This is a genomic window from Streptomyces sp. NPDC048636, assembly GCF_040650655.1.
In the GTDB taxonomy this organism is placed as follows: Bacteria; Actinomycetota; Actinomycetes; order Streptomycetales; family Streptomycetaceae; genus Streptomyces.
This window is the reverse complement of the sequence record NZ_JBEZHR010000010.1, coordinates 170299-274138: the sequence shown is the minus strand read 5'-3', so window position 1 is coordinate 274138 and position 103840 is coordinate 170299. Positions and strand designations below refer to the sequence as shown.

Below are 103840 nucleotides of genomic sequence, written 5' to 3'. Positions count from 1 at the left end.
CCGCGAGGACGACCCTCCGCCTTGCGATCGCACGCCCCAGACGCCGCGGGGCCCGCCCTCCGGGCGAACGGCGCTACTTTCGAAACACGCCCTAGGCCCTGCTCGTGCCAGCGGCCGGGGCGGGGCCCGGCCGCTGGCCTTCGGGTCAGTGGCCGACGCGCGGCAGGAAGGAGACCATCTTGCTGCCGTTCCGGGCGACCAGCACATCCTGATAGCGCAGGAGCTGGGGCGAATCCCCGAGCCCCGGCTTGCCGGTGGCGACGTGATCGCGCCAGACCTGCTTGCCGGTGCGCAAATCGAGGCCGGACACATCACCGGTCGGGCTGTAGAAGTACACGACCCCCTGCCTCGCCGACACCACGGGAGACGCGATGCCGCCCGTCAGCGTGGCCTGATCCTCCATCCTCACGCCCACTGGTCGGGTCCACAGCGTCTCTCCGGTGGTCAGGGAGTAGGCCGAGGCCATGCCCTTCCGGGATACCGAGATCAAACGATCGCCGATGACTTCCGAGACCGCCGGGTTCCCCTCGGTCCGATAGGTGTGTGTGGTCTGCTTTCCGGAGCCGCTGATGAGGGTCAGCCGTAGGTCCTTGCCGGTCGCCTCCTTGGCCTGGGCCAGGACCATCCGGTCCCCCGAGGTGCCGAGGAGCTGCTGCCTGCCGGGGCCGGTCATGATCTTCTCGGCAGTTCCGGTGGCGGGGTCGAGTCGGAGGACGTCGGTGTCGTGCGGCTCCTCGGTGTCCCGCGTACACAGGAGATAGGGCACGCCGCTCAGCACCGCCCGCTGACACTCGGTGCCCTTGTCCCAGGTGTGGCGCCACTTCTCCTTACCGGTCAGCGGGTCGAGGGCCGAGACCGTACGAAGCGACGGGGTGTTCGCCAGCACCGCGCCGTCGATGAGCATGGCGGCCTGGTCGGTGCGGTCGTCCTGCGGCATCTCGACCGTCCACCGCACATCGCCGGTGTCGGCGTCCACCGCCAGCAGATCGGTACCGCCCCGGTAGTCCCCGTTCGGCTGCTTCGCCGCGGTGTGATTGCGGTAGGTGTAGACGACGCCATCGCGCACGGCGAACGGGTGGTCGTTCCCTCCGCCTTCGCCCTTGACCTTGACGGTCCACAGCCGCTCGCCGGTGTTGGCGTCGAACTTCGCGGCGTCGTAGGCGGACCCGGCGCAGTACAGCGCGGAACCGTCCACCAGACAGCCCCGTTCGCTGGCGCCCGGGACGCCGCTGTGCCACGGCTGCCAGCCCTGCGGCGACGCCGCCGGGCGCACCGGCCGGTCCTGCTCGGCCGCACCGCCGACCCCCAGGCCGAACACCGCCCCCACGGTGATCGCGGCAACGGCCGCCGCCGCCCCCGCGGCCTGCGAGAATCGGCGTCGGCCGCGCCGCCGGACCACCTTCTCGGCAAGGTCACCGGGCGCCCGCACCCCGTCCAGGGCGACCGCGTGCAGCGTCTCCCGGACCTTCTCCTCCACCCGCTCCGTCGTCATCCCTGGATCCCCTTCGGTGTATAGCTGAGTGACCGCGCCTGCTCCGCGCGCTGTTCGGGCCCGAGCTCCGGTACGAGCGCGCGGAGCTTGGCGAGCGACCGGTGCGCGGTGCTGCGCACCGTGCCGACCGGACACCCCAGCAGCGCCGCGACCTCGCCCTCCGGCAGGTCCTCGAAGTAGCGCAGTACGACCACGGTCCGCTGCCGCTTCGACAGTTGACGGAGCGCCGCCCACAGCGCGATCCGCAGCTCCGGGTCGGACCCGGCGTCGGCGTCCGTCTCGGACTCCGGCAGTACGGGCACCGTCGTCTCGGCGCGGTGTCTGCGCAGCCGCCAGCGGCTGACCTGCTGGCGGTACATGATCTGGCGGATATACGCCTCGGGCTGCTCGATACGCGCCCAGCGCCCGTAGGCCTTCATCAGCGCGATTTGCAGCAGATCCTCCGCCGCGTGCCGGTCCCCGCCGGTGAGCAGCACCGCGAGCTTCAGCAGCGCGGTGGAGCGCATCGCTACGAACTCCCGGAACTCGTCGTGACTCGAGTCCTTCATCGACCCTCCTGTTCTCTGCAACCCTCACGACGCGATGGGCCGCCCGCGGCTATCCATCAGGGGGTGAAATCAGTGGTGTGCGCCCTGCGCGGACCTCTGAGTAAGAACTACTCTCTCGCCTGCATGTCCTCCAGTGCAGGGTGAATGTGTTGAACTCACCCATTCTGTAGGGAAGTTGAGGCATACCACCTCGCTTCCCTCGTACACATAGGCGGAGTCGGCTCATGGATAGAAGAGGCTTTCTGCGCACCACCGCTGGAGCGGCCGGTGCGATGGCCCTCGGCGGATCCGCCGTTATCGGCGGAGCTCAGCCGGCAGCGGCTGCCAGCGATGGCCGCCTTTCCCATTGGTATCGCTCTCGAGAGGACTACCTCGAGAGCGAGGACCGATTCGCCTGGACCGACGAGTGCCAGGGTCTTGCGCGAGCGAGATACGGCGCCGAGGACTGGTGGTGGGTCGTCTGTTGCTCGACGGAAGAACTGCCGGAGTGGAGAGGAATCCACAAGCTCAACTTCCGTTGGGAGCGCGTGGACTTCCTCGCCTACGACGAGAGATGGTGGCCGGAGGGGGACAACAAAGACCACGTCGGCGCCATCCATGCGAACAACCACATCGTGGCGGGAAACTACGCCGGGCGGCTGTACGTTCCGGTCGAGCACGGGACACCGCGTGTCTGGATAACGAAGCCGTTCGGTGCCACGGACAAGGTTCCGGGGGAGATGTACTACCTGGGCGTCGAGGGGAGCGGCCGATATCAGACCAGCGCCCCGTGGTGCTCCACCGACTTGGACGATGCCCGCCATGTTGTGCCCTCGGGCGCTCCGCTGACTCCCCATGGCGCATACCTCTACAGTTCCGATGACGACACCGACATCGTGTACGGCTACAAGTACAACCGCTCGTATCCCGGCGGTGCGCCCCCCAGGTTCGGTCAGCTCCAGGCGATGCGTGCGTCCCGACTGCCGCACGCGCTGGTCAACATCGCGGGTGGGTTCGTCAAGGGTGGACGACTCCATGTCTCCCGCGAGGGGGATCCTGGCCAGATCATTTGCTTCAAGCTCGGTCGCGAAAATCCCGGCCTGGACATGTACGACCTCGATCCCATGGTGATCGAAGGCACGTACACCCTCACTGAGACCGACGACGTGGTGGATGGCGCCACGGAAATCGAGGGTCTTTGCTACGCCCCTGTCGAATGGCACGACGCCGGAGGGCATCGCTCCAAGGTCAGCATGGTGGTGCTTGACCAGAACGGCTTCACGGGACGGCAGGACAACGCCTGGATCAAGCACTACGACATGCCGGACAGCCAGGCGCCCTGAGCGTCGGTGTCACTACCGGCGCGCCCGCTGCCCGCTGCCCCTCGTCGACCCGATGGGCAGCGGGCGGTCGCACGGCTCCGGCGAGCACCTCACCGGCCACCCTCCGAGTGGTTGTCGACGACCAGGACCTCGGTGGTGAGCATCAGGGACACGACGGACGCGGCATGGGTCAGAGCGGCACGAACCGCCTGAGCGGGATCGATGATGCCCGCTTCGAGCAGGTTGCCATAGCGTCCCGCCAGTACGTCGAAGCCCACACCGGTCTCGGACTCGGCCACTTTCGAGGCCACGACGGAGCCGTCGTGGCCCGCGTTCTCCGCTATCCGCCGCAGTGGCTCGACGAGGGCATGCCGGACGACCCCGATGCCGATGGACCGGTCGTCCACCCTTCCGGGAGCGCTGTTGAGCGCCTTGGCGCTCTGTGCGAGGCAGGCGCCACCGCCGGGCACGACTCCCTCCTCGAGTGCGGAACGGGTGGCCCACACCGCGTTCTCGACCCTCGCCAAGCGCTCTTTGCGTTCCGCGTGTGTGGCGGCACCCACCTTGATGACACAGGACCCACCGGCCAGGTTGGCGGCTCGTTCGAGCAAGGTGTCCCGGTCAACGCGGTCATGAGGCAACGTCTTGCGCGCTGCCTCCGCCTTGATCTGGCCGGCTCGGAGAGCGATATCGCGTGCCGGGCCGTGGCCTGCGACGATCGTCGTGTCACGGTTCGTGACCGTCACCCGGCGGGCGCCACCCAGCATGGCCAACTCGGCCTTTTCGAGTGTGGTCCCGGTTTCATCGGCCACCACGGTCGCGCCGGTCACGGTGGCGAGGTCCCCGAGAATCGCATCACGCTGTGTTCCCGTTCCCGGGGCCTTCACCGCCACTGTCGTGACGATGCCACGTGCCGAGTTCGCGAGCAGTGCCGACAGGGCGGTGCCCTGGACATCACCGGCAATGATCAACAGCGGCTGACCGGAGCCTGACTGGAGAATCCTCTCCAGCAACGGCCTGAGAGAATCGACGGAGGAGATCGTGCCCCGGTGGATCAGGACATGGGGATGGTGAAGAACGGATTGCGCGCTGACCCTGTCCGTGGCCATCTCCGGTGAAAGGTAGCCCCTGTCGATCTTCACCCCTTCGTTGAACTCCAAGTGGAGACCGAGGGTGTGTCCCTCCTCGACGGTGATGATGCCGCCTTTGGCCATTGTCTCGACCATCAAGCCGCCGACCTCTGGATCCTTCGCCGACAGTGAGGCGACGGCGGCGAGCTCCTCCGGACCCGCGACGCGGCGAGTGACGGATCCGACATACCGGCAAACGGTCCGTACCGCCGCGTCCATCCCCTTCTTCAGACCCACCGGGTCGGCGCCTGCGGCGACATTGCGCAGGCCCTCGCGGAGCATCGCCTGGGCCAGCACGATGGCCGTAGTCGCTCCGTTGCCGGTCGCTCTCTTGGTCCGTATCGCGGCTTCGGTGACGAGCTGTACGCCGAGATTCTCGAAGGGGTCGGCCATATCGATATGCCGGGCGATCAGAAGCCCGTCACCGGTGACGGTCATGCCGCCGCCCCGCACCTTCTTGAATGCGCCGTCCTTGGGTCCGACCTCGACGTTTCCGATGACGACATTGCGGCCCCCGGGCCCGATCGTCACCTTCGCGACGTCCGCGAGTGAGTTCACGCCTCGTTGCAGCGAACGGCGCGCGGCTTCATCAAACAGCAGAGTGCTGCTCACCAGTTGACTCAAGCTCTCTCGTGTGAGGCCCGCCCTTTCGTACGGCGGCGCGGGCCGCCGGGCGGTGGGGGTCCGGCGGCATGGGGCTCCGGGCATGGGCCTTGTGTCCGCCGCTCCGAGCCTGCCAGGTCGGCGCTCGCGGACTGTAGGTAGTCGATACTCACGTGTGTGTTCGGCGGGGAGGCGCAGGTCAAAAATGCGTCGAACGCCGGGCCGGTCTCTGAGAGGGTCATGCGCGACCTGTATGCGCCGCGAAAGGAACCGCCCGTGCCCCGCGCCGTCACGCTGATCCGCTCCGCGTCCCTCTCCGACGTCGCCGAGTACGCCTACGCGGCCACGGCCCCCGCCGAAGCGCGGCTGATCTTCCTCGCCGGAGCCTGCCCGCTGAACGACGACGGCTCGACGGCGGCGATCGGGGACGTCGCCGGGCAGGCGGCCAAGGCCGTGGAGAACATGCGGACGGCCTTGGCGGAGGCCGGGGCGTCGCTGGAGGACATCATCAGCACCCGCGTCCTTGTGGCCTCCACCCGCCAGGAGGACCTGGTGGCGGCATGGGAGGTCTACCGGGACGCGCTGGGTGAGCACGACGTACCCAGCACACTGATGGGGGTCACGGTGCTCGGCTACAACGACCAGCTCGTGGAGATCGAGGCCATCGCCGCCGTACTGGATTCCTGACCGGCGGGAGGGGCTTGATGACGGTCACCCTACGGGCGGAGGCGACACCGTCCGCCGCCGCGCTCCTGCTGCGCCCGTGGCGTGAGGACGACGTCGGACCGCTGGTCGAGGCTTATCGCGACCCGACGTTGCGTCGGTGGACCAGGCTGCACGTCGAGAGCAGCGAGGACGCGGTGGCGCGGCTGGAGCTCCGGCGGCGTGGCTGGGAGACGGGCGAACTGCTGAGTCTCGCCGTGCACGAGGAGGAATCCGGCGCCGGTGAGCGGCGGTTGGCGGGCGAGGTGGTCCTGAAGCGAACCGACACGGGCCGGGAATCCGCCGAGGTCGGTTACTGGACGGCGGCCCATGCCCGCGGCCGGGGAGTGGCCCCGCGTGCCCTCGAAGCGCTCACCCATTGGGCCTTCGCCACCTTCGCGGCCGAAGGGCTGGAACGTCTCGAGCTGATGCATCAGGTGGACAACGTCGCTTCGTGCCGGGTCGCGGAGAAGGCCGGATACCGGTTCCAGGACATCCTTCCCGCCCGGCCGCCGTTCCCCCGGGACGGTCATCTGCACCTCCGCAGAGACGGTGACGGAAGTTCAAAAAGCGCTGGACAAAAAAGAGTTGGGGAGTATGGGATGGGTGGCACGTGCTGAGCAGCATGTAACGGGGAGAAATTTGTGTCATCTCATGAGGCGGGCGGTGCCGATGGCGCCACCCGGGTACCACCTCTCGACGGGGCGTCGGCGCGTCGCCGGAGCGCACCGCCACCGAACTCATCGCCTTCCGCGGGCCACCGCTGGGCGACCCGTGGGATTCCCTCGCCATCGAGGCCCCGGCACGTCCGGGCCCGGGGGCGGTTCCCCACGTGTGGGTGCACAGTGAACCGGCGGTCGGCGATTCACTGATACCGACGGCCGGTTGAGCCCGGTGTGCCCTGCCCGCAGCGGTAGGGGCACCTTTCGCGCGGCGCTCGACGTCGACGACACGTCCTGGGCGCGGGGCCGCGGCTGAGCCTATGCGGGCCCTCCGTTGGGCCCTCGGCTCGTCCTTGCCCGTCCCCGAAACCGCCCCTGCCCCGGCCCGTAGTCAACGCGCGTCACCAGCGCGCCGCGACCGCTGGCCATGCATCCGTGGCGGGTCGGCGTGCCATGCCCGGACGGGGCCTCCCCCGCGAGAGCGAACATCCCGGCGCCTCCCCACGGCGGCGGGACGGAAGAAGAAAGGAAAGGCTCATCAAGAACAGCCAGGAAAACCCGGAGAACCCCGGCAACCGCCTCACCCGTGGGAAGGGCAAGGCCGCACGCGCGGTGTTCGTATCGGCCCTCTCCCTCGGCCTCGCCACGGCGGGCACGGTCGCCTACGCGGCCCAGAGCCGGGCGACGACCGGGGACTCCGGAAACCAGACGAGGATCATCGGCGGTCACGACTCCACCGAGAACTACTCGTTCATCGTCTCGCTCCAGAAGCAGCGCGGCGACGACCCCAACGGCCACTACTGCGGTGGCACCCTCGTCGCCTCCGACTGGGTCCTGACGGCGGCCCACTGCGTCACCGGGAACGGCGGCGTGAACGACCCCAAGCCGTACCACGTGCGGATCGGCTCCCTCGACCGCACCAAGGGCGGCGAGGTCGCCAAGGTGAAGAAGTTCGTGGTCCACCCGGACTACCAGATCTCGGACGACAAGGGCAGCGCCCACGACCTCGCGCTGATCCAGCTCGCCTCCAAGGTCTCGAAGAAGCCCGCGCCGCTGGCGGTCAAGACGCCCGCGGCCGGGGAGACCATCAAGGCGACGGGGTGGGGTTACACCAAGGCGACGGGCAACGACCCCTCGCAGCTCCCGGTCAAGCACCGCGAGGTCAACCTGCCGGTGCTGGCGTCGGACACCGACAAGTGCGCCTCCAACCCGACGGACGGGGACGCCTGGGGTATTCGTAAGGGCGACTTCTGCACCGACAACCCGGGCGGCAAGGCCGGGACCTGCGGCGGCGACTCCGGCGCGCCCGCGCTGGCCAAGGCGGACGGCCGCTGGCGGCTCACCGGCGTGACCAGCCGGTCCGTCGGTGACTGCGCCTCGACGCCGGACATCTACCCGAGCGTCGCGGAGCACCAGGAGTGGATACACAGCCACATCGGCTGATGTCCCACCTCGGATGAGCTCGGATGGGCTCGGATCACGGAGGGGGCTCCCACACCGGCCAGGTGTGGGAGCCCCTCTTTGAGCAACCGGGCCGTGGCGGGCGTACTGGGAGGGGGCACCGTCGCCCCCTGACGCCGGGGAGCAGCCCGGCACCACCCGTCCCGACCCGGAGGTATCCCACCCGTGGCCATCACCGAGGCGCCCCCGCCCCAGGGGGAACGGCGCGAGGCGGACGGGGCGCGGCGGCGGCAGTCGGCTTCCTCACTCGTCCTGACCATGCTGCTGCTTCTGGTGGTGGTGGCGCAGGGGCCGATCCGGCGGGTGCTGGCCGCGCCCGCGATGGAGAGCTGGATGACCGTGTTCGTCGCGGTCGTGGTCCAGGCGCTGCCGTTCCTGGTGCTCGGCGTGGTGTTGTCGGCTGCCATCGCGGTGTTCGTCCCGGCGTCGTTCTTCGCGCGGGCGCTGCCGAAGCGGCCCGCGCTCGCGGTGCCCGCGGCCGGGGTGGCCGGGGCGGTGCTGCCCGGATGCGAGTGCGCCTCGGTGCCGGTGGCCGGGGCGCTGGTGCGCCGTGGTGTCACCCCGGCCGCGGCGCTGGCGTTCCTGCTGTCCGCACCGGCGATCAACCCGATCGTGCTGACCGCCACCGCCGTGGCGTTTCCCCGTGAACCGCGGATGGTGGTCGCCCGGTTCGTGGCGAGTCTGGTCGTGGCGTGCGCGATGGGCTGGCTGTGGCACCGGCTGGGGCGCACCGACTGGCTGCGGCCACCGGCCCGCCCGTCGGCCGAAGGGCTCGGCAAGGGCGCGGCGTTCTGGGCGTCCGTACGGCATGACGTGATGCACGCCGGTGGCTTCCTCGTCGTCGGCGCGATGGTCGCGGCCACGCTCAAGGCCGTGGTCCCGGCGGGCTGGCTGCGGGCCGCGGCCGATCAACCCGTGGTGTCGGTGCTGGTGCTGGCGGTTCTCGCGGTGCTGTTGTCGATCTGCTCCGAGGCCGACGCGTTCGTGGCCGCGTCCCTGTCGCAGTTCTCGCTCACCGCGCGGCTGGCCTTCCTGGTCGTGGGGCCGATGATCGACCTGAAGCTGTTCGCGATGCAGACCGCCACCTTCGGGCGCGGGTTCGCGCTGCGGTTCGCGCCCGCCACCTTCGCGCTGGCCCTTGTGGTGGCGGCCCTGACCGGGGCGGTGCTGCTGTGAACCGGCAGGCCCAGGCGGCCGTGTTGTTCCTGACCGGTGTGGCGCTGCTGCGGGCCGGGTTCACCGATCTGTATCTGCGGTACGTCAAGGCCGGGTTGCGGCCGCTGCTGCTCGCGGCCGGGGTCGTGCTGATCGCCGCCGCCGTCGCCACCGTCTGGTACGAACTGCGCGACCGGCGCCGGCCACGCGGCCCGGGTGCCGCCCAGCCCTTGGCGGCCGAGAGCCGCCAAGAGGCCGGGCCGGCCCGCGACGCCGAGGCGCCCCGCGGGGCGGGGGAGTGCCACGGCGCCCAAGTGGCGCACCATGCCGAGGTGGCTCGCGGCGCGGGGGCGGTGCGCGGCGCGGGGGTGGCTTGTGGCGTTGAAGCGGCTCGCGACGCTGAGGTGTCCCGCGGGGCGGGGGAGTGCCACGGCGCCCAGGTGGCGCACCATGCCGAGGTGGCTCGCGACAGTGAGGTGGCTCGCGGCGCGGGGGTGGCTCGCGATGCCGAGGTGGCTCGCGGCGCGGGGGTGGCTCATGACGCCGAGCCATCGCGCGACACCGAGTCACCGCGCGGTGCCGGGCGGGGTCACGGCGCCGCCCCGCACGGGCATCGTGAACCCCGTGTCTCCTGGCTGCTCGTGCTGCCCCTGGCCGCGCTCATCCTGGTCGCCCCGCCCGCCCTCGGGTCGTACACCGCCATGCGCAGCGGTACCGCCCTGCAACCCTCCTGGGGCTATCCCGACCTCCCCGGCCGCGACAGCGGCGACTCCGTCCGGCTCGGGCTCGCCGACTACGGCGGGCGCGCGGCGTTCGACCACGGGCGCTCGCTCGGCGACCGGCGGATCACGATGACCGGTTTCGTCGCCCTCGACCGCGGCGGCGCACCGTACCTCGTCCGCATGGTCCTCAGCTGCTGCGCCGCCGACGCCCAGCCCGTCAAGATCGGGCTCGCCGGGCGGATTCCACCGGTGCTGCAACCCGACTCCTGGTTCGAGGTCACCGGCCGCTACACCGCCCGGCGGGCCAAGGACCCCGTCAACGGCGGTGCCATCCCGTATCTGAGGGTGGACCGGATGCGGCCGGTCCGCGCCCCGCACGATCCGTACGAGAGCTGGGGCGGCTGAGCCCAGCTCACGGGCACCACAACACCGCCCCCCGCGCGGTGTCCCGCGCTGTGCGACGCTGGAGCCCGGTCCGCGCGTACGGTGCGCGGCTGGTACACGAAGTGAGGCTTTCGGCGTGCACAAGCCCCGATGGAAGACCGCGGGGGCAGCCCTTCTGCGGGTGACGGCGGTGTGGGCGGTGTCCACGCTGACGATGCTGGCGCTGGCCGGGCTGCTGCCGGACTTCCGCCTCAAGTCCGACGACGGCGACAGCACCACCCGGATCGCCATCACCGCCGCGAGCGGGGCGGGGGCGTTCGGTGTGCTGAGCGCGCTGGTGTGGCCGCTGCTGGTACGGGCGTTGCTGCTGATGCCCGCGCTGGTGCTGGGCCTGCTGGTGTTCGTGCTGAACGGTTCGATGCTGCTGCTCGCGCTGAGCCTGCTGCCCGACGGACGCGGCGCCGTCGAACCGGAGACCGCGATCGTCGTGGCGGCCGTGATGTCGGCCGCGTCGTCGGCCACCAGCACCTTCCTGACGGTGCGGGACGACGGCGCGTACCGGCGGCGGCTGGCGCGGCTCGCGGACCGCAGACGGCGGCGGCTCGGTGAGGACGGCGGCCGGGCGCTGCCGCCGGGCACGATCTTCCTCCAGCTCGACGGGGTGGGCCACGCGGTGCTGCGGGAGGCGCTGCGCGCACGGGACGGCAGAGCGCCGCTGATGCCCACGGTCGCCCGATGGGTGGGCGGCGGCCACCGGATGATGCCCTGGCGCACCGACTGGTCCAGCCAGACCGGCGCCAGCCAGCTCGGCATCCTGCACGGGTGCAACGAGGACGTGCCCGCCTTCCGCTGGTACGAGAAGGAGACCGGGGAGGTGATGGTGAGCAACCGGCCGACCGGCGCGGCCGAGTTGCAGCGCAGAGCGGCGGCCGGGGCGGGGCACGAGGGACTGCTGACGGTGGACGGCGCCAGCCGGGGCAACCTGTTCACCGGGGGCGCGGACCAGCTCGCGCTGGTGCTGTCGGTGGCGGCCCGGCGCGGCAGGCACAACCGTTCCCGGTCCGGCTACTTCGCGTACTTCTCCGATCCGGCCAACGCCACCCGCACCGCCGTGTCGTTCCTCGCCGAGGTCGTCCGGGAGCTCGGCCAGTCCACCCGGGCGAAGCTGCGCCGGGAGCGGCCACGGGTGAAGCGCGGCGGGGCCTACCCCTTCATCCGGGCGTTCGCCACGGTCGTGGAGCGGGATGTGGTGGTGGCGGCGGTGATCGGGGACATCCTCTCCGGGCGCACCGCCGTCTACGCCGACCTCGTGGCGTACGACGAGGTGGCGCACCACTCCGGGCCGCGCAGCCGGGACGCCAGGCAGGTGCTGGCCCGGCTCGACCGGTCGATCGCGCTCATCGCCAAGGTGGCCGAGCGGGCGCCGCGCGGGTACCGGATCGTGTTGCTGTCGGACCACGGGCAGAGCCCGGGCGCCACGTTCGCGGGGGCGTACGGGCTCACCCTCGAGGACCTGGTGCGGGCCGGATGCGGGCTGCCGGTGTCCCGGCGGGCCGGGCGTACGGAGAGCGGTGCGGAGGCACGCGGCGCGGAGGCGCGCGAGGCGGCGCGGGCGGCGCTGCGGCGGCCGGAGAAGGACGGGGAGGGGCGGGGGACGCCGGGCCGGACGTCCGACCCGGTCGTGCTCGCCTCCGGCAATCTGGGGCTGGTGTCCTTCCCCGATGTGCCCGGCCGGATGACCCGCGAGGAGATCGACGCCCGCCACCCGGCGCTGCTGCGCACCCTCGCCGACCACCCCGGAGTCGGATTCCTGCTGGTGACGTCCGCGACGCACGGCGCGGTGGTGCTGGGGCGCGGCGGCGCGGAACACCATCTGGACACCGGGCGGACCGTCGGGACCAGTCCGCTGACGGCCTTCGGACCGGGCGCGGCGGCGGCCGTCCGCCGCACCGCGCACTTCTCCAACACCCCCGACATCATGGTCAACTCCGCGTACCACCCGGAGACCGGCACGGTGCACGCCTTCGAGGGGCAGATCGGCTCACACGGCGGACTCGGCGGGGAACAGGGCCATCCCTTCCTGCTGTGGCCCGCCGAGCTGAGCCCGCCCTTGGCGGAGGGGGAGGAACTGGTGGGCGCCGAGCGGGTGCACACCGTGCTGCGGAGGTGGCTTGCGGAGGCGAGCGGTCCACAGATCCCGCAGGTCCCGGACGTCCCGCAGATCTCCGAGCCGCCGGAGGAAACGCGGTTGAACGGTGCGGCCACCGCACCATTTCCCGTGGTCAGCCGGGTTGCGCCGAATAAAGGCCGGTGATTTGGGTGCGCCATACATCGTCCATGACGATGTGCGCATGCCCGACCAGCACCACCCGCGCCGCTTCGGCCTGCCCACGGCGACAGCACTCGTCATGGGGAACATCATCGGAGGCGGCATCTTTCTGCTGCCCGCGTCCGTCGCCCCGTTCGGCACCCTCAGCCTGCTCGCCTTCGTCGTCCTGACGGTCGGCGCCATCGCGCTCGCGCTGGTCTTCGGGCGGCTGACCGAACGCGATCCGCGCACCGGCGGTCCGTATGTGCACGCCCGCGCCGCCTTCGGCGACTTCGCGGGCTTCCTGTCGGCCTGGTCGTACTGGACGATGACCTGGGTCAGCAACGCGGCGCTCGCGGTGGCGGCGGTCGGCTACGTACACGTCCTGATGCCGGGCCACGACAGCGAGGGCGTGAACCTCGGAGTGGCGCTGCTGGCGCTGTGGCTCCCGGCGCTGGCCAACCTGGCGGGGACCCGCTGGGTCGGCGCGGTGCAGATCGTCTCCACGGTGCTCAAGTTCGTGCCGCTGTTCTTCGTCGCCGTCGTCGGGCTCTTCTTCTTCGACCCGGACAACCTCGGCGCGTTCGACGAGACCGGCAGCGGCGCGGTCGGCGGGCTGTCGGCCGCGGCCGCGATCCTGCTCTACAGCTATGTGGGCGTGGAGTCGGCGTCGATGAGCGCGGGCGAGGTGCGCGACCCGGAGCGCAACGTGGGCCGGGCGAGCGTGCTCGGCACGATCGGCGCGGCCGTGGTCTATCTGCTCGGCACGGTGGCGGTGTTCGGCACCGTCGCCCACGACGACCTGGTGAACTCCACCGCCCCGTTCTCCGACGCGGTGAACGCGATGTTCGGCGGCGCGTGGGGCGGCACGGTGATCGCGGCGGCCGCGGTGGTGTCGATCGTCGGCGCGCTCAACGGCTGGATCCTGATGAGCGCGCAGGCCCCCTACGCGGCGGCCCGGGACGGGCTCTTCCCGGCGGCCTTCGGCACCAGGCGGCGCGGTGTGCCGACCTTCGGGGTGTTCGTGGGGGTGGTGCTGGCCTCGCTGCTGATCGTGGTCAACTACACCTCCGGCTCGGGAGGGCTCTTCGAGATCCTCGTCCTGATCACCACCTTCTCGGCCACGGTCCCGTATCTGCTGGCGGCCGGCGCGCAGCTGTACTTCCTGCTGTCGGGGCGGCGCGAGGACGTGCGGACGGGACGCTTCGTCCGGGACGTGACCCTGGCGCTCGCGGGCTTCGGCTTCTCCTTCTGGCTGGTCGCGGGGGCGGGGTACGCGGCGGTGTACCAGGGTGTGCTGTTCCTGTTCGCGGGGGTTCCGGTCTATGTGTGGATGGCGGCGCGCCGCGCACGCGAGGCGGCCGCCGCGCCGGAGCCGTGCCCCTCGGCCGGGGTGGCCCCCGAGACCACCCCGATCCCGGCCGACTCGCTCACCTGACCCGAGACCGGGCCACGCCCGCGCGCCCGCCCGGTGCCCGCCGCTCGTGGCACGAGGGCCCGATTCCTGAGCCGCGCCCTGGGCGTCGTGCTGCCGCTCCGCCCGTCGCCGGCTGGCGGTCCGGTGGTCTCCGCTGTGCGTCGTGATGCGCCACCCGGCGTCCACCGAGCGGGCCGGGCACGCGGCGCCGCCGCCCGTGCGCCCATGGGGCAGGGCGCTCATGGGCGTCTGCCCAGGGCCGGGGAGTCGGGCGCCGCAGGTGTCCCAGGACCATCGGCGGCCCGGCTCGACGTCGCCCGGTGCGCCGTATCACCGGGCCGCTCCGTGGGCGTCGGCCGGGGCGGCGATCGACCCGGCCACCGCGGGCCGTGAGCCACGGCGCCCCGGTGGGCCGGGCCCCGCGCTCGCGCGAGTGACGGCGCGGCGCCCCCGCCCCCGGCCGGACGTCCGGGGCGCGACCGGGCGTGGCTCGCGAGGGACGCCGGGCCCGCTCGCCGTCCCGGCCCGAGGCCGGGCGCCCGGGGCGGAACGGGTGTAAGCAGGATGTATGCGCGCTCGGCTTGACTTCACCCGTCGTGACGGGTCACGACGGCGGCCGCCGCCCGCGCTGTACGCCATCCCCGTGGGCATCCTGCTCGTGATCACGGTGATCGACGTCAATGCCCCGCCCCATGTCCATCTCGGCCCCTTTCTGATCGCCGCACCGGCGATCACCGCGTCCTTCGCGAGTGCGCGCGGGACCGCCGCGATCGGGGTGCTCGCCGTGATCGCGCAGATCGTCATCGGGATCCTGCACGGCGGGCTGACCACCGCGAACCACCAGGCGCAGATCTCCGCGCTGATCGTGATCTCGGCGCTGGTGGCCAGTTTCCGGTATGCGACCGATCGCCACCGGCGGCGGTTGCGGCAGGTGAGATCGGTGGCCGTGGCAGCACAGGAGGTGCTGCTACGGCCGCTTCCGGGCCGGGTCGGACCGCTTCGGATCGCCTCCGTGTACATCTCGGCCGAGGAGGAAGCCCAGATCGGCGGCGATCTGTATGCCGCCGTACGGGGCGAGGAGGCGACCCGGCTGGTCATCGGGGACGTACGCGGCAAGGGGCTGCCCGCGGTGGGGGACGCCGCCGTGCTGATCGGCGCGTTCCGGGGGTCCGCGTACCGCAAGCTGTCGCTGCCCGGGCTGACCGCCCACCTCGGCCAGGCGGTGCGCTGGAACTGGCGGCATACGCCCGGGCGCGACCAGGACGCCCTGGAGTCGTTCGTGACCGCGGTGGTGCTGGACGTCTACGACGACCGGCCGGTCGTCGACATGATCAACTGTGGCCATCCGCCGCCCCTGTTGCTGCACGGTGGTGCGCTCCATCCGGTGGACGGCTCCGACCCCGCGCTGCCGCTGGGGATGGCGGACTCGTCGGACGGCGACTACACGATCGATGCGTTCACCTTCGAGGACAACGATCTCCTGGTGCTGTACACCGACGGCTTCGTCGAGGCCCGGGACGCCGGCGGCACGTTCTATCCGATGACCGAGCGGCTGGCGGGCCGGGACTGGGGCAGCCCGGAGGAGCTGGTGCGCTACCTCCACGACGATCTGCTGCGGTATGCCGGGGGCAGGGTGAACGACGACGCGGCCGTGGTCGCCATCGCCCGCTGCCCGGAGGAGTCCTCTACGGCCCCGGCCTGAGACGTCCCGCTGAGGCGTCCCGCTGAGGCGTCCACCGGCCGCTCACCGTCTTCCCGCGTCGGCCGACGGGGCGGGGACGGGTGCCCCCGGGCCGCCGGGGGAATCCGGCGGTATCCGGCGCGACCAGCGGCCCGCGATCACCGCGCACATGACCGGGGCCGCCCGCCTCATACCGACGCCGGGCGCCGGTCGGGCCCGTGGTGGCGGCTGATGTTCCGCTCCAGCAGCTCGGTGGCGCCCCTGATCCCGACGGCCCCCGTCTCCTGGGTGTCCGGCAGCCGTCCGTCGGCGTGCTTCAGATCGACCAGCGCGCCGTCGATCGCACCGTGGGCGGCGAACAGACACGGGGTGCTGTAGATGGCCACATTGACGTCCAGGTCGGAGAGTTCGGACAGCGACAGCCGCGGCGACTTGCCGCCCGCGATCTGGTTGAACAGCAGCGGCTTGTCCCCGACCACCTTGCGGATCCGCCGGATCCACTCCACGCTGCGCACCCCGTCCACGAGGACGACGTCCGCGTCCGTCTCCGCGAGGGCCGCGGCCCGCCGCAGGATCTCGGACTCCTCGGTGGCGTCCGTCCGCGCCACCACGACCAGTTCCCGTCTGCTGCTCAGCACCAGTTCCAGCTTGGCGAGGTAGTCCTCGAGCGGCAGGATCAGCTTGCCGTCCGCGTGACCGCACCGGCGCGGCCGCCTCTGGTCCTCCAGAATGACTCCGGAGGCCCCGGCCCGCTCCAGCCGCTGCACCACATGGCAGGCGACTTCGGGGTCCACATAGCCGTCGTCGATGTCGACCAGCAGATGGTGCTCGGGGAAGGCCAGCCGCAGCCGCTCCACAAATGCCAGCATGTCGGGCCAGGCGATGAAACCGATGTCCGGAAGCCCGTAATGGGACGCGGCGAAGCCGAATCCCGATACGAAGAATCCATTGTAGTGCTGGGCCGCGATGGAGGCCGAGTACATGTCGTAGATACCGATGAGCGGTGTGGTGCGAGGCGATCCGATCGCTTCTCGCAGCTCTTTGCCGTAGCACATGGTCCAGAAGATGCCGGGGGCTCCTTGCAATCCGGTCGAACGTGCCTTGAGGCGGCGCACGGCGGGCCGCGACGGCGGCTTGGCAGCGGCTTGGCGGCCACAACAAACCACCCCCGCATGCCGAGTCGGACGTGGGGTAGGCGCAACATGTCTGTCCAGTGAAAAGAGTTGCCTGTGCCGGTCACGACCGATTCCGAAGCCCCCGCCCCGGCCGCCGATGCCGCCGTCCGTCACCCTCGGTTGCTGCGGGCCGTCAAGCGCCGCAAGAACCCGCCGCTGCGCCGCAGCGATATCCTGGTCACGGAGGAGAGAGCGGTCCGGAAGGCCGTGAAGGCGGCGGCTCTGGGAAATGCCATGGAATGGTTCGACTTCGGGATCTACAGCTATCTCGCGGTCACCATCGGCAAGGTCTTCTTTCCGTCCGGAAATGGTACCGGCCAAGTCCTCTACTCGCTGGCGACGTTTGCCGTCGCGTTTCTCGTACGGCCGCTCGGCGGACTGTACTTCGGGCCACTCGGCGACCGCATCGGGCGCAAGAAGGTCCTCTCCCTCACCATGATCATGATGGCGTCCAGTACGCTCGCCATCGGACTGATCCCCGGATATGCCACCATCGGACTCTGGGCGCCCGTCCTGCTCATCCTCTTCCGGATGCTCCAGGGCTTCTCGACGGGCGGTGAATACGGCGGGGCATCCACGTTCATCGCCGAGTACTCGCCCGACAAACGCCGTGGATTCTTCGGCAGTTTCCTGGAATTCGGCACCCTCATCGGCTACACCGCCGCCGCCGGAACGGTCACGGTCCTCACCGTGACGCTCTCCGACTCCTCGATGCAGTCCTGGGGCTGGCGCGTTCCGTTCCTCGCCGCCGCCCCGGTCGGGCTGATCGGTCTCTATCTGCGGCTGAAGCTGGATGAGACGCCCGCCTTCCGGAAGCTGGAGGAGGACGGCGCCGGTACGGCCGAGGAGCGGGACACCCCGCCGTTCTGGCAGGTGTTCCGCGGCCAGTGGCGGGTGATGGTGCTGTGTGTCGCCCTGGTGGCCGCGTACAACATCACCGACTACATGCTGCTGTCCTATATGCCGACGTATCTCTCCGACACCCTCGGTTACAGCGCCACCAACGCCCTGGTGTCCATCATCGTGGTGATGCTGGTGCTGATGGCCGCCATCACCTTCGTCGGCCGCCTCTCCGACCGCATCGGCCGCAAACCGCTGCTGATGGCCGGTTCGGTCGGCTTCCTGGTCCTCGCGGTGCCCAGTTTCCTGCTCATCAAGGAGGGCAGCGCCGTCGCGGTGTTCACCGGGCTGCTTCTGCTGGGGCTGTGTCTGCTGCCGTACGTCAGTGTCATGTCGGCGTCGCTGCCCGCGCTCTTCCCGACCGATGTGCGCTACGGCTCGCTGTCCATCGCGTTCAACATCTCCGTCTCGCTGTTCGGCGGCACCACTCCGCTGGCGATCGAGAGCCTGGTCAGCGGCACCGGCGATGATCTGATGCCCGCCTACTACACGATGGCCGCGGCCCTCGTCGGCATCATCGCCACCGCCGTGATGAAGGAGACCGCCCGTAAGCCGCTGGAGGGTTCCCCGCCCGCCGTGGCCACCAAGGAGGAGGCCATCGAGCTGGTGGCGGCCCAGCGCTCCTGACCGCCCCGCTTCCGACCGCCACCATGACCTCAGAGGTCATCGACCCGCCCGGCGGCCCTGCGGCAGGGTGAGGGCAACGGATCCCGGGCCGGCGCACTCCGGCTCGGGATCCGGTCCCTGACCAGCAGCATTCCTGTTGAGGAGCGTGTTTTTCCGATGACCTACGACTACGACGCCGCCGTCGCCCGCTACTTCGAGGCGTGGAACGCCACCGACGCCGACACCCTCGCCAAGGCCGTGGCCGCCGCCATGACCGAGGACGCCGGTTACACCGACCCGCTGTCCGAGGTCCGCGGCCACGGGCAGCTCGCCGCCCTCATCGCCGGGGCCCATGAGCAGTTCCCCGGCTTCGAGTTCCGCCACACCGGCACCGCCGACGGCCACCACAACATGGTCCGATTCACCTGGGAGCTGGTCGCCACCGCCGACGGCTCCGCGCCGGTCGCCGGATTCGATGTGATCACCCTGGCCGAGGACGGCCGGATCCGCTCCGTCCTCGGTTTCCTGGACCGCGTCCCTACGGCGTGAGGAGCTCCCCCAGGGCGGCCGCGGTCTCCCGGTCCGCCGGGAGGAAGGTCTCGATGGCCAGCTCGGAAACGGTCACGTCCATGGGGGTGTTGAAGGTGGCGATGGTGGAGATGAAGGAGAGCACCCGGCCGCCGTGCTCGATCATCATCGGGAGGGCGAACGGCGCGTGGCACCGGGCCGTGGCGCTCTCCCGGCCGCCGCGCTCCGGCAGCGGATAGCCCATCACCTCGTCGTGGATCGCCCGCAGCGCGGGGGAGCGCAGCACCGAGAGCTGGCGGTCCATCTGGTCCAGCAGATGGCCGCGCCACTCGAGGAAGTTGTGGATACGGGGGGCCAGGCCCTCCGGGTGGAGGGTGATGCGCATCGCGTTCAGCGGGGGAGTCAGCAGATGCTCCGCGACCCCCTCCAGCAGCATGGCGATCCCGCGGTTGGCCGCCTGCACCTCGTAGGTGCCGTTCACCACCAGCGCGGGATACGGCTCATAGCCCGTCAGCAGCCGCTCCATCCCCTCGCGCAGCGTCTCCATCGACGGGTCGTCGACCGCCCGCTCCGGGAACTGCGGGGCGTAACCCGCGGCGAGCAGCAGCGCGTTGCGCTCGCGCACCGGCACCTCGAGATGGTCGGCGAGCCGCAGCACCATCTCCTGGCTGGGCCGGGAACGGCCGGTCTCGATGAAGCTGATGTGGCGCGAGGAGGAGTCGGCGCGCAGCGCGAGCTCCAGCTGGCTGATCCGCCGGCGGCTCCGCCACTCGCGCAGCAGCTCGCCCACCCCGGCCGACGTGGCAGTTGTCATGGGAGGAAGGTAACCGAACGCGGCGGGCGGAGGTGGCAGGGTGGGAGGCGCTGATCCACCGTCCAGGACGAAGGGAATGCCATGGCAGTCGAGCCACTCGGCCAGCAGGAGATCCAGGACCGTCTCGTCTCGCTTCCCGGCTGGTCGTGCGGAGACGACCTGCTCTCGCGCCACTACGCCTTCGGCGGCCATCCGCCGGCGGCCGCGCTGGTCGCGGAGATCGCCCGGATCCAGGAGGAGCTGGGCCACCACTCCGAGATCACCCTCGGCTACAACACGGTCGGGGTCACGGTGAACACCCACAGCGTGGGCGGCAAGGTGACCGAGCTGGACTTCGCCCTCGCGGCGCGTATCGAGGCGGCGGCCTCCGCGCATGGAGCGCGCACCGCGTGAGCTGACCAATCCGCCGTCCGTACGGCCCCGAATACCCGGTGGAAAGTACACCGGTGGCCGGTCGGCGGAGTGCGGACGCCGACGGCCCTGCTCCAGGAGGCAGACCGATGAGCGACGTGGCCGCCGCCCTCGCCCCCTACGCCGAGCGCCTGCTCGGCGCCCCGCTCCCGGTGCGGCTGTGCGCCTGGGACGGCAGTGAGGCGGGGCCGCCGGGAGCGCCCCGGGTGCGGCTGCGCTCCCGGCGGGCGCTGCGCGGGCTGGTGTGGCGGCCCACCGGACGGGGGCTGGCCGAGGCGTACGTCGGCGGTGATCTCGAGGTCGAGGGCGACCTCACGGAGGGGTTGCGCGCCCTGTGGCACGCGGTGCGCGGACGCGACGCGCCGCCGCCCGGAGCCGCGCTGGCCGTCCGCGCCACCGCGGCCGCCACCGTCGTCCGGCTCGGCGTCGGTGTCGGCGCCGTCCGGCCGTTCGCCCGCGCCGCCGCGGCCACCTCCGCGGGTCCGGACGTCACACCCGAGTTCCACGAACGGCTGCTGGACCCGTCCATGGCCCTGTCCTGCGCCTACTGGACCCGCCAGGACCCCGCGTACCGGCTCGCCGACGCCCAGCGCGACAAGCTGGACGTCATCTGCCGCAAACTCAACCTGATGCCCGGGGCCCGGCTGCTGGACATCGGCTGCGGCTGGGGAGCCCTCGCCCTGCACGCCGCCGACCGCTACGGCGCGCAGGTCACCGCCGTCACCACGGTCCGCGAGGAACGTGACCTGCTGGCCGGACGGATCCGCGAACTCGGCCTGGGCCACCGGATCGACGTCGAACTGGGCGACCACCGCGCCCTGCGGGGCGGTCAGTACGAGGCCGTCGCCTGTGTCGAGGCGGGTGAGTACATCGGCGACGAGCAGTACCCGGAGCTCGTCCGCACCCTGCACCGGATGCTCCGCCCCGGCGGCCGGGTCCTGGTCCAGCAGATCTCCCGGCCGTCCCCGGCGGCCGACCCGGGACCGCCGCTCGCCGCATACCTCGCCCCCCGTCTGCGGATGCGCCCGCTCGGGGAGACCATCGCCCTGCTGGAGCGGGCCGGTCTCGAGGTGCGCGCCTCGGAGTCGCTGCGCGAGCACTACGTCCGCACGGTCACCGCCTGGCGCGCCACGCTGGAGGCGGACTGGGAGGGCTTCCGCCGTCTCGTGGGCGAACCCGCCGCCCGCGCCTGGCGGTTGAGGCTGGCCGGGGTGGCCCTCGCCCTGGAGGAGGGCCGGATGGGCCTCGACCAGATCCTCGCGGTCCGCCCCACCGACCGCGGCTCCAGCTGTATGCCGGTCACCCCCGAGACCTGGTACCCGGCCCCCACACCCGCCTGAACGGGCCCGAAGGGGCGCGGGGAACGGCGCGCCCGGCCACGACGCGGCCGCGGACACCTGACGGCACCTCGCGCCACTTCCCGCGGAGCGCTCACGCGTGGGTGCGGGCCTGTCGGAAGCGGACCAGGCCCGCGGCCAGGTCGACGAGGGGGTCCGGGTAGTCCAGGCGGGACCGTTCGTCCTCCGGAAGGCGCCAGGGCGTATGGACACGCGGGCCCTCGACCCCCGCCAGCTCCGGGACCCAGCGGCGCACATACGCGCCGTCCGGGTCGAAGCGCTTGGCCTGGGCGAGCGGGTTGAGGACGCGGTTGGGGCGGGTGTCGGTGCCGGTGCCCGCCACCCACTGCCAGTTGAGCTGGTTGTTGGCCATATCGCCGTCCACCAGCAGGTCCAGGAAGTGCCGGGCGCCGATCCGCCAGTCCGTGTACAGCGTCTTCGTCAGGAAGCTGGCCACCAGCAGCCGCGCCCGGTTGTGCATCCAGCCCTCGTGGCGGAGCTGCCGCATTCCGGCGTCCACCAGGGGATAGCCGGTGCGGCCCGCCTTCCACGCGGCGATCTCCGCCTCATCGGCACGCCACCGGTCCTGGCGGGCGCGGTAGTCGGTGTGCGCGGCGTCCGGGCGGGCGGCCAGCACCTGATGGTGGAAGTCCCGCCAGGCGAGCTGCCGGACGAACGCGTCGGCGCCCTCGCCCCCCGACTCCCGCGCCCGGCGCACCAGTTCCACCGGTGACAGACAGCCGAAGTGGAGGTAAGGGGAGAGCCGGGAGGTGGCGTCGGCCGCCAGATCGTCGTGGTCGTCGGCGTAACCGCCGAGCCCCGACCGCCGCCAGGCGTGGAACCGGCGGCGCCCGGCGGTCTCGCCGCCCTCGGGCAGCCCGGGGGAGGGAGTGCCCGGAGCGAACGAGGACACCGCCGACAGCGGTTCCGAGCGCAGGCCCGGCAGCTCCGGCACCGGTACGGCGCGCGGGGCGGCCAGCACCCGCCGCGGTTCGACCCCCTGCCAGGCGCGGAAGTACGGGGTGAACACGGCGAAGTGGTCCTTGCCCGCCGGGACCACCTCGCCCGGTTCCACCGCCGTCACCACCGCGCCGTGCACCCGCAGCGCCCGTCCGTCCGCGGCCAGCGCCTCCCGCAGCCGCGCCTCGCGCCGCGTCGCGTAGCCGCTCACCCCGCCCGCGAGATGGACCTCCGCGGCGTCCGCCCGGTCCGCCACCCGGCGGATCTCCGCCACCGGATCACCCTTACGGAGGAGCAGACGGCCGCCGCGCGTCCGCAGCGCCGCGTCCAGGTCGGTCAGGGCGTCCGCCAGGAACGCCATCCGGTTGGGCACGGCGAACCCCGTACGGACCAGTCCGGGGTCCAGTACGAACAGCGGAACGACCTGGTCGGCGGAGCGGAGCGCGGCGTGCAGCACGGGGTTGTCGCGCAGTCGCAGATCGGAGGTGAAGACGGCGATCGAAGAAGTCACCCCGTCCGTTTACACCGGCTCAGCCCGAGGGGAACGTCATCAACGCGACCGGATCGGTCGTCGGCGCCTTCGATCCCCCGGCCGGCTCCACCGTGAGCCCCATGGCCGACGACCCCCCGACCGGCCCGCGCAGCAGGGTCGCCGCACCCCCGTCGGAGGTGTGCAGCAGCCCCGCCGAGCGCATCGTGCCCCCGTCGCTGAACCACAGCTGGTAGACCCGGCCCGAGGGCGGTTCGGGCAGTCCGGAGGCGAGGAACACCGCACGGTCCAGCCCGCGGGAGACCACGACCGAGCCGGTGGCCCCGTCCTTGAGCTTGCCGCCGCGGGTACGGGCGTCCGGCGCGGCCAGCACCCGGGACACCTCCTCCACCTCGGTGACCCGCCGCTCGGCGCGGCTCGCCGAGTCCCGTGCGTCGGACGCCTGCCGGTACTGCCACACCGCGGCCCCGCCGAGGGCGGCGGCCCCGGCCAGACAGGCCGCCAGGGCGAAGCCCAGGACCCGGACCCGGCGGTCACCGCGCCGCCGCGATGCGGCGTGGGACTCACGGGACCGGCCCTCGTGGGACCGGCCGTCGCGGGACCGGTCCTCCTGGGCCCGGCGGTCCTGGGCCCGGCGGTCGTCCCGGCCGTCATGGGACGGCACCCGCGGCGGCTCCTGACGGACCGTGGCGATCCGCCGCATCACCTCGTCCTTCATCAGCGGGGACGGCGTCAGCGAGGTGGCCACCGCCAGCCGCCCCGCGGTCTCCCGCAGCTCCCGCACCTCCTGCGCGCACGCCTCGCACACCGCGAGATGGCGCTCGAACTCCTCCAGCTCCCGGCCCGACAGCGCGTGGACGGCGTACGCCCCGGTCAAGGTGTGCAGTTCGGCTCCGGTCATGCCCCGACTCCCATACAGTCCCGGAGCCGGATCAGCCCGTCCCGGAGTCTGGTCTTCACGGTCCCCAGCGGCAGCGCCAGCAGCTCCGCCACCTCGCGGTAGGTACGGCCCCGGTAGTACGCGAGCGTCACCGACTGCCGTTGCAGCTCGGTCAGCGTCCGCATACAGCGGCGCACCTGCTCCCGCTCCAGCCTGGCCTCCACCTGCTCGGTCACCTCGTCGAACGCGGGGGTGCGGGCCAGCAGCGCGGCCCGCGCCTCACGGTCGGAGGCGGCCTGCGCGGAGCGCACCCGGTCCACCGCCCGCCGGTGGGCCAGCGTCATGATCCACCCCATGGCGCTGCCCCGCCCCGGCTCGAACCGCGCCGCCGACCGCCACACCTCGACCAGCACCTCCTGGGTGACCTCCTCGGCCTGGGCCGGGTCGCGCAGCAGACTGCGCGTCAGCCCGAGGACGGGGCCGCTGACCGCGTCGTACAGGGCCGCGAACGCGTTCTGGTCCCCCCGGGCCACCATGTGGAGCAACTCCTCGAGGGCCGGGCCACGGGCGGCCGGTCCGCCGATGTACACGGGTTCTCTCACAGGCCGTCCTTCCGGGATCAACGATGCGGCGCACACGCAGGTGTCGTACCTCATTCGTCGCCCGGACGGGCGTGGATTGGAGGAAGCTGCTCCGAAGATGCGCGCGCGAGATCGCCGTGCGGGAGAGCGGACGGGAAAGTTGCCGATCCGGCAACATGCGTTGGCGTTCCGGCATGACGCGCGGGAAGCTCGGCCCCATGACCGGACATCAGGGCGCGGACGGCGCCCACACCCAGGCACACCACCACCACGCCGATATCGACTGGAGCGTCCACGGTCCGCTGCTGGAGCGGGGCGCCGAGCTGAGCGCCCCCGTCCACCGCGAGGCGGGGAGGTGGCTGGCGGAGCGGACCGGCCGGGAGGTGCGCCGGATCCTCGATGTCGGCAGCGGCCCCGGGGTGGTCTCCTGCCTGTTCGCCGAGGTCTTCCCGGAGGCCGAAGTGGTCGCGGTGGACGGTACGCCGGAGCTGCTGGAGCGGACCCGGGAGCGCGCGGCGCGGCTGGGGCTCGCCGATCGTCTCACCACCCGCCACGCGGAACTGCCCGGTGACTTCGGGACGCTGGGCGAGGCCGATCTGATCTGGTCCAGCAAGACCGTGCACCACCTGGGCGACCAACGCGGCGCGGTGCGCGAGTTGGCCCGGCTGGTGCGCCCCGGGGGAGTGCTGGCGCTGGCCGAGGGCGGGCTGCCGCTGCGCTGTCTGCCGCGTGACGCGGGGCTCGGCCGACCCGGTCTGCTGGCCCGGCTCGAGGCCCTCGACGGGGAGCGGTTCAACGAGATGCGGGCCGCGCTGCCGGAGACCGTGGACACGGTCGAGGACTGGTCCGCGATGCTGACCGAGGCCGGTCTCGAGGCGGCCGCCAGCCGTACCTTCCTGCTCGATCTGCCCGCCCCGCTGGACACCCCGGCCCGCCGCTGGCTCCAGGCCGAACTGGGCCACCGGCGCGAGGCCGCCGCCGACCTGCTGGCCGACGGCGACCTCGTGGCGCTGGACCGGCTGCTCGACCCCGACGATCCTGCCGGGATCATGCGGCGGCCAGACGCCTTCGTGCTGAGCGCCCAGACCGTCCACAGCGCGCTGCGGACGGGATGAGCCGGGTCAGCTGGTGGTCAGGGTGAGGTTGTAGGCGGAGAGGATCGGGTTCAGCGGCTGGTAGTACGTCGTACCGCCGCTGGTGCAGTTGCCGGAGCCGCCGGAGAGGACGCCCTGGCCCTCGCTGCCGGAGATGTACGGACCGCCGGAGTCACCGGGCTCGGCGCACACACTGGTCCGCGACACGCCCCTGACGGTGCCCTGGCTGTACTGCACGCTGGTGTTGTGCTGGAGGATCGTGCCGCAGTGCCAGCCGGTGGTCGAGCCGGAGCGGCAGACGGACGAACCGGCCGGGGCCTGCTGGGAGCCGCCGACCACCACATTGGTGTTGTCGGCGCCGACCACCCACGGCTGGGGCGTCCAGTTGTCGTTGGTCTCCACCCAGGCGTAGTCGTTGCCCGGGAAGGTGGATCCCTGGAAGGAGCCCTGGGCCACCCGGTTGTATCCGGCGGTGGAGTCCCCGGGGTCGCCGCAGTGTCCGGCGGTGACGAAGCCGTTGCGGTCGCCCTGGGTGACCGAGAAGCCGATCGAGCAGCGCGCGGAGCTGTTGATGTAGTACGCCTCGCCGCCGCGCAGGTCGTACAGCGGCCGCGGCCGCTCGGGCGACTGCACCACCCGGACCACCTCACGGTCGGCGCCGCTCGCGGAGACGAAGTCCGTCGCCCCGGCGGTGTTGGTCGCCTGGACCACCACGCTGTTGCTCTTGAGGTCGACGTACCAGGCGGAGGCGGCGTCCACGGCCGGGGCGCGCGAGGCGGCGGCCCGGTCCAGGGCCTCCTTGGCGCCGGTGAGCTCCCGCAGGCTGTGGTCGACCACCGCGGCCTTGGCGCCGCTGGCGGTGATGGTGCCGCTCTGGCCCCGGTCGGTGGTGGCGACCGTCAGCTCGGCGGTGTTGCCGCTCACCCAGGCGCCGCCGTAGCTGCCGCCGAGGCTCTTGCGCAGACCGGGCTCGGCGGCACCGGCCCGGTACTCGTTGTTGATCCGGGTCTTCGCCTCGTCGGCGGTCAGACCGAGGTCACGCTGCATGGCGGCGAGCATTCCCGGCGGGATCTCCCGCTGCGGTCCATGGGTGGGATCTCCGGGGTCGGCGGCCGCGGGTATGCCGGTGCTCAGGAAGAGGGCGGCTATGGCGACGGTGCAACCGGCGGCCAGTTCAAGGCCGTGACGGCGTCTGCGGGGCATGGGCTGTCTCCTCAGGCGTAATAAGCAGTCACGCTGTGTGCCTTACTGAGCGCCAAGCGTAATTGTGGGTGCCGAGGACCGCTCGGCGGACGCCGGAGGCCCCCCCGAGGAGGCGGGCACGACAACGCCCCGCCGCGTGGTGCGCGGCGGGGCGGTTGAGCCGATCGGCCGTCAGGCCGGTGCCGGGTCAGGTGATGTTGAAGGTGTCGGGGTCGGGACCGAGACGCTCGCCCGCGTCCAGCGACCCGATGGCGGCCAGGTCCTCCGCGTCCAGCTCGAAGTCGAAGACGTCGATGTTCTCCGCGATCCGGGACGGGGTCACGGACTTGGGAATCACCACATTGCCGAGGTCGAGGTGCCAGCGCAGCACCACCTGGGCGGCGGACTTGCCGTGCTTGGCGCCGATCGCCGCCAGCTTCGGGTCGTCCAGCAGCCCCTTGCCCTGGCCGAGCGGGGACCACGCCTCGGTGGCGATGTCATGGCGTGCGTTGAACGCCCGCAGTTCCGACTGCTGGAGCCGCGGATGCAGCTCCACCTGGTCGATCACCGGGACGACCGAACCCTCGGAGAGCAGCCGCTGGAGATGGGCGGGGTGGAAGTTGGAGACCCCGATGGCCTTGGCCCGGCCGTCGGCGTAGATCTTCTCGAGTGCCTTCCAGGAGTCGACGAACGTGTCCACCTCGGGCAGCGGCCAGTGGATCAGATACAGATCGATGTGATCCAGGCCCAGCTTGGTCAGCGAGGTGTCGAAGGCGCGCAGGGTGGCGTCGTAGCCCTGGTCGGAGTTCCAGAGCTTGGTGGTGACGAACAGCTCGTCGCGGGCGATGCCCGACGCGGCGAGCGCCTTCCCCGTGCCCTCCTCGTTGCCGTAGATGGCGGCGGTGTCGATGCTGCGGTACCCGGCCTCGAGCGCCTGCCCCACCGCGACCTGCGCCTCGTCATCCGGAACCTGCCAGACGCCGAAACCGAGCTGCGGCATCCGGACGCCGTTGTTGAGGGTGATGAAGGGGATCTTGCTCACGAAAGGTCGATCCTTCTACGTCGGATACAGATACGTACTACCCCTGAGTCAACGATCACCGCCCCCGCCGCATTCCCTCCCCGGCCCGGCCAGGAACATCCGGACGACCGAACCGGCCTGGGACGGCTCGTTGTCCGCCGAGCGGTCCGGCGGGGGCTAGGCCGTGTCGTTCGGATCTTTCGCGGGTCCGCGACGCCGGCTACGGCACCTCGCGGCGTTGTCGCCAGACCCGAGTACGCCCAGTACGCGGGTCAGGCTCCGCCTTGCGATGCACCGCATCCGACGCCGCGGCCTGATCCGCGAAGATCCAAACGACACGACCTAGGCGGGGGCGGTGGTCAGGGCCAGCCGCGTCGCGCGGGTCCGCTCGGCGGCCCGGCGCGCGGCGTCGGGCAGTGCCGGGACCGTGCGCAGGAGGCCGTAGAGGTCGGCCGCGAAGGCCGCGGCGTGCGCGGCGGACAGCGGGCCGTGGTGGGCGACCACCACCTCGGCCGCCCCCGCGAAGAGCGGGGCCAGGGCCGCGCCGTCGGAGCAGCCCAGCACCACACCGCGCAGCCGCGCCCCGGTCAGCCTGCGGTACGCGGCCAGTAACTCCGCGACCCGGGTGACCGGGGTGCGGTACGGCGCCCCGTGGGTGTCCTCGAAGACGAGCGCGGAGTCCTCGCGGCGGCACACCAGATGGAGCACATCGGGGCGTACGGTCAGCACCCGGCGCAGATCGGTGGCGGCGGCCGCCGGGCACCAGTCCACGGTCAGCGCGCCCCGCGCCGCGCGCTGGATCTCGGATAACTCCCGGCCCTCCGGAACGGCCCCGGCCACCAGCACCCGCCGGACCCCGCCCGCACAGGGCTCGGGCACGGCCGCGCGGAACACCTCGTTGTGCGGATAGGTGCGCAGGGCGGCGGCCAGCAGCCGGAGTCTGCCGTCGGCCACCTCGCCCCCGGCCACCGTACGGGCCACCGCGGACCAGAACGCCCCGGCGGCGGGGCCCGGCGCGGGCGGGTCGGACGCGGCGGGCGCGGCGGGCGCGGCGGGGAAACCCGCTCTGCGAAGCAGACCCACCGCGCTCGGACCCGGCGGGAAGACCCGCGTCAGCTCCTGGACCTCCGTCGCCGTCAGCGCCCCGCCCGCGTCCTCCACGGTCCGCAGCTCTCCCGTCCTCGTCCGTGCCCGTCCCCGCCGTCCGCCATCATGCCGGGTACCGGCGGGCCGCCGCCCAGGTCACCGAGGTGCCGTCAGTGGCAGCGGGTCCGCGATCTCCTCCCGGAAGCGGTGCAGGGTGTGGCCGTCGCGCACGGTGGCGCCGACCGCGACCGCCGCCCGGGCCCTCGCCCCGCGCGGCGCCCGGACCACCATGGCCAGCCGGTACGTACCGCCGATCCGCACCGCGTGGGTGTGCCGGATCTCCCAGCCCGGATCGGAGCGCAGCTCCCGCCGCGCCTCGAGGGAGATCCGCTCGCCCGGGTCGGCCCGGCCGGGGTCGAGGAAGCCCAGCCGCGGCCCGAGCCGGGCGGCCGGGGAGAACGGCACGTCCGCGGCCGCCTCGATGCGCTGCCGCGGGGTCATGGACCAGGCCACCGGCTGGAAGGCCGTGGCGCCGTCGCGCACCGGCTCGGCCGACAGCGTCACATCGAGGTTGAGCGTATGCAGCTCGGGCTCCGGCGCGTCCCGGGCGCAGGTCACCGAGCAGTGCAGCAGATGGAAAACGGCGCTGTGCGCCTCGGCGTCGAGAAAGGCGGACAGCTCCGGATCCCCGCCGACGAGCTCCGCCGTCACGGGTACGGACACCGGCCCGCCCAGGACGACGCGCCCGGTCAGGGCGGGGACGACGGCGGGCCGGGGTGTTTCCTCGGACGGCAGGGACAGGGTGCGTTCGGGAAGGTCGGGGAGAATGACGTCGATCATTGCGTGCCCCCTCAAGCGGCTCAGTTCGGGTAAGCGGCTCAGGTTGTGCTCACTGGTACAGCGCTTCGACTTCGACGGCGTACGCCTGCTCGATCGCCGTCCGCTTCAGTTTCAGCGAAGGCGTCAGCAGACCATGCTCCTCCGAGAACTGCGCGGCAAGTATCCGGAACGTACGAATTGACTCCGCCTGCGAGACGGTGGTGTTCGCCGCGACCACCGCCCGCCGGATCTCGGTCTCCAGGTCCGGGTCCCGGACCAGCTCGCTGGGCGGCAGCTCCGGTTTGCCGCGCATCGTCAGCCAGTGCGAGACCGACTCCGGGTCCAGCGTGACCAGCGCCGCGACATACGGGCGGTCATTGCCGACCACGATGCACTGGGCGACCAGCGGATGCGCCCGCACCCGCTCCTCCAGGCCCACCGGCGACACCGACTTGCCGCCGGAGGTCACCAGGATCTCCTTCTTCCGTCCGGTGATGGTGAGGTAGCCGTCGTCGTCCAGGGCGCCCAGGTCACCGGTGGCGAGCCAGCCGTCGCGCAGCACCGTGTCGGTGGTCTTGGGGTCGTTGTGGTAGCCGCTGAAGATCTGCCCGCCGCGCAGCCACACCTCCCCGTCGTCGGCGATGTACACCGAGGTGCCGGGGATCGGCATGCCGACCGTGCCGTAGCGGGTGCGCTCGGGCGGATTGGCGGTGGCGGCCGCGGTGGACTCGGTGAGCCCGTAGCCCTCGTAGATGGTGACGCCCGCGCCCGCGAAGAACAGCCCGAGCCGCCGCTCCATGGCCGAGCCGCCGGACATGGCGTGCCGGATCCGGCCGCCCATCGCCCCGCGCACCTTGCTGTAGACGACCTTGTCGAAGAACTGGTGCTGCATCCGCAGCGAGGCACCCGGTCCGGGCCCGGTGCCGAACGCCTTGGCCTCCTGCGCCTCCGCGTACCGCACCGCGACGTCCACGGCCTTGTCGAACGGCCCGGACCGGCCCTCGGCCTCGGCCTTGCGCCGCGCCGCGGCGAAGACCTTCTCGAAGATGTACGGCACGGCGAGGATGAAGGTCGGCTGGAAGGTCTGGAGGTCGGGCAGGAGCGCGGCGGCCGACAGATTGGGCTGGTGGGCGAGTTTGACCCGGCCCCGGATGGCGGCGACCTCCACCATCCGGCCGAAGACATGTGCCAGCGGGAGGAACAGCAGGGTGGCCGCCTCATCGCCCGGCTTGGAGTGGAACGCCGTCTCGAACCGCTCGACGATGTTGTCGCACTCGGCCATCAGATTGGCGTGCGAGATCACACAGCCCTTGGGGCGGCCGGTGGTGCCCGAGGTGTAGATGATGGTCGCGGGCTGGTCCGGGGTCATGGCCCGGCGGTGCCGCTCCACCATCTCCTCGTCGACCGTCTCCCCGGCCGCGAGCAGTTCCTCCAGCGCTCCGGCGTCCAGCTGCCACAGCCGGGCCAGCTGGGGCAGCCGCCCCACCACCGAGCCCACCGTCATCGCATGGTCCTCGTGCTCGACCACACAGGCGGAGACCCCGGCGTCATGCAGACTCCAGAAGACCTGCTCGGCGGAGGAAGTGGGGTAGAGGGGGACGCTCTGGGCGCCCAGGGTCCAGAGCGCGAAGTCGAAGAGTGTCCACTCGTAGCGGGTGCGGGACATGATCGCGACGCGGTCGCCGAACCGGACCCCCTGCGCCAGCAGTCCCTTGGCGAGCGCCATCACCTCGTCCCGGAACTCGCCCGAGGTCACGTCCTGCCAGTGGCCGTCCGCCGTCTTCCGGGCGAGCGCCACCCGGTGGGGATCGGCGTCCGCATGCTCGAAGACGGCGTCCGCCAGTCCTCCGGCCTGGGGCGTCGTCGCCATCGGGGGGACGGTGAACTCGCGCAATACCTGCTCCTTGAAGCCGCTCCGCACAGCGCCGCGACGCTACCGGATCGGGCCGCCGATGCGGGAGAGGCCCTTTGTGCCCGGTACGCGCGAAATGCGTGGCGGCCCGTGAGGTGAAAGGCTGTCAACCGGGGCCTCTAGGGGGCTGATTGCTCAGAGTCGCGTCCTGTGCACCGCATGTGTGGCTCATATGTAACGGATTTCTGCACGGAATCTCTCCGATGGTGGCACAGGGCCCGCGCGAATGGCGCCGACAGGAGGCCGCACGGCCGCCCGTGCCATGGCGTCACACGGCCGATCGCCGTACGGCGGTGCGAAGTCGGGAGTCCCGGACGCGGGGTCTCGCGCCCGGCCCGGAGCGGCTGCCGGACCCCTCGTGATCAAGCCAGGTGTGTCCACCGTCACACCGCCCGCGGACCTCCCTGCCCGGTGTCCCCGACCGCTTTGCGGGCGATCAGAAACGCCTGCGGGGTGGACTCGCTGTGCGACTCCGTGTGCTCCGGACCCCGCACCGTCCGCGCGTGGACCGGCAGCCCCGCCCGGTCCAGCAGCTCGGCGATACGGTCCGGCCGCCACCGTCGGAAGGTCAGCTCCACCGGGTGGCCGAACGCCTCCGTGAAGCACAGCGGATCATCGCCCACCTGGAACGCGACCAGCAGCCGGCCGCCCGGCGCCAGCACCCGGTGGAACTCCGCGAACACCTCCGGCAGCCGCTCCGCCGGGACATGGATGGTCGAGTACCAGGCCACCACGGCCCCGAGCGAACCGTCCGGCTGGTCCAGGGCCAGCATCGATCCCTCCTCGAACCGCAGCCCCGGATGCTCCCGCCGGGCCAGCGCGACCATCCCGGGCGACAGATCGACGCCGAAGACGGACAGCCCCAGACCGTGCAGATAGGCGGTGATCCGGCCAGGACCGCAGCCGACGTCGGCCACCGGTCCGCCCCCGGCCTCCCGTACGGTCTCGGCGAAACCGGTGAGCAGCGCGCGGTCCAGCGGCCTGCCCGCCAGCACATCGCCGAAGCGCGCGTCGTAGTCGACGGCGACGGTGTCATAGGACGCCCGGGTGGCCCGGAGGAAGTCGGCTTCGGTCATGAGCAGGCACCCTAGCCAACCCTGACGACAACGCCCGTGCGTGGGACGGGACATGTGCGGGTCCCGGGCGCACCGCCCGGCCCGGGACCCGAGGGGTTCAGCGGTGGGCGGACCGTACGCGGTCCAGCGGCAGCCGGACCAGGGCGCCGGAGCCATGGCCGTCGAGCGGCGCGTTGAACTCCCGGACCTGGCGGAGTTCGGTATCGCTCAGCGCCCGGCCGTAGAGCCGGAACTCGTCGAGATCGCCCGTCATCCGGGACCGGCTGTCCACGGTCTGGCCGAGGTGGACGGCAAACGGCGAGGTGCGGCTGACGGTGCCGGGGGCGTCGGGCGCGGTGGCGGTGGCGCCGCCGTCCACGCTGAGGGAGAGCCGTCCGCCGGAGCGGGTCAGGGCGAGGTGGTGCCACTGGCCGTCGTTGTACGCGGCGCCGGTGCTCACCGAGGCGCTGGTGAAGGTGGCGAAGCCGTTGACCGTGGTGATCAGCGCCCGGATCCGGTTGCCCGTCGGTTCACCGCGCAGCCAGACCTGGGGCTGCTTGGTGCCGATCCCGCCCATCCAGAGGAAGGGGTGCTGTCCCGAGGCGGCGGAGTAGCGGAACCACATGCTCACGGTGAAGTCACGGGTCCCCAGCGGCAACGCGTCACGGTACGGCAGCCGTACCGCGTCATCGGTGCCGTCGAAGGACAGCCCGCGGCCGAACCGGCCCTCGGTGCCGGACGCGCCGCCGAGCACCGTCGCGGGCCGGGCGCCGGGGGCGCGGTCCTCGGTGGTGGGCGCGGGGGCGCGGCGCGGGCCGAGCCAGTCCTCGGTGAACCGGGCGAAGCGGATCTCGTCGCGCGCGTCCACCGCGCCTCCCTCGTAGAGCAGTCCGACCGTGTCCCGCGAGATCGCGGCCATGTCCGAGTAGCCGGACCAGTCGGTGGTCACCACCGCGCCGTTCTCCACCCCGTCCCAGCTTCGGGCCTCGTCCCAGGAGGAACGGATCATCATGGTGCGGCGCCGGTCCGGGTCGGCGGGGGCGGCGAACAGCAGTCTGCCGTGGCCGCCGCGGCCGGAGTCGGACAGCCGCAGGATCGAGCCCTGCACCTGGGGGGTGGGCAGATCGGGGACGGTGCGGAAGGGCGTGGTGAAGCTCTGACCGCCGTCCCGGCTGATGGCGTAGTCACGGTGGCCGAGGTCGGTGCCGTCCTGCTCGCGTCCGCTGACGTAGACCGAACCGTCGGAGCGCTCCACGAGCGTCATCTCGGACGGCTTCTGCCGGAAGGTGCCGTCCGCCGCGATCGGGAAGGTGTCCACCGCGCCGAGCTTCCAGCGCCGGCCGCCGTCGTCGCTGTAGGCCAGCGCGGCGTGGTTATGGGTGATGCGGGTGCCGTCGTGGCTCTCGGTGTTGACGGTGAAGAGAAGACGGCCCTTGTGCCGGCCGTGCCGGAGCTGGATGCCGTGCACCGGGCCGGTGGCGTACCAGGAGTTCCAGGACGGCGGCAGCAGGGCGGGGCTGAGATCCTCCGGCGCCGACCAGCTGGCGCCGTCGTCATCGCTGTACTGGAGGTGCGGGGTGCGGTCACAGGGCACCTCGCAGCTCTGGGAGTCGTCCCGGCCGGTGTTGTACGTGCTGGCGAGCACGATCCGGCCGGTGCGCCGGTCCACCACGGGCGCCGGATTGCCGTGGGTGTCCCCGCCGCCCTCGTTGATCACCTGGAGCGGGCCCCAGGTGCGGCCCCCGTCGGTCGAGCGCTTCAGCACCAGGTCGATATCCCCGGCGTCCCCGCAGTTGTCCACCCGGCCCTCGGCGAACGCCAGCAGGGTGCCGTCCTTGGACTTCACGACCGCCGGGATCCGGAAGCAGGAGTACCCCTGCTCCTCGGCGGCCTTGAACAGCACCTGCTGCTCGAATCCGGAACCGGTACGGGCCGCGGACGCGGGGGAATCCGCGTCCGCGGCCCGTACCTGAAGCGGGGTCAGGGCGAGCGCCGCGACGGCGAGCAGCACCGTCGCGCGGCGTCGCCATGGTCTGGTGCGGAGAAGGGGAACTGACGCCATGGTCACGACCTGCCCTTCGGACGGTCCGTCAGAGCCGCCTGGGCGGCACGGGATCTGGACATCGGGACGTCCGGCCATGACATCGGGCCATGACATCGGGCCATCAGGACATCAGGACATCCCATGTCACAGAGGTGACTGGGCTGAAAGTTTCTCGTCTCCCGGCCCGCCGCCACAAGGACCCTGCGTCAGATCTCTCCGGAACAGGGTGTGTTGGGGCCATTCGGCGGTTCCGCGGAAGATCGGGCTTCAGCCCCCGTCGACCGCGCTGCGCAGGGCGATGCGCTCCTCGCCCGCGTACACGTTCATCGAGCTGCCGCGCAGAAAGCCGACCAGGGTCAGCCCGGTCTCCGCGGCCAGGTCCACGGCCAGCGAGGACGGCGCCGAGACCGCCGCCAGCACCGGGATCCCCGCCATGACGGCCTTCTGCGCCAGCTCGAACGAGGCACGGCCGGAGACCAGCAGCACCGCCCCGGACAGCGGCAGCGCCCCTTGCTGGAGCGCCCGTCCGACCAGCTTGTCCACCGCGTTGTGGCGGCCCACGTCCTCCCGGACGTCCAGCAGTTCACCGTCCGGCGTGAACAGCGCCGCCGCGTGCAGCCCGCCGGTCCGGTCGAAGACCCGCTGCGCGGCGCGCAGCCGGTCGGGGAGGGCGGAGAGCGTTTCCGGCTCGATCCGCGTGTGCGCCGCGTCCGCGTCGGCCGGTGCGAGCGACCAGCGCGCGGTGGTCCGCACCGCGTCCAGACTGGCCTTTCCGCACAGCCCGCACGACGACGTCGTATAGACGTTCCGCTCCAGGGAGATGTCCGGGACGGCGACGCCGGGCGCCAGCCTCACATCCACCACGTTGTACGTGTTCGAGCCGTCCTCGGTCGCGCCCGCGCAGTAGACGATGTTCGCCAGCTCGTCCCGGCGCCCGAGCACCCCCTCGCTCACTAGGAACCCGGCAGCGAGGGCGAAGTCATCGCCGGGTGTCCGCATGGTGATGGCGAGCGGCTTGCCGTTCAGCCGGATCTCGAGCGGTTCCTCCGCGACGAGAGTGTCCGGCCGCGCGCTGACCGCGCCGTCCCGGACGCGGATGACCCGGCGCCGCTCGGTGACCCGTCCCATGTCGATCAGTCCCGCTTCCGTGGCTGGTTCCGTACCGTCCCCATTGTCCAGCACGGATTTCCCGGCGACGCCGTGGTCACGGGCGGACTGGGGTCACGCCCCGGGGCCGACCGGACCCGCCATCCGATCCACCGCCCGCTTGGCCTCCAGCAGATCCGCGTCGGTGAGCCTGCGGTAGACCTTGACGGCCTCGACCGTCTTGCCCCCCCGGGCCAGTCGCTCGACCTCGTCGAGGCCGGGCACGGTCATGGCGATACCCATCTGCTCCATGACCAGGTCGAGCTTCTCCTCGATCCGCGCGACCCGGCGGTCCAGGCGCCGTATCCGGCTGTCGACGGCCGGGTAGACCATGATGAGCACGAAGAGCGTGACGTAGGCGGCTATCTCCATGACGGGTGAGCGTAGCGGCGGGGTGCTCCTCGGCGAACGGTTCACCTTGTCCGCAGCTTGCCCCGCCACCGTCCGCCCGTGATCGCCTACCGAGCGTCGCATCGGGGGTGGCTCCCCGACCCCCGTCACCCCCTGTCCGCACCGCCCGGGGCGGTACGGATACGCAGGTGAAACGCACTCCAAAAGCTTGGTATCGTTGTGCGTGTCGCCGCGGGGACCGCGGTGCAGACACCTTGTCCGGGTGGCGGAATGGCAGACGCGCTAGCTTGAGGTGCTAGTGCCCTTTATCGGGCGTGGGGGTTCAAGTCCCCCCTCGGACACCATCGAGAAACCCCAGGTCACCTGGGGTTTTCTGCGTTTCTGGGCAGGGCACGTCAGCTCCTCTGACTTCATCGTTGAGGAAGCGGTCCTCCTGAGGCGTCTCGGGGGGATCGAGTGACCTGCGATCTGCTCGACCACATCCTTGAGGTGGGCGCGTGGCGGAATCTCCCGGAAGGGGCCGGGCGTGGGCCCGGCCCCTTCCGGTGGTGCGCGTCTCGGCTACCGGCAGCCCTGCGCCTCGACCGCCGTCGGCAGATACGCGCGCAGGAAGCGCTCGAGCGCCTTGCGGCGCTCGGAGACGTCTTCCGGGGCGGGGGAGGAGAGATGGACCTCCAGCGCCAGCGTGGTGTCCTTGCCCTTGGGCGGGCAGGACGTGGCGACAAGCGCCCCCCGGTCCGCGAGCCGGGCATCGTCGCCGATGTCCACCTTCTTCGGGTTGCCGTACCGGATCAGAGCGTCTTCCTTGACCTTCAGGGGGTCATGGCCCTTGGTGACGGAGTCCCGTTTGATGCTGAGCGCCGGCACATAGCCGCTCTTCCCATCGGGCACCACGCTGATGACGCATTCCTGGCCGATGTCCGACGTGATGGAACGCGTCTTCAACTTCTCGCCCGCCGGCAGCAGCGGGGCGAGCAGATCGGGGTCGACCTCGGTGCCGCAGACCTTCTTGGGCACCGTGTAGTCGCGGGATTCCCCGCCACAGCCGACGGCACCCACCAGAAGCACCCCGCTGAGCACAAGGAGGGAACTGCGTTTCAACGGGATGCTCCCCTGGGTCAGTGCGAGGGCTGTCGGCCGGGGAGGCCACGGGCGGTCGCGTTGCCGCTCAGCGCCGACCTGTCGATGTCCTCGCGGGCGGTGTATTCGTCGAACGGGTGGTCGGGGTACTGCTTGTTCCAGATCTCCGCGAACGCCTTCAGCTGCTGAGACCGTCCTTCGAACGTCTCGCCGTTCTGCTTGAGGTTCTCCGCACCGATGCGCGCCTCCTCGTCCAGGCGCCAGGCGTAGGACGCCATGAACAGTCCGCGGTCCACGGCACCGGCCACATTGCCCTCCGGGATGAAGGCCGCCACCGTTCCGGCGCCCTGGTAGGACCACAACGTCTTCCACGCGGCGTCCTGTTTGTCCGCCGCCACCTTGTCCGCCAGCGCCTGGTACCGCGCCTCTTCCAGGAATCCCACCGTGTGCCCGGCACGCTCGAGGGTCTGCTTGGGGTCCTCGGGTTTGTCGTGGTGGATGTCGTGGACGATCTCGCGGTTGATGCCGTCGTTGAGCAGGCCGTACGCGTCCTGGTCGCGCGACACCTGCTTGGTGACCTCCAGCAGCTGCTTGCGGTCCAGCTGCCGGGGGTCGCCGGGGTCGTCGTCCTTGGCGGAGGCGGTCTGGTGGAACTCGTCACCGTGGTTGACGAGGATCTTGGCCATGTCGTCCCGCATCTCGGGCGGGAAGTCGTCCTTCTTGGCGGAGAGGTAGTCCAGCGACTGGTCCAGGATCTCCCGGTGGGCCGGGGTGTGCGGGGGAGCCTTCGCCGAGGGGTCGCCCGGGTCGACTCCGGTGGCCGCGGCGGTGAGCGCGGCTCCGGTGGACTCCCAGTACGGCCGGGGGGTCTTCTGCTCGTGTACCTCGCCGTAGCCGCCGTCCGGAATCGAGTCGTCGAGCACCGGCCGGTCCTTGAGCACCCACTTCAGGTTGTCCTGCGGCTCGTGAGTGCTGAAGAACTCGGTGGAGGCGTCGGGGGTCCTGGACAGCGCCTTCATGAACCCGGTCATCGGGTCCCGGCCCGCGTCCTTGTCGTCGCCGAAATGCAGGGGATCGTTCTGGGCCAGGGCGTCCGGCGTGTCCCAGGGCAGTACGTTGTGGCGCTTCGGGTTGCCGACGCCCCCCAGCTCCACGTCACCGGTGTGCTTCTTCTCGTAGGCCGTGAGCTGGTTGCCGTAGTGGGTCAGGAAGTCCTTGTCGTAGGTGCCGTTCCGCATCAGATTGCTCATCAGCTGGAACCCGTAGCCGCGCTTCTCACCGTTGCTGTCGGCGAATTGATGGCCGCCGAGCGCGACCACCTGGTCCTTCCACTGGTGGATCCCCTCGCCGTCCTGGCGCGAGGCCAGGCCAAGGGTGGTGCCGAAGCGCTGCTCCATGGTGCGGAGCAGTTTCATCCGCTCGTCCCGGTCGGGGTTCCGGTAGGAGTTGTCGTTGCCGTCCCAGGAGTTCAGGTCGGTGGCGGCCGACCAGAACTTCAGTGTGCCCTTGGCGCCGAGCTCCCCCGCCACCCGTTCGGCGAAGACGGGATCCCCCTGGTGTGCCTTCAACAGGTCGTTGAGCTGGGTGAGTTGCTTGTTGCTGAGCTTGGTGGGGTCTTTCTCGGCCAGCTTGACGAACGCGTTGGAGGCGTCGATGGACTTCTTCGCGGCGCCGAAGCTCTTGAACCCGGTGGAACCGAAGTCGTACTTGTCCTTGGCGTGGAAGCGGAGCGCCGCGGCCGCCGTGCGGTCGGTCTCGGCGACCTCGCCCAGGAGGGTCTTGATCTGATCGGCGACGCCGTCGACCTGGCACTGTGTCGGCTTCATCTCGACGTCGTCACGGGCTTTGACGGTGCCCTGGGCGGTGATGTGGATGTCCTGCTTGGCCGCCCACTCCACGATCTCGCCGAGCTTCTTCTTATGGGCGATGAACTTGTTGTAGGCGCCGCTGAGCACCGTGTGCACACTGCGCGCCTCGGTGAGGATGTCCTGGAACTGCTCCGCCGTCTTCGTGGTGAACGCCTTCGTCACCGTGGCGTTGTCGCCCTTCCAGTCTGCCCCGTTGGCCTTCTTCGCGAGATCCGCCGCGCTGATGTCCCCGTCACCGCCGTTGGCGAGCTTCTCCAGCTTGTCCACCATCGTCTTCCAGTCGGTGACGGCCTTGTGCAGCGTCCCGAGCCGCAGATCATGGAGTTCTTGGTACGTCAGCCCCATGGTGTTGCTCCCCCGTTCTCGTACCGCACTTCGCGGTACGTCTTTCCGCGTTACCGAGTTCTCGTGGTCACTTGATGTATTCGTATATGCGCGAAGCGGTCATGTGTTTGCCCTCGAGGTTGGTCATCCCCGTGACGATCTTGTGCTCGTCCTCGCGGTGCGTGGCGCGCGTGTAGTCGAGGTGGTTCGAGATGAGTGCGCAGGCTTCCTTGAGCGTCTGCAACTTCGTATTCCACGCGTCGTGCAACTCGGTGAGTGCGGACCCCGTGTCCAGGCCGTCGTTGAACAGCTCGATCGACGCGTCGAAGGTGTTCTGCCGGGCGTGGTCCCCGTACGTGGACAGCCGTCCCCGCAGATCCCGCCCCATGTCACCGACCTTGCCCAACTGGTCGTCGCGGACGACGAGGTCGCCGTCCGGGGTCTTGCCCGAACCGTCGCCGCTGCCTTTCGCCTGATTCAGCTGCGTATGTACGGGCTGCTGGTCGGTCGCCTCACTCTTCCGGTGATTCCACTCCTCCTTGAAGGACATGCTGTGTCGCCCCCTGGTCCGTGAATGGCATGGAAAGCAAAACCCTATCAAGGGGTTAACGGAAGGGGGCGACAACAGTGGTGCCGCTAAAGGGAGTTGCGAAGGGATCAGACGATTCATTCCGAAAAGACGGACTCGGCGTACCCGGCCGCCCACGCGGAGTTTCCGGGGGTGTCAGCCCGCGGCGGCGAACACGGCGGTGCGGCCCAGCGCCACCGAGAACTGGTCGACCACCTGCCCCAGCGCCTCGGCCGCGCCCGGCGACACCGTCACCCCGCCGTCCGGCCGGACGGTGATGTCCTTGTCGAGGGTGAACCAGCCCTGGACGATATGGGCCGCGCCCATCGACGACAGCACCGGCCGCAGCGCGTAGTCGATGGCCAGGACGTGTGCCGTGGTGCCGCCGGTGGCCAGGGGCAGCACGGTCTTGCCCGCGAGAGCGTACTGCGGCAGCAGATCCAGCAGCGATTTGAGCAGCCCCGAGTAGGCGGCCTTGTAGACGGGGGTGCCGATGACGATTCCGTCCGCCTGCTCGACGAGTGCCGTGGCGCGGGTGATGGCCGGATGGCTGAAGTCGGCGCCGAGCAGGGCGGCGGCGGGCAGCGTACGGACGTCCAGCGGGACCACCTCATGGCCCTGGTCGGTCAGCCGCGCGTCCAGATGGCGCAGCAGCCGGGCGGTGCGGGAGGTGGCGGAGGGGGAGCCGGAGAGGGACAGCACGATGGCCATGGGGGACCTTTCGGGGGAACCGGGGGCACGGGGGATGGGGAGAAGAAGCCGCACGCGGGCAGGGCAGGGGGAACCGGCATACGGCGGCACGAAGGCGGGGGCCGGACCGGCCGGATGTCGGAACGGGAAGGCGCGCAGGGCGTGCCATGGCGGCGTTCCGTGTGAACTCAGTGGGGGAGAGCGGCGGAATACGCTCGGGCCCGGCGCGGGATCAGGCCGGACAGCAACAGAAGGAACTGGAGACACGCGCGAGGTCGACATGGCGTCGCCGCGTGAGGTCCTGTCGCTTCATGCCATCGATCCAAGCAGCGGAAAGTCCGGCCGGTCAAGGAGGACCGGTGGCCATTCCATATCCCGGACACACCGCCGGGACCCGTCTCAGGGGTGACGGCGCTTGATCATTTCGGCGCACTTCTCGCCGATCATCATCGTGGTGATGCACGGGTTGACGGCGACCAGATGCGGCATCACCGAGCCGTCGCACACCCGCAGCCCGCTCACCCCCTTCACCCGCAGCTGGGGGTCGAGCGGGGCGCCCGGGTCGTCCGGCGCTCCCATCTTCACCGTGCAGGAAGGGTGGTAGACGGTGTTGTGGGTCTGCCGGATGTAGTCGAAGAGCTCGTCATCGGTGTTCACTTCCGGGCCGGGGGCGAGTTCGGCCCCCGCCCACAGGGCCAGGGCGGGCCTGGCCGCGATATCGCGGGCCACCCGGAACCCCTCGGTCATCACGCGGATGTCGTGTTCGTGAGTGAAGTAGCGGGGGTCCACCCGGGGTTTGTCGCGGAAGTCGCGGGTGCGCAGCCGGACGGTGCCGGTGGAGCGGGCGCGGGTCACATTGGGGGTGAGGCAGAAGGCGTTCTCCGAGGTGGGATAGTTACGCCGGTAGGTGTTCATGTCGAACGGCACCGAGCCGTAGTGGAACATCAGGTCCGGCCGGTCCAGGTCGGGTTCGGTGGGGGAGAAGATGCCGATCTCCCACCACTGGGTGGAGCTGGTGACCATGGGCTGCTCGGCGTTCCACATGATCACGCCCTCCGGGTGGTCCTGGAGGTTCTCGCCGACACCCGGGGCGTCCACCACCACGTCGATGCCCACCTCGCGCAGCTGGCCGGCCGGGCCGATACCGGAGAGCATCAGCAGCTTCGGGGAGTCGATGGCGCCGCAGGAGACGATGACCTCGCGCCGGGCGTGCACGGTGTGGGTGTGGATGAGGTCGGGGGCCAGATACGCGACGCCCGTGCAGCGCCGGTCCTCGTTCAGCACCAGCCGTTTCGCCTGGAGCCCGGTGCGCACCTCGAGGTTGGACCGTTCGTCCATGACCGGATGCAGATAGGACACCGAGGCCGAACAACGGGTGCCGTCCTCGCGCGCGTTGATCTGGAACCAGTTGGCGCCGCGGACCACGGTGGTGCCGGTGTTGAACGCGACGGTGGGGATACCGGCCTCCTCGCAGGCCGCGAGCAGTGCCACACCGCACGGGTCCTTGGGCGGCACGCTGCGGAGGGTGACCGGGCCGTCGTGGCCGTGGTGGTCACCGGGCGCGTCATTGGACTCCAGCCGCTCGAAGAGCGGGAAGCAGTCCGCCGCCGACCAGCCGTCCAGCCCCTGAGCGGCCCATTCGTCGAGGTCCTCGGCCGGGGCCCAGAAGGCGATACAGGAGTTGTGGGACGAGCAGCCGCCGAGGACCTTGGCGCGGGCGTGCCGCATGAAGCTGTTGCCGGACTCCTGCGGTTCGATGGGGTAGTCCCAGTCGTAGCCGGACTCCAGCAGTCCCATCCAGCGGTCCAGCCGCAGTACGTTGTCGTCGCCGACGTCCGAGGGGCCCGCCTCCAGCAGACACACCGAGATCGAGGGGTCCTCGCTCAGCCGCGCCGCCACGACCGACCCGGCCGTACCGCCACCGACCACCACGTAGTCGAACTCGTCCACGGACCTCTCCTCACGGGGTGGTGGGGGCGGCGTGCTCGGCGAGCACGCCCGTGTGGTTGCGCTGGACGAACCAGTAGTAGGCGAAGCCACCGAGCGCGACGACGCCGATGAACAGGAACGCGCCCCAGCGCAGATACCAGTGCTGGGGACCGGTGGCGTTGTAGACCTCGGCACGCGGCCAGGCGAGGTTGATGGACATCGCCAGCCCCCACAGCACCGCGAGCACATTGACCGGCAGCCCGAACCGGCCCAGCGAGAAGCGCCCTTCGGCCGGTTTCCACTCGCCCCGGAGCCTGCGCAGCAGCATGGGCAGGGTGACCATCAGATAGGCGATGTAGATCATGATGATCGCGATACTGGTGACCACCGAGAAGATCTGCGGCTGGTTGATGTTGATGACCAGGATGGCGACCGCCACCAGACCGATGAGGATCGCCGGGAGCAGCGGCGTCTGGAACCGCGGATGCACCCGGGCCAGCTTGGAGCCGCCGGGGAGGTTGTTGTCCCGGGCCATGGCGAACATCAGCCGGATGCCCGCGGTGTGCACGGCCAGCGCGCATACGGTGATGGCGATGACCACGCACCACAGCACGATGTCGCCGATGGTGCCGCCGAGGGTCGACAGCACCACGTACTGCAACCCGTCCACCGAGAGCTGTTTGGCTCGCAGGTTCTCCACCGCGAGCAGGGCGAAGAGCAGGATGAGCCCGCCGATGATGAACGAGGCGACCAGCGCCCGCAGAATGGCACGTGGCGCGTTGCGGGCCGGGTTCAGGGACTCCTCGCCCAGCGAGGACGCGGTGTCGAAGCCGTACATCACATAGGCCGAGGCCAGCGAGGCGGTCAGGAACGCCCCCAGATAGCCCAGATGCTGTCCGCTGCCGAGGCCGTTGGTCTCCAGCACGGCGGACGGTCCGCGGGTGATGTGCGCGGCCAGCAGCAGGATCAGCACGATCGCGGCGATCAGCTCGATGGCCACGCCCGCCGAGTTGATCCGCGCCATCAGCTTCACACCGAAGCCGTTCACCAGCGTGGTGAACAGCACCAGGATGCTGCCGAGCACCACCGCGTTGGCCGCCCGTTCGGTACCGCTGCTGCCGTCGCCGATGAACTGGAACCACGCGGAGATCTGCGGCAGCGTGATCTGGTACGCCAGTGCCACCGCGGCCAACGACACCATGGTGGCCGTCATCATCATCCAGCCGCCCAGCCAGCCCACATGCGGACCGCCCAGCAGCTTGGACCAGTTGTAGACCGATCCGGCCACCGGATAGCGGCCCGCCAGTTCGCAGAAGCAGAGCGCCACCATCAGCTGGCCCGCGAACACCATCGGCCAGGACCACCAGTAGGCCGGGCCGCCGTGGTTCACCCCGAAGTAGAACAGCTGGAAGGTGCCGGTGAGGATGGAGATATAGCTGATCCCGGCGGCGAAGGTGTGGAAGTTGCCGAGGGTGCGCTTGAGTTCGGGACGGTAGCCCAGCTCGGTGATCGAGTCGTCGTCGTGGCCGCCCTCGGGACGGGCACCCGGCGACGGCTCGGCGGGCTCGGTCGCCGTCATACGGACCACCTCCGCGGTGTCATGAGCCACCTCCGCGGTGTCATGAGAACCACCTCTGCGGGCGGGGCGCGGTGTTGCGCCAGATGTGCTTGGCCTCCTGGTACTCGGCGAGCCCCGCCGGGCCCAGCTCGCGCCCGATCCCGGACTGCTTCATCCCGCCCCATTCCGCCTGCGGGACATAGGGATGGAAGTCGTTGATCCACACGGTGCCGGCGCGCAGCCGGGAGGCCACCCGCTGCGCCTTCTCCGCGTCCTGTGTCCACACCGCCCCGGCCAGCCCGTACACCGTGTCATTGGCCAGCGCGACGGCCTCGTCCTCGTCGCGGAACCGCTCCACGGTGAGCACCGGGCCGAACGACTCCTCCTGCACCACGGACATGTCCGGGGTGCAGTCGTCCAGGACCGTCGGCAGATAGAAGTAGCCCCGCTCGAGATCCGGATCGTCCGGCGGCGCCCCGCCGCAGCGCAGCACCGCGCCCGCGTCCAGCCCGGACGCCACATAGGCCGCCACCTTCTCGCGGTGCGCCGCGGAGATCAGCGGGCCGCTGCGGGCGTCCTCGTCGAACGGACCGCCGAGCCGGATCTGCCGGGCCCGGTGCACGATCTCGTCGATGAACGCGTCGTGCAGCTGCTCCTGGACCAGCAGCCGGGCCCCCGCCGAGCACACCTGCCCGGCGTGCAGGAACACGGCCATCAGGGCGTAGTCCACGGCGGTGTCGAAGTCCGAGTCGGTGAAGACGATGTTGGGGTTCTTGCCGCCCAGCTCCAGCGCGATCTTCTTCACGGTGGGCGCGGCGGCCGCCATGATCCAGCGCCCGGTGACCACACCACCGGTGAACGACACCAGGTCCACCCGCTCGTCCGTGGCCAGCGGCGCCCCCACGGTCGATCCGGCGCCCAGCACCAGATTGGCGGCGCCCGGCGGTACCCCGGCCTCGGCCAGCAGCCGGATCAGCCCGATGGCGCTGTGCGGGGTCAGCTCGCTGGGCTTGAGGACGAAGGTGTCCCCGGCGGCGAGCGCGGGTGCGACCTTCCAGGCCGTCTGGAGCAGCGGGTAGTTCCACGGTGTGATCAGACCGCAGACCCCCACCGGCTCATGCACCACTCTGCTGTCCACTTCCGCGCTGCCCACGTCGATGACCCGCCCCGGGCTCGCGGAAGAGATCAGATTGCCGAAGTAGCGGAAGCAGTTGGCGATGTCGTCGAGGTCGTATTCGCTCTCCACCAGCCGCTTTCCGGTGTCCAGGGACTCGGCGCGGGCGATGTCGGCCTTGTCGCGCTCCAGCAGGTCGGCGACGCGCAGCAGCAGCCTGCCGCGCTCGGCGGCCGGGGTGCCGGGCCAGGGGCCGCGGTCGAAGGCGTCTCGGGCGGCCGCGATGGCCGCGGCCGTGTCCTTCGGCCCGGCCTCGTCGATCGTGGCCACCGGACTGCCGTCCGCGGGGCAGCGGATCTCACGGGTGTGTCCGTCGAGGGCGGCCGTCCAGCTGCCGCCGATGAAAAGCTCCGGCATCTATCGCCTCCGGGCTCGGACGGAGTGGCCGACCCCCGTGGTGACCGTGGTGACACCACGCTCGGTGATCCTTCGCCGTCCCTCGGTCCCCCGGGTGCGCGAGGCCGGTCCACACACCGAGCGTAAGTGGCGCCGGTCTCCCTCGCACGGCGTAACCGGGACGCGGCCGCTGATCGGCGGGGGTGGGCGGTGACGGGCGGGTGTGACGGCGACGGGCGGGTGTGCGGGTGTGACGGCGACGGGCGGGTGTGCGGGTGTGACGGCGACGGGCGGCGCGGGACGGGAGCGGGCGGCGCCGGGCGGACCGCGGCTCTCCCGGCGCACTCCCTCGCTCCCGCCACCCCGCTCGCGGTCCGGGCGGCCGGGTCCGGCGGCCCCCGAGCCGGAAACCCTGGGGTTCCCCAGGCCACCCTGGGCCGATGCCCTTACGGCCGGTACATCTTCACCGTGCAGAATCCTCGTCATGGTCCACGAGTCCGAAGCCCCCCGCGCCCTCGCCGACGAACTGCTCACCGCCCTCGACCCGATGCCGTATCCGCGCCGGATGCACGAACTGGCCGTACGGACCAGGGCGGCCACCGCACGCGGTGAACTCGGCGCGCTGATCGTCGAGTTGGAACGGCGGGGGACGTATGAGCGGCGGCTCGCGGCAGCTGCCGCGTCGGTCGGCGGCCGGACCGGCCACCTCGAGGAGCGGCTGCTGGACCCGGACCCGGTGGTGCGCCACCACGCCCTCGCGGTGGCGCGTGACGGGGACGGTATCGACGACGAGGCGCTGGAGACGGCGTTCCAGGACGCGCCCGCCGCCGTACGCCGGGAGCTGGCACGTACCGTCGTCGCCGGGCGGCGCACCGCACTCGCCGACCGGCTGATCGACCCGGTGCGGGAGCGGTGGGGCGACGCCGAGGCGGCCCGGCTGCTGCCCGGCTGTGGAGCGGACACCCTCGCGCGGCTGCTGCCCGCCCTCTTCCACGCCGTCGGCGGCTGGCGCGCCCTGGTCGCCCGCCACCCCCGCACCTTCCTCGACGAGGCCGAGCGGCAGCTCACCGCGTTGCCCCAGGCGCTGCGCGACGCCTGGTGGACGCGGTACGCACACGGTGTGGCGCTGGCCGTGCCCGCCGAGCCGGACCGGGTGCTGGATCTGCTGGAGGATGTGTGCCACGGCGTGCTGCCGGTCCCGGTACGGCACCGGCTGTCCGCGCTGATGGCCGCCGACCCCACGCGTACGCTGCGGCTGCTGCTCACCCCCGACCAGGCGCCCCTGCTGCGCGGCCGCGGCCTCGAACGGGCCGTACTGCGCCGCCTCGTACGTGCCGACCCGCCCGAAATCCCCATGCTGGCACGGGCGCTGCGGCACGACCCGGACGCGCTGGCGCGGCTGCTGGCCGCGCTGCCGCCCGGCCGCCGCGCCGATGTCTTCGACCACGCCACCGCGGAACACGACCGCGACCACACCTCCATCGACCCGGCGGTCCTCGATGTGCTGCCGCGTGTCACGCGGCAGGAGGAGGCGCGCCGGATGGCGGCGCGGGCGCGGGACCGCGGGGCGCACTGGACCGCGGTGCTGGAGGCCGTGGCGTATCTGCCGGTCGACGAGGCGCGCGAGGAACTGCTCGGCGCGACACGCCGTTCCGCCGCGGAGGACCGCGCCCTCGCCTATCCACTGCTGATCCGCAATGCCGCCCACTCCGGCGACCCCGCCGCCGTCACCTCCCTGCTGGACCTGCTGGAGCGGTTGCGCAACGAACAGGACCCGGTGCGCGCGGCCGCGCTCGGCGCGCTCGCCACCGTCCCTCCCGCCCTGTTCACCGACGACGCCGCCGACCAGCTGGACCGGGTCGCGGGCGACGCGATCCAGGCCCGGGACTCCTCCCCGGCCACCCGGCGGGCGCTGCGCGGGCTCGCCATCGCGCTGCTGCGCGAACACGCCGTCACCGGACAGCGGGAGCTGCTGGGCTGGGCGTTGCGCACCGTCACCCGGCTGGCCGGGCGGGTCGGCGCCGCCGACCTCGGCAGACTCGACCACACCCTGCGGCGCGGCCAGGAACACGCCGTCTTCGAGGCGCTGCGTCCCTGGCTCGAGGCGGGCGCCGACCGGGTCGACCACGAGCTGACGTTCGCCCTCGTCCGCTCGCTCGGACGGCGCGCCCACGCCATGCCCGAACTCCAGGAACTGCTGCACCAGGCCATTCAGTTCGGCAGCGACACCACCGCCCGAACCGCGGTCGAGCTGTGGCTGGAGCCGCCCGGTGAGCGCGACGCGCGGGTCGCGGAGCTTGTCGCACAGGACCCCTCGGCGGCCGTACTGCCGCCCGTCCTCGCCGTGTTGACACGTCGGCGCACCGATCTGCTGGACCTCGTCCTGGCCGACACGCCGCCCTACGGCCGGTTCCTCACCCCCGGCACCGCGTGGACCCCGCCCGCCACCCATGACGCCGACCGCTGGCTGCCCCGCCAGCAGGCCGCCGCCGCACGCCTGCTGGAGCGGACCGTCGCCGACACCTCCCGTCCGGCCCATGAGCGCACCTCGGCCCTCGCCCGCGCCGCGCTGATCCCCGGCACCGGCGCCACCGCCGTACGGGGCTGGGCCGGTGTCGATGACACGGTGCTGGCCGAGGCCGCCCTCGCCGCGCTCGCGCACACCGACCGGCCCGGGGACGCCCTGCCCGCACTGCTTGCCCACGCGGGCGGCGACCGGGCCCGGGTGGCGATGTACGCGGCCACCCGGGCGGCCCGTTACACCGCGCCCTCCCTGCTGGCGGCCCCGATCCGCGGCGTGCTCGCCCCGGACGGGGTGGCGACGGCCGTACCGGCCGTGCCCCCGAAGGTCACCAGACGCAAGGAGGCCGCCCGGCTCGCCGCCACCCTGCTGCCGGTGCCCGATGCCGCCACCCTCCTCGCCGACGCCCGTGAGGTGCCCGGTCAGCACCACGACGTCCAGGCCGCCTGCGTGGCCTTCGCGGCCCGGCTGCTCGACGCCGAGCGGGCCTGGGAGATGCTGACCGCCGCGGCGGGCGGGCGGCGCGAGCTGCGCCACGCCGTGCTGCGCGTCCATCCGCTGGACCTGCCCGAAGCCCACCGGGCGCGCTACGCCCAGCTGATACGCGTCGTCTGCGACACCGACGACCCCGAGGTGGCCGCGGCGGGCCATGCCGCACTCGCCCTCTGGTCGCCCTGGGCGCCGGACGTGGCGGCCGTCCTCGTCACCGCCATCACCGATCTCGACAACCGGGCGGGCTGGGCCTCCGCCGCCGACGCGCTGCTGGCCCTGGTGGCCGCCGCCCCCGACGGCACGCCCGAGGACAATCCGCTGGCCTGGGCCCTCGCCGCCCTCGCCACCGCCGACGCCCGGCCGGACACGCCCGACGCCGCGCCGGGCCGGGACCGCCCCGCGCGCCGCCGGATCCGCCACCTCGCCACCCGGCTCGCCGGGCGCACCCCCGGCGGCGCCGCGACACGCCCGATGCGGCGCGCCGCCACCGCCGCGGCCGAACTCCTCGCCGGATACGAGACGTTCATCCCCGACGCCGCCCATGTCCTCGTCCACGTACTGGACCTGGACTCCCGCCCCGGCCCGCTGGCCGCCGCGCTCGCCCGGCTTAGCCGCCTCCACTCCGCCCGCCCGGCCCTCGCCGCCCGTACCGCCGACGTACTGCACCGGCGGCTGAACGCGGCGGCGCGGCCCGGTTCCGACGAGGCGCTGCGGCGTGCGGCGCGGCAGCTCGGCGAGGACGGCGGACACGCCGCCGGGCTGTTCGCCACCACCGTCACCGAGGCGGGCGGCCGTCGCACCGACTGGTCGGAGCCGTGGCGCGAGCAACTGCGTACGCTGCGCGGGCATCCGCACCCGGACGTACGGGACGCGGCGCTGCTGGTGGCCACGGCGGAGGAGTAGGTGCGGCGCCCCGGCCCGCGCGGCGCCCCGGCCCGCGCGGCGCGGGTCAGCTGTTCTTGCGCCAGGCGGCCTCGCCGTAGTCGTAGCCGTACTCGGGGCGGCCCTTGGCCCCGCTGGTGCGGAACGGCGCGCCGTGGTCGTCGATCCGCACCGTCCCCTCGCGCCCGCCGCTCGACCACTCCAACTCCAGATACCAGCGGCAGTCGCAGCCGGAGGTACGGGCGTTGATCCGCAGCACCTCCGGGTCCGTGTCCGACACGCGGTACGGGAAGCGGACGGCGGGGAGCGGCTTGCCCGCGTCATTGCCGTCGGTCGGGCGGGCGAGCGGACGGGAGGCGTCTAGATCGACCGAGAACGCGCGCGGGGTGAGGGAGCCGCCGCAGCCGTTCTCCATCGCGAACGACGACCACGGCAGCGGGCCGCTCCGCCCCACCACCCGTACGTGCAGTGCCTGGAGGACCACCGCGGACGATGCCCGGCCCTGCACCGTGACCTCCACGTTGGTGGTCCCGCCGTGCACGGCGCCGTAGGCCGAGGCCCATGTCGGCGCGTCCTGCTCGGTGGGCGGCGGGGCGACGTCGGCGGGCGGCCGGTCGATGAGGTAGCGGTGGTCGCAGCCGTTCTCCCACACATGGGAGCGGGTGCTGAGGGTGAGCGGGGTGCGGGAGCCGCCGTTGCCGGGCGTGTCGTCCGGACGGCCGGACGCGCCCGGTGAGGGCGCGGCGGAGCCGCCGGAGGGGCCACCGCCGTGGCGCCGGTCGTTCTTGCGACGCGGCGCGCCCGACGCGTGCTTGTCGCCGCCCGTCTCCGCCCGGTCCAGACGGCCGCGCGCGGTCGGGCCGACGGGCGCGGCGGACCGTGGGTCGGCGGAGGACCGGGGCGAGGCGGTGTCCTTCCGCCCGTCGTCGCCGGGCGGCCGCACCTCCACCGCCGTGATGGCGAGCACGACCATGGCGGCGGCCCCGGCCATGAACGCCCACGGCCGCCGTCGCCAACCGCGGCGCGGGGCCGCGCCCTCGTCCGTGGGTACGGCCCGCAACCGCCTCTGTTCTTGGGAGCCGCCCCCCACCGCCGCCCACCGCACCCGAGGCCGTACGCCGCCCGGCCCGGACTCGCCGGACGAGGAAGCCGGTTGAACCGCCCCGGCACCGCCCCGCCCGCCCCGACGCCTCCACCCCCGAGCCGCGCCGTGCGTCCCGGCGCCGTCGCCTGGCCCACCGCTCGGCTCCGCCGTGCCCCGGCGTGTCCCTTCGTCCGTCGCAGCACCCCCACCACGCCCGGCGCTCGGCCCCGCGCACGGCTCCGCCGCCGGTGGCTGAGCAGGGGTCTCTCGGCCGATCGCCGTGGCCCGCCGCGCACCGCCGTGGGTGCCGGCGAGTGGCGCGGCGGACGGCTCCGCCGTGGGTGCCTGGGCATCGGCCCCCGTGTCCGGCGCTCGCCCCGAATTGCCGTGAGGGCCCGGCCCGGAGCCGTGTTCGGCGGACGGCGCGGCGGACGGCTCCGCCGTCGGTGCCTGGGCGTCCGCGCCCGTGTCTCCGTTCGCCGTACCGCTCGTCGCCGAGCCCGCCCGCGCGTCGGCACCCGCTTCCGTCCCCGCCCCCGCGCCCGTCCCCGTCGTGGGGCGGGGTCTGCCCGGGGCGCCGCCCCGGGGGGTTCTGGCCCCGTCGGCCAGGACCCAGCGGCGATGGAGGGCGATCAGCTCCTCCGGGGTGGCTCCGCAGAGCCGGGCGAGCCGTTCCACCGGCGCGTACTCCGCCGGGACCGCGTCGCCGTTGCAATACCGGTGCAGCGTGGACGTGCTGACGTGCAGTCGCGTGGCCAGCGATCCGTAGCTGCGGCCCGACCGTTCCTTGAGGGCCCGCAGGCTCTCCGCGAACTCCGCGACCTCATGGGCGCTCCCCATGGAACCGCCCCCCTTCCCCGTGTCTCCCCGTATCCCCACCCGCTCGCGTCCCGCGGGTGTCCCGCGAACGCGTTCCAGGCTGTTGTCATACCCCCAAGTCAGCGTACGTGCAGGCATTCCAGCGTCCCGGATGCCTCGACTTTCCTGGCGTCCGCGCCCCGGCGGCCCGCACGCTTAGGACCTGCCGCCGCGGACCGCCCGGCGGCACCCGTGAACCGTGACATGACAGGTCCACCGGCATGAGTCGTACCGCTGTCGCCCTCACCGCAAGAGACGGGGAATCATCTGATGAGCATGGTCAAGCACGCACTCCGCACCGCCGCCGCGGGGGCGGTGGCCGCGGCCGCCGTCCTGGGGGTGGCCGGGACCGGCCCGGCCCTGGCCGCGGCCCCGGGCACACCCGGCCACCTCGTGCCGAGGGAACTTCCGCCGCACCCCCGCTCCGACTGGTACGCGGGTGACGTCACCGAGGGGCTGCCGGAGAACGTCCCGTTCTGCGTGGCCAGGACCTTCCCCTCGGCCGGGTCGACCCACCGCACCTTCTGGACCGAGTACGACACCGGCGCCAGCCAGATCGTGGTGCGGACCGGCACCGTGGACGCCGCCCGCACACTGGCCGCCGCCGCGGAGAAGAAGATCCGGAACTGCGCCGCCAACTGGCAGCGGGACTACCCCGAAGGCACCGCCTCGTGGCGGGACTACGGCGCGCTGCCGGCCGAGGACGGCGCCCATGTCTACGGCGTCCACACCTCGTACCCGGACTCCGAGCCCGGGATCCACCTCTACGGCGTGGGCCGGGACGGCCGGACGGTGACCGTCGTCCAGTGGGGTGAGATGGGCGGTTTCGACCAGGCTCCGGTCGCGGACTTCCAGCGGACCACCACGACCGCCGTCGTCAAGCTCTACCACCCGTAGGGCCGCGGGGCGGCCCGGGGGCAGGCGGTCACGCGCGCGCAAGGGGGGTGCGCGTGGCCGCCGCCCCGGCACGTCCTCCGGCGGATATGGTCGGGACACCTCGCACCGACCCGGACGACACCGACCGGACGACACCGACCGGAGGTCCCCGTGCCGAACGGCTCGCTCTCCCTGGCCGCCGCGCTCCATCTGCTCGCCTTCGACCCGGAGACCGGCAGACCCGCCGGGGCCCACACCGGGCTGCTCGTCCGCGCCGGAGCCCTCACCGAGCTCGCCCAGCGCGGGCTGCTCACCGACACCGACGGCAGGCCCCGTCCGGTGCCCGACGCCATGACCGGGGACCCCGCGCTCGACGGGCTGCTGGAGCTGATCGGGGAGTCCCGGCCGCGCACCTGGGCCTCCTGGGTGGGGCATCAGCCGCGGCTCACCGAGCACGCCGTGCGCGATCAGCTGGTGGCCGCGGGGTATCTGCGCGTGGAGACACGGCGCGTGCTGGGGGTGTTCCCGCGGAGGGAGTACCGGCTGGAGCGGACCGATCTGGTGGCGGGGATGCGCGAGGACGCGGTGCGGGTGCTGCACGGCGACCAGCCGGTGGCCGAGGTGTCCGAGCGGGACGCGGCGCTGGTCGCACTCGCGGCGGCGGGGGAGCTGCGGACCGTGGTGACGGTCAAGGACGCGAAGCTCCACAAGGAGCGCATCACGGAACTGGCGGAACGAAGCGGGGGAATGGGGCCGGTTCTGGAGAAAGTCATCGCACAGGTGCGTGCGGCCCTCGCCGCGGCGGTCACCACGGCGATCCTCGTGGCGACCACGTCCCCGGGCGGCACCTGAGGGGCCTTCGACGGCCCCGGGTGCGGCGGGCGGGGGGCGCTGAGCCGTCGGCTCAGGCGGGGGCGTCTCCCAGCAGCGAGGCCAGTCCGTCGTCCAGGTTCATCGCTCCGCTCTCGCTGCCCTCCGCGACCGCGGCGTACGAACGGCCGAGGAACCGCAGCAGATCGCCGGTGTCGAACTGGACCATGGCCATGCCCTCGGGGGCGTGGAACTCCAGCACCGTGCGCTGCGGACCGCACGGCCACATCTGCACATCGCCGTTGCCCGCGGGCCCGCGCAGCCCCGCCGCGAGCAACTCCCGCCCGAACGTCCACTCCACCGCGGTCCCGTCGAGGGAGGCGGACGGCGGGAAGGAGACGCGCACCGCGAACGGGTCGTCGGGCTCATAGCGCAGACAGGCCGGGATGGCGCGTGCCTCGGGCGTCGACGCGATGAGGTGCGCCTGGACGGCTTGGTCGATGACTGTGGACAACGCCGGCTCCCTTGTTCTCGGTGCGGGTCCCCGCCTCGCTTACGCCCGTTAAGACGTACGGGCGATCACACCAGTGCACCCACCGTTGCTGTGACGTATGTCACGACTGATTTTTCGAGGGGACATAGGGCATTTAGGCTTGCGAAAACCATGCCCGGTCTCGGGCGCCGTGCGGAGCTGTTACAAAACTCCGCCGCCGGCGAGGCACCACCCCAGGGGTTGTTCCACCATGCACCAACGTCCCGCGGCGCTCGACGCGGCCGCCTACCACCGCCTCTACGAAGCCGAATACCCGCGTCTCGTCGCGTATGCGCGCACCCTCACCGGTAACCCCTGGACCGCCGGCGACCTCGTCGCCGAGGCCCACTACCGGGTGTGGCGCCGGGTGCGGAGCGGGCAGCCGATCGCCGCCGTCGCCGTACCGGCCGAACTCACCAGCGCCGTGCGGGGGCTCTCCGCCGCCGCCGCGAGCTGGGGGCCGCCGCAGCGCGCTTCCCATCTCGAACCGCTGGTGGAGGTCCTGGGCGAACTGCCGCAGCGCTGGGTCACGGCACTGTGGCTCGCGGAGGTGGACGGGCTGTCGCCGGAGGGTGTGGCCCGCCGTCTCGGCACCCATGCCGACGGCGCCGCCGCGCTGGTGGAGCGGGCCCGGGAGAGCCTGCGCCAGGAGTATCTGCGCGCCCAGCCGGGTGCCGCGGCGAGCGCGGCCTGCGGTGCGCACTGGGAGCGGATGCCCGCGCATGTGCAGGGCGTCGACACTCCGCACCAGGCCGAGCAGATAGCCGTGCATATCGAGGGCTGCCAGGACTGCCGCGGCCGGATGGAGCAGATGGTGGCGGCCGACGGCCGGCTGTCCGCGCTCACCGGACCGGCGTTGCTCGCACTGCTGGACCGCGGTACGGCCGGCTGGCTGGCACCGCTCGCCGCCGCCTTCGGCGGAGCCACGGCGATGACCGCGGCCACCCGCACGGTGCCGCTCGGCGCCGCGCACGCCGCCACCACGGGCGGCACGCTGGTGTCCACCCGGCGTTCGATGCGCCACCTCATGCGCGGACAGGTGCGCCAGGCCGGACCGGTCGCGGCCACTGTCGCCGGTGTCGGTGTGCTGCTCGTCACGAGCGCGGCGGTCGCGGCCGGACTGGCCCTGACCGACGGCGGAGCGGCCGAGCCGGGGCAGCCCGCGGCGGCGTCGGCGCCGTCGGACCCGGGCGGGGCCGGGGTGCCGCCGCAGGGGCTCGAGTCGTCGGAGTCGGCGGGTTCGCCGGAGAGCTCCGCGTCCTCCCGCAACCCGGACGACCTGCGGTCGGAGGCCGCGCGTGAGGCTTCCCGGCACCGGCCGTCCAGCAGCGCGCCCGCGGGGCGGTCGCCGTCGGACGTGCCGTCGAGCGCGGTCTCCCCCTCGGGTTCGGCACCGTCCTCCGCCGCGCCGTCATCCCCTTTGTCCTCTTCGCCCTCGTCGCGGCCGACTTCACCCGGTTCGCCCTCCTCGTCGCCTTCGGGTAAGCCGTCCGATCCGTCCTCCCCGTCGCCGACGGACGACCCGAGCGATGACCCGACGGGCGACCCGACCGACGGCGGTACGAGCGAGCCGACCCGGCCCGGTGAGCCCGGCGAAACACCCGGCGACGAGCCCGGTGGCACCCCGAGCGGGAGCTCCACGCCGAGTGGCGAGCCGACCGCCGAGCCCACGGCCAAGCCGACCGCCAAGCCCACCGCCTCGTCCGCCGACGGCTCGGAGGAGTGTGTGTCGGTGCTGGTGCGGGTCTGCGTCGACAACAAGCGCTGAGCGCCGCCCGGCGTACCACCGAGGTCCGGGGCCACGGCCGCTGCTCCCCGCAGCGACCGTGGCCCCGGACCCGTTTCGCACGGCACCCCGACCCGTCGCGGTACGGGATTCTCCCGCTCACTACCTCACTCATCCGTGGACGGCGTCCCGCGGATGGGCTAGCTTCCAGCTCCATGAGGGGCATGGGGATCGTGAGCATGATGAGACGCACGATGGCGGCCGGGCTCTGCGCGATGGCGCTCGCCGCCGTGACGACGGCGCCCGCGCGGGCCCAACCGGCGGGCGACCAGGGCCGGTCGGGGGTCGGGTGGCGGCTCACGGAGAGCGGCACCGACGCCCGGTTCCGCGGGCTGGCCGCGGTCAGCCGGAACACGGCGTGGGTCGCGGGCACCAAGGGCACGGTGCTGCGGACGCGCGACGGGGGGCGCGATTGGCGCGATGTCTCCCCGCCCGGTGCGGAGGGGCTGGAGTTCCGCGACGTCGAGGCGTTCGACGCCCGGCGCGCGGTGGTGCTGGCGATCGGTGAGGGCGAGGCGTCCCGGATCTTCCGCACCGACGACGGGGGCGCGACCTGGAGCGAGAGCTTCCGGAACGACGATCCGCGCGCCTTCTACGACTGCGTGACCTTCTTCGACTCCCGGCACGGGATCGCGCTGAGCGATCCGGTGGACGGCCGCTACCGGATCCTGTCGACCGGGGACGGCGGCCGCAGCTGGCGCGTCCTGCCCTCGGACGGTATGCCCGCCGCACAGCAGGGCGAGGCCGCCTTCGCCGCGAGCGGGCAGTGCCTGGTCTCCTCCGGCGGGCGGAACGCGTGGTTCGCCACCGGTGGGGCGGCCACCTCCCGGGTCTTCCACACCACCGACCGCGGCCGCACCTGGACGGTGGCCGACACCCCGGTCCCCGCGGGCGATCCGGCGCGCGGGGTGTTCGCGCTCGCCTTCCGCGACGCCCGGCACGGACTCGCCGTCGGCGGCGACTACCGGCCCGACCAGCAGTCCCCGCGCGCGGCGGCCGTCACAGGCGACGGCGGATCCCGCTGGACCACGGCGGTCCGGCCGCCGTCCGCCTACCGCTCGGGCGTCAGCTGGCTGCCGTACAGCCGCCGGGCGGCCCTGGCCGTCGGCCCCACCGGTACCGACCTCACCACCGACGCGGGCCGCAGCTGGCGCACCGTCGGCACCGGTTCGTACGACACCGTCGACTGTGCCCCGGACCTCGGCTGCTGGGCGGCGGGGGAGAAGGGCCGGATCGCCCGGCTGGGGATCACGGCGGCGCGATGACCGGGCGTCCGCCGGACCCCGCCCCGTGACGGGGCCCGGCGGAAGTGCGGGAGGCGTGGTCGACGAGTCGCCCGGGGCGCCCCGGTGGTGTGCGGCGCCCGTGGCTCCGCACAGTGGGTCAGGGCGCCGGCTGCTGTCGGTAGGGCTCCAGCGCCGGAGCCGTCTTGGTGGCGATGAACTCGGTGATCGTGTACGTGGCCACGCCCTCGACCGTGAACGGGTTGGTGGTCACCAGCGTCTCGAGCGCCGCGCGGTCGCCGCCGACCGCCACGATCACCCCGCCCTCGCGCGGTTCCTTGCGCCCCGAGGCGAGGAAGACACCCGCCGCGTACTGCGCGTCCAGCCAGGCGATATGCGCGGGGAGCAGGGCCTCGACGCGGTCGAGGGGTGCCGTGTAGGTCACGTCCAGGATGAACATGATCGGGATAGTAGCGTGATGCCCACGATGACCAGCACAGATCCCCCGCGTTACGAACTGCCGTCCGGCTGGCCCGGCGACGAGGCCGAGGCGACCGCCGTCCAGGAGCGGCTGCGGAGCTCCGTCGTGACCGCCGGGGAGGTGGCCCCGCCGGGCACGGGCACCGGCCCGGTGGCCGGGGTGGACGTGGCGTACGACGACGAGCGCGGGGTGGTCGCGGCCGCCGCGGTGGCGCTGGACCCCCGCACCCTGGCGGTCGTCGGGGAGGCGACGGCGGTCGGCCCGGTCACCTTCCCCTATGTGCCCGGACTGCTGGCGTTCCGTGAGATACCGGCGGTGCTGGACGCGCTCGGCGCCCTCGACCGGGCCGGTCACCGCCCGGACCTGGTGGTGTGCGACGGCTACGGACTGGCCCACCCCCGTCGCTTCGGGCTGGCCAGCCATCTGGGGGTGCTGACGGGGCTGCCGGTCATCGGCGTCGCCAAGAACCCGTTCACCTTCCGCCACGCCGACCCCGGACCGCGCCGCGGCGACTGGTCACCGCTGCTGGACGGGGACGAGGAGGTCGGCCGGGCGCTGCGCACCCGGGACGGGGTGAAGCCGGTGTTCGTCTCGGTCGGCCACCGGGTCGACCTCGACAGCGCCTGTGCCCACACCCTCCATCTCGCCCGGGAGTTCCGGCAGCCCGAGACCACCCGGCGCGCGGACGCGCTGTGCCGCCGGGCGCTGGCGGACGCGCGGTCCCCCCGAAGCTGACCGGCCGACACGACCGCGTCGGCGGCCCCGGCGGTTCCGGCCGCCTCGGAGGGCCCGACCGTCAGACGCGGCGTGTCTCGGCCAGGAAGCAGCCGTACTCCACACCGCGCACATGCACCGCCGCCACCCGCGGATCGCGGTAGAGCTCCTCGAGCCCCTCCTCGATCGTCGGGGTGCCGACGTCCAGCAGCAGTCCGCCCAGGATGGAGCCGTCGGCGGAGTACGCCCGCAGCACCCGCCGGTCGCCGCGGAGGCCGTCCGGGACGCCGGGGCCGGTGAAGCCGTCGCACTCCTCGCGGTGGACGAAGACCGGGCCGGTCTCGTTGTACGGGCCCGGGTCGGCGCCGCTGTCCAGCGCCCAGCGCAGCAGCGGGGAGTAGGAGAGCAGCACGATGGTCTCGTGCGGCAGGCTGCGGCCCAGGCAGCAGCGCAGCGGTGAGTTGCCCTCCGCGTCCTCCACCACGACACGCGGCGCACGGTCCGCGTCATCGGCGATCCGCAGCCGCTTCAGCGCCTCGGGCGCGATGGCCCGGAGCTCGTACCGGGGGGTGGGGTGTTCTGTCGTGCCCGTCTGGGGGATGTCGTTGTCGTTCATATGGCTCATGCTGATCGGGGAAACCAGCCCATGCTGGCGGTATTCGGACACCGCGCTGGAGGGTGGGCGGGTCGGCCGACGGGCCACTTGACAGCGGTGTCGGGGCTGAGCGAGATTCAGCCGAGACATAGGACGTCCCACGTCTCTCTTGCCCGGGTATCTCCCGGTACACCGCCGGGATATGGCAGGGCGTCAGCTGTCGCACGGCCATCCGTCCGGGCTCCAGGCCACCCGTTCCAGAAAGCTGGGTTGTGATGAGTCTTCCGGCTCCGCTCACCGGTGTCGTACCGCCCCTGTGTACTCCGCTCACCCCCACCGGCGCGATCGACACCCGCTCGCTGGCCGCCCTCGCCGAGCGGCTGATCGGCGCCGGGGTGAGCGCGCTGTTCGCGCTCGGCTCCAGCGGCGAGGCCGCCTATCTGGACGACCGCGCGCGCCGCACCGTCCTGGAGACGGTGATCGCGGCGGCGGACGGCCGGGTGCCGGTGCTCGCCGGGGCGATCGACATGACCACGGCACGGATCCTGGACCACGCCCGGACCGCCGCCGGGCTGGGCGCGGACGCCGTCGTGGCCACCGCGCCCTTCTACACCCGCACCCATCCGGTGGAGATCGCCGACCACTTCCGGCGGCTGCGCGACGGTGCCGGACTGCCGCTCTTCGCCTACGACATCCCGGCCTCGGTCCACTCCAAGCTGACCTCCGCGACCGTCCTCCCGCTGGCCGCCGACTCCACCCTCGCCGGGCTGAAGGACAGCAGCGGTGACGACGGCGCGCTGCGCAGACTGCTGGTGGAGATCCGGCGGCGCACCCCGGATTCCCGGTTCTCCGTGCTCACCGGATCCGAACTGACCGTGGACGGGGCCCTGTTGGCGGGCGCCCATGGGGTGGTGCCGGGGTTGGCCAATGTCGACCCGGACGGCTATGTCCGGCTCTACGCGCACGCCCGTGCCGGACGCTGGGACCGGGCCGCGGCCGAACAGGACCGGCTGGCCGCGCTGTTCGCCCTCACCGACGCCGGTGACCCGGCGCTGATGGGCGGAAGTTCCTCGGCGCTGGGAGGTTTCAAGGCCGCGCTGCATCTGATGGGTGTCATCGGCTGCCCGGCGACCGCCGCGCCCCAAGTACCGCTGGACGACGCGGCCGTCAAGACCGTCCGTCATGTCCTCGAGGAAGGGGGGCTGTTGCCATGACCGCCGCCGCGCCCTGGTACCGGGAGGTCTCCCGCGGCCAGTGGAAGTCCATGGCCGCCGCCTGGATCGGCTATCTGCTCGACGGCTTCGACTTCGTGCTGATCACCCTTGTACTGACTGAGGTCGCCGAGGAGTTCGACCTCAGTACGGCGTCCGCGGCGAGCCTGGTCTCCGGCGCCTTCATCACCCGCTGGCTCGGTGGCGCCCTGCTGGGTGCGATGGGCGATCGCTACGGCCGTAAACCGGCCATGATCGCCAGCATTCTGCTCTACTCGCTGGGCACCTTCGCCTGCGGCTTCGCCTGGAACTATTTCAGCCTCTTCGGCGCCCGCCTGTTGATTGGCATGGGCATGGCTGGCGAATACAGCGCGAGCGCCACCTATGTGCTGGAGAGCTGGCCCGCCCGGCTCCGGAACCGCGCCTCCGGCTTCCTCATCTCGGGCTACGCGGGCGGCACCATCCTCGCCTCCGAGCTCTACCGGTGGGTGGTTCCGCACTGGGGCTGGCGCTGGATGTTCTGGATCGGCGTACTGCCGGTGTTCGTCGCGCTGTGGGTGCGGCGCGCGCTCCCCGAGGCCGCGGACTGGCGCCAGGAGGTGGCGGCGGACGACGAGCCGCGGCGCAACCCCTTCGCGCCGCTGTTCACCGGGCGGTGGCGCGGCGGGATCAACACCACACTGGCGGCGGCCGCGAGCGCCGCGCTGTTCTGTGTTTTCACCCCGGTGGGCGCGGGCTGGCGCTGGCCGCTTTCGCTGCTGGCGGCGGGGTGTCTGTTCGCCTTCGCCGCACAGCTCGGCGGACGGCGCGGCTGGCCGCTGTACACGGCGCTGATGGTCACGGTCTTCTGCGCCTTCCTCTACAGCTGGCCCATCCAGGCCCTGCTGCCGACCTATCTGAAGTCGGAGCTGGGCTACGCACCCGGCGAGGTCACCGACGTGATGTTCTACGCCGGGTTCGGGACCATGGCGGGCTGCTGGCTCGCGGGCTTCGTGGGCGACCGGCTGGGCACCCGGCGCGCCTACGCCTGCACCCTGCTCGCCTCGCTGGCCTTCGTCTTCCCGGTGTTCGCGGTGCGGAACAGCCTGGTGGGCCTCGGCGTGCTGCTGTTCGTCCTGCTCGCCCTGAGCCAGGGGATCTCGGGCATCCTGCCCCGGTACATCGCGGGCCACTTCCCGACCCGGACCCGCGCCGCCTCCCTCGGCTTCGTCTACAACACCGGGGCGCTGGGCGGCGCGGTGGCGCCGGTGCTCGGCGCCGATCTGGCCGAGGGGATGCCGCTCGGCCAGGCCCTGGCGGTGCTCACCTTCGGGCTGACCCTGGTGGTGATCGTCCTGGTGGGAGCCGATGTGCCGCGGCGGCTGGGGCGGCTGACCGATCCGTCCGGCGGCGCCGACCACCTGGTGCCCGAGCGGCCGTTGTCGGTGGCGGACGCTAGCGTGGGGAAGACCGGTGGGGATCGCGGGACACCGGCCGTCTGACACCCGTGGACCGCGCAGCGCAGGAGGAGCCGATGGCCGCGTCGAAGGACCCGCTGAAGGTGCGGGACGCGGTGCGCGCATTCGCGCTCGGCCTCCCCGGCGCCTGGGAGGACTCCCCCTGGGGGGACGCGGTGGTCAAGGTCGGCAAGAAGATCTTCGTCTTCCTGGGGCCGGACGACGGCGACCGCACCCCCGGCGTCACCGTCAAGCTGCGGGACGAGGCCGCCCACGCCCATGCGATGTCCCAGCCCGGCGCCGCCCCGACCGGCTATGGCCTCGGCCGCTCCGGATGGGTGTCCATACCGCTCGCCGAGGGCGCGTCCGGGGCCGACCTGCTGTGCGACTGGGTCGAGGAGAGCTACCGGACGATCGCCCCCAAGCGGCTGATCGCGGAGCTCGACGCGGACTGACGGCACCCCCGGGCGCACCGTTCCCCCGGGCCCATCCGTGGCCCGCCCATGGCCCATCCGTGGCCCCGTCGGCCAAAGTCCGGCCGGGCCATGGCCCTTCGCCGTCCACGGCCCGGCCCGGGGGCTTGTGGAATAGGGCATGCCTTCTTAGCATCGGCGGTGTTACAGCAAAACTGTCACAAGGTTTGGGGTCCGATGGTGGCGACAGAGGACGGGGCACAGGCGGGCGGCCCGCTGTCCGGGGTCCGCGTGGTGGAGCTGGCGGGGATCGGACCGGGCCCCTTCGCGGCCATGGTCCTCGCCGATCTCGGCGCCGATGTCGTCCGGGTGGACCGGCCGGGCGGCACCGGTGGCCTGCGGATCGATCCCGACTACGACATCGCCAACCGCAACAAGCGCTCCGTCCTGCTCGATCTGAAGTCCGACGGCGGCCGGGCCGCCGTGCTCGACCTCGCCGAGCGCGCCGACATCCTCATCGAGGGCTACCGCCCGCGCGTCGCCGAGCGGCTCGGCGTGGGGCCGGAAGCATGTCTGGCGCGCAACCCGAAGCTGGTCTACGGCCGGATGACCGGCTGGGGCCAGGACGGCCCGCTCGCCCCGACCGCCGGACACGACATCGGCTATATCGCCGTCGCCGGGGCGCTGGGCATGATCGGCGCCGCCGACGGACCGCCGGTGGCCCCGGCCAACCTCCTCGGGGACTACGCGGGCGGTTCGCTGTACCTCGTCATCGGTGTCCTCGCCGCCCTCCAGCACGCCCGCGCGGGCGGCCCCGGCCAGGTCGTGGACGCCGCGATCGTGGACGGCACCGCCCATCTGACCGCCGTGATCCACGGCATGATGGCCGCCGGTGGCTGGCAGGACCGCCGTGGTGCCAACCTCCTGGACGGCGGCTGCCCGTTCTACGGCACCTACGAGACCTCCGACGGCGGTCATATGGCCGTCGGCGCCCTGGAGCGCAAGTTCTACGCGGACTTCGCCGACCGGCTCGGCATCGCCGACCAGGCCCCGCCCCGCGAGGACTTCGAAGCCTGGGGCACCCTGCGCTCCGTCATCGCCGCCCGCTTCAAGGAGCGCACCCGCGAGGAGTGGACGGCGGTCTTCGACGGCTCCGACGCCTGTGTCGCGCCCGTGCTGTCGCTGCGCGAGGCCCCCGGACACCCCCATCTCGCCGCCCGTGGCACCTTCACCGAGCACGGCGGCATCACCCAGCCCGCGCCCGCCCCGCGCTTCTCCGCCACCCCCGGTACGGTGCGCCGCGCGCCCGCGCAGCCCGGCGCGGATGTGGCGGAGGTGGCCCGCGACTGGGGCGTCGCCCTCCCGCGGGAGTCCGCGGAGAGCGCCCCCGAGTCCACCCCCGAGACCACCGCCGAGACCGCCACCGAGGAGACCCCGTCGTGACCCGGACGCCCCTGACGCGCCAGATCTTCACCGCCGAGCACGACGCGTTCCGCGAGACGGTCCGCACCTTCATCGAGAAGGAGGTGACCCCGCACCACGAGCGCTGGGAAGCCGACGGCGTGGTCGACCGCGCGGTGTGGCGCGCGGCCGGACGGCAGGGGCTGCTCGGCCTCGCCATGCCCGAGGAGTTCGGCGGCGGAGGGAGCGACGACTACCGCTACTCCGCGGTGATCTCCGAGGAGCTGGCCCGCGCGGGCGCCTCCGGGTTCGCGGTCCCGCTGCACAACGACATGATCGGCCCGTACCTCCGGACGCTGGCCACCGAGGAGCAGAGGCGCCGCTGGCTGCCCGGCTTCTGCTCCGGCGAGCTCATCACCGCCATCGCCATGACCGAGCCCGGCGCGGGCTCCGACCTCCAGGGGATCCGCACCACCGCCACCGACGCGGGCGACCACTGGGTGCTGAACGGCTCCAAGACCTTCATCTCCAACGGCATCCTGGCCGACCTGGTGATCGTGGTCGCCCGGACCACCCCGGAGGGCGGCGCCAAGGGGCTGAGCCTGATCGTCGTCGAACGCGGTACGGAGGGCTTCGAGCGCGGCCGCAACCTCGACAAGATCGGCCAGAAGGCGCAGGACACCGCCGAGCTGTTCTTCCATGACGTCCGGGTCCCCAAGAACAACCTGCTGGGCGAGTTGAACGGCGGCTTCGTCCATCTGATGACCAATCTCGCCCAGGAGCGGCTGACCATCGCGGTCTCTGCCATCGCCGCCGCCGAACACGTCCTGGAGCTCACCACGGCGTATGTCAAGGAGCGCGAGGCGTTCGGCCGGCCGCTGGCCAGGCTCCAGCACATCCGCTTCGAGATAGCCGAGATGGCCACCGAATGCGCCGTCACCCGCGCCTTCCTGGACCGTTGCATCACCGACCACACGGCGGGCGGGCTGGACGCGGTGCAGGCGTCCATGGCCAAGTGGTGGGCGACAGAGCTCCAGAAGCGGATCGCCGACCGCTGTCTCCAGCTCCACGGCGGCTACGGCTATATGACGGAGTACCCGGTCTCCAAGGCGTTCACCGACGGCCGTATCCAGACGATCTACGGTGGCACCACCGAGATCATGAAGGAGATCATCGGCCGCTCCCTGCTCGCCGACTGAGCCTCCCGCCGTCCCCCCTCACTCCCTCGAAAGGCTGCTGACGTGAGCACCGAAGCGTATGTGTACGACGCCATCCGCACCCCGCGCGGGCGCGGCAAGGCCGACGGGGCCCTGCACGGCACCAAGCCCGTCGACCTCGTCGTGGGGCTGATCCACGAGATCCGGCGCCGGTTCCCCGACCTCGACCCGGCCGCCATCGACGATGTCGTGCTCGGCGTGGTCAGCCCGCTCGGCGACCAGGGATCCGATATCGCCAAGGTGGCGGCCATCGCGGCCGGGCTGCCGGACACGGTCGCGGGCGTCCAGGAGAACCGCTTCTGTGCCTCCGGGCTGGAGGCCGTCAACCTGGCGGCGGCCAAGGTCCGTTCGGGCTGGGAGGACCTGGTGCTCGCGGGCGGTGTGGAGTCGATGTCGCGGGTGAAGATGGGCTCCGACGGCGGTGCCTGGTTCGCGGACCCGATGACCAACTACGAGACCGGCTTCGTCCCGCAGGGCATCGGCGCCGACCTCATCGCCACCATCGGCGGCTGGAGCCGCCACGACGTGGACACCTTCGCCGCGCTCTCCCAGGAGCGGGCGGCGAAGGCGTGGAAGGACGGTCTGTTCGACCGCTCGGTGGTCCCGGTCCGCGACCGCAGCGGGCTCACCGTCCTCGACCGCGACGAGCACATCCGTCCGGGCACCACCCCCGAGACGCTGGCCGGGCTGAAGCCCTCGTTCGAGGCGATCGGCGAGGCGGGCGGCTTCGACGCGGTGGCGCTCCAGAAGTACCACTGGATCGAGGCCATCGACCATGTCCACCACGCGGGCAACTCCTCCGGCATCGTGGACGGCGCGGCCCTGGTCGCCATCGGCAACCGCGAGGTCGGCGAGCGCCATGGACTGACCCCGCGCGCCCGGATCGTCTCCGCCGCCGTCACCGGCTCCGACCCCACCATCATGCTCACCGGCCCGGCCCCGGCCACCCGTAAGGCGCTCGCCAAGGCCGGGCTGACCATGGAGGACATCGATCTGGTCGAGATCAACGAGGCGTTCGCCGCGGTGGTGCTGCGCTTCGTGGAGGACATGGGGCTCAGCCTGGACAAGGTCAACGTCAACGGTGGCGCGATCGCGATGGGCCACCCGCTGGGGGCGACCGGCGCGATGATCCTCGGCACCCTGATCGACGAGCTGGAGCGGCGCGAGCAGCGCTACGGCCTCGCCACGCTGTGCGTGGGAGGCGGCATGGGCATCGCCACCGTGGTCGAACGTCTCTGACCACCCCCGACGCCCCTCCGACCGACCTCCCTTCCCCTTGGAGACCGTGCCATGACCGAGACCACCACCGCGTCGACCATCCGCTGGGAGCGGGGCGACGACGGCGTCGTCACCCTCGTCCTCGACGACCCCGACCAGTCCGCCAACACCATGAACGCCGCGTTCATCTCCTCCCTCGAGGCCATCGCCGACCGCGCCGAGGCCGAGCGCGACTCCCTCCGCGGCATCGTCATCACCTCCGCCAAGAAGAGCTTCTTCGCGGGCGGTGACCTCAAGGACATGATGCGGGCCGGGCCCGAGCACGCCCAGGAGATGTTCGAGGCGAACCTGCGCATCAAGCGGGGGCTGCGCAGGCTGGAGACGCTCGGCAAGCCCGTCGTCGCCGCGATCAACGGCTCGGCGCTCGGCGGCGGACTCGAGATCGCCCTCGCCTGCCACCACCGCGTCGCCCTGGACGCCCCCGGCTCCCGTCTCGGCTTCCCCGAGGTCACCCTGGGCCTGCTGCCGGGCGGCGGCGGTGTCGCCCGTACCGTCCGGCTGCTCGGGGTCACCGACGCCCTGCTCAAGGTGTTGCTCCAGGGCCAGCGTTACGCCCCGGGGCGCGCCCTGGAAGCGGGTCTGGTGCATGAGGTGGTGGACACCCCGGAGGAGATGGTCAGCCGGGCGCGGGCGTTCATCGACGCCCACCCCGAGTCCGTCCAGCCCTGGGACGAGAAGGGCTACCGGATTCCGGGCGGCACCCCGGCGCATCCGAAGTTCGCGGTCAACCTGCCCGCGTTCCCGGCCAATCTGCGCAAGCAGCTGAACGGCGCCCCCTACCCGGCGCCGCGCAACATCCTCGCCGCCGCCGTCGAGGGCTCACAGGTGGACTTCGAGACCGCGCAGGTCATCGAGGGCCGCTACTTCACCGAGCTGGTGATCGGCCAGACCGCCAAGAACATGATCCAGGCGTTCTTCTTCGACCTCCAGGCGGTCAACTCCGGGGCCAACCGGCCGCAGGGCATCGAGCGTCAGCAGGTCCGCAAGGTCGCGGTGCTGGGCGCCGGGATGATGGGCGCGGGCATCGCCTACGCCTGTGCCAGGGCGGGTATCGAGGTCGTGCTCAAGGACGTGTCCACGGAGGCCGCCGCCAAGGGCAAGGCGTACTCCGAGGGGCTGCTGGCCAAGGCGCTCGCCAAGGGCCGCACCACCGAGGCCGAGCGGGACGCGCTGCTGGCCCGGATCACCCCCACCGGTGAGGTCGGCGACCTCGCCGGCTGTGACGCGGTGATCGAGGCGGTCTTCGAGGACCCGGCGCTCAAGCACAAGGTCTTCCGGGAGATCGAGGCCGTGGTGGAGCCGGACGCGCTGCTCTGCTCCAACACCTCCACCCTGCCCATCACCGTGCTCGCCGAGGGGGTGCAGCGCGCCGACGACTTCATCGGGCTGCACTTCTTCTCGCCGGTGGACAAGATGCCGCTCGTCGAGATCATCAAGGGCGAGCGGACCGGTGAGAAGGCGCTGGCCCGCGCCTTCGACCTGGTGCGGCAGATCAACAAGACCCCGATCGTGGTCAATGACTCGCGCGGCTTCTTCACCTCACGCGTCATCGGCCACTTCATCAACGAGGGCGTGGCGATGGTGGGGGAGGGCATCGACCCCGCCTCCGTCGAACAGGCCGCCGCACAGGCCGGTTACCCGGCCAAGGTGCTCTCCCTGATGGACGAGCTGACCCTGACCCTGCCGCGCAGGATCCGCGAGGAGACCCGGCGGGCCACCGAGGAGGCGGGCGGCACCTGGCAGCCGCATCCGGCCGACGCCGTCATCGACCGTATGGTCGAGGAGTTCGACCGCCCCGGCCGCAGCGGTGGGAAGGGCTTCTACGACTACGACGAGGCCACCGGCAGGCGCGGCAAGCTGTGGCCGGGGCTGCGCGAGCACTTCGGCGGCGGCGGCGAGGGCACCCGCCTGCCGTTGCGGGACATGTCGGAGCGGATGCTCTTCTGCGAGGCCATCGACACGGTGCGGCTGCTGGAGGAGGGGGTGCTGACCTCCGTCGCCGACGCCAACATCGGCTCGATCCTCGGTATCGGCTTCCCGGGCTGGACCGGCGGTGTGCTCCAGTACATCAACGGCTACGAGGGCGGTGTGGCCGGATTCGTGGCGCGCGCAAGGGAGTTGGCGGCGGCGTACGGTGAGCGGTTCACGCCGCCCGCGCTGCTGGTGGAGAAGGCCGAGCGGGGCGAGCGGTTCGCCGACTGACGAGCACCGCCGGGGCGATGGCCACGACCGCCGGTGGACCGGGACGAACCGGTCCACCGGCGGTCGCCGTCAGCCGTCTTCTGTGCGCTCCGCCCGCGCGTCCCGCGCGTCGAGGTCCTGTCCGTACCAGGCGCGCAGCTCCTGCTTCATCGACCGCTGGAAGGCGATCACCAGCGCCTGCACCACCAGCGGCTGCATATGGGCCGACAGCGACTTCTTGGCCCGCACCCGCTCCGGTCCGGCCTCCGACTCCTGGTCCCGCCGCGGCCCCCACACCTCGTCACGGAACAGCCGCCCCAGCTCCCGCGCCGCGGAGCGGGTGTGGTCCACCACCACGGCGTGCGCCGCCAGTATCGTCTCCAGCTCGATCGGCACGTCCAGCAGCCGCATCGCCAGGTTGAGCACCCGCGGATCGATCCGGAAGACCTCCGGATCCCCGGTGGGCTCCAGGGCGTCGAGCGCGGCCAGCCGGTCGATGTCCTCCCGCGTCAACTCCCGCCCCGCGCGCCGGGACAGCTCCGCACGGCTGATCTCCTCGGCGGTGTCCGGGGCCCAGGAGGCCACCATGGCGCGGTGGATGGCCAGGTCGTCGGGGCTCATATCCTCCGGGAGCCGGCCGAGGTAGCGCTCGATGGCGGCCAGCGTCATCCCGTGGTGCTGGAGCTCCTCGATCAGCGCGAGCCGCGAGAGGTGTTCGGCGCCGTAGTGGCCGACCCGGCGGGGGCCGATCACCGGTGGTGGCAGCAGTCCACGGGTGCCGTAGAAGCGGACCGTGCGGACGGTCACCCCGGCACGCGCCGCCAGTTCGTCGACGGTGAGAGTCGGTTCCTCGGTGTCGGGGGTGGTCATCGGGGCGTGCCTCGCTCTCCGGTGTGGCTGCTCCATCGGGTTCATCAGTATTGCTGTCTCATCACTACTGTGAAACCTCTCGTCCCAACCTCGCCATCGCACGGCACGGTGAGAACGGTTGACGCCCCTCCGCTCGCTCAATACTGTGCGACCCCGTTCATCTCTGTTTGGTTTCTTCGGATTCTGTGAGGTGGAGTGGGAATTGAATACAGGTAACGGCAGAACCAGCAGCGGCCCCCGCGGCCCGGTCCGACAGCTGATCGCGGTGGTGCTCGCGATGGCCACCGCCGTCGGGCTCGGTCTCACGGCCGCGGACACCGCCACCGGCCGGGCACCGGCCGCCGACGGGTTCCCCGCGGAGGTGCACCGCTATCTCGAGGACCCCGAACGCACCGGCGAGGGCCAGGAACCCCCGCACGCCCGGCTCCGCCCGGACGGCCCCGACCGGCGGAAGTGGGAGCGCAGCCTCGACGGCCGGTGGCGGTTCGCCCTCGCCGACCGCCCCGAGGACGCCCCGCGCGGCTTCTGGAAGGAGGACTACGACACCTCCGCCTGGAGACGTGTCCAGGTACCGCACACCTGGCAGACCGATGACCTCGACCATCCGCTGTTCCGCAACGTACAGAGCGAGATGGCGCCCGACGCCCCGCCGGAGGTGCCGCGCGACACCAACCCCACCGGGGCGTATGTCCGCACCGTCCAGGTGCCCCGGGACTGGGACGGCCGCCGTCAGGTGATCCGCTTCGACGGGGTCACCTCCGGCTGGTTCCTGTGGATCAACGGCCGGTACGTCGGCTACGACCAGGGCGGCTACGTCCCGGCCGAGTTCGACGTGACCGGCTATCTGCGTCCGGGCACCAACCGGATCGCCGTCCAGGTGCACCGCTGGAGCGCCGGGTCCTATCTGGAGGACTACGACCAGTGGCGCTACGCGGGCATCTTCCGCTCGGTGACCCTGTACGCCACGCCCACCACGCGGATGCAGGACGCCTACGTCACCACCGATCTCGACGACTCCTACCGGGACGCCACCCTGCGCACGGCGGTGGACATCGCGCGCACCCCGGGCGACACCAGCGGCCCGCACCGGGTCACCGGTGTGCTCTACGACCCCCGGGGGCGCGAAGTGCGGCGGCTGAGCGCCGAGGAGCACGCCGGGAAGGCCGAACTGACCGGGCAGATCACCGATCCCGCCAAGTGGTCCGACGAGGCGCCGAACCTCTACACGCTGGTGCTCACCCTGCGCGACCCCGGCGGCAGGGCGGTCCAGACCGTCCGCCAGAGCGTCGGTTTCCGTGAGATCGAGGTCAAGGACAGACTGCTGAAGCTCAACGGCAAACGGGTGCTGATCCGGGGCGTCAACCGCGCCGAGACCGACCCGGCCACCGGACGGCACGCCACCCGCGCCCGGATGGAACAGGACGTCCGGCTGATGAAGCGGCTGAACGTCAACGCCATCCGCACCTCCCACTACCCCTCGGACCCCTATCTCTACGAACTCGCCGACCGCGAGGGCATCCTGATCGACGACGAGATGGAGATCGAGACCCACAGCCACGAGAGCTGCCCGCAAGACTGCCTCGCCGAGCGCCCCGAGTGGCAGAAGGCGTTCCTCGACCGTCACCGCGGCATGGTGGAACGCGACAAGAACCACCCCAGCGTCATCCTGTGGGACACCGGCAACGAGGCCGGGCTCGGCAAGGCCCACTACGCCATGGCCGAGTGGACCAAGGAGCGCGAGCCCACCCGGCCGCTCTACCACCAGTCCAACTGGCCCGACGGCGACGCCCCGTTCGCCGATGTGGCCGGACCCCGCTATCCGACCCCGGCCTCCCTGGAATCCAAGGCCAAGAGCTTCGACAAACCCATCGTGATGGGCGAGTACGCCCACGCCATGGGCAACAGCCTCGGCAACTTCCGGGAGTTCTGGGAGGTGATGCGGTCCCAGCCGCGCGCCCAGGGCGGTTTCATCTGGGACTGGGCCGAGCAGAACATCCGCCGCCCGCTCATCACCACCCCCGACTCCTCCGGCAACAACATCGCCGCGAGCCTGTCCGGCAAACCGGAGGTCGTCGACGGGGGGACCGGATCGAGCGGTGACAAGGCCCTGTACCTGTCCGGCCTGGACGACTTCGTCGAGGTCTACCGCGATCCGCGGCTGGACCTCACCGGCAGCTCCGTCACGCTGGACGCCCGGGTCAAGCCCGCCGACCCCTGGACCGGTGACTTCACCATCGTCAGCAAGGGCGACCAGTACGTGCTGCGGATGAAGGACAAGGACACCCTCGAATTCACGATCACCAGCGGCGACAAGCCCCGTACCGTCACCGCGCCCGTCCCCGAAGGCTGGACCGGCGCCTGGCACCGGGTCACCGGCACCTACGACGGCACCGCGCTGCGCCTCTATGCCGACGGTAAGGAGCTCGCCGAGACCGCCTGGAGCGGCCGGATCGACTACACCGGCTTCGACCTCGGCGTCGGCCGCAACACCGACACCATGGAGGACGGCTGGACCGGCCGCACCGCCAAGGGCACCATCGACCGGGTCCGCGTCTACGACACGGCCCTCGGCACAGGCCGACTGGCGGCGGACGAGGACCCCGCGCGCGACGCCCTGATCGCCCTGGACTTCGACGACTTCAGCCGCAAGGGGAGCTATCTCTCCTACGGGCTCTACGAGTCCGGGGTGGACGGCCTGGTCACCGCCGACCGCAAGCCCGAACCCGAGACCGCCCAGCTCGCCTGGGTACAGTCACCGATCAGGATCACCGAACCGTCCGGTGGCGGGGCCCGTTCGGGCAGGATCACCGTCACCAACGAGCGCGCCTTCACCGGCACCTCGGATCTGAAGCTGCGCTGGAAGGTGACCGAGGGCGCGAAGACCGTCGCGAGCGGCAGCCACGCCCTGGACACCGGCCCCGGGAGCAGCGAGCGGATCCAGCTCCCCGCCCCGCCCGCCGATCCCGGCGGCTACGAACGCCACCTCACCGTCGAGGCCGTCACCGCCCGTGACACCGACTGGGCGAAGGCCGGACACGTGGTTTCCTTCGGCCAGTTCGCGGTCGGGGGCGACAAGGTGCCCGAACCCGCCGCCCGCCCCGACGGCGGCCCGGTCAAGGCCACCGGGAGCGGCGACACCGTGCGCGTCACCGGCGAGGGCTTCGGCTACACCTTCGACAAGGAGAAGGGCACCCTCACCTCGATGCGCGTGGACGGCCGCGAACTCCTGCGCTCCGGGCCCGAACTGGACGCCTGGCGCGCCCCGATCAGCAACGAACGCTCCGACTGGGGCACCGCCGAGGGCAAACGGTGGCGCACCCTGGGCCTGGACCGGCTGCGCACCACCGTGGACGGGGTGGAGGTGAGCCCCGGCGACGACGGCACGGTCACCGTCACCGTCCGCTCCACCGCCGCCGCCCCCGATGTCAGCGGCGCGTCCTTCGGGCAGACCGTGGCGTACCGCGTCGACGGCTCCGGCGGGATCCGCGTACGCCATCGGGCCGAGGCGCAGGGCGCCTTCCGTGAGCTGTCCTATCTGCCGCGGATCGGGCTGAAGCTGCGGGTGCCCCAGCGGTACGACACCTTCCGGTGGTACGGCCGCGGCCCGGTGGAGAACACCAACGACCGCAAGGACGGCACCCCCATGGGGGTGTGGTCCTCCTCGGTGGCGGACCAGTACGTGGAGTACCTGAAGCCGCAGGACCACGGGAACCACGACGAGGTGCGCTGGGCCTCGCTCACCGACGGGCGCGGCGGCGGACTGCTGGTCTCCGGTGACCTCGAGGTGGCCGCCACCGCGTACGACGAGCTCGACCGCGCCGCCTATCCGCACTTCCTCGAGCGCAACGACGGCTGGCACACCCTGCACGCCGACCACGCGGTCACCGGAGTGGGGGACACCCCCCATCCGGTCCGCGACTCCTACCGGGTGGAGGCCGACCGGGCCTATGACTACACCCTGACCCTGCGCCCGCTCGGCCCCGGCACCGACTCGCCCTAGCCCGGCGCGGATCCGTGCGCGCCGGACGGGCGTCAGCCGCCCGCCCGGCGCGCACTACCGCGGCGCCGGTGTCAGCGCCGGTGGGCGCTGTGCGTGGCCTGGATCCGGTCCCAGGACTTCGGCTTCGCCACGGCCTTGGCCGGACTCACCGCCGCGTCCCGCGCCGCCGCCGCGGCGGGCTTGGACGGGGTGTACAGCCAGGTGCCGAAGAGCTCGTTCAGCGGCTCGCCGGACACCTTCTCGGCGTACGTCACGAAGTCACGCACCGAGGCGTTGCCGTACTGGTTCTTCTTCGTCCAGCCCTTGATGATGGCGAAGAAGTCCTTGTCACCGACCTTGTTGCGGAGCGCCTGGAGGGCCAGCGCACCCCGGTCGTAGACCGCGTCGTGGAACTGGTTCTCCGCACCCGGGTCGGCGGGCTTCACCGTCCAGAACGGGTCGTCCGCCGGGTAGGAGGCGTAGGTGTAGTCCGCCAGCTCCTGCGCGGTGCCCTCGCCCTCCTTCTCCGACCACAGCCACTGGGCGTAGCTGGCGAACCCCTCGTTGATCCAGATATCCCGCCAGTCCTTCAGCGAGACGCTGTCGCCGAACCACTGGTGGGCCAGCTCATGGACGACCACCGAGGCGTTCGCGCCCCTGGAGAACTGGCGGGGGCTGTAGAACGGCCGGGTCTGGGTCTCCAGCGCGTACCCGGTGGGCACGTTCGGCACATAGCCGCCCAGCGCCTCGAAGGGGTACGGGCCGAAGACCGTGGACTCCCAGTCCACGATCTCCGCCGAGCGCTCCACGCTCGCCCGTGCCGCGCCCGCGTTGTCGCCGAGGTCCTTGCTGTACGCGCTGATGACCGGCAGACCGCCCGCGGTGGTGTCCTTGGTGATGTCGAACTTCCCGACCGCCAGCGTGGTCAGATAGGTGGCCTGCGGTTTGGCGGAGCGCCAGTTGTAGCGGGTCCAGCCCAGCCGGGAGCTGGTCGACTGGAGGGTGCCGTTGCTGATCGCCTGCGTCCCGTCCGGAACCGCGACCGACACGTCGTACGTGGCCTTGTCCAGCGGATGGTCATTGCTGGGGTACCACCACCACGCCGCCTCCGGCTCATTGGCCGCCACCCCGCCGTCCGGGGTGCGCAGCCAGGCGGTGAACCCGCCCGCCTGCACCTTCGACGGGGTGCCCTGGTAGCGCACCACCACGGTGAAGGGACGGCCCTTGTCCAGCGGCGTGGCAGGGGTGATCTCCAGCTCGTGGTCGCCGGTCGCGGTGAACGCCGCCTTCTTCCCGCCCACCAGCACCTCGCTCACATCCAGCGCGAAGTCCAGGTTGAAGCGCGACAGGTCCTGGGTGGCGGTGGCCAGGACGGTGGTCGTGCCCTCCAGCCGGTCCGTCGTCGGCTGGTACTTCAGCCGCAGGTCGTAGTGGGAGACGTCGTACCCGCCGTTGCCGTACGACGGGTAGTAGGAATCCCCGAGGCCGGGGGCGCCCGGGGTGGCATCGGCCGCCGACGCCGGGATCGCCAGCAGCAGGCAGGCCGCGGCCGCGCCCGGGACGAGGAGTCTGTGGTGACGCACGAGTCCTCCAACTCGTAGGGGAGAACGATCACTCGCGACTCTATGTACTCCCGGTGGCTTCCGCCCGTCCATCCCGCCGTCTGACATGTAATCGACATCCGGCCGATACGCCCCCGGCCGCGGAACCCCCGGTTCCCGGTGCGCGCCTCTTCTGCCCGGGAGTTGACTCGCGCTACCGTCCGGCCGTGCTGCTACCGAGGCGGAATACCCGCATCCACTGGACCACGCTGATCCTGTTGTCGGTCACCGCGTTACTGGCCGCCGCCGTCACCCTGCTGCCCCCGCTGGGCGCCCAGGCCGCCCACGCGGCCACCGCCGGACCCGGCGCCGGGGAGAGCAGACCCGTCTACTCCTACCGGCACGCCATACGCGAGTCCGTATGGGTGGACACCAGGGTCGACGGCGACGCGGACGACAGGACCGACCGTGTCGCCGTCGACATCGTGCGGCCGCGCGAACCGGCGCAGGCCGGCCGTCGCATCCCCGTCATCATGGACGCCAGCCCGTACTACGCGTGCTGCGGACGCGGTAACGAGAGCCAGACCAAGACCTACGACGCGGCCGGAAAACCCGTCCGGTTCCCGCTCTACTACGACAACTACTTCGTACCGCGCGGCTACGCCACCGTCCTGGTCGACCTCGCCGGAACCAGCCGCTCCGACGGCTGTGTGGACATCGGCGGCCGGTCCGACATCCAGTCCGCCAGGTCCGTCGTCGACTGGCTGAACGGCCGCGCCCGTGGCTATGACGCCCCCAGCGGCGGCAGAGCCGTCACCGCGAGCTGGTCCAACGGCGCCACCGGAATGATCGGCAAGAGCTACGACGGCACCGTGGCCAACGGAGTGGCCGCCACCGGCGTCAAGGGGCTCAAGACCATCGTGCCCATCGGCGCCATCTCCTCCTGGTACGACTACTACTTCGCCCAGGGAGCCCCGCTCTTCGACTCCGGCCCCGACGCCCTCGCCGACGGCATCGAGAGCGACGCCGCCCATGGACGCTGCGCCGAAGTGCAGCGGCGGCTGGTCGAGGGAGCGCCGCGGACCGGTGACTGGACCGGGCTGTGGAGCGCCCGCGACTATGTGCCCGACGCCCGGAAGGTGCGCGCCAGCGTCTTCGCCGTCCACGGTATGCAGGACCTCAACGTCCGGACCAAACACCTCGGACAGTGGTGGAACGCCCTCTCCCGCGCGGGGGTCGAGCGCAAGATCTGGCTCTCCCAGACCGGCCATGTCGACCCGTTCGACTTCCGGCGCGGCGACTGGGTGCGCACCCTGCACCGCTGGTTCGACCACTATCTGATGGGCGTCGACAACGGCATCGAACGCGAACCGATGGCCGATGTCGAGCGCGCCCCCGACCAGTGGTCCACCGACCGCGTCTGGCCCCCGTCCGGCACCCGGCAGACCACGCTGCGCCCGCGCGGCGGCGACACCCCCGGTGTCGGTGTTCTCGGCACCCGGCGGGCAGCGCCCGGCACGACCGAGACCGTCACCGACAACCCCGCGCTGAGCGAGGCCGACTGGTCCGCGCGGCTGGGGCAGTCCACCCCGGACAAGGCGGGCTTCACCACCGGGCCGCTGAGCCGACCGCTGCGGCTGTCCGGCTCGGGCACGGTGACCGTCACCGCCACCCCCTCCACCACCAGCGCCCACCTCTCCGCCGTCCTGGTCGACGTCGGCCCGGCCACCATCCGCGACTACACCGGTGACGGCGAAGGGATCGTCACCCATGACCGGCGCACCTGCTGGGGGAGCAGTACCGAGGGCGACAGCGCCTGCTTCAAGGAGACCGCGGCCGATCCCGCCGGGGTCGACCACACGGTCATCAGCCGCGGCTGGGCCGATCTGGGCAACTACGCCGGTGACGGCAAGGGCCGCCCGCTGACCCCGGGCAAGCGCTACACCCTCACCCTCGACCTCGCCGCCACCGACCACATCGTCCCGGCCGGACACCGGCTCGCCCTGATCATCGCCGGGACCGACGCGGGACTCATCGAACCGCCGGACACCACACCGCGGCTGACGCTCGATCTGCCCCGCACCTCCGCCCGGCTGCCGCTGGTCGGCGTAGTGCCGGACACCACCGGCGCTCCGTCCGCCGGACCGCTGAAGAAGGGCGTCGCCGCACCGGATCCGGGACGGGGCGACCGGATGCCCGGCGCCCGCACCACCGGCTGACCCACCGCCACGCGGTGTCCGGCACCCGCCGGGCACCGCGTGTCCGCCGTGGCGCCGGACGTCGGCCGGGACGGCCGCGCCGGTGGAGAAACCCGACGTCGAACGGGGTATCCGAGCCGAGCCCTCGGGTACAGTGCGTCGCGCATCAGCGCGACAGCCACCCCCCGGCTGCCGAGGAGGCACCCGTCATGCCCTCGTCCCCCTTGTGCTGCGCGCGGCGGTCTGCGGCGCCATGGGCGCGGTCCTGAGCGGATCCGTACTCATCGCCCCCGCACGAGCCCAACCCTCCCCGCCCCGCACCGGTTTCGAGACCAGCCACGGCGCCCGCTGGACCTCCCGAGCCGAGGAAACGGCGTTCCTGGCCACGGTGGACAAGGCGAGCCCCCGGGTCGCCGTCGACCGGATCGGCACCACCGCCCAGGGCCGCCCGCTGCGTCTGGTCCGGGTCGGTGCGGACAGCGCCCCGGCCGACCCCGCCCACGCCACCCGCAACACGATGCTGCTGGTGTGCAGCCAGCACGGCGACGAACCGTCCGGCCGCGAGGCGTGTCTGTCCACCGTCCGCCGCTTCGCCTACGCCAAGGACGACGCCACCCGTGACTTCCTGAAGCGCACCGACGTCCTGGTCGTGCCCACCGCCAACCCGGACGGCCGCGCCGCGGACACCCGTACCAACTCCCAGGGCCTGGACATCAACCGGGACCACATCGCGCTGGAGTCGGCCGAGGCCCGCGCCATGGCGGCCGTGATCCGCGACTGGGCCCCCGACACCGTCTACGACCTGCACGAGTACTCACCGACCGCCCCGTACTACATGAAGGACGTACTCACCCTGTGGCCACGCAACCTCAACACCGCGGACACCGTGCGCCACGAGGGGCGGACCCTGTCCAACGGCCATGTCCGGCCGAGCGCCGAGGCCGCGGGCTACTCCACCGGGGACTACGGCATCTGGACCGACCCGGAGACCGGTGAACCCGTCGAACAGGTCGCCGGAGACGGCCAGGAGCGGATCCTGCGCAACACCGTCGGGGTGAAGAACTCCGTGGGGCTGTTGGTGGAGACCCGCACCGATCCCCTCACCGACGAGGAGGAGGCCGACCCCGCGCTCAACAACCGGCGGCGGGTCGGCTCCCACCTCGCCTCGCTGAACGGTGCCCTCGGCTACGTCACCCGGCGGCGCGACCGGATCGAGGCCGTCACCACCACCGCCCGGCTGGCCGGATACGCCGACCGTGGTCCGGTGTACCTCGGCGGCGCCGACAACGACCCGGCCGAGGAGAACGAGATCCTCCGGGACCCGCCGTGCGGCTACCGGCTGGACGCCGCGCGCTACGGCGAGGTCGAGGACGAGCTGGCGCTGCACGGAGTGCGGGTCCGCCCCGATTCCGGCTCCGCCGGCGGGGTGCTCGTACCGCTGCGCCAGTCCGCGCGGGCGCTGGTGCCGCTGCTGCTGGACGAACGCGCCGCGTATCGCCTCACCACCGGACGGCCCGCCGATGACTGCTGACCGCCGGAAGATGCCTCCCATGGCGGCTGCCGGGCCGTGCCCGACCCGTCGAAAAGAACGAGGAAACCGGCGCTGACCTGGCAATCCGGGACATAGCGACGCCTTGGAAGGTGGCATACCGCACCGACTGCTGGGTAGCCGGGAAGTCGTCGATCAAACATCTTTCACCTCCAGTGAAATCCAGTGAGAGGTTCTTGCGTGACGGAGACAGGTAAGACCACGGGGGACGCCAAGGGCGGTCCTCCGGGCACAACAGCTGATATCGGAGCTTCGGAGGGTCCGGAGCACCGGACCCCCCGGACCGACCGTGTGGTGTTCGGCGTCTCCGCCGCGCTCACGCTCGCCTTCGTCATCTGGGGCGCGGTCGCCACCGACACCCTCGAGAACGCCTCGACGGACATGCTGTCCGGGCTGATGCACAACGGCGGCTGGGCCTTCGTCCTCGTCGCGTCGGGCTTCGTGGTCTTCGCGCTGTGGCTGGCCATGAGCCGCTACGGGAAGATCACGCTCGGGAAGGAGGGCGAGGAGCCCGAATTCCGCACCGTGTCATGGGTCGCGATGATGTTCAGCGCGGGTATGGGCATCGGGTTGATGTTCTACGGCGTGAGCGAGCCGCTGTCGCACTTCGTGAGCCCGCCGCCGGGCACCGACCCCAAGGGCGCGGCCGAGGCGATGGAAACCGCCATGGCCACCACGCTCTTCCACTGGACGCTGCACCCGTGGGCGATCTACGCGGTGGTCGGTCTGGCCATCGCGTACAGCACCTTCCGGCGCGGCCGTCGCCAGACCATAAGCGCCGTCTTCACCCCGCTCATCGGCCGTGGCCACGCCAACGGCTGGGCCGGCCGGGTCATCGACATACTCGCCATCTTCGCCACCCTCTTCGGCTCCGCCGCCTCGCTGGGTCTGGGCGCGCTCCAGATCGGCAGCGGTATCGAGGTGCTGGGCTGGAAGAGCGATGTGGGCACCGGGCTGCTGGTGACCGTCATCGCGATCCTGACGGTGGCGTTCATCGCCTCCGCCGTCTCCGGTGTGGCCAAGGGCATCCAGTGGCTGTCCAACATCAATATGGTGCTGGCGCTGTTCCTGGCCGTCTTCGTGTTCATCGCGGGCCCGACGATCATCATCCTCGATCTGCTGCCCACCTCGATCGGCGGCTACATCGGCGATCTGCCCCAGCTCATGGGCCGCACCGAGGCCACCGGCGGCAAGTCGGTCGCCGAGTGGCTGAGCAGCTGGACGGTCTTCTACTGGGCCTGGTGGATCTCCTGGACGCCGTTCGTCGGCATGTTCATCGCCCGCATCAGCCGCGGCCGCACCATCCGGCAGTTCGTGGGCGGTGTGATCCTCGTGCCGAGCACCGTCAGCCTGCTGTGGTTCGCGATCTTCGGCGGCTCGGCGATGAAGCTGAAGGCCGCGGGCAGCCTGAGCAAGGAGAGCACCCCCGAGGGGCAGCTGTTCGGCGTGCTCGACCAGTACCCCATCGCGGGTGCCATGAGCCTCCTGGTGATGATCCTCGTCGGCATCTTCTTCGTCTCCGGCGCCGACGCGGCGTCCATCGTGATGGGCACGCTCTCGCAGAAGGGCGCCTTCGAACCCACCCGGTTCGTCGTGGTGTTCTGGGGCGTGGTGACCGGTGCGGTCGCCGCCGTCATGCTGCTGGTCGGCGGCGGTAGCGGCGATGCGCTCACCGGCCTCCAGAATCTGACGATCCTGGTGGCCGCGCCGTTCGCCGTGGTGATGGTGGGGCTCTGCTGGGCCCTGATGCGGGACCTGCGCCGGGACCCGCTGATCGTCCGTGGCGAACGGGGCGAGGAGGCGGTCGAGATGGCCGTCATCGCCGGACACGAGAAGTACGACGGCGAGTTCGAGATCCGCATCGGCCCGGCCACCCCGCCGGACCCGCCGCGGGACGGCGACGGCGCGGACGGCCCGGTCGACCCCGCCCCCGCGGGCAAGGCGTAGCCCTTCCGGTCATCAGCGGCCCGGCCCGGTGTCATCCACCGGGCCGGGCCGTCCGCGTACCCCCGGTCCGCCGGGCGACGGGGGCGTGGCGCATGCGCGCGGTCAGCCTGTGCGCGGTCAGCCTGTGCGTGGTCAGGCAGACAGCCGGGCCGCTTGGTGGGCGCAGCCCCAGGAGACCGTGACGCCCGCGCCGCCGTGGCCGTAGTTGTGCACGAGGCGGGCGCCGTCCGGGAGTTGTCCGGTCTCCAGCCGCACCTGGGCGCGTGCCGGGCGCAGGCCCACCCGGTGGGCCAGCACCCGGGCGTTCGCCACCCCCGGGTGGACCCGGGCGCAGCGGGCGACGATCGCGTCGGCCGTCGCCGGGTCCGGCTCCAGCCCCCAGGCGTTCTCGCGCGCGGTGCCGCCGAGCACCAGGCCGTACGGCTGCGGCAGGACGTACAGCGTGTCCGACGCGGCCCCGTCGGCGGCCACCAGCCACTTCTCGACACCCGGGTTCTCCACGACCACCAGCTGCCCCTGCACCGGGTGCACCCCGGTGTCCGGCACCAGCTCCCGCGCGCCCAGGCCCGTGCTGTTCACCACGAGCGGGGCGGCCCGCCCGGCCTCGGCCGGGGAGGCGGCCGCGCGCTCCTCGACCGTTCCGCCCGCCGCCTCCAGGCGCCGCCGCAGATAGCCGAGATAAGTCGGCATGTCGACCAGCGGAACGCGCGCCCGCAACCCCGCCGAGAAGCCCTCCGGCAGCTCGTCGGGGCGCGCCGGGCGCAGCCCCGGCACCTCCGCCGCCCAGGGCCCCAGCTCCTCGACGCCGAGACCCGTATGCGTGCCCTCGACCAGCCGGACCCCGGTCTCCTCCGGCCGGGCCGCCAACTCCAGGAAGGCGCGCAGCGTCTCGACGGACCAGGCGGCCACCCGCTCCTCCGGTTCTATCCGGTACGGCCACCACAGCCCTCCGGCCACCGCCGAGGTGGTGCGCCCGGCCGGGTCGCGGCTCCACACCGCGACCCGGCGGCCACCCTCGGCCAGCACGATGGCGCTGGTCAGACCGATGACTCCACCGCCGATGACAATCGCGTCGCACGTCATGCCCGGAGGCTATCCCCGGGGCGGGGGCCGGACGCCAGACCGTCGTGCGCACTTCCGGTTCGCAGGTCGGATGTGTCGCCGATCGGCGGTTATACAGGCGCGTCGCGGTGTCCATGCGCCGATGAGTGAATACTTGGGGCATGACCTCCGAGTACGTGACCTTCGGGCTGACACCGGCCGTCCGCGCCGGCGATGTGCTGGCCGACGGCACGTATCAAACCCACCGTGACTTCCTGGACTTCCTCGTGGCGGGCAGTCCGCTGCTGCCGCGCCTCGCGGACCTCGACGTGGTCTCCCCGCTCGCCTGCGACCTCGACCCCGCCGTCTTCACCGACCAGGTCCGCGGACTGCTGCTGGAGACGGACGCACCGCTCGACGGCGGCCGGTTCGTCCTCTACGGCTGTCCGGAGTGCGAGGGCCCGGCGGGCGAGGGCCTGGCGTGCGGCGCGGTCACCGCCGTCGTCGAGCGGGACGGGCCGGACGTGGTGTGGCGGGACTTCGTCTGGCAGACCGACCCCGGCACCCCGGACCTGGCGCGGGACGGCTTCCCCGGCGTCGGCCCCTACCGCTTCCACGGCGACCAGTACCGCACCGAGCTGAAGTGGCTGCTCACCGACGACGGCGGCCCGGACGCCCGCCCCGCGCCCCGGGCGCTGCTCATCGGCCACCGCGTCGCGGTCCTCGCCAAGCTGGCCGCCGCGCTGCGGCGGATCGGCATCGGCGCGGAGATCACGCTCGACGCGGCGGGCGCGCACCCGGAGGAGCTCCGCAAGTACGGCGTGGTGGTCTTCGGCCGGACCGTGGGCCGGGACGAGCGCGACGCGGTGCGGGACGCCTGCGCGGCGGCGCGCGCCGATGTCGTCTTCGTGACCGGGCACGTCCCCGTCGTCCCGCTGCTGGTCGCCCAGGTCGAACAGGCCCTGGACCGCACGCCGTTCGACCGCCGCAGACTCCTCGGCCTGCGGGCGTCGGGCACGGCGGCGGTCGTCGACGTGGCCTCCCCGTGCCGGGTGCGGCTGGCGGTCCACCGCCTGGACCGGTTCTCCCGCCCCCGGAGCCATGAGGTGTTCGACGGACAACTGGAGCCGGGCACCCACCGCCTGGTCCTGGACGCCCGCGCCGTACGCGGCGAGGCGTATGTCGTGGCCCGCACCCGGGACGCGGTCCTGACGGCTCCGGCGGACGGCCCGGCCGACCTCGTCTAGAGTCCTCCGCCGAGAAGGGGGTCGATGTCGATGGACGGGTCACGGGACACGGGAGAGCGCGCGGAAGGATGGAATCCGCGAGCGGCGGGTGCCGAGCTGTTCGAGGCCGTCGACCGCGACGACGCGGCAGCGGTCCGATCACTGCTGGCCGGTGGCGCGGACATCGAGGCGGCCGACCCACGGTCCCCGTTCCACGACGGCGAGACCGTGCTGATCGGCGCGGCGGGCCGAGGAGCCGCGGACACGGTGCGCCTGCTGCTCGATGCCGGTGCCGAGGTCAACGCGCGCTCCGCGTCGGGATGGACCGCGCTCATGCGGGCGTGCGATGCCGGGCACCTGGACTGCGCGCGTGTGCTTCTCGACGCCGGGGCAGCGGTGGGGGCACGCAACGACGAGGGCTACACGGCCCATGGACGCACCGCGATCAGAAACACGGAGCTGATACGGCTGCTCGAGGAGCGGGGCGCGGACTGACCCCGCGGAAAACGGGGCGGCGACGACCCCGGCCCGGCGATTAGGATCGCCGCTGATGAATGCCACTCTCGTCGCCAAGGACCTCGCCGCGGGCCACGGCGACCGCACCCTCTTCTCCGGTCTCGACCTCGTCGTCGCCCCCGGCGAGGTCATCGGCCTCGTCGGGGTCAACGGCGCGGGGAAGTCCACTCTGCTGCGGCTGCTGGCGGGGCTGACCGACCCGGAACACGGCGCGGTGCGGCTCAGCCCGCCGCACGCCACCGTCGGCCACCTGCCGCAGGAGCCCGACCGGCGGGCCGGGGAGACCGTACGGGCCTTCCTGGCCCGCCGCACCGGTGTGGCCGCCGCGCAGGCCGAACTCGACGCCACCACACAGGCGCTGGCGGACGGCACCCCCGGCGCGGACGACGCCTACGCCGTCGCGCTGGAGCGCTGGCTCGCGCTCGGCGCCGCCGACCTCGACGAGCGCGCGGACGAGGTCGCCGCCTCGCTCGGGCTGGACATCTCCCTGGACCGGCCCATGACCGCCCTCTCGGGCGGGCAGGCCGCCCGTGCCGGACTCGCCTCGCTGCTGCTCAGCCGGTACGACGTCTTCCTCCTCGACGAGCCGACGAACGACCTCGACCTCGACGGGCTGGCCCGGCTGGAGAGCTTCGTCACCGGGCTGCGCGCCGGGACGGTGCTGGTCAGCCACGACCGCGAATTCCTCACCCGCACCGTCGACAAGGTGCTCGAACTCGACCTCGCCCAGCAGGAGGTGAACCTCTACGGCGGTGGCTACGCCGCCTATCTGGAGGAGCGCGAGACCGCCAGGCGGCATGCCCGCGAGCGCTACGAGGAGTACGCGGACACCCGCGCCTCCCTGGAGGCACGGGCCCGCACCCAGCGCGCCTGGATGGAGAAGGGCGTCAAGAACGCCCGCCGCAAGGCCCCCGACGGCGACAAGATCGGGCGGAACGCGCGGGTGGAGGCCACCGAGAAGCAGGCCGCCAAGGCGCGTCAGACCGACCGGCTCATCGAGCGACTCGACGCGGTCGAGGAGCCGCGCAAGGAGTGGGAGCTGCGGATGGAGATCGCCGCGGCACCGCGCGCGGGCGCGGTCGTGGCGACCCTGCGCGGGGCCGAGGTGCGGCGCGGCGACTTCCACTTCGGCCCGGTCGACCTCCAGATCGACTGGGCGGACCGGGTCGCGGTGACCGGGGCCAACGGCTCGGGCAAGTCCACCTTGCTGGCCGCCCTGCTCGGGCGTCTGCCGCTGGACGCGGGGGCGGCGGCGCTCGGCCCGGGTGTGGTGGTCGGCGAGGTCGACCAGGCCCGTGCGCTCTTCTTCGGCGGGGAGGCGCTGCTGGACGCGTTCGGCGCGGCGGTGCCGGAGCTGGAGCCCGCGGCCGTACGGACCCTGCTGGCGAAGTTCGGGCTGAGGGCCGCACATGTGCTGCGCCCCGCCTCCACGCTGTCGCCGGGGGAGCGGACGCGTGCGGCGCTGGCCCTGCTCCAGGCCCGTGGGGTCAATCTGCTGGTGCTGGACGAGCCCACCAACCATCTGGACCTGCCCGCGATCGAGCAGCTGGAGTCCGCGCTGGCCTCGTACTCCGGCACGCTGCTGCTGGTCACCCACGACCGTCGCATGCTCGACGCGGTCCACACCACCCGCCGCCTCCAGGTGACCGACGGCCACCTCACCGAGTCCTGACCCACGTCGCCCGACCTCCGCGGCCTCAACGGGCCGTGGCCGAAGGGCCGGTGGCGGGAACGGCCGTGGCCCGGCGGGCTGTGCTCGCCGGGCCACGCGTCATACGCCGTATCGTGCCGCGTTCGTCAGCGACGCTTGGGGTCCAGCAGCCCCGCTCGCCGCAGGGCGTCGGCCATCGCGCCGTTCGCCGGGGCCGCGTCGCGACCGCCGCCACGGCCGCCCTGGCGCTGCTGCGGGGCGCCCCGTCGGCCGCCGCCGCGCGGTGCGCGGCCGTTGTCGGGGCGCTCGCGGTCGCGGTCACGACCGCGGTCACGGCCACCGCCGCCACCGGAGCCGCCGCCCGCCTCGTCGTCCAGCCGCAGCGTCAGCGAGATCCGCTTGCGCGGGATGTCCACGTCGAGGACCTTCACCCGCACGATGTCACCCGGCTTCACCACGTCCCGCGGGTCCTTGACGAACGTCTTGGACATCGCGGAGACATGGACCAGACCGTCCTGGTGCACACCCACGTCCACGAACGCGCCGAACGCCGCCACGTTCGTCACCACACCCTCCAGGACCATGCCGGAGGCGAGGTCGCCGATCTTCTCGACGCCCTCCTTGAACGTGGCGGTCCTGAACGCGGGGCGCGGGTCGCGGCCCGGCTTCTCCAGCTCCTTGAGGATGTCCGTGACCGTCGGCAGACCGAAGGCGTCGTTCACGAACTCGTCCGGACGCAGGCTCCGCAGCACCGCCGTGTTGCCGATCAGCGAGGTCACCTCACCACCCGCCGAGGTGACCATCCGGCGCACCACCGGATACGCCTCGGGGTGCACGCTGGAGGCGTCCAGCGGGTCGTCCCCGCCGCGGATCCGCAGGAAGCCCGCGCACTGCTCGTAGGCCTTGGGGCCGAGCCGGGACACGTCCTTGAGGGCGGTACGGCTGCGGAAGGGCCCGTTGGTGTCGCGGTGGGCGACGATGTTCTCGGCGAGCCCGGCGCCGATTCCGGAGACCCGGCTGAGCAGCGGGGCGGAGGCCGTGTTGACGTCGACCCCGACACCGTTCACACAGTCCTCGACCACCGCGTCGAGCGAGCGCGAGAGCTTCACCTCGGACAGGTCGTGCTGGTACTGGCCGACACCGATCGACTTGGGGTCGATCTTCACCAGCTCGGCCAGCGGGTCCTGGAGGCGGCGGGCGATGGAGACCGCGCCGCGCAGCGAGACGTCCAGGTCGGGCAGTTCCTGGGAGGCGAAGGCCGAGGCCGAGTACACCGAGGCGCCCGCCTCCGAGACCATGACCTTGGTGAGCTTGAGCTCGGGGTGCTTGGCGCACAGCTCGCCCGCCAGCTTGTCGGTCTCGCGGGAGGCGGTGCCGTTGCCGATCGCGACCAGCTCGACGCCGTGCTCACGGGCCAGCCGGGCCAGCTTGTCCAGGGACTCGTCCCACTTGTTGCGGGGGACGTGCGGGTAGATGGTGTCGGTCGCGGCCACCTTGCCGGTGGCGTCCACGACGGCCACCTTCACACCGGTGCGGAAGCCGGGGTCCAGACCCATCGTGGCGCGGGTGCCCGCCGGGGCGGCGAGCAGCAGATCGCGCAGATTGGCGGCGAAGACGCGCACCGCCTCGTCCTCCGCGGCCTGCCGCAGCCGCAGCCGCAGATCGATGCCGAGGTGGACCAGGACCCGGGTGCGCCAGGCCCAGCGGACGGTGTCCAGCAGCCAGGGGTCGCCGGGGCGGCCGCGGTCCGCGATACCGAAGCGCTGGGCGATGGAGCGCTCGTACGAGGAGGGGCCGGGCTGCTCGGCGGCCGCGGGCTCCTCCGGCTCCAGGGCGAGGTCGAGGACCTCCTCCTTCTCGCCGCGGAACATCGCCAGCACCCGGTGCGAGGGCAGCTCGGTGAACGGCTCGGAGAAGTCGAAGTAGTCGGCGAACTTGGCGCCCGCCTCCTCCTTGCCCTCCCGCACCTTGGTGGCGACCCGGCCGCGCCCCCACATCCGCTCGCGCAGCTCGCCGATGAGGTCGGCGTCCTCCCCGAACCGCTCGGTGAGGATGGCGCGGGCGCCCTCGAGCGCCGCCGCCGGGTCCGCGACGCCCTTCTCGGCGTCCACGAAGGCGGCCGCGGCGGCGGTGGGCTCCACGGACGGATCCGCCAGCAGCCCGTCGGCCAGCGGCTCCAGACCCGCCTCGCGCGCGATCTGCGCCTTGGTACGGCGCTTGGGCTTGAAGGGGAGGTAGATGTCCTCCAGCCGCGCCTTGGAGTCGGCCCCGCGGATCTGCGCCTCCAGGGCCTCGTCCAGCTTGCCCTGGGACCGCACCGATTCGAGGATCGCGGTGCGCCGCTCCTCCAACTCCCGCAGATAGCGCAGCCGCTCCTCGAGCGAGCGCAGCTGCGCATCGTCGAGCATCTCGGTCGCTTCCTTGCGGTAGCGCGCGATGAACGGCACGGTAGAGCCGCCGTCGAGCAGCTCGACGGCGGCTTTGACCTGCCGTTCCCGTACGCCGAGTTCCTCGGCGATCCTGCCTTCGATGGACGTCGTCACGATCACGCTCCGCTTTCGGTATGCACTGCCTCTGCATTGTGGCAGGTGGCACCGGTGAAGCGGTCGCGGCCGAGGGATTACGGCGGGGCGGGAGTCGCGGCGGACCGGGGGCGGGTGGACGTGTGGACGGTCAGACGTGCCGGCGGCGTCCGCCGCGCGCCGTGTCCGAGGCACCGCCGAAGAGGCGGGCCACGGCCCGGAAGGGGAGCGTCACCACGGCGGCGAGGGTGGAACCGATGGCGCGGAGCACGTCGGCGATGGCGCGGAACACGGAATTCTCCAATCAGTCGCGGGCGTCGGATCGGCAGCCACCGCCGGGCGCCGTACGCACGCGGAGCACGGGCGTTCGCCGGCGTGCGCGGCGCGCGGTTGAGCACCCGGTACGGGCGGCCGATCGCGCACATTCACCGGGTATCCCGGCCCGGGCAGGACAAACCCCGGCCGCCCACGACCGGGGGTCATGGGCGGCCGGGGTGTGCGCCGCGGCGGGGCGGGTCAGTGCTTGCCGATGAGGTCGGCGGGGAAGGCGCCGCGCTCCAGCGCGGTCGTGGTGAAGGCCCCGGCCAGCTCGGTCAGCCGGGCCACTCCCGCCGCGCCCAGGTGCTCGTACGGCGCCGCGTCCAGGCGGTCCGTCTCCTCCTCCAGCGCGGCGCGCAGCTGTACGCCCGCCTCCGTCAGCTCGTTGTCCGCGGTCAGCAGTCCGCGGCCGCGCAGCCGGTCCTGGGCGGCCGTCCACTCCTCCTCGGTCCAGCCGCGGGTGCGCAGGATCCACTTCGGGGACATCCCCTTGCCGGAGGCGGCGTGGCTGGCCAGCGACTCCACCCCGTCGAGCCCGGCGCCGACCAGCGTCATCAGATGGCCGTCGCCGCGGTGCTCGCGCAGCAGCGTGGCGGCGTGCCAGAACGCCAGATGCGGGGCGTCCGGGGTGGGCAGATCGGCGTGCGCGGAGTACAGCGGGCGGGCGGCCCGGGAACACGCCTCCGTGGCGCGTACGGCCAGCTCGGCCGCCTCGGCCATATCCTTGGACGCGACGGTCTCGTCGCCCAGCACCCGCCGCAGCACCGAGTCGGCCGCGCGCAGCCGGGCCTCGAGGGCGGCCTCGGGGGAGATCACGTCCCACACCTTGGGGAGGTGGCGGGCGATCAGCTCATGCTTGAAGTTGTAGAAGGTGGCGGTGACGGTCCCCGCCCCGACCCGGCCGAACGCCGCCGCGCGGCTCACGAAGTAGACGGCCCCGCGCTCCTCCATGCCCAGCCGGGCCAGTTCATGGCCGTAGTCCGGGGCGAAGTAGACGGCCGAGTGGAGCGGGTTGACGACGGTGTAGCAGCGGCGTGCGACACGCTCGGGGAGTGAGGTCATGCGCCGCACGTTACCGGCAGGTAGGGGGAGTCGGAAGCCCGGGTTTCCCGGTGGCCGCGGCCGCCCTCATACGGCCGGGGGCGTCCAGCGGAAACGGGGTGTCCGGCGGCCGAGGAACGCGGCCACGCCCTCCTCGGCCTCCCCGCTCGTACGCGTCTGCTCCCGCCAGTACGCGATCCGCTCCGGGTCCGCCGGACCGGCCGCGAACTCCTTCGCCGCCGCCTGGGTGAGCTGTGAGCGCGAGATCAGGACCTGGGCGAATGCGGCCACCCGCTTGTCCAGACCGCCCACCGGAAGCACCTCGTCCACCAGCCCGGTGCGCAGCGCCCGCCCGGTGTCGATCAGCTCGCCGGAGAACAGCAGATACTTCGCGGTCGCGGGGCCGACCAGCTCCACCAGCCGCCGGGTGGAGCCGGGGGCGTAGACGATGCCCAGCTTGGCCGGGGTGATCCCGAACCGCGCGCCCTCCTCCGCGAACCGCAGGTCACAGGCGGCCGCCAGCTGGCAGCCGCCGCCCACGCAGGAGCCGCGCACGGCGGCGAGGGTCGGCTTGGGGAACGCGGCGAGGGCCTCCTCGGCGGGCAGCGCCGCCCCGGTGGTCTCCTCGAAGGTCGTGCTGAGCGCACCGATGTCCGCGCCCGCGCAGAAGGTGTCCCCGTCGCCGGTGAGCACCAGCGCGCGTACGGCCGGGTCGGCGGCGAGCCGGGTCAGCAGCGGGGGCAGCGCGTGCCACATGCCGGGGGTCATCGCATTGCGCTTGGCGGGGTTGCTGATCACCACGGTCGCTATGCCGTCGGCGATGTGGTGGTGCAGGCAGGGCTCCATGCGGCGGATCGTATCCGGGCCGGGCACCGGGGCCGCGGGGGTCCGGACCCCCGCTCGCGTCCGGACGAGGGATGTTCACCAGGGGTGCCCCTAGCCGGGCGGGAATGATCCTTCGCGTGACGCTGGCATACGCCAACGATCAAAAGCAGCCAATAGACGTTAACTTCTGATCAGTTCGCCGGTCCGTACCAACGGATTCCCAACACTCGACGGGAGTGGTGGTCGGGCCGCGGTGATGGGTGGGTATCGGACATGGAGATCGTCGGAAGAATCCCCTCGGAGCAGGGACATGCGCCGCCGCGCAGACCCCCCGTCTACGACGGGGTGTGGCGGTTCACGGCCCCGGCCCTGGACTCCTCCGTTCCGCAGGCCCGGCACGCCGTGCGCGACCTGCTGACCCGTCAGCGGGTCCCCGTCCACGGCGAATTGCTGCCCAACCTGCTGCTGATCGTCTCCGAGCTGGTCACCAACGCGGTACGGCACGCCGCACTGCTCTCCCCGGAGATCGCCGTCGAGGTGTCCCTCGGCCCGGACTGGGTCCGTGTCGCCGTCGAGGACAACCATCCGTACCGCCCGGTGGCGCTCGCCGCCGACCAGGGCGGCACCGGCGGACGCGGGCTGCTGCTCGTCCAGGCGATCACCGAGGAGACGGGCGGGATCTACGACGTGGACCACACGGCAGGCGGCGGCAAGGCGGTCTGGGCCGCCCTGCCGCTGGCCGTCGCCGGGGCGGCTACCAGCCCGCCCCGGCCCCGGTGAGCTCGCGGATCACCGGCCTGGCCGCGTCCAGCACGGTCGGGAACCAGGCCGAGAACGGATGGTCCGAGCGCAGCCGCGCCAGCTGGTCCGGGGTGACGAAGGCGGTTTCGCCGATCTCCAGCGGATCCGGCCGCGGAGCCACCCGGACCAGCCCCGCGAAGAGGTGGTTGTACTCCTGCTCGACCAGGCCGGAGGCCGGATCCGGGTGGTTGTAGCGGACCGTGCCCGCCTCGCGCATCAGCGCGGGCGCGAGGCCCAGCTCCTCCCCGGTCCGCCGGGCCGCGGCGACGAACGGCGGCTCGCCGGGGTAGGGGTGGCCGCAGCAGGTGTTGGACCAGACACCGGGGGAGTGGTACTTGCCCAGCGCCCGCCGCTGCAACAGCAGCCGCCCGGCCCCGTCGAAGAGGAAGACCGAGAACGCCCGGTGCAGCCGGCCCGGGGCGAGGTGCGCGGAGAGCTTCTCCGCGGTGCCGATCGTCGTGCCGTCCTCATCGACCAGCTCAAGCATGATCGGTTCGGCGGAACCGCTCGGCGCGGGGGGCGCGGTGGTCTCGGCGGAGCGGCCGTTGGGTGGTGTGATCGGCATGACCATCCTCGTCGTCGCGACTCTTGAGCCTGCAAGTCTGCCGCATGTGTACCCGCTGTTCGTGTCAGTGGCACAGCGTCAGTGGCACAGCTTGGCCTCGTGATCGGCGTGCCCACCCGGTTCCAGCTGGAATGTGCAGTGCCCGACGTCGAAATGGCGCCCCAGACAGCCCTGGAGGGCGTGCAGCATGTTCTCGTGGCCCACCGCGTCCAGCGCCCCGGGATCGACGACCACATGGGCGGAGAGCACCGGCATACCGGAAGTGATCGTCCACACATGGAGATCGTGCAGCCCCTCGACACCGGGGAGGGCGAGGATATGGGCGCGCACCGCGTCCATGTCGACATCCCGCGGCGCCGCCTCCAGCAGCACGTTCAGCGTCTCCCGCAGCAGCTTGAAGGTGCGCGGGACGATCATGAGCGCGATCAGCAGCGAGGCGATCGGATCGGCCGTCCGCCACCCGGTGGCCAGGATGATCCCGGCCGACACCAGGACCGCCACCGAGCCCAGCGCGTCCGCCAGCACCTCCAGATACGCACCGCGTACGTTCAGGCTCTCCCGCTGGCCGCCGAGCAGCAGCGCCAGCGACACCGCGTTCGCGGCCAGCCCGATGGCGCCGAAGACCATCGTCAGCCCCCCGTCGCTGGGCGCGGGGTGCATGAACCGCAGGACGGCCTCGTAGAGGATGTAGCCGCCGACGCCGAACAGCAGCAGACAGTTGCCGAGCGCGGCCAGGATCTCCGCACGGGCGTAGCCATAGGTACGGCGCGGGCTCGGCGGGCGGCCGGCGAAGTGGATCGCCAGCAGCGCCATCGCCAGCCCGAGCGCGTCCGTCGCCATATGCCCGGCGTCCGCCAGCAGCGCCAGCGAGTCCGCGAGCAGCCCGCCGACGACCTCCACGGCCATCACCGTCAGGGTGATGGCCAGTGCGATCCGCAGCCGCCACCGGTGGGCGGCGCCCGCGGTGGCGAGGCCGCGGCCGTGGTCGTGACCCGCACCCATCCGTCTACGGCCCTCCTCACGCACCGCGGTCCCCTGTCACCAGTGAACTACGGCCGGGGGCGACACCGGCGGTCGGCGGCGCCGCCCGGGTCAGCCGCGCGCCTCCGGGTGGCGCAGGCACCAGCCCTCCCACGCCGACTCCACCATCGCCCGGACCCCGTGCCGGGCGCTCCAGCCCAGCTCCTTGGCGATCAGTTCGGTGGATCCCACGACCCGGGCCGGGTCGCCCGCCCGGCGCGGCTCCACCACCGGGCCCGGCTCCGGACGTCCGGTGACCTCCGCGATCAGATCGGCCATCTCACGCACCGAGACCCCCTGACCGGTGCCGATGTTCACGGTCAGATCGCCCGGCTCCGACTGGGCGGCCAGCCGCCGGGCCACCGCCAGATGGGCGGACGCCAGGTCCTCGACATGGATGTAGTCACGGACGCAGGTGCCGTCGGGGGTGGCGTAGTCATCGCCGAAGATCCGTGGGGCCTCGCCCTTCGTGATCCGCTCGAACATCATCGGGATGATGTTGAACACCCCGGTGTCCGCCAGCTCGGGCCGGGTGGCACCCGCCACATTGAAGTAGCGCAGACAGCCCGTGGACAGTGAATGAGCCTTGCCCACCGCCCTGACCAGCCACTCTCCGGCCAGCTTGGTCTCCCCGTACGGGTTCACCGGCACACAGGGGAGGTCCTCGGTGACCAGTTCCACATCGGGCGTCCCGTAGACCGCGGCGGAGGAGGAGAAGAGGAAGCTGCGGATCCCGGCCCCGACCACCGCATCCAGCAGCACCGTGAGGCCGTGCACATTCTCCCGGTAGTAGCGCAGCGGCTGCTCCACCGACTCCCCGACCTGCTTCTTCGCCGCGAGATGCACCACTCCGGTCACGTTCAGCTCGGCGAACGTGGTGTCCAGCAGCTCACGGTCGAGCGTGGACCCGCGCACCAGGGGCACCTCGGCGGGCAACCGGTCCCGGACGCCGCTGGAGAGGTCGTCGAGCACGGCCACGGACTCTCCCGCCTCGGCCATGGCCCGCACGACATGCGACCCGATATATCCGGCACCACCTGTGATCAGCCATGTCATGACCGCACCCTATCCACCGCCGCCCAGGGCCGGGCGTTTGTCGCGGACAGCCGCCATCCACCATGATGATCGACGGCGGGGCGGAAGCGGTCGTTCCCCCGATCGGGCGATGAATGTGCGGTGAACGGGCGCTTCTCTCGATCCGATAGCCTCTGCCGACGTGCCGCCCGCCCCATCCGGGGCCGGGGCGTGCGATGCCCGTTGCCCGCAGGGGCCCCCGGCCGGTGCCAGACGGCACGGCCACCATGTCAGCTGCCAAGGAGTGAGTTCGTCTGCCGACCGCGATTCTCACCGGTGACCCGATCGCGGGTTCGTCCCTCGAGGACGATCTGCGATCGCTGGGCTTCGATGTGCGCAGGGCGCCCGACGCGGCCGGAGCGGCGGCGGAGCTCGCCGCCATCCCGGTCCGCGAGCGGGTCGCCCTCGTCGACGCGCGCTTCGTGGGCCACGTCCACGCGCTGCGCCTGGCGCTGACCGACCCCCGCTTCCCCGCCGCCGCCGTGTCCGGCGCGCTCGCTGTCCAGCCCGAGGCCCGCGCCGCGCTGACCCGCGCGGTGACGGCCGCCACGTCCGCCCCGGAGACCGCCGCCGTCCCGGCCCTGGAGTCCGCGGCCCCCGGCCCGGCCCCGGCCGACGGCGCGAGCCACGCCGCCGGTGTGACGGACGCCGCTGTGACGACGGCCACCGGCGCGGTGCTGCCCGACGACCTCGCCACCGCCCTCGCCACCGAGGGCGTCACCCCGCACCGGCCCGAGCTCGGTGTGCTCGTCGCCGCCGTGCCCGGGGACGCCCCGGAGCGGGCCAGGACCCGGGACGCCGTCGACGCGGTGGACGACGAGCGCGTCCGGCTGCGTACCGCGGTGAAGTCGCGCGACGGCTTCTTCACCACCTTCTGCATCAGCCCCTACTCCCGCTATCTCGCCCGCTGGTGCGCCCGGCGCGGACTGACCCCCAATCAGGTCACCACCGCCTCCCTGCTGACCGCGCTCATCGCGGCGGCCTGCGCGGCCACCGGCACCCGGCCCGGGTTCATCTCGGCCGGGGTGCTGCTGATCGCCTCGTTCGTCCTCGACTGCACCGACGGCCAGTTGGCCCGCTACTCGCTCCAGTACTCCACGCTCGGCGCCTGGCTGGACGCGACGTTCGACCGGGCCAAGGAGTACGCGTACTACGCGGGGCTCGCCCTGGGCGCCGCCCGCGGCGGCGATGACGTCTGGGCGCTCGCGCTGGGCGCGATGGTGCTCCAGACCTGCCGCCATGTCGTGGACTTCTCCTTCAACGAGGCCAACCACGACGCCACCGGCAACACCAGCCCCACCGCCGCCCTCTCCGACCGCCTCGACAGCGTCGGCTGGACGGTCTGGCTGCGCCGGATGATCGTGCTGCCGATCGGTGAGCGCTGGGCGATGATCGCCGTACTCACCGCGTGCACCACCCCGCGTATCACCCTCTGGGTCCTGATCATCGGCTGCGCGCTGGCCGCCTGCTACACCACCGCGGGCCGGGTGCTGCGCTCGCTCACCCGCCGTGCCCGGCGCACCGAGCGCGCGGCCCGCACCCTCGCCGAGCTCGCCGACTCCGGCCCGATCGCCGAACTGATCGCCAAGGCGGCGGCCCGCCGCCCGAGCGGCTTCCTGGCACCGCTGATCGCCGCCCTCGGGGCCGCGCTGCTGGTGTCCTGCGCCGCCACCGCCCCCGGCGGCTGGCTGCCGGTGGCCGCGGCCGGCGGATACGCGCTCTGCGCGGGCCTCGCCGTGGCCGCACCCCTCAGCGGTCCGCTGGACTGGCTGGTGCCGCCGGTCTTCCGCGCCGCCGAATACGGCACGATCCTGGTGGTGGCCGCCCGCTCCGAGGTGAACGGTGCCTTGCCGGCGGCTTTCGGGCTGGTGGCCGCGGTCGCCTACCATCACTACGACACGGTGTACCGCATCCGCGGCGGCGCCGGGGCGCCGCCGCACTGGCTGGTTCGGGCGATCGGCGGGCACGAGGGGCGGATCCTGGCGGTCACGGTCGCCGCCGCCCTGCTGCACGACCAGAACCACGGTTTCACCATCGCGCTGACCGCACTCGCGGCGGCCCTCGCGCTGGCGGTGCTCATCGAGAGCATCCGCTTCTGGGTGTCCTCCGGAGCACCCGCCGTACACGACGAAACAGGAGAACCCGCATGATCGGCCTCGTGCTGGCGGCCGGCGCCGGACGGCGTCTGCGCCCCTACACCGACACCCTCCCCAAGGCCCTGGTGCCCGTGGGACCCGAAGGGAAGGAGGGCGAGCCGACCGTCCTCGACCTGACTCTCGGAAACTTCGCCGAGATCGGGCTGACCGAGGTCGCGATCGTCGTCGGCTACCGCAAGGAAGCCGTGTACGAGCGCAAGGAGGCCCTGGAGCAGCGCTACGGCCTCAAGCTCACCCTGATCGACAACGACAAGGCCGAGGAGTGGAACAACGCCTACTCCCTCTGGTGCGCCCGTGACGCCATCAAGCACTCGGTGATCCTCGCCAACGGCGACACCGTGCACCCGGTCTCCGTCGAGAGGACCCTGCTCGCCGCGCGCGGCGACGGCCAGAAGATCATCCTCGCGCTGGACACGGTGAAGCAGCTCGCCGACGAGGAGATGAAGGTCGTCGTGGACCCCGCCAAGGGCGTCCAGAAGATCACCAAGCTGATGGACCCGGCCGAGGCGACCGGTGAGTACATCGGCGTCACCCTGATCGAGGGCGAGGCCGCCGCCGACCTGGCCGACGCGCTGAAGACCACCTTCGAGCGCGACCCCGACCTCTACTACGAGGACGGCTACCAGGAGCTGGTCAACCGCGGTTTCAAGGTCGACGTGGCCCCCATCGGTGACGTCAAGTGGGTCGAGATCGACAACCACGACGATCTGGCGAAGGGCCGTGACATCGCGTGCCAGTACTGACGAGGCTCATCCCCTCGCCGCTTGTCGTCGACATCCGCCGGGGGGCTCTGGACGACCTGGCGGGCGTCCTCGCGGACCAGCGGATCTCGTCCTCCGGCAAGCTGGCCGTCGCGATCAGCGGCGGCTCCGGAGCCGTGCTGCGCGAGCGGCTGGCCCCGGCCCTGCCCGGCGCCAGCTGGTACGAGGTCGGCGGCGGCACCCTGGATGACGCGATCAAGCTGGCCGACGCCATGAAGTCCGGCCACTACGACGCGGTCGTGGGGCTCGGCGGCGGCAAGATCATCGACTGCGCGAAGTTCGCCGCGGCGCGGATCGGCCTCCCGCTGGTCGCCGTCGCCACCAACCTCTCGCACGACGGTCTCTGCTCACCGGTCGCGACCCTGGACAACGACGCGGGCCGCGGTTCGTACGGGGTGCCCAACCCGATCGCCGTGGTCATCGACCTCGATGTGATTCGCGAGGCGCCCGTACGGTTCGTCCGCTCCGGTATCGGCGACGCCCTGTCCAACATCTCCGCGGTCGCGGACTGGGAGCTGTCCAACCGCGAGACCGGTGAGCAGATCGACGGCCTCGCGGCCGCGATGGCGCGCCAGGCGGGCGAGGCCGTGCTGCGGCACCCGGGCGGCGTCGGCGACGACGGCTTCCTCCAGGTGCTGGCCGAGGGTCTGGTGCTCACCGGTATCTCCATGTCGGTCGCGGGGGACTCCCGCCCGGCGTCCGGCGCCTGCCACGAGATCAACCACGCCTTCGACCTCCTCTTCCCCAAGCGCGCGGCCAGCCACGGCGAGCAGTGCGGTATGGGCGGCGCGTTCGCGATGTATCTGCGCGGCGCGCACGAGGAGTCGGCGTTCATGGCCCAGGTGCTGCACCGGCACGGGCTGCCGGTGCTGCCGGACGAAATCGGTTTCACCGTCGAGGAGTTCGTGCAGGTGGTGGAGTTCGCTCCGAAGACCCGCCCCGGGCGCTACACCATCCTCGAGCACCTCGACCTCTCATCCGACGCGATCAGGGACGCATACGCCGACTATGCCAAAGCAGTCAGTCAAGCCATCAGTGGCTGAACTCCGCCCGGTCGTTCACCCCGCGGGTGTGAAGGACCGGCGGAGCGGTGAGCACTGGGCCGGGCGCCTCTATATGCGCGAGATCTCGCTGCGCTGCGACCGGCACCTGGTGAACACGCGGGTCACGCCCAACCAGCTGACCTATCTGATGACCGTCTTCGGCGTCCTCGCCGCCCCGGCCCTGCTGGTGCCGGGGGTCGTGGGCGCCGTTCTCGGCGTGCTGATGGTCCAGCTCTATCTGCTGCTGGACTGTGTCGACGGCGAGATAGCCCGCTGGAAGAAGCAGTTCTCGCTGAGCGGTGTCTATCTGGACCGCGTCGGCGCCTATCTGTGCGACGCCGCGGTGCTCGTGGGCTTCGGTCTGCGCGCCGCCGATCTGTGGGGTTCCGGGCGGATCGACTGGCTGTGGGCCTTCCTGGGCACCCTGGGCGCGCTCGGCGCCATCCTGATCAAGGCCGAGACCGATCTCGTCGGTGTCGCCCGGCACCAGGGCGGGCTGCCACCGGTCAAGGAGGCGGCCTCCGAGCCGCGCTCGTCCGGTATGGCGCTGGCCCGCAAGGCGGCCGCCGCGCTGAAGTTCCACCGGCTGGTCCTCGGCGTCGAGGCGTCGCTGGTCATCCTCGCGGCCGCGGTCGCGGACCAGGTGCGCGGCGATCTGTTCTTCACCCGGCTGGGCGTTGCCGTACTGGCGGGTATCGCCATCGTGCAAACCCTTCTTCATCTGGTGTCCATCCTCGCGTCGAGCAGGCTCAAGTGAGCCGCGCCACGATGACGGTCGGCGCGGTTGTCCTGACCATGGGCAACCGCCCCGAGGAGCTGCGTGCGCTGCTCGACTCGGTCGCCAAGCAGGACGGCGATCCGATCGAGGTGGTCGTCGTGGGCAACGGTTCACCGCTGCCCGAGCTCCCCGAAGGCGTACGGACCGTCGAGCTGCCCGAGAACGTGGGCATCCCGGCGGGCCGCAATGTCGGTATAGAGGCGTTCGGACCGGGCGGATCAGAAGTCGATGTACTGCTCTTCCTCGACGACGACGGGCTGCTGCCCGGTGTCGACACGGCCGAACTGTGCCGTCAGGCGTTCACGGCGGATCCGAAGCTCGGGATCATCTCCTTCCGGATCGCCGACCCCGACACCGGTGTCACCCAGCGTCGTCATGTACCCAGGCTGCGCGCCTCGGACCCGATGCGGTCCTCCCGGGTCACCACCTTCCTGGGCGGTGCCAACGCGGTCCGCACCACGGTGTTCCAGCAGGTCGGTGGGTTGCCGGACGACTTCTTCTACGCCCATGAGGAGACCGACCTCGCCTGGCGGGCACTGGACGCCGGCTGGATGATCGACTACCGGTCGGACATGGTGCTGCACCATCCGACCACCGCCCCGAGCAGGCACGCGGTCTACCACCGGATGGTGGCCCGCAACCGCGTCTGGCTGGCCCGGCGTAACCTTCCTGCCCTGCTCGTCCCGGTCTATCTGGGTGTCTGGCTGCTGCTCACACTGGCCAGGCGGCCGTCGAAGACCGCGCTCCGTGCCTGGTGGGGAGGGTTCCGTGAAGGCTGGAAGACACCGTGCGGTCTCCGCCGGCCGATGAAGTGGCGTACGGTATGGCGCCTGACCCGACTGGGCCGCCCTCCGGTCATCTGACAAGCTCGTAACTGATACGCATCGGGCGCGACCCGGGGCGCCGCCCCGGTCAGCGCACCCTGAGGACGAAAGTGTCAACTGTGAGCGAGATTACGCACGACAGTGCGGTCGCCGTGAGTCCCACCTCACCCGACGACGGCCTGTCCCCGGCCGAGCTGGCCCGTAAGCACGGGCTGTCGGTCAGCGGTGCCCGGGTGGGGCTGGGCGAATACGTCCGGCAGATGTGGGGCCGGCGTCACTTCATTCTGGCCTTTTCGCAGGCCAAGCTCACGGCCCAGTACAGCCAGGCCAAGCTGGGCCAGCTGTGGCAGGTGGCCACCCCGCTGCTGAACGCGGCGGTGTACTTCTTCATCTTCGGCCTCCTGCTGGGCGGCAGGGGCGGGCTGAAGAACGAGCAGTACATCCCGTTCCTGGTGACGGGTGTGTTCGTCTTCACCTTCACCCAGAACTCCGCCATGGCCGGGGTGCGGGCGATCTCCGGGAACCTGGGGCTGGTGCGGGCGCTGCACTTCCCACGGGCCTCGCTGCCCATCTCCTTCTCGCTCCAGCAGCTCCAGCAGCTGCTGTTCTCGATGATCGTGCTGCTGGTGGTGCTGCTGGGCTTCGGGCACTTCCCGGACCTGTCCTGGCTGCTGATCGTCCCGGTGCTGGCGCTCCAGTTCCTCTTCAACACCGGTGTGGCGCTGATCATGGCGCGGATGGGTGCCAAGACGCCGGACCTGGCGCAGCTGCTGCCCTTCATCCTGCGTACCTGGATGTACGCGTCCGGTGTGATGTACCCGCTGGAGCACATGCTCAAGGAGGCCGGGGCGCACTCCTGGGTCTCGGACGTGCTGCTGGCGAACCCGGCGGCGGTCTATATGGACCTGATGCGGGTCTCGCTGATCGACGGTCTGCCCGAGGCCCTGCCCCCGCACGTCTGGGCGCTGGCGCTGGGCTGGGCCGTGCTGGTCGGTGTCGGTGGCTTCGTGTACTTCTGGAAGGCAGAGGAGCAGTACGGCCGTGGCTGAGCAGATTCTCGACAAGGCCGCTCAGGCCGGCAGGCCGAGCGAGCCCACGCAGACGGACTCCACCGGGGCGCGTATCCCCACCGTCATCGCCGACGATGTGCACATCGTCTACCGGGTCAACGGCGGCCCGCGCGGCCGGGGCAGCGCCACCGCCGCCCTGAGCCGGATGCTCGGCCGGAAGAACGCTCCGGGCATGCGCGAGGTGCACGCGGTGCGCGGGGTCACCTTCACCGCCTACCGCGGTGAGTCGATCGGTCTGATCGGCTCCAACGGCTCGGGGAAGTCCACCCTGCTCAAGGCCGTCGCGGGGCTGCTGCCCACCGAGCGCGGCCAGGTCTACACCGACGGCCAGCCGTCGCTGCTCGGTGTGAACGCGGCGCTGATGAGCGATCTGACCGGCGAGCGGAACGTGATCCTCGGCGGACTGGCCATGGGGATGTCGCGCGAGCAGGTCCGCGAGCGTTACCAGGGCATCGTCGACTTCTCCGGTATCAACGAGAAGGGCGACTTCATCACCCTGCCGATGCGCACCTACTCCTCCGGTATGGCGGCTCGGCTGCGCTTCTCCATCGCGGCCGCCAAGGACCACGATGTGCTGATGATCGACGAGGCGCTGGCCACCGGTGACCGGAAGTTCCAGAAGCGCTCCGAGGCCCGGATCCGCGAGCTGCGCAAGGACGCGGGCACGGTCTTCCTCGTCAGCCACAACAACAAGTCCATCCGGGACACCTGTGACCGGGTGCTGTGGCTGGAGAAGGGCGAGCTGCTGATGGACGGCCCGACCGACGAGGTCATCAAGGCGTACGAGAAGGAGACGGGCAAGTAGCCCGGCCCTGCCTTGCTCCCCGCTCTCGGTGTACGACAGAGCCCCACCGGTCCGTTCCGGTGGGGCTCTGTCGTACACCAAGGGCAGGCGTCACTCGAACGGCTGACGCATGTATCCAGAGTGTCACATCGCGTATCTGTAGGGACAAGCGCGAAGGGCTTCTGCGTATGCACGCGGCATGCCCACTCATCTCGTCCGAGGGGAGAAGCAGCACCATGAGGAGACGCCGCGGTACGCCACACCTGGCCCACACCAACTCGACCAGCCCGTAAAGACACTGACACACAATGGTGAAGCGGTATGAGTTGTTGTAGATTGAACTGCTGAGATAAGAGCCGACGCGTGTGGTATGGGACGTGCCCACCGTCGTGCAGTTGGGAGCCGTAGCGATGGATCACGAGCAAGCGGAATTGTTGGGACGACTGTCCGATGCTCTCGGTCCGGTGCCGCGCGAAGTGATCGAGAATGCGCAGGCGCTCTTCAGAGAAAACGCGGCTCGTCGTGATGGGGACGAGAATGCGGAAGACGGGTCGGAGGAGCTGAAGGACGAGGTCCGCGAGAGCCGTTCGGCCCATGCTTCTCAGGCGTAGTCCGGCGGCTCACCGCGTAGGCCCGCAGCCCGGCGGCGCGAATGTGGGAGACAAGGGCGGTGTCGCTTTTCTCCACCCGCCCTTGTTCCTGGAGAATCTTCTTCAAATGCGCCAGACAGCGTGACCTGATCGGCCCGATGGAACCGCGCGGCATGGCGAGTGTCTCGCTGATCTCGTCGTAGGACATCGGCGGATCCGTCACCAGCAGGCCCAACAGCGCCTGGCATTTCGGCGAGAGCGAGCAGAAGGCCGCTAACACCTCGTCATCACGCTCCCGTGCGAGGGCGGCGTCCTCCGGCTGCGGTGCGGAGGTCTCGGGCCGGTCGAACGCCTCGGCGCCGCCAACCGGAATGTTTCGCCCCGATTTCTCCAGATGCTTGAGGCTCTCCCGGCGCGCCGAGGTGGAGATCCACTGTGCCAGCCGCTCGGGCGAGCGCAGCTTGTCCAGATGCTGTACCACGCGCATCCAGGTCGCCTGGCTGACATCCGAGCAATCCGCCGGACTGAGTCGATGAGAACGGGCAATGGCCCAGATGAGCGGCGCATACCGCTCGACGATCTGATTCCAGCAGTCCTGATCCCCATCAAGGCAGCCGTCGACCAGATCGCTCAATGATCGTGCGTGCACGTATCCCCCCGTGTCTTCATTTTGCTCCTGGCGCAACGCGGCGGACCGAAATGGGAATCCTCGGTTCCGTCTGTTCGCCAGGTGTCGCGAGGTGAGCAAGAATCAAATTCACCTCAGCTACGAGTGTTCACTATAGAGCGGCGCCAATGGCGCCTGTCAACTGTTTCATGGCCGGTCACACACGTTGACTGGCGGGTAGCCAGTCTTCCGCTGGTGAACCGGGGGAGGGAGCCCCTGAACGCATGTCCAGGATGTGGATTTACTCTCTCGAACTGATTGACGCCGGATGGATGTTGGGGTGCCGGGAGGTGCTGCGGAGGGGTCCGGCCGGCCGCCCGGATCCCCGCCCGGCCGGTCCGGAGCGGCCGCCGGGACGCCGTCGCCCCCTTGCGTGAACCAGAGGCACCGCCGCTGCTGCTGTTCACTAAACAGAGGCGCTGTATCGTGTGGCTGTACGCCGGGTAGCCGAGCGGCGGGGCATCAGGGGAGGGGGACGCGTGTCGCCAGGGGAAGCGCACGTCGCACCGTATTCACGGCGCGAGCGGCTGCGTATCGCGACCATCCGCGAGATCAAGGACGTGGCCCGCACGCTCCTTGTGCAGGAGGGCCCGGAGAACGTCACCATCCGGGCCATCGCGCGTGAGATGGGTATGACCGCGCCAGCCGTCTACCGCTACTTCAGTAGCCGTGATGCGCTCATCCTCCAACTGCGGGTGGACATTTTCGAGGAGATGGCCCGCTTCATGCGCGGCGTCCTCGGCAAGCTCCCGGAGGAGGAACCGGGCCGCAGACTGATCAGCGGCGCCCGCGCGCTGCGGATCTGGGCGATCAAGCACCCCCATGAGTTCGGCCTCATCCTGGGGCCATGGGCCCCCGGCCTCGGCCGTGAGGAGACCAAGCCCGAGCGCCATATGGGCCTGGTCCTCGGCTCCGTCTTCTCCGATCTGGTCTCCGATCTGTGGCGGCTGCGCGGCTTCCCCGCCCCCGAGGGCGAGGAGCTCGACGCCGGGCTCGCCCGCCAGCTGACCACCCTCAGCGAGGACCAGGACGTCGATATGCCGCCCGGCGCCATCGCGGTCATGCTCCGCTGCTGGGTGCGGCTGTACGGAGTGATCTCCATGGAGGCGCTCGGTCATATGTCCTTCGCGCTGGCCGAGGGGCACTCCTTCTTCGAGTTCGAGCTGCGCAGCCTCTGCACGGTGCTCGACATCGACGAGTTCTACGAGGAAGTGGCCTAGGCCCTGTCCTGCCGATCGTCGCGGGCCCGCGACGCCTGGCACCGCGCCTCGCCGCGTCGTCGGGGTCGTCCGAGTACGCCCAGTACCCGCGCGCCCGGCCCGGCGGCGGGCCGGGCGCCGCCCTCGCACGGGGTGCGAAGCGGGCACATGGGGGTGTACTTCCGTACATCTGTACACCGAGAGGCGTAAGCTGTAGCAATGCCCAACCGGATCATGTCGGAACCGGGCCGTTGTCGCCTGTTCGGGGGCTCCGGGCCGGACGCCCTTGACATGGTGGCGCGGCGTGTCCGGATCGTGCCGACCCTGGTAACCGGTGTAGAACGGGGGATGTGACGGCATTGGCTACACGGCCCCTCTCCAGCGCTTCCACGGGCTCCGGTCGCCGGGATCCGCATGGCGTCCTGGTCCTCGCCCGTACGCCTGGCTGTCCACGGTGACCGTCGAGGACGAGCGCAGCCGTTCCTTTACCACGTCGAGCAGTCCGGGCGACGGACAGCAGGCCGCCCGCGCCGTGCTCGCCAAGGCCGCGCACGAGAACTTTCCCGTCGCCCCCTTCTTCCTGCCGCGCGCCTGGCGCACCGACCTCATGGCCATCTACGGCTATGCCCGGCTGGTCGACGACATCGGTGACGGCGACCTTCCCCCCGGCGGCGCCGACGCCCGGCTGCTCGGCCTCGACCCCGGCGGCGCGGACGATCCGCTCGCCCTGCTCGGCGCCTTCGAGGCGGACCTGCACCGGGTCTTCGACCCCGCCGCCACCCCGCGCCATCCGCTGCTGCGCGCCCTGCGCCCCACCGTCCGCCGCCACGGCCTCACCCCCGGGCCCTTCCTCGGCCTGATCGAGGCCAACCGCCAGGACCAGCGGGTCCGGCGGTACGCCACCTACCAGGGGCTCCTGGACTACTGCGAGCTGTCCGCCAATCCGGTGGGGCGGCTCGTCCTCGGTATCACCGGCACCGCGAGCCCCGAGCGGATCCGCCGCTCCGACGCGATCTGCACCGCGCTCCAGATCGTCGAGCACCTCCAGGACGTGGCGGAAGACCTCCGCAGGGACCGCGTCTACCTCCCCGCCGAGGACATGAAACGCTTCGGGGTGACCGAGGCCGACCTCACCGCTCCCCGCGCCGGCGCACCGGTGCGCGCCCTGGTCGCGTACGAGGCCGAACGCGCCTGGAGCCTGCTGAATGAAGGCACCCCGCTGGTGGGTAGCGTCCACGGCAGACTGAAGGTGTTGCTGGCCGGATTCGTGGCCGGGGGGAGAGCCGCCTTGCGGGCGGTCGCGGCCACGGGACATGACGTACTCCCTGGACCGCCCAGGCCCACCAAGCTCAGCCTGCTGCGCGAGGTGGGGGCGACACTGCGAAGAGAGGGGTGAGCCGGACCGTGAACGGATCTCCGCACGCGTCCGCGCCAGTGCTCGCGGCGTACCGTTACTGCGAGGCCGTGACCGGGCACCAGGCCCGTAACTTCGCCTATGGCATCAGGCTGCTGCCCACGGAGAAGCGCCATGCCATGTCCGCGCTCTACGCCTTCTCCCGCCGGATCGACGACATCGGGGACGGCACCCTCGACGCCGACGCCAAACGGGCCCGGCTCGCGAGCACCCGCACCCTGCTCGGCCGGATCCGTAACGGCGGGATCGGCGAGGACGACACCGATCCGGTCGCCGTCGCGCTCGCCCACGCCGCCCACCGCTTCCCGATCCCGCTCGGCGGGCTCGAGGAGCTGATCGACGGTGTGCTGATGGACGTAGCCGGGCGGAGCTACGAGACCTGGGACGACCTCAC

At 71.8% G+C, this 103840-nt stretch carries 84 protein-coding genes, 1 tRNA gene and 3 pseudogenes (1 of these 88 cut by a window edge); 47 read left to right on the top strand and 41 right to left on the bottom strand.

What is annotated here, in order from left to right; translation table 11 throughout:
- Nucleotides 1–145: 145 nt before the first annotated feature.
- Nucleotides 146–1492, bottom strand: coding sequence for a PQQ-binding-like beta-propeller repeat protein (locus AB0C66_RS26190; protein ID WP_362443292.1), 1347 nt, complete (start codon nucleotides 1490–1492; stop codon nucleotides 146–148).
- Nucleotides 1489–2040: a SigE family RNA polymerase sigma factor gene (locus AB0C66_RS26185; RefSeq protein WP_362443289.1), complete on the bottom strand. Its 552-nt coding sequence runs from the start codon at nucleotides 2038–2040 to the stop codon at nucleotides 1489–1491. Before AB0C66_RS26185 ends, AB0C66_RS26190 begins: the two co-directional genes overlap by 4 nt.
- A 224-nt stretch (nucleotides 2041–2264) precedes the next feature.
- Here AB0C66_RS26185 and AB0C66_RS26180 point away from each other — a divergent pair, with 224 nt between their 5' ends.
- The gene (locus AB0C66_RS26180; RefSeq protein ID WP_362443286.1) at nucleotides 2265–3362 is read left to right on the top strand and encodes a hypothetical protein; all 1098 of its coding nucleotides are present in this window, start codon (nucleotides 2265–2267) and stop codon (nucleotides 3360–3362) included.
- Between the two features lie 89 nt (nucleotides 3363–3451).
- Here the strand turns inward: AB0C66_RS26180 and AB0C66_RS26175 are convergent, their stop codons facing one another.
- Nucleotides 3452–5083 (bottom strand): molecular chaperone GroEL, encoded by a 1632-nt coding sequence (locus AB0C66_RS26175; RefSeq protein ID WP_362443283.1) that lies wholly within the window; start codon nucleotides 5081–5083, stop codon nucleotides 3452–3454.
- A 267-nt stretch (nucleotides 5084–5350) separates the two neighbouring features.
- Between AB0C66_RS26175 and AB0C66_RS26170 the strand changes: the two genes are divergently transcribed.
- The 9 genes and pseudogenes from AB0C66_RS26170 (at nucleotide 5351) to AB0C66_RS26130 (ending at nucleotide 15587) form a co-directional block, all read left to right on the top strand.
- On the top strand, nucleotides 5351–5761 hold the full coding sequence (locus AB0C66_RS26170) for a RidA family protein (RefSeq protein ID WP_362443280.1): 411 nt from the start codon (nucleotides 5351–5353) through the stop codon (nucleotides 5759–5761).
- 17 nt (nucleotides 5762–5778) lie between these two features.
- Nucleotides 5779–6396 carry a GNAT family N-acetyltransferase gene (locus tag AB0C66_RS26165; RefSeq protein ID WP_362443277.1) on the top strand — a complete coding sequence of 206 codons (618 nt, stop codon included), beginning with the start codon at nucleotides 5779–5781 and terminating at the stop codon, nucleotides 6394–6396.
- 495 nt (nucleotides 6397–6891) lie between these two features.
- The gene (locus AB0C66_RS26160) at nucleotides 6892–7881 is read left to right on the top strand and encodes a serine protease (protein ID WP_362443275.1); all 990 of its coding nucleotides are present in this window, start codon (nucleotides 6892–6894) and stop codon (nucleotides 7879–7881) included.
- A gap of 183 nt (nucleotides 7882–8064) precedes the next feature.
- Nucleotides 8065–9075, top strand: coding sequence for a permease (locus tag AB0C66_RS26155; RefSeq protein WP_362443273.1), 1011 nt, complete (start codon nucleotides 8065–8067; stop codon nucleotides 9073–9075).
- A pseudogene (locus AB0C66_RS26150) lies at nucleotides 9072–9254 on the top strand (TIGR03943 family protein); the annotation flags it as partial. The gene AB0C66_RS26155 and the pseudogene AB0C66_RS26150, both read left to right, overlap by 4 nt.
- 381 nt (nucleotides 9255–9635) lie before the next feature.
- A pseudogene (locus tag AB0C66_RS26145) lies at nucleotides 9636–10181 on the top strand (TIGR03943 family protein); the annotation flags it as partial.
- A 115-nt stretch (nucleotides 10182–10296) separates the two neighbouring features.
- Nucleotides 10297–12474 (top strand): phage holin family protein, encoded by a 2178-nt coding sequence (locus AB0C66_RS26140; protein ID WP_362443270.1) that lies wholly within the window; start codon nucleotides 10297–10299, stop codon nucleotides 12472–12474.
- A gap of 37 nt (nucleotides 12475–12511) precedes the next feature.
- The gene (locus AB0C66_RS26135; RefSeq protein WP_362443267.1) at nucleotides 12512–13906 is read left to right on the top strand and encodes an amino acid permease; all 1395 of its coding nucleotides are present in this window, start codon (nucleotides 12512–12514) and stop codon (nucleotides 13904–13906) included.
- A 547-nt stretch (nucleotides 13907–14453) separates the two neighbouring features.
- Complete coding sequence (locus AB0C66_RS26130) at nucleotides 14454–15587, top strand: PP2C family protein-serine/threonine phosphatase (protein WP_362443264.1); 1134 nt, start codon at nucleotides 14454–14456, stop codon at nucleotides 15585–15587.
- A 167-nt stretch (nucleotides 15588–15754) separates the two neighbouring features.
- Here AB0C66_RS26130 and AB0C66_RS26125 read toward each other — a convergent pair whose 3' ends face one another.
- The gene (locus AB0C66_RS26125) at nucleotides 15755–16621 is read right to left on the bottom strand and encodes an isocitrate lyase/PEP mutase family protein (protein ID WP_362443261.1); all 867 of its coding nucleotides are present in this window, start codon (nucleotides 16619–16621) and stop codon (nucleotides 15755–15757) included.
- A gap of 174 nt (nucleotides 16622–16795) precedes the next feature.
- Between AB0C66_RS26125 and proP the strand changes: the two genes are divergently transcribed.
- Both proP and AB0C66_RS26115 read left to right on the top strand, forming a co-directional pair.
- Nucleotides 16796–18268 (top strand): glycine betaine/L-proline transporter ProP, encoded by a 1473-nt coding sequence (gene proP / locus AB0C66_RS26120; protein ID WP_362443259.1) that lies wholly within the window; start codon nucleotides 16796–16798, stop codon nucleotides 18266–18268.
- A 156-nt stretch (nucleotides 18269–18424) separates the two neighbouring features.
- Nucleotides 18425–18796 (top strand): nuclear transport factor 2 family protein, encoded by a 372-nt coding sequence (locus AB0C66_RS26115; RefSeq protein WP_362443257.1) that lies wholly within the window; start codon nucleotides 18425–18427, stop codon nucleotides 18794–18796.
- Here the strand turns inward: AB0C66_RS26115 and AB0C66_RS26110 are convergent.
- On the bottom strand, nucleotides 18786–19589 hold the full coding sequence (locus AB0C66_RS26110; protein WP_362443254.1) for a helix-turn-helix transcriptional regulator: 804 nt from the start codon (nucleotides 19587–19589) through the stop codon (nucleotides 18786–18788). The genes AB0C66_RS26115 and AB0C66_RS26110 overlap by 11 nt on opposite strands.
- An 81-nt stretch (nucleotides 19590–19670) precedes the next feature.
- Here AB0C66_RS26110 and AB0C66_RS26105 point away from each other — a divergent pair, with 81 nt between their 5' ends.
- Together AB0C66_RS26105 and AB0C66_RS26100 are read left to right on the top strand one after the other, a co-directional pair.
- The gene (locus tag AB0C66_RS26105) at nucleotides 19671–19982 is read left to right on the top strand and encodes a 4a-hydroxytetrahydrobiopterin dehydratase (RefSeq protein WP_362443252.1); all 312 of its coding nucleotides are present in this window, start codon (nucleotides 19671–19673) and stop codon (nucleotides 19980–19982) included.
- A 107-nt stretch (nucleotides 19983–20089) separates the two neighbouring features.
- Nucleotides 20090–21340, top strand: a complete 1251-nt coding sequence (locus tag AB0C66_RS26100) for a cyclopropane-fatty-acyl-phospholipid synthase family protein (RefSeq protein WP_362443249.1) — start codon at nucleotides 20090–20092, stop codon at nucleotides 21338–21340.
- Between the two features lie 91 nt (nucleotides 21341–21431).
- Here the strand turns inward: AB0C66_RS26100 and AB0C66_RS26095 are convergent, their stop codons facing one another.
- The 3 genes from AB0C66_RS26095 to AB0C66_RS26085 are packed head-to-tail and all read right to left on the bottom strand — an operon-like array spanning nucleotide 21432 to nucleotide 24269.
- Entirely contained in the window at nucleotides 21432–22808 is a 1377-nt protein-coding gene (locus AB0C66_RS26095) for a deoxyribodipyrimidine photo-lyase (protein ID WP_362443246.1), read from the bottom strand.
- A gap of 19 nt (nucleotides 22809–22827) precedes the next feature.
- A complete protein-coding gene (locus tag AB0C66_RS26090; protein WP_362443244.1) occupies nucleotides 22828–23688 on the bottom strand; it encodes an anti-sigma factor in 861 nt (286 codons plus the stop codon).
- Entirely contained in the window at nucleotides 23685–24269 is a 585-nt protein-coding gene (locus tag AB0C66_RS26085; protein ID WP_362443241.1) for a sigma-70 family RNA polymerase sigma factor, read from the bottom strand. Before AB0C66_RS26085 ends, AB0C66_RS26090 begins: the two co-directional genes overlap by 4 nt.
- Nucleotides 24270–24466: 197 nt before the next feature.
- Here AB0C66_RS26085 and AB0C66_RS26080 point away from each other — a divergent pair, with 197 nt between their 5' ends.
- A complete protein-coding gene (locus AB0C66_RS26080) occupies nucleotides 24467–25363 on the top strand; it encodes a class I SAM-dependent methyltransferase (RefSeq protein ID WP_362443238.1) in 897 nt (298 codons plus the stop codon).
- Nucleotides 25364–25369: 6 nt separating this feature from the next.
- Here the strand turns inward: AB0C66_RS26080 and AB0C66_RS26075 are convergent, their stop codons facing one another.
- The 9 genes from AB0C66_RS26075 to AB0C66_RS26035 form a co-directional block, all read right to left on the bottom strand.
- On the bottom strand, nucleotides 25370–26545 hold the full coding sequence (locus AB0C66_RS26075) for a S1 family peptidase (RefSeq protein WP_362443235.1): 1176 nt from the start codon (nucleotides 26543–26545) through the stop codon (nucleotides 25370–25372).
- A gap of 187 nt (nucleotides 26546–26732) precedes the next feature.
- Nucleotides 26733–27566 (bottom strand): aldo/keto reductase, encoded by an 834-nt coding sequence (locus AB0C66_RS26070; protein WP_362443232.1) that lies wholly within the window; start codon nucleotides 27564–27566, stop codon nucleotides 26733–26735.
- A 321-nt stretch (nucleotides 27567–27887) separates the two neighbouring features.
- On the bottom strand, nucleotides 27888–28706 hold the full coding sequence (locus AB0C66_RS26065) for an effector-associated domain EAD1-containing protein (protein ID WP_362443229.1): 819 nt from the start codon (nucleotides 28704–28706) through the stop codon (nucleotides 27888–27890).
- Nucleotides 28707–28787: 81 nt separating this feature from the next.
- Nucleotides 28788–29471, bottom strand: a complete 684-nt coding sequence (locus AB0C66_RS26060; RefSeq protein ID WP_362443226.1) for a hypothetical protein — start codon at nucleotides 29469–29471, stop codon at nucleotides 28788–28790.
- A gap of 49 nt (nucleotides 29472–29520) precedes the next feature.
- Nucleotides 29521–31344: an AMP-dependent synthetase/ligase gene (locus AB0C66_RS26055; RefSeq protein ID WP_362443223.1), complete on the bottom strand. Its 1824-nt coding sequence runs from the start codon at nucleotides 31342–31344 to the stop codon at nucleotides 29521–29523.
- A gap of 401 nt (nucleotides 31345–31745) precedes the next feature.
- Nucleotides 31746–32438: a class I SAM-dependent methyltransferase gene (locus AB0C66_RS26050; RefSeq protein ID WP_362443220.1), complete on the bottom strand. Its 693-nt coding sequence runs from the start codon at nucleotides 32436–32438 to the stop codon at nucleotides 31746–31748.
- 97 nt (nucleotides 32439–32535) lie between these two features.
- Nucleotides 32536–34479, bottom strand: coding sequence for a sialidase family protein (locus tag AB0C66_RS26045; protein WP_362443217.1), 1944 nt, complete (start codon nucleotides 34477–34479; stop codon nucleotides 32536–32538).
- 249 nt (nucleotides 34480–34728) lie between these two features.
- Nucleotides 34729–35589 (bottom strand): formate dehydrogenase accessory sulfurtransferase FdhD, encoded by an 861-nt coding sequence (gene fdhD / locus AB0C66_RS26040; protein ID WP_362443214.1) that lies wholly within the window; start codon nucleotides 35587–35589, stop codon nucleotides 34729–34731.
- Nucleotides 35590–35682: 93 nt separating this feature from the next.
- Nucleotides 35683–35979, bottom strand: coding sequence for a hypothetical protein (locus AB0C66_RS26035; RefSeq protein ID WP_362443211.1), 297 nt, complete (start codon nucleotides 35977–35979; stop codon nucleotides 35683–35685).
- Between the two features lie 235 nt (nucleotides 35980–36214).
- Here AB0C66_RS26035 and AB0C66_RS26030 point away from each other — a divergent pair.
- Nucleotides 36215–36302, top strand: a tRNA-Leu gene (locus tag AB0C66_RS26030).
- Between the two features lie 217 nt (nucleotides 36303–36519).
- Here AB0C66_RS26030 and AB0C66_RS26025 read toward each other — a convergent pair.
- The 8 genes from AB0C66_RS26025 to AB0C66_RS25990 all read right to left on the bottom strand — a co-directional run bounded on the left by AB0C66_RS26025 (nucleotide 36520) and on the right by AB0C66_RS25990 (nucleotide 45506).
- Nucleotides 36520–37059 carry a hypothetical protein gene (locus tag AB0C66_RS26025; RefSeq protein ID WP_362443208.1) on the bottom strand — a complete coding sequence of 180 codons (540 nt, stop codon included), beginning with the start codon at nucleotides 37057–37059 and terminating at the stop codon, nucleotides 36520–36522.
- 17 nt (nucleotides 37060–37076) lie between these two features.
- Entirely contained in the window at nucleotides 37077–39251 is a 2175-nt protein-coding gene (locus tag AB0C66_RS26020) for a hypothetical protein (protein WP_362443205.1), read from the bottom strand.
- 67 nt (nucleotides 39252–39318) lie between these two features.
- Nucleotides 39319–39780 (bottom strand): hypothetical protein, encoded by a 462-nt coding sequence (locus tag AB0C66_RS26015; protein ID WP_362443202.1) that lies wholly within the window; start codon nucleotides 39778–39780, stop codon nucleotides 39319–39321.
- Between the two features lie 174 nt (nucleotides 39781–39954).
- The gene (gene ssuE / locus AB0C66_RS26010) at nucleotides 39955–40509 is read right to left on the bottom strand and encodes an NADPH-dependent FMN reductase (protein ID WP_362443199.1); all 555 of its coding nucleotides are present in this window, start codon (nucleotides 40507–40509) and stop codon (nucleotides 39955–39957) included.
- A gap of 211 nt (nucleotides 40510–40720) precedes the next feature.
- Entirely contained in the window at nucleotides 40721–40801 is an 81-nt protein-coding gene (locus tag AB0C66_RS26005) for a putative leader peptide (RefSeq protein WP_362443353.1), read from the bottom strand.
- An 86-nt stretch (nucleotides 40802–40887) separates the two neighbouring features.
- Nucleotides 40888–42438 (bottom strand): GMC family oxidoreductase N-terminal domain-containing protein, encoded by a 1551-nt coding sequence (locus AB0C66_RS26000; RefSeq protein WP_362443196.1) that lies wholly within the window; start codon nucleotides 42436–42438, stop codon nucleotides 40888–40890.
- Nucleotides 42439–42448: 10 nt separating this feature from the next.
- A complete protein-coding gene (locus AB0C66_RS25995; protein WP_362443193.1) occupies nucleotides 42449–43996 on the bottom strand; it encodes an APC family permease in 1548 nt (515 codons plus the stop codon).
- A gap of 40 nt (nucleotides 43997–44036) precedes the next feature.
- Nucleotides 44037–45506 (bottom strand): aldehyde dehydrogenase family protein, encoded by a 1470-nt coding sequence (locus AB0C66_RS25990; protein ID WP_362443190.1) that lies wholly within the window; start codon nucleotides 45504–45506, stop codon nucleotides 44037–44039.
- Nucleotides 45507–45969: 463 nt separating this feature from the next.
- On the opposite strand from AB0C66_RS25990, the gene AB0C66_RS25985 reads away from it, so the two are divergent.
- Nucleotides 45970–49401, top strand: coding sequence for a hypothetical protein (locus tag AB0C66_RS25985; RefSeq protein ID WP_362443187.1), 3432 nt, complete (start codon nucleotides 45970–45972; stop codon nucleotides 49399–49401).
- A 46-nt stretch (nucleotides 49402–49447) separates the two neighbouring features.
- On the opposite strand, the gene AB0C66_RS25980 is transcribed toward AB0C66_RS25985, so the two are convergent.
- Nucleotides 49448–50440 (bottom strand): hypothetical protein, encoded by a 993-nt coding sequence (locus AB0C66_RS25980; protein ID WP_362443351.1) that lies wholly within the window; start codon nucleotides 50438–50440, stop codon nucleotides 49448–49450.
- A gap of 669 nt (nucleotides 50441–51109) precedes the next feature.
- Nucleotides 51110–51304, bottom strand: a pseudogene (locus tag AB0C66_RS25975) (helix-turn-helix transcriptional regulator); the annotation flags it as partial.
- Nucleotides 51305–51592: 288 nt separating this feature from the next.
- Here AB0C66_RS25975 and AB0C66_RS25970 point away from each other — a divergent pair.
- Both AB0C66_RS25970 and AB0C66_RS25965 read left to right on the top strand, forming a co-directional pair.
- Nucleotides 51593–52219, top strand: coding sequence for a hypothetical protein (locus AB0C66_RS25970; RefSeq protein WP_362443184.1), 627 nt, complete (start codon nucleotides 51593–51595; stop codon nucleotides 52217–52219).
- A gap of 150 nt (nucleotides 52220–52369) precedes the next feature.
- On the top strand, nucleotides 52370–53050 hold the full coding sequence (locus AB0C66_RS25965; protein WP_362443181.1) for a GPP34 family phosphoprotein: 681 nt from the start codon (nucleotides 52370–52372) through the stop codon (nucleotides 53048–53050).
- Between the two features lie 52 nt (nucleotides 53051–53102).
- Here the strand turns inward: AB0C66_RS25965 and AB0C66_RS25960 are convergent, their stop codons facing one another.
- Nucleotides 53103–53522: an SsgA family sporulation/cell division regulator gene (locus AB0C66_RS25960; protein WP_362443179.1), complete on the bottom strand. Its 420-nt coding sequence runs from the start codon at nucleotides 53520–53522 to the stop codon at nucleotides 53103–53105.
- Nucleotides 53523–53751: 229 nt separating this feature from the next.
- Between AB0C66_RS25960 and AB0C66_RS25955 the strand changes: the two genes are divergently transcribed.
- Together AB0C66_RS25955 and AB0C66_RS25950 are read left to right on the top strand one after the other, a co-directional pair.
- Entirely contained in the window at nucleotides 53752–55308 is a 1557-nt protein-coding gene (locus AB0C66_RS25955) for a sigma factor (protein WP_362443176.1), read from the top strand.
- A 212-nt stretch (nucleotides 55309–55520) separates the two neighbouring features.
- The gene (locus tag AB0C66_RS25950) at nucleotides 55521–56591 is read left to right on the top strand and encodes an oxidoreductase (RefSeq protein ID WP_362443348.1); all 1071 of its coding nucleotides are present in this window, start codon (nucleotides 55521–55523) and stop codon (nucleotides 56589–56591) included.
- A 118-nt stretch (nucleotides 56592–56709) separates the two neighbouring features.
- Here AB0C66_RS25950 and AB0C66_RS25945 read toward each other — a convergent pair whose 3' ends face one another.
- Nucleotides 56710–57009, bottom strand: coding sequence for a YciI family protein (locus AB0C66_RS25945; RefSeq protein WP_362443173.1), 300 nt, complete (start codon nucleotides 57007–57009; stop codon nucleotides 56710–56712).
- 27 nt (nucleotides 57010–57036) lie between these two features.
- On the opposite strand from AB0C66_RS25945, the gene AB0C66_RS25940 reads away from it, so the two are divergent.
- Nucleotides 57037–57765: an endonuclease V gene (locus AB0C66_RS25940; protein ID WP_362443170.1), complete on the top strand. Its 729-nt coding sequence runs from the start codon at nucleotides 57037–57039 to the stop codon at nucleotides 57763–57765.
- Nucleotides 57766–57826: 61 nt separating this feature from the next.
- Here the strand turns inward: AB0C66_RS25940 and AB0C66_RS25935 are convergent, their stop codons facing one another.
- Nucleotides 57827–58360 carry a DUF1203 domain-containing protein gene (locus AB0C66_RS25935; protein WP_362443167.1) on the bottom strand — a complete coding sequence of 178 codons (534 nt, stop codon included), beginning with the start codon at nucleotides 58358–58360 and terminating at the stop codon, nucleotides 57827–57829.
- Between the two features lie 254 nt (nucleotides 58361–58614).
- Between AB0C66_RS25935 and AB0C66_RS25930 the strand changes: the two genes are divergently transcribed.
- The 7 genes from AB0C66_RS25930 (at nucleotide 58615) to AB0C66_RS25900 (ending at nucleotide 67497) form a co-directional block, all read left to right on the top strand.
- Nucleotides 58615–59553 carry a dihydrodipicolinate synthase family protein gene (locus AB0C66_RS25930; RefSeq protein WP_362443164.1) on the top strand — a complete coding sequence of 313 codons (939 nt, stop codon included), beginning with the start codon at nucleotides 58615–58617 and terminating at the stop codon, nucleotides 59551–59553.
- Nucleotides 59550–61031 carry a sialate:H+ symport family MFS transporter gene (locus tag AB0C66_RS25925; protein ID WP_362443162.1) on the top strand — a complete coding sequence of 494 codons (1482 nt, stop codon included), beginning with the start codon at nucleotides 59550–59552 and terminating at the stop codon, nucleotides 61029–61031. Before AB0C66_RS25930 ends, AB0C66_RS25925 begins: the two co-directional genes overlap by 4 nt.
- Nucleotides 61032–61063: 32 nt before the next feature.
- Nucleotides 61064–61441, top strand: coding sequence for an MmcQ/YjbR family DNA-binding protein (locus tag AB0C66_RS25920; RefSeq protein WP_362443159.1), 378 nt, complete (start codon nucleotides 61064–61066; stop codon nucleotides 61439–61441).
- Nucleotides 61442–61636: 195 nt separating this feature from the next.
- Complete coding sequence (locus AB0C66_RS25915; protein WP_362443156.1) at nucleotides 61637–62842, top strand: CaiB/BaiF CoA-transferase family protein; 1206 nt, start codon at nucleotides 61637–61639, stop codon at nucleotides 62840–62842.
- Between the two features lie 11 nt (nucleotides 62843–62853).
- Nucleotides 62854–63999 carry an acyl-CoA dehydrogenase family protein gene (locus AB0C66_RS25910; RefSeq protein WP_362443345.1) on the top strand — a complete coding sequence of 382 codons (1146 nt, stop codon included), beginning with the start codon at nucleotides 62854–62856 and terminating at the stop codon, nucleotides 63997–63999.
- A 42-nt stretch (nucleotides 64000–64041) separates the two neighbouring features.
- Nucleotides 64042–65256 (top strand): acetyl-CoA C-acetyltransferase, encoded by a 1215-nt coding sequence (locus tag AB0C66_RS25905; protein WP_362443153.1) that lies wholly within the window; start codon nucleotides 64042–64044, stop codon nucleotides 65254–65256.
- Nucleotides 65257–65307: 51 nt separating this feature from the next.
- Nucleotides 65308–67497, top strand: coding sequence for a 3-hydroxyacyl-CoA dehydrogenase NAD-binding domain-containing protein (locus AB0C66_RS25900; RefSeq protein ID WP_362443150.1), 2190 nt, complete (start codon nucleotides 65308–65310; stop codon nucleotides 67495–67497).
- Nucleotides 67498–67566: 69 nt separating this feature from the next.
- Here AB0C66_RS25900 and AB0C66_RS25895 read toward each other — a convergent pair whose 3' ends face one another.
- Complete coding sequence (locus tag AB0C66_RS25895) at nucleotides 67567–68346, bottom strand: MerR family transcriptional regulator (RefSeq protein ID WP_362443147.1); 780 nt, start codon at nucleotides 68344–68346, stop codon at nucleotides 67567–67569.
- A 202-nt stretch (nucleotides 68347–68548) separates the two neighbouring features.
- On the opposite strand from AB0C66_RS25895, the gene AB0C66_RS25890 reads away from it, so the two are divergent.
- Complete coding sequence (locus AB0C66_RS25890) at nucleotides 68549–72346, top strand: glycoside hydrolase family 2 TIM barrel-domain containing protein (protein ID WP_362443145.1); 3798 nt, start codon at nucleotides 68549–68551, stop codon at nucleotides 72344–72346.
- Nucleotides 72347–72417: 71 nt separating this feature from the next.
- Here the strand turns inward: AB0C66_RS25890 and AB0C66_RS25885 are convergent, their stop codons facing one another.
- Nucleotides 72418–73908, bottom strand: coding sequence for a M1 family metallopeptidase (locus tag AB0C66_RS25885; protein ID WP_362443142.1), 1491 nt, complete (start codon nucleotides 73906–73908; stop codon nucleotides 72418–72420).
- A 188-nt stretch (nucleotides 73909–74096) separates the two neighbouring features.
- On the opposite strand from AB0C66_RS25885, the gene AB0C66_RS25880 reads away from it, so the two are divergent.
- From AB0C66_RS25880 to AB0C66_RS25870, 3 genes are all read left to right on the top strand, one after another.
- Nucleotides 74097–76085: a Xaa-Pro dipeptidyl-peptidase gene (locus AB0C66_RS25880; RefSeq protein ID WP_362443342.1), complete on the top strand. Its 1989-nt coding sequence runs from the start codon at nucleotides 74097–74099 to the stop codon at nucleotides 76083–76085.
- Between the two features lie 232 nt (nucleotides 76086–76317).
- Entirely contained in the window at nucleotides 76318–77595 is a 1278-nt protein-coding gene (locus AB0C66_RS25875; protein ID WP_362443339.1) for a M14 family metallocarboxypeptidase, read from the top strand.
- A gap of 261 nt (nucleotides 77596–77856) precedes the next feature.
- Entirely contained in the window at nucleotides 77857–79560 is a 1704-nt protein-coding gene (locus AB0C66_RS25870) for a BCCT family transporter (protein WP_362443336.1), read from the top strand.
- Nucleotides 79561–79692: 132 nt separating this feature from the next.
- Here AB0C66_RS25870 and AB0C66_RS25865 read toward each other — a convergent pair whose 3' ends face one another.
- Nucleotides 79693–80643 (bottom strand): FAD-dependent oxidoreductase, encoded by a 951-nt coding sequence (locus AB0C66_RS25865; protein WP_362443139.1) that lies wholly within the window; start codon nucleotides 80641–80643, stop codon nucleotides 79693–79695.
- A 140-nt stretch (nucleotides 80644–80783) separates the two neighbouring features.
- On the opposite strand from AB0C66_RS25865, the gene AB0C66_RS25860 reads away from it, so the two are divergent.
- From AB0C66_RS25860 to AB0C66_RS25850, 3 genes are read left to right on the top strand one after another with little or no spacing between them, the layout of a single operon-like run.
- A complete protein-coding gene (locus tag AB0C66_RS25860) occupies nucleotides 80784–81848 on the top strand; it encodes an oxidoreductase (protein ID WP_362443136.1) in 1065 nt (354 codons plus the stop codon).
- Between the two features lie 24 nt (nucleotides 81849–81872).
- Nucleotides 81873–82322, top strand: coding sequence for an ankyrin repeat domain-containing protein (locus tag AB0C66_RS25855; RefSeq protein WP_362443133.1), 450 nt, complete (start codon nucleotides 81873–81875; stop codon nucleotides 82320–82322).
- Nucleotides 82323–82377: 55 nt separating this feature from the next.
- Nucleotides 82378–84015, top strand: a complete 1638-nt coding sequence (locus AB0C66_RS25850) for an ABC-F family ATP-binding cassette domain-containing protein (RefSeq protein ID WP_362443130.1) — start codon at nucleotides 82378–82380, stop codon at nucleotides 84013–84015.
- A gap of 125 nt (nucleotides 84016–84140) precedes the next feature.
- On the opposite strand, the gene AB0C66_RS25845 is transcribed toward AB0C66_RS25850, so the two are convergent.
- The 4 genes from AB0C66_RS25845 to AB0C66_RS25830 form a co-directional block, all read right to left on the bottom strand.
- Complete coding sequence (locus tag AB0C66_RS25845) at nucleotides 84141–86537, bottom strand: Tex family protein (protein WP_362443127.1); 2397 nt, start codon at nucleotides 86535–86537, stop codon at nucleotides 84141–84143.
- A gap of 130 nt (nucleotides 86538–86667) precedes the next feature.
- Nucleotides 86668–86808, bottom strand: coding sequence for an LPFR motif small protein (locus tag AB0C66_RS25840; protein ID WP_362443124.1), 141 nt, complete (start codon nucleotides 86806–86808; stop codon nucleotides 86668–86670).
- A 224-nt stretch (nucleotides 86809–87032) separates the two neighbouring features.
- Nucleotides 87033–87896 carry a hypothetical protein gene (locus tag AB0C66_RS25835; RefSeq protein ID WP_362443121.1) on the bottom strand — a complete coding sequence of 288 codons (864 nt, stop codon included), beginning with the start codon at nucleotides 87894–87896 and terminating at the stop codon, nucleotides 87033–87035.
- Nucleotides 87897–87962: 66 nt separating this feature from the next.
- Entirely contained in the window at nucleotides 87963–88721 is a 759-nt protein-coding gene (locus AB0C66_RS25830) for an enoyl-CoA hydratase/isomerase family protein (RefSeq protein WP_362443118.1), read from the bottom strand.
- Between the two features lie 252 nt (nucleotides 88722–88973).
- On the opposite strand from AB0C66_RS25830, the gene AB0C66_RS25825 reads away from it, so the two are divergent.
- Complete coding sequence (locus tag AB0C66_RS25825) at nucleotides 88974–89480, top strand: ATP-binding protein (protein WP_362443115.1); 507 nt, start codon at nucleotides 88974–88976, stop codon at nucleotides 89478–89480.
- On the opposite strand, the gene idi is transcribed toward AB0C66_RS25825, so the two are convergent.
- From idi to galE, 3 genes are all read right to left on the bottom strand, one after another.
- Nucleotides 89455–90066 (bottom strand): isopentenyl-diphosphate Delta-isomerase, encoded by a 612-nt coding sequence (gene idi, locus AB0C66_RS25820; protein WP_362443112.1) that lies wholly within the window; start codon nucleotides 90064–90066, stop codon nucleotides 89455–89457. The genes AB0C66_RS25825 and idi overlap by 26 nt on opposite strands.
- 78 nt (nucleotides 90067–90144) lie before the next feature.
- A complete protein-coding gene (locus tag AB0C66_RS25815) occupies nucleotides 90145–91068 on the bottom strand; it encodes a cation diffusion facilitator family transporter (RefSeq protein ID WP_362443109.1) in 924 nt (307 codons plus the stop codon).
- A 90-nt stretch (nucleotides 91069–91158) separates the two neighbouring features.
- Nucleotides 91159–92142, bottom strand: coding sequence for a UDP-glucose 4-epimerase GalE (gene galE / locus AB0C66_RS25810; RefSeq protein ID WP_362443106.1), 984 nt, complete (start codon nucleotides 92140–92142; stop codon nucleotides 91159–91161).
- Nucleotides 92143–92414: 272 nt separating this feature from the next.
- Here galE and AB0C66_RS25805 point away from each other — a divergent pair, with 272 nt between their 5' ends.
- The 7 genes from AB0C66_RS25805 to AB0C66_RS25775 all read left to right on the top strand — a co-directional run bounded on the left by AB0C66_RS25805 (nucleotide 92415) and on the right by AB0C66_RS25775 (nucleotide 99597).
- Nucleotides 92415–94310, top strand: coding sequence for a DUF5941 domain-containing protein (locus AB0C66_RS25805; RefSeq protein ID WP_362443333.1), 1896 nt, complete (start codon nucleotides 92415–92417; stop codon nucleotides 94308–94310).
- Nucleotides 94307–95059, top strand: coding sequence for a phosphocholine cytidylyltransferase family protein (locus AB0C66_RS25800; protein WP_362443104.1), 753 nt, complete (start codon nucleotides 94307–94309; stop codon nucleotides 95057–95059). The genes AB0C66_RS25805 and AB0C66_RS25800 overlap by 4 nt, the downstream gene beginning before the upstream one ends.
- Entirely contained in the window at nucleotides 95047–96120 is a 1074-nt protein-coding gene (locus AB0C66_RS25795) for an iron-containing alcohol dehydrogenase family protein (protein WP_362443101.1), read from the top strand. The genes AB0C66_RS25800 and AB0C66_RS25795 overlap by 13 nt, the downstream gene beginning before the upstream one ends.
- The gene (locus AB0C66_RS25790; protein WP_362443098.1) at nucleotides 96086–96877 is read left to right on the top strand and encodes a CDP-alcohol phosphatidyltransferase family protein; all 792 of its coding nucleotides are present in this window, start codon (nucleotides 96086–96088) and stop codon (nucleotides 96875–96877) included. Before AB0C66_RS25795 ends, AB0C66_RS25790 begins: the two co-directional genes overlap by 35 nt.
- 11 nt (nucleotides 96878–96888) lie before the next feature.
- The gene (locus tag AB0C66_RS25785) at nucleotides 96889–97761 is read left to right on the top strand and encodes a glycosyltransferase (protein WP_362443330.1); all 873 of its coding nucleotides are present in this window, start codon (nucleotides 96889–96891) and stop codon (nucleotides 97759–97761) included.
- Between the two features lie 80 nt (nucleotides 97762–97841).
- A complete protein-coding gene (locus tag AB0C66_RS25780; protein WP_362443095.1) occupies nucleotides 97842–98771 on the top strand; it encodes an ABC transporter permease in 930 nt (309 codons plus the stop codon).
- Nucleotides 98772–98844: 73 nt separating this feature from the next.
- The gene (locus AB0C66_RS25775; RefSeq protein WP_362443327.1) at nucleotides 98845–99597 is read left to right on the top strand and encodes an ABC transporter ATP-binding protein; all 753 of its coding nucleotides are present in this window, start codon (nucleotides 98845–98847) and stop codon (nucleotides 99595–99597) included.
- Nucleotides 99598–100077: 480 nt separating this feature from the next.
- Here the strand turns inward: AB0C66_RS25775 and AB0C66_RS25770 are convergent, their stop codons facing one another.
- Complete coding sequence (locus tag AB0C66_RS25770; RefSeq protein WP_362443092.1) at nucleotides 100078–100800, bottom strand: sigma-70 family RNA polymerase sigma factor; 723 nt, start codon at nucleotides 100798–100800, stop codon at nucleotides 100078–100080.
- Between the two features lie 512 nt (nucleotides 100801–101312).
- Between AB0C66_RS25770 and AB0C66_RS25765 the strand changes: the two genes are divergently transcribed.
- The 3 genes from AB0C66_RS25765 to hpnD form a co-directional block, all read left to right on the top strand.
- Nucleotides 101313–102053 (top strand): TetR/AcrR family transcriptional regulator, encoded by a 741-nt coding sequence (locus tag AB0C66_RS25765; protein ID WP_362443089.1) that lies wholly within the window; start codon nucleotides 101313–101315, stop codon nucleotides 102051–102053.
- A gap of 511 nt (nucleotides 102054–102564) precedes the next feature.
- The gene (gene hpnC / locus AB0C66_RS25760; RefSeq protein WP_362443324.1) at nucleotides 102565–103428 is read left to right on the top strand and encodes a squalene synthase HpnC; all 864 of its coding nucleotides are present in this window, start codon (nucleotides 102565–102567) and stop codon (nucleotides 103426–103428) included.
- Nucleotides 103425–103840 carry the beginning of a presqualene diphosphate synthase HpnD gene (gene hpnD / locus AB0C66_RS25755; RefSeq protein ID WP_362443086.1) on the top strand. 550 nt of this gene lie beyond the right edge of the window, so only the first 416 of its 966 coding nucleotides appear in the window; the start codon lies at nucleotides 103425–103427; its stop codon lies beyond the right edge, outside the window. Before hpnC ends, hpnD begins: the two co-directional genes overlap by 4 nt.

What these genes read in the sequence shown, in the direction of transcription:
- AB0C66_RS26190 (WP_362443292.1), bottom strand. Translation starts at nt 1,492, where the DNA reads ATGACGACGGAGCGGGTGGAGGAGAAGGTCCGGGAGACGCTGCACGCG.
- AB0C66_RS26185 (WP_362443289.1), bottom strand. Translation starts at nt 2,040, where the DNA reads ATGAAGGACTCGAGTCACGACGAGTTCCGGGAGTTCGTAGCGATGCGC.
- AB0C66_RS26180 (WP_362443286.1), top strand. Translation starts at nt 2,265, where the DNA reads ATGGATAGAAGAGGCTTTCTGCGCACCACCGCTGGAGCGGCCGGTGCG.
- AB0C66_RS26165 (WP_362443277.1), top strand. Translation starts at nt 5,779, where the DNA reads ATGACGGTCACCCTACGGGCGGAGGCGACACCGTCCGCCGCCGCGCTC.
- AB0C66_RS26160 (WP_362443275.1), top strand. Translation starts at nt 6,892, where the DNA reads ATGCCCGGACGGGGCCTCCCCCGCGAGAGCGAACATCCCGGCGCCTCC.
- AB0C66_RS26135 (WP_362443267.1), top strand. Translation starts at nt 12,512, where the DNA reads ATGCCCGACCAGCACCACCCGCGCCGCTTCGGCCTGCCCACGGCGACA.
- AB0C66_RS26130 (WP_362443264.1), top strand. Translation starts at nt 14,454, where the DNA reads ATGCGCGCTCGGCTTGACTTCACCCGTCGTGACGGGTCACGACGGCGG.
- AB0C66_RS26125 (WP_362443261.1), bottom strand. Translation starts at nt 16,621, where the DNA reads ATGTGCTACGGCAAAGAGCTGCGAGAAGCGATCGGATCGCCTCGCACC.
- AB0C66_RS26115 (WP_362443257.1), top strand. Translation starts at nt 18,425, where the DNA reads ATGACCTACGACTACGACGCCGCCGTCGCCCGCTACTTCGAGGCGTGG.
- AB0C66_RS26110 (WP_362443254.1), bottom strand. Translation starts at nt 19,589, where the DNA reads ATGACAACTGCCACGTCGGCCGGGGTGGGCGAGCTGCTGCGCGAGTGG.
- AB0C66_RS26105 (WP_362443252.1), top strand. Translation starts at nt 19,671, where the DNA reads ATGGCAGTCGAGCCACTCGGCCAGCAGGAGATCCAGGACCGTCTCGTC.
- AB0C66_RS26100 (WP_362443249.1), top strand. Translation starts at nt 20,090, where the DNA reads ATGAGCGACGTGGCCGCCGCCCTCGCCCCCTACGCCGAGCGCCTGCTC.
- AB0C66_RS26090 (WP_362443244.1), bottom strand. Translation starts at nt 23,688, where the DNA reads ATGACCGGAGCCGAACTGCACACCTTGACCGGGGCGTACGCCGTCCAC.
- AB0C66_RS26080 (WP_362443238.1), top strand. Translation starts at nt 24,467, where the DNA reads ATGACCGGACATCAGGGCGCGGACGGCGCCCACACCCAGGCACACCAC.
- AB0C66_RS26075 (WP_362443235.1), bottom strand. Translation starts at nt 26,545, where the DNA reads ATGCCCCGCAGACGCCGTCACGGCCTTGAACTGGCCGCCGGTTGCACC.
- AB0C66_RS26060 (WP_362443226.1), bottom strand. Translation starts at nt 29,471, where the DNA reads ATGATCGACGTCATTCTCCCCGACCTTCCCGAACGCACCCTGTCCCTG.
- AB0C66_RS26050 (WP_362443220.1), bottom strand. Translation starts at nt 32,438, where the DNA reads ATGACCGAAGCCGACTTCCTCCGGGCCACCCGGGCGTCCTATGACACC.
- AB0C66_RS26045 (WP_362443217.1), bottom strand. Translation starts at nt 34,479, where the DNA reads ATGGCGTCAGTTCCCCTTCTCCGCACCAGACCATGGCGACGCCGCGCG.
- fdhD (WP_362443214.1), bottom strand. Translation starts at nt 35,589, where the DNA reads ATGGGACGGGTCACCGAGCGGCGCCGGGTCATCCGCGTCCGGGACGGC.
- AB0C66_RS26035 (WP_362443211.1), bottom strand. Translation starts at nt 35,979, where the DNA reads ATGGAGATAGCCGCCTACGTCACGCTCTTCGTGCTCATCATGGTCTAC.
- AB0C66_RS26020 (WP_362443205.1), bottom strand. Translation starts at nt 39,251, where the DNA reads ATGGGGCTGACGTACCAAGAACTCCATGATCTGCGGCTCGGGACGCTG.
- AB0C66_RS26015 (WP_362443202.1), bottom strand. Translation starts at nt 39,780, where the DNA reads ATGTCCTTCAAGGAGGAGTGGAATCACCGGAAGAGTGAGGCGACCGAC.
- ssuE (WP_362443199.1), bottom strand. Translation starts at nt 40,509, where the DNA reads ATGGCCATCGTGCTGTCCCTCTCCGGCTCCCCCTCCGCCACCTCCCGC.
- AB0C66_RS26005 (WP_362443353.1), bottom strand. Translation starts at nt 40,801, where the DNA reads ATGAAGCGACAGGACCTCACGCGGCGACGCCATGTCGACCTCGCGCGT.
- AB0C66_RS25995 (WP_362443193.1), bottom strand. Translation starts at nt 43,996, where the DNA reads ATGACGGCGACCGAGCCCGCCGAGCCGTCGCCGGGTGCCCGTCCCGAG.
- AB0C66_RS25990 (WP_362443190.1), bottom strand. Translation starts at nt 45,506, where the DNA reads ATGCCGGAGCTTTTCATCGGCGGCAGCTGGACGGCCGCCCTCGACGGA.
- AB0C66_RS25985 (WP_362443187.1), top strand. Translation starts at nt 45,970, where the DNA reads ATGGTCCACGAGTCCGAAGCCCCCCGCGCCCTCGCCGACGAACTGCTC.
- AB0C66_RS25970 (WP_362443184.1), top strand. Translation starts at nt 51,593, where the DNA reads ATGAGCATGGTCAAGCACGCACTCCGCACCGCCGCCGCGGGGGCGGTG.
- AB0C66_RS25955 (WP_362443176.1), top strand. Translation starts at nt 53,752, where the DNA reads ATGCACCAACGTCCCGCGGCGCTCGACGCGGCCGCCTACCACCGCCTC.
- AB0C66_RS25950 (WP_362443348.1), top strand. Translation starts at nt 55,521, where the DNA reads ATGGCGGCCGGGCTCTGCGCGATGGCGCTCGCCGCCGTGACGACGGCG.
- AB0C66_RS25945 (WP_362443173.1), bottom strand. Translation starts at nt 57,009, where the DNA reads ATGTTCATCCTGGACGTGACCTACACGGCACCCCTCGACCGCGTCGAG.
- AB0C66_RS25940 (WP_362443170.1), top strand. Translation starts at nt 57,037, where the DNA reads ATGACCAGCACAGATCCCCCGCGTTACGAACTGCCGTCCGGCTGGCCC.
- AB0C66_RS25935 (WP_362443167.1), bottom strand. Translation starts at nt 58,360, where the DNA reads ATGAACGACAACGACATCCCCCAGACGGGCACGACAGAACACCCCACC.
- AB0C66_RS25930 (WP_362443164.1), top strand. Translation starts at nt 58,615, where the DNA reads ATGAGTCTTCCGGCTCCGCTCACCGGTGTCGTACCGCCCCTGTGTACT.
- AB0C66_RS25925 (WP_362443162.1), top strand. Translation starts at nt 59,550, where the DNA reads ATGACCGCCGCCGCGCCCTGGTACCGGGAGGTCTCCCGCGGCCAGTGG.
- AB0C66_RS25920 (WP_362443159.1), top strand. Translation starts at nt 61,064, where the DNA reads ATGGCCGCGTCGAAGGACCCGCTGAAGGTGCGGGACGCGGTGCGCGCA.
- AB0C66_RS25915 (WP_362443156.1), top strand. Translation starts at nt 61,637, where the DNA reads ATGGTGGCGACAGAGGACGGGGCACAGGCGGGCGGCCCGCTGTCCGGG.
- AB0C66_RS25900 (WP_362443150.1), top strand. Translation starts at nt 65,308, where the DNA reads ATGACCGAGACCACCACCGCGTCGACCATCCGCTGGGAGCGGGGCGAC.
- AB0C66_RS25895 (WP_362443147.1), bottom strand. Translation starts at nt 68,346, where the DNA reads ATGACCACCCCCGACACCGAGGAACCGACTCTCACCGTCGACGAACTG.
- AB0C66_RS25875 (WP_362443339.1), top strand. Translation starts at nt 76,318, where the DNA reads ATGGGCGCGGTCCTGAGCGGATCCGTACTCATCGCCCCCGCACGAGCC.
- AB0C66_RS25865 (WP_362443139.1), bottom strand. Translation starts at nt 80,643, where the DNA reads ATGACGTGCGACGCGATTGTCATCGGCGGTGGAGTCATCGGTCTGACC.
- AB0C66_RS25860 (WP_362443136.1), top strand. Translation starts at nt 80,784, where the DNA reads ATGACCTCCGAGTACGTGACCTTCGGGCTGACACCGGCCGTCCGCGCC.
- AB0C66_RS25855 (WP_362443133.1), top strand. Translation starts at nt 81,873, where the DNA reads ATGTCGATGGACGGGTCACGGGACACGGGAGAGCGCGCGGAAGGATGG.
- AB0C66_RS25850 (WP_362443130.1), top strand. Translation starts at nt 82,378, where the DNA reads ATGAATGCCACTCTCGTCGCCAAGGACCTCGCCGCGGGCCACGGCGAC.
- AB0C66_RS25835 (WP_362443121.1), bottom strand. Translation starts at nt 87,896, where the DNA reads ATGACCTCACTCCCCGAGCGTGTCGCACGCCGCTGCTACACCGTCGTC.
- AB0C66_RS25830 (WP_362443118.1), bottom strand. Translation starts at nt 88,721, where the DNA reads ATGGAGCCCTGCCTGCACCACCACATCGCCGACGGCATAGCGACCGTG.
- AB0C66_RS25825 (WP_362443115.1), top strand. Translation starts at nt 88,974, where the DNA reads ATGGAGATCGTCGGAAGAATCCCCTCGGAGCAGGGACATGCGCCGCCG.
- idi (WP_362443112.1), bottom strand. Translation starts at nt 90,066, where the DNA reads ATGCCGATCACACCACCCAACGGCCGCTCCGCCGAGACCACCGCGCCC.
- AB0C66_RS25815 (WP_362443109.1), bottom strand. Translation starts at nt 91,068, where the DNA reads ATGGGTGCGGGTCACGACCACGGCCGCGGCCTCGCCACCGCGGGCGCC.
- galE (WP_362443106.1), bottom strand. Translation starts at nt 92,142, where the DNA reads ATGACATGGCTGATCACAGGTGGTGCCGGATATATCGGGTCGCATGTC.
- AB0C66_RS25800 (WP_362443104.1), top strand. Translation starts at nt 94,307, where the DNA reads ATGATCGGCCTCGTGCTGGCGGCCGGCGCCGGACGGCGTCTGCGCCCC.
- AB0C66_RS25790 (WP_362443098.1), top strand. Translation starts at nt 96,086, where the DNA reads ATGCCAAAGCAGTCAGTCAAGCCATCAGTGGCTGAACTCCGCCCGGTC.
- AB0C66_RS25785 (WP_362443330.1), top strand. Translation starts at nt 96,889, where the DNA reads ATGACGGTCGGCGCGGTTGTCCTGACCATGGGCAACCGCCCCGAGGAG.